Source organism: Hyphomicrobium sp. CS1BSMeth3 (genome assembly GCF_900117415.1).
Classification (GTDB): Bacteria; Pseudomonadota; Alphaproteobacteria; order Rhizobiales; family Hyphomicrobiaceae.
The window spans coordinates 734045-848278 of record NZ_FPEI01000006.1; the positions used below are offsets into that span (position 1 = coordinate 734045).

The 114234-nt window shown below is 62.2% G+C and carries 106 protein-coding genes and 1 tRNA gene (2 of these 107 only partly in view); 48 read left to right on the top strand and 59 right to left on the bottom strand.

Features of this window, described 5'->3' with window-relative positions; all coding sequences use genetic code 11:
* The 3 genes from CS1BSM3_RS18500 to CS1BSM3_RS18510 form a co-directional block, all read left to right on the top strand.
* Positions 1-1360 carry the 3' portion of a pyruvate kinase gene (locus CS1BSM3_RS18500; protein ID WP_244540559.1) on the top strand. It extends 203 nt beyond the left edge of the window, so 1360 of the gene's 1563 nt are visible here — the last part of the coding sequence; the start codon falls outside the window, past its left edge; the stop codon is at positions 1358-1360.
* A 153-nt stretch (positions 1361-1513) separates the two neighbouring features.
* Positions 1514-2947 (top strand): CYTH and CHAD domain-containing protein, encoded by a 1434-nt coding sequence (locus tag CS1BSM3_RS18505; protein ID WP_244540560.1) that lies wholly within the window; start codon positions 1514-1516, stop codon positions 2945-2947.
* A gap of 237 nt (positions 2948-3184) precedes the next feature.
* Positions 3185-4072, top strand: a complete 888-nt coding sequence (locus tag CS1BSM3_RS18510; protein ID WP_072389379.1) for an arginase family protein — start codon at positions 3185-3187, stop codon at positions 4070-4072.
* A gap of 40 nt (positions 4073-4112) precedes the next feature.
* On the opposite strand, the gene CS1BSM3_RS18515 is transcribed toward CS1BSM3_RS18510, so the two are convergent.
* The 3 genes from CS1BSM3_RS18515 to CS1BSM3_RS18525 form a co-directional block, all read right to left on the bottom strand.
* A complete protein-coding gene (locus tag CS1BSM3_RS18515) occupies positions 4113-4760 on the bottom strand; it encodes a class I SAM-dependent methyltransferase (protein ID WP_072389381.1) in 648 nt (215 codons plus the stop codon).
* A 134-nt stretch (positions 4761-4894) separates the two neighbouring features.
* Complete coding sequence (locus CS1BSM3_RS18520; protein WP_072389383.1) at positions 4895-5833, bottom strand: DUF2971 domain-containing protein; 939 nt, start codon at positions 5831-5833, stop codon at positions 4895-4897.
* A 38-nt stretch (positions 5834-5871) separates the two neighbouring features.
* Positions 5872-8118, bottom strand: coding sequence for an AAA family ATPase (locus CS1BSM3_RS18525; protein WP_072389385.1), 2247 nt, complete (start codon positions 8116-8118; stop codon positions 5872-5874).
* Positions 8119-8658: 540 nt separating this feature from the next.
* Between CS1BSM3_RS18525 and CS1BSM3_RS18530 the strand changes: the two genes are divergently transcribed.
* The 5 genes from CS1BSM3_RS18530 (at position 8659) to CS1BSM3_RS18550 (ending at position 13879) form a co-directional block, all read left to right on the top strand.
* On the top strand, positions 8659-9834 hold the full coding sequence (locus CS1BSM3_RS18530) for an ATP-binding protein (protein WP_072389387.1): 1176 nt from the start codon (positions 8659-8661) through the stop codon (positions 9832-9834).
* A gap of 143 nt (positions 9835-9977) precedes the next feature.
* On the top strand, positions 9978-11054 hold the full coding sequence (locus CS1BSM3_RS18535) for an ATP-binding protein (protein ID WP_072389389.1): 1077 nt from the start codon (positions 9978-9980) through the stop codon (positions 11052-11054).
* Complete coding sequence (locus CS1BSM3_RS18540) at positions 11051-12187, top strand: hypothetical protein (RefSeq protein ID WP_174263726.1); 1137 nt, start codon at positions 11051-11053, stop codon at positions 12185-12187. The genes CS1BSM3_RS18535 and CS1BSM3_RS18540 overlap by 4 nt, the downstream gene beginning before the upstream one ends.
* Positions 12188-12554: 367 nt before the next feature.
* On the top strand, positions 12555-13505 hold the full coding sequence (locus tag CS1BSM3_RS18545) for an ArdC family protein (RefSeq protein ID WP_072389393.1): 951 nt from the start codon (positions 12555-12557) through the stop codon (positions 13503-13505).
* The gene (locus CS1BSM3_RS18550) at positions 13502-13879 is read left to right on the top strand and encodes a DUF2958 domain-containing protein (RefSeq protein ID WP_072389395.1); all 378 of its coding nucleotides are present in this window, start codon (positions 13502-13504) and stop codon (positions 13877-13879) included. The genes CS1BSM3_RS18545 and CS1BSM3_RS18550 overlap by 4 nt, the downstream gene beginning before the upstream one ends.
* 19 nt (positions 13880-13898) lie before the next feature.
* On the opposite strand, the gene CS1BSM3_RS18555 is transcribed toward CS1BSM3_RS18550, so the two are convergent.
* A complete protein-coding gene (locus tag CS1BSM3_RS18555; RefSeq protein WP_072394039.1) occupies positions 13899-14099 on the bottom strand; it encodes a DUF2905 domain-containing protein in 201 nt (66 codons plus the stop codon).
* A 175-nt stretch (positions 14100-14274) separates the two neighbouring features.
* Between CS1BSM3_RS18555 and CS1BSM3_RS18560 the strand changes: the two genes are divergently transcribed.
* The 3 genes from CS1BSM3_RS18560 to CS1BSM3_RS18575 all read left to right on the top strand — a co-directional run bounded on the left by CS1BSM3_RS18560 (position 14275) and on the right by CS1BSM3_RS18575 (position 18144).
* Positions 14275-16278, top strand: coding sequence for a ParB/RepB/Spo0J family partition protein (locus CS1BSM3_RS18560; protein ID WP_072389397.1), 2004 nt, complete (start codon positions 14275-14277; stop codon positions 16276-16278).
* A 97-nt stretch (positions 16279-16375) separates the two neighbouring features.
* On the top strand, positions 16376-17038 hold the full coding sequence (locus tag CS1BSM3_RS28085) for a hypothetical protein (protein ID WP_210188810.1): 663 nt from the start codon (positions 16376-16378) through the stop codon (positions 17036-17038).
* Between the two features lie 53 nt (positions 17039-17091).
* Entirely contained in the window at positions 17092-18144 is a 1053-nt protein-coding gene (locus tag CS1BSM3_RS18575) for a DUF7146 domain-containing protein (RefSeq protein ID WP_072389403.1), read from the top strand.
* 449 nt (positions 18145-18593) lie between these two features.
* On the opposite strand, the gene CS1BSM3_RS18580 is transcribed toward CS1BSM3_RS18575, so the two are convergent.
* The 3 genes from CS1BSM3_RS18580 to CS1BSM3_RS18590 form a co-directional block, all read right to left on the bottom strand.
* On the bottom strand, positions 18594-19310 hold the full coding sequence (locus CS1BSM3_RS18580; RefSeq protein ID WP_072389405.1) for a hypothetical protein: 717 nt from the start codon (positions 19308-19310) through the stop codon (positions 18594-18596).
* Positions 19311-19312: 2 nt separating this feature from the next.
* Entirely contained in the window at positions 19313-20413 is a 1101-nt protein-coding gene (locus CS1BSM3_RS18585) for a hypothetical protein (protein WP_143149271.1), read from the bottom strand.
* 517 nt (positions 20414-20930) lie between these two features.
* The gene (locus CS1BSM3_RS18590) at positions 20931-22820 is read right to left on the bottom strand and encodes an HAD family acid phosphatase (RefSeq protein ID WP_072389409.1); all 1890 of its coding nucleotides are present in this window, start codon (positions 22818-22820) and stop codon (positions 20931-20933) included.
* 620 nt (positions 22821-23440) lie between these two features.
* On the opposite strand from CS1BSM3_RS18590, the gene CS1BSM3_RS18595 reads away from it, so the two are divergent.
* From CS1BSM3_RS18595 to CS1BSM3_RS27790, 7 genes are all read left to right on the top strand, one after another.
* Positions 23441-24502 carry a S1 family peptidase gene (locus tag CS1BSM3_RS18595; RefSeq protein ID WP_072389411.1) on the top strand — a complete coding sequence of 354 codons (1062 nt, stop codon included), beginning with the start codon at positions 23441-23443 and terminating at the stop codon, positions 24500-24502.
* A gap of 297 nt (positions 24503-24799) precedes the next feature.
* Complete coding sequence (locus CS1BSM3_RS18600) at positions 24800-26107, top strand: lipase/acyltransferase domain-containing protein (RefSeq protein WP_072389413.1); 1308 nt, start codon at positions 24800-24802, stop codon at positions 26105-26107.
* 487 nt (positions 26108-26594) lie between these two features.
* Positions 26595-27518: a DUF2493 domain-containing protein gene (locus CS1BSM3_RS18605; RefSeq protein WP_072389415.1), complete on the top strand. Its 924-nt coding sequence runs from the start codon at positions 26595-26597 to the stop codon at positions 27516-27518.
* Positions 27519-28272: 754 nt separating this feature from the next.
* On the top strand, positions 28273-31656 hold the full coding sequence (locus CS1BSM3_RS18615) for a CHAT domain-containing protein (RefSeq protein ID WP_072389417.1): 3384 nt from the start codon (positions 28273-28275) through the stop codon (positions 31654-31656).
* 137 nt (positions 31657-31793) lie between these two features.
* The gene (locus CS1BSM3_RS18620) at positions 31794-32633 is read left to right on the top strand and encodes a S1 family serine peptidase (protein ID WP_072389418.1); all 840 of its coding nucleotides are present in this window, start codon (positions 31794-31796) and stop codon (positions 32631-32633) included.
* Positions 32634-32696: 63 nt separating this feature from the next.
* Positions 32697-33161, top strand: a complete 465-nt coding sequence (locus CS1BSM3_RS28090; RefSeq protein ID WP_143149272.1) for a hypothetical protein — start codon at positions 32697-32699, stop codon at positions 33159-33161.
* Positions 33154-34098: a hypothetical protein gene (locus CS1BSM3_RS27790; protein ID WP_083528720.1), complete on the top strand. Its 945-nt coding sequence runs from the start codon at positions 33154-33156 to the stop codon at positions 34096-34098. The genes CS1BSM3_RS28090 and CS1BSM3_RS27790 overlap by 8 nt, the downstream gene beginning before the upstream one ends.
* A gap of 166 nt (positions 34099-34264) precedes the next feature.
* Here CS1BSM3_RS27790 and CS1BSM3_RS18630 read toward each other — a convergent pair whose 3' ends face one another.
* From CS1BSM3_RS18630 to CS1BSM3_RS18645, 4 genes are all read right to left on the bottom strand, one after another.
* Entirely contained in the window at positions 34265-35515 is a 1251-nt protein-coding gene (locus CS1BSM3_RS18630) for a TIGR02679 family protein (RefSeq protein ID WP_072389419.1), read from the bottom strand.
* Positions 35512-39609 carry a TIGR02680 family protein gene (locus CS1BSM3_RS18635; protein WP_244540562.1) on the bottom strand — a complete coding sequence of 1366 codons (4098 nt, stop codon included), beginning with the start codon at positions 39607-39609 and terminating at the stop codon, positions 35512-35514. The genes CS1BSM3_RS18630 and CS1BSM3_RS18635 overlap by 4 nt, the downstream gene beginning before the upstream one ends.
* A 77-nt stretch (positions 39610-39686) precedes the next feature.
* Positions 39687-40979 carry a TIGR02678 family protein gene (locus tag CS1BSM3_RS18640; RefSeq protein WP_072389421.1) on the bottom strand — a complete coding sequence of 431 codons (1293 nt, stop codon included), beginning with the start codon at positions 40977-40979 and terminating at the stop codon, positions 39687-39689.
* A 5-nt stretch (positions 40980-40984) separates the two neighbouring features.
* Positions 40985-42508: a TIGR02677 family protein gene (locus CS1BSM3_RS18645; RefSeq protein ID WP_072389422.1), complete on the bottom strand. Its 1524-nt coding sequence runs from the start codon at positions 42506-42508 to the stop codon at positions 40985-40987.
* 423 nt (positions 42509-42931) lie between these two features.
* Here CS1BSM3_RS18645 and CS1BSM3_RS28680 point away from each other — a divergent pair, with 423 nt between their 5' ends.
* Positions 42932-44005 carry a hypothetical protein gene (locus CS1BSM3_RS28680; RefSeq protein WP_244540563.1) on the top strand — a complete coding sequence of 358 codons (1074 nt, stop codon included), beginning with the start codon at positions 42932-42934 and terminating at the stop codon, positions 44003-44005.
* 43 nt (positions 44006-44048) lie between these two features.
* Here CS1BSM3_RS28680 and CS1BSM3_RS18655 read toward each other — a convergent pair whose 3' ends face one another.
* Genes CS1BSM3_RS18655 through CS1BSM3_RS18670 form a run of 4 tightly spaced genes read right to left on the bottom strand, consistent with a single transcriptional unit; the run spans position 44049 to position 45803 of the window.
* Positions 44049-44414 (bottom strand): iron chaperone, encoded by a 366-nt coding sequence (locus tag CS1BSM3_RS18655; protein WP_072389423.1) that lies wholly within the window; start codon positions 44412-44414, stop codon positions 44049-44051.
* 29 nt (positions 44415-44443) lie between these two features.
* A complete protein-coding gene (locus CS1BSM3_RS18660) occupies positions 44444-44833 on the bottom strand; it encodes a GFA family protein (RefSeq protein WP_072389424.1) in 390 nt (129 codons plus the stop codon).
* Positions 44830-45231, bottom strand: coding sequence for a VOC family protein (locus tag CS1BSM3_RS18665; RefSeq protein ID WP_072389426.1), 402 nt, complete (start codon positions 45229-45231; stop codon positions 44830-44832). The genes CS1BSM3_RS18660 and CS1BSM3_RS18665 overlap by 4 nt, the downstream gene beginning before the upstream one ends.
* Before the next feature lie 50 nt (positions 45232-45281).
* Positions 45282-45803 (bottom strand): hypothetical protein, encoded by a 522-nt coding sequence (locus tag CS1BSM3_RS18670; RefSeq protein ID WP_083528721.1) that lies wholly within the window; start codon positions 45801-45803, stop codon positions 45282-45284.
* 436 nt (positions 45804-46239) lie between these two features.
* Here CS1BSM3_RS18670 and CS1BSM3_RS28095 point away from each other — a divergent pair, with 436 nt between their 5' ends.
* The 6 genes from CS1BSM3_RS28095 to CS1BSM3_RS18705 all read left to right on the top strand — a co-directional run bounded on the left by CS1BSM3_RS28095 (position 46240) and on the right by CS1BSM3_RS18705 (position 55032).
* Entirely contained in the window at positions 46240-47166 is a 927-nt protein-coding gene (locus CS1BSM3_RS28095) for a hypothetical protein (protein WP_143149273.1), read from the top strand.
* Positions 47167-47978: 812 nt separating this feature from the next.
* Complete coding sequence (locus tag CS1BSM3_RS18680; protein ID WP_072389430.1) at positions 47979-49910, top strand: hypothetical protein; 1932 nt, start codon at positions 47979-47981, stop codon at positions 49908-49910.
* A gap of 23 nt (positions 49911-49933) precedes the next feature.
* The gene (locus CS1BSM3_RS18685) at positions 49934-51841 is read left to right on the top strand and encodes a hypothetical protein (protein ID WP_072389432.1); all 1908 of its coding nucleotides are present in this window, start codon (positions 49934-49936) and stop codon (positions 51839-51841) included.
* Between the two features lie 779 nt (positions 51842-52620).
* On the top strand, positions 52621-53106 hold the full coding sequence (locus tag CS1BSM3_RS18695) for a hypothetical protein (protein ID WP_072389436.1): 486 nt from the start codon (positions 52621-52623) through the stop codon (positions 53104-53106).
* Between the two features lie 222 nt (positions 53107-53328).
* Positions 53329-53892, top strand: coding sequence for a flavin reductase family protein (locus CS1BSM3_RS18700; RefSeq protein WP_072389438.1), 564 nt, complete (start codon positions 53329-53331; stop codon positions 53890-53892).
* A 147-nt stretch (positions 53893-54039) separates the two neighbouring features.
* Positions 54040-55032: a zinc-dependent alcohol dehydrogenase family protein gene (locus CS1BSM3_RS18705; RefSeq protein ID WP_072389440.1), complete on the top strand. Its 993-nt coding sequence runs from the start codon at positions 54040-54042 to the stop codon at positions 55030-55032.
* A gap of 4 nt (positions 55033-55036) precedes the next feature.
* On the opposite strand, the gene CS1BSM3_RS18710 is transcribed toward CS1BSM3_RS18705, so the two are convergent.
* A complete protein-coding gene (locus CS1BSM3_RS18710) occupies positions 55037-55723 on the bottom strand; it encodes a CBS domain-containing protein (RefSeq protein ID WP_072389442.1) in 687 nt (228 codons plus the stop codon).
* A gap of 159 nt (positions 55724-55882) precedes the next feature.
* Here CS1BSM3_RS18710 and CS1BSM3_RS18715 point away from each other — a divergent pair, with 159 nt between their 5' ends.
* The gene (locus tag CS1BSM3_RS18715; protein ID WP_072389444.1) at positions 55883-57292 is read left to right on the top strand and encodes an aminotransferase; all 1410 of its coding nucleotides are present in this window, start codon (positions 55883-55885) and stop codon (positions 57290-57292) included.
* 18 nt (positions 57293-57310) lie between these two features.
* On the opposite strand, the gene CS1BSM3_RS18720 is transcribed toward CS1BSM3_RS18715, so the two are convergent.
* Entirely contained in the window at positions 57311-58264 is a 954-nt protein-coding gene (locus CS1BSM3_RS18720; RefSeq protein ID WP_072394051.1) for a ring-cleaving dioxygenase, read from the bottom strand.
* A gap of 161 nt (positions 58265-58425) precedes the next feature.
* On the opposite strand from CS1BSM3_RS18720, the gene CS1BSM3_RS18725 reads away from it, so the two are divergent.
* On the top strand, positions 58426-59049 hold the full coding sequence (locus tag CS1BSM3_RS18725) for a 2'-5' RNA ligase family protein (protein ID WP_083528722.1): 624 nt from the start codon (positions 58426-58428) through the stop codon (positions 59047-59049).
* A gap of 14 nt (positions 59050-59063) precedes the next feature.
* On the opposite strand, the gene CS1BSM3_RS18730 is transcribed toward CS1BSM3_RS18725, so the two are convergent.
* Entirely contained in the window at positions 59064-59789 is a 726-nt protein-coding gene (locus CS1BSM3_RS18730; RefSeq protein WP_072389446.1) for a cytochrome b/b6 domain-containing protein, read from the bottom strand.
* 142 nt (positions 59790-59931) lie between these two features.
* On the opposite strand from CS1BSM3_RS18730, the gene CS1BSM3_RS18735 reads away from it, so the two are divergent.
* From CS1BSM3_RS18735 to mutT, 3 genes are all read left to right on the top strand, one after another.
* On the top strand, positions 59932-60411 hold the full coding sequence (locus CS1BSM3_RS18735) for an EVE domain-containing protein (RefSeq protein WP_072389448.1): 480 nt from the start codon (positions 59932-59934) through the stop codon (positions 60409-60411).
* A 108-nt stretch (positions 60412-60519) separates the two neighbouring features.
* Positions 60520-61902, top strand: coding sequence for an ABC1 kinase family protein (locus CS1BSM3_RS18740; RefSeq protein WP_072389450.1), 1383 nt, complete (start codon positions 60520-60522; stop codon positions 61900-61902).
* 10 nt (positions 61903-61912) lie between these two features.
* Positions 61913-62323 carry an 8-oxo-dGTP diphosphatase MutT gene (gene mutT, locus CS1BSM3_RS18745; RefSeq protein WP_072389452.1) on the top strand — a complete coding sequence of 137 codons (411 nt, stop codon included), beginning with the start codon at positions 61913-61915 and terminating at the stop codon, positions 62321-62323.
* Positions 62324-62332: 9 nt separating this feature from the next.
* Here mutT and CS1BSM3_RS18750 read toward each other — a convergent pair whose 3' ends face one another.
* Positions 62333-63256 (bottom strand): DUF2865 domain-containing protein, encoded by a 924-nt coding sequence (locus CS1BSM3_RS18750; protein WP_174263727.1) that lies wholly within the window; start codon positions 63254-63256, stop codon positions 62333-62335.
* A 215-nt stretch (positions 63257-63471) separates the two neighbouring features.
* The gene (locus CS1BSM3_RS28825) at positions 63472-65286 is read right to left on the bottom strand and encodes a Clp protease N-terminal domain-containing protein (RefSeq protein ID WP_072389456.1); all 1815 of its coding nucleotides are present in this window, start codon (positions 65284-65286) and stop codon (positions 63472-63474) included.
* A gap of 469 nt (positions 65287-65755) precedes the next feature.
* On the opposite strand from CS1BSM3_RS28825, the gene argB reads away from it, so the two are divergent.
* Positions 65756-66703, top strand: coding sequence for an acetylglutamate kinase (gene argB, locus CS1BSM3_RS18760; protein WP_072389457.1), 948 nt, complete (start codon positions 65756-65758; stop codon positions 66701-66703).
* Positions 66700-67479 (top strand): pyrimidine 5'-nucleotidase, encoded by a 780-nt coding sequence (locus tag CS1BSM3_RS18765; RefSeq protein WP_083528725.1) that lies wholly within the window; start codon positions 66700-66702, stop codon positions 67477-67479. The genes argB and CS1BSM3_RS18765 overlap by 4 nt, the downstream gene beginning before the upstream one ends.
* A gap of 148 nt (positions 67480-67627) precedes the next feature.
* On the opposite strand, the gene CS1BSM3_RS18770 is transcribed toward CS1BSM3_RS18765, so the two are convergent.
* From CS1BSM3_RS18770 to gloA, 6 genes are all read right to left on the bottom strand, one after another.
* Entirely contained in the window at positions 67628-68176 is a 549-nt protein-coding gene (locus tag CS1BSM3_RS18770; RefSeq protein WP_143149274.1) for a disulfide bond formation protein B, read from the bottom strand.
* A 28-nt stretch (positions 68177-68204) separates the two neighbouring features.
* The gene (locus CS1BSM3_RS18775; RefSeq protein ID WP_072389461.1) at positions 68205-68792 is read right to left on the bottom strand and encodes a YqaA family protein; all 588 of its coding nucleotides are present in this window, start codon (positions 68790-68792) and stop codon (positions 68205-68207) included.
* A gap of 94 nt (positions 68793-68886) precedes the next feature.
* Complete coding sequence (gene hflX, locus CS1BSM3_RS18780; RefSeq protein WP_083528726.1) at positions 68887-70242, bottom strand: GTPase HflX; 1356 nt, start codon at positions 70240-70242, stop codon at positions 68887-68889.
* Positions 70243-70334: 92 nt separating this feature from the next.
* Positions 70335-70583 carry an RNA chaperone Hfq gene (gene hfq / locus CS1BSM3_RS18785; protein WP_072389465.1) on the bottom strand — a complete coding sequence of 83 codons (249 nt, stop codon included), beginning with the start codon at positions 70581-70583 and terminating at the stop codon, positions 70335-70337.
* Positions 70584-70780: 197 nt separating this feature from the next.
* Positions 70781-72040 (bottom strand): TIGR03862 family flavoprotein, encoded by a 1260-nt coding sequence (locus CS1BSM3_RS18790; protein WP_280174760.1) that lies wholly within the window; start codon positions 72038-72040, stop codon positions 70781-70783.
* On the bottom strand, positions 72037-72477 hold the full coding sequence (gene gloA, locus CS1BSM3_RS18795; RefSeq protein WP_072389467.1) for a lactoylglutathione lyase: 441 nt from the start codon (positions 72475-72477) through the stop codon (positions 72037-72039). Before gloA ends, CS1BSM3_RS18790 begins: the two co-directional genes overlap by 4 nt.
* Before the next feature lie 484 nt (positions 72478-72961).
* On the opposite strand from gloA, the gene CS1BSM3_RS18800 reads away from it, so the two are divergent.
* The 4 genes from CS1BSM3_RS18800 (at position 72962) to CS1BSM3_RS18815 (ending at position 75674) form a co-directional block, all read left to right on the top strand.
* On the top strand, positions 72962-73564 hold the full coding sequence (locus CS1BSM3_RS18800) for a cold-shock protein (protein ID WP_072389469.1): 603 nt from the start codon (positions 72962-72964) through the stop codon (positions 73562-73564).
* A gap of 13 nt (positions 73565-73577) precedes the next feature.
* Positions 73578-74087 carry a DUF192 domain-containing protein gene (locus tag CS1BSM3_RS18805; RefSeq protein WP_244540564.1) on the top strand — a complete coding sequence of 170 codons (510 nt, stop codon included), beginning with the start codon at positions 73578-73580 and terminating at the stop codon, positions 74085-74087.
* A gap of 68 nt (positions 74088-74155) precedes the next feature.
* A tRNA-Pro gene (locus tag CS1BSM3_RS18810) sits at positions 74156-74232 on the top strand.
* Between the two features lie 284 nt (positions 74233-74516).
* On the top strand, positions 74517-75674 hold the full coding sequence (locus tag CS1BSM3_RS18815; protein WP_072389470.1) for a tyrosine-type recombinase/integrase: 1158 nt from the start codon (positions 74517-74519) through the stop codon (positions 75672-75674).
* Positions 75675-75992: 318 nt separating this feature from the next.
* Here CS1BSM3_RS18815 and CS1BSM3_RS18820 read toward each other — a convergent pair whose 3' ends face one another.
* The 16 genes from CS1BSM3_RS18820 to CS1BSM3_RS18895 form a co-directional block, all read right to left on the bottom strand.
* Complete coding sequence (locus tag CS1BSM3_RS18820; RefSeq protein WP_143149275.1) at positions 75993-76370, bottom strand: DUF5681 domain-containing protein; 378 nt, start codon at positions 76368-76370, stop codon at positions 75993-75995.
* Between the two features lie 12 nt (positions 76371-76382).
* Complete coding sequence (locus tag CS1BSM3_RS18825) at positions 76383-76598, bottom strand: hypothetical protein (protein WP_072389472.1); 216 nt, start codon at positions 76596-76598, stop codon at positions 76383-76385.
* A gap of 8 nt (positions 76599-76606) precedes the next feature.
* Positions 76607-76969, bottom strand: a complete 363-nt coding sequence (locus tag CS1BSM3_RS18830; protein ID WP_072389474.1) for a hypothetical protein — start codon at positions 76967-76969, stop codon at positions 76607-76609.
* 9 nt (positions 76970-76978) lie between these two features.
* Positions 76979-77287 carry a hypothetical protein gene (locus CS1BSM3_RS18835; protein ID WP_072389476.1) on the bottom strand — a complete coding sequence of 103 codons (309 nt, stop codon included), beginning with the start codon at positions 77285-77287 and terminating at the stop codon, positions 76979-76981.
* Between the two features lie 94 nt (positions 77288-77381).
* Complete coding sequence (locus CS1BSM3_RS18840) at positions 77382-77936, bottom strand: hypothetical protein (protein ID WP_072389478.1); 555 nt, start codon at positions 77934-77936, stop codon at positions 77382-77384.
* A gap of 160 nt (positions 77937-78096) precedes the next feature.
* Positions 78097-78351 (bottom strand): hypothetical protein, encoded by a 255-nt coding sequence (locus CS1BSM3_RS18845; RefSeq protein ID WP_072389479.1) that lies wholly within the window; start codon positions 78349-78351, stop codon positions 78097-78099.
* A gap of 9 nt (positions 78352-78360) precedes the next feature.
* Entirely contained in the window at positions 78361-78582 is a 222-nt protein-coding gene (locus tag CS1BSM3_RS18850) for a hypothetical protein (protein ID WP_072389481.1), read from the bottom strand.
* Between the two features lie 19 nt (positions 78583-78601).
* Positions 78602-79456 (bottom strand): KilA-N domain-containing protein, encoded by an 855-nt coding sequence (locus CS1BSM3_RS18855; RefSeq protein ID WP_072389483.1) that lies wholly within the window; start codon positions 79454-79456, stop codon positions 78602-78604.
* A gap of 397 nt (positions 79457-79853) precedes the next feature.
* A complete protein-coding gene (locus CS1BSM3_RS28330) occupies positions 79854-80030 on the bottom strand; it encodes a hypothetical protein (protein ID WP_174263728.1) in 177 nt (58 codons plus the stop codon).
* A 295-nt stretch (positions 80031-80325) separates the two neighbouring features.
* A complete protein-coding gene (locus CS1BSM3_RS18865) occupies positions 80326-80640 on the bottom strand; it encodes a hypothetical protein (protein ID WP_143149276.1) in 315 nt (104 codons plus the stop codon).
* 76 nt (positions 80641-80716) lie between these two features.
* Positions 80717-81124: a thermonuclease family protein gene (locus tag CS1BSM3_RS18870; protein WP_210188812.1), complete on the bottom strand. Its 408-nt coding sequence runs from the start codon at positions 81122-81124 to the stop codon at positions 80717-80719.
* 965 nt (positions 81125-82089) lie between these two features.
* Positions 82090-82416 carry a hypothetical protein gene (locus CS1BSM3_RS18875; RefSeq protein WP_072389491.1) on the bottom strand — a complete coding sequence of 109 codons (327 nt, stop codon included), beginning with the start codon at positions 82414-82416 and terminating at the stop codon, positions 82090-82092.
* Positions 82413-82673: a hypothetical protein gene (locus CS1BSM3_RS18880; protein ID WP_072389493.1), complete on the bottom strand. Its 261-nt coding sequence runs from the start codon at positions 82671-82673 to the stop codon at positions 82413-82415. Before CS1BSM3_RS18880 ends, CS1BSM3_RS18875 begins: the two co-directional genes overlap by 4 nt.
* Positions 82670-83164: a hypothetical protein gene (locus CS1BSM3_RS18885; protein ID WP_072389495.1), complete on the bottom strand. Its 495-nt coding sequence runs from the start codon at positions 83162-83164 to the stop codon at positions 82670-82672. Before CS1BSM3_RS18885 ends, CS1BSM3_RS18880 begins: the two co-directional genes overlap by 4 nt.
* A 3-nt stretch (positions 83165-83167) precedes the next feature.
* Positions 83168-83401: a hypothetical protein gene (locus CS1BSM3_RS18890; RefSeq protein WP_072389497.1), complete on the bottom strand. Its 234-nt coding sequence runs from the start codon at positions 83399-83401 to the stop codon at positions 83168-83170.
* A gap of 3 nt (positions 83402-83404) precedes the next feature.
* Positions 83405-83794, bottom strand: a complete 390-nt coding sequence (locus tag CS1BSM3_RS18895) for a hypothetical protein (protein WP_072389499.1) — start codon at positions 83792-83794, stop codon at positions 83405-83407.
* A gap of 118 nt (positions 83795-83912) precedes the next feature.
* On the opposite strand from CS1BSM3_RS18895, the gene CS1BSM3_RS18900 reads away from it, so the two are divergent.
* The gene (locus CS1BSM3_RS18900; RefSeq protein WP_072389501.1) at positions 83913-84176 is read left to right on the top strand and encodes a helix-turn-helix domain-containing protein; all 264 of its coding nucleotides are present in this window, start codon (positions 83913-83915) and stop codon (positions 84174-84176) included.
* Positions 84177-84240: 64 nt separating this feature from the next.
* On the opposite strand, the gene CS1BSM3_RS18905 is transcribed toward CS1BSM3_RS18900, so the two are convergent.
* A complete protein-coding gene (locus tag CS1BSM3_RS18905; RefSeq protein ID WP_143149277.1) occupies positions 84241-84591 on the bottom strand; it encodes a hypothetical protein in 351 nt (116 codons plus the stop codon).
* A gap of 35 nt (positions 84592-84626) precedes the next feature.
* A complete protein-coding gene (locus CS1BSM3_RS18910) occupies positions 84627-84875 on the bottom strand; it encodes a helix-turn-helix transcriptional regulator (RefSeq protein ID WP_348532908.1) in 249 nt (82 codons plus the stop codon).
* 122 nt (positions 84876-84997) lie between these two features.
* Between CS1BSM3_RS18910 and CS1BSM3_RS18915 the strand changes: the two genes are divergently transcribed.
* Positions 84998-86083, top strand: coding sequence for a hypothetical protein (locus CS1BSM3_RS18915; RefSeq protein WP_143149278.1), 1086 nt, complete (start codon positions 84998-85000; stop codon positions 86081-86083).
* A 291-nt stretch (positions 86084-86374) separates the two neighbouring features.
* Positions 86375-86731 (top strand): hypothetical protein, encoded by a 357-nt coding sequence (locus CS1BSM3_RS18920; RefSeq protein WP_072389510.1) that lies wholly within the window; start codon positions 86375-86377, stop codon positions 86729-86731.
* A gap of 188 nt (positions 86732-86919) precedes the next feature.
* Here CS1BSM3_RS18920 and CS1BSM3_RS18925 read toward each other — a convergent pair whose 3' ends face one another.
* From CS1BSM3_RS18925 to CS1BSM3_RS18965, 9 genes are all read right to left on the bottom strand, one after another.
* Entirely contained in the window at positions 86920-89166 is a 2247-nt protein-coding gene (locus CS1BSM3_RS18925) for a hypothetical protein (RefSeq protein WP_072389512.1), read from the bottom strand.
* Entirely contained in the window at positions 89166-91010 is a 1845-nt protein-coding gene (locus CS1BSM3_RS18930; protein ID WP_072389514.1) for a hypothetical protein, read from the bottom strand. Before CS1BSM3_RS18930 ends, CS1BSM3_RS18925 begins: the two co-directional genes overlap by 1 nt.
* A gap of 3 nt (positions 91011-91013) precedes the next feature.
* Positions 91014-91841, bottom strand: coding sequence for a hypothetical protein (locus tag CS1BSM3_RS18935; RefSeq protein WP_072389516.1), 828 nt, complete (start codon positions 91839-91841; stop codon positions 91014-91016).
* A complete protein-coding gene (locus CS1BSM3_RS18940) occupies positions 91838-92266 on the bottom strand; it encodes a hypothetical protein (protein ID WP_072389518.1) in 429 nt (142 codons plus the stop codon). Before CS1BSM3_RS18940 ends, CS1BSM3_RS18935 begins: the two co-directional genes overlap by 4 nt.
* Positions 92267-92333: 67 nt before the next feature.
* Positions 92334-93923, bottom strand: coding sequence for an AAA family ATPase (locus CS1BSM3_RS18945; protein ID WP_072389520.1), 1590 nt, complete (start codon positions 93921-93923; stop codon positions 92334-92336).
* Between the two features lie 11 nt (positions 93924-93934).
* Entirely contained in the window at positions 93935-94234 is a 300-nt protein-coding gene (locus CS1BSM3_RS18950) for a hypothetical protein (RefSeq protein ID WP_072389522.1), read from the bottom strand.
* Positions 94231-94479, bottom strand: coding sequence for a hypothetical protein (locus tag CS1BSM3_RS18955; RefSeq protein WP_072389524.1), 249 nt, complete (start codon positions 94477-94479; stop codon positions 94231-94233). Before CS1BSM3_RS18955 ends, CS1BSM3_RS18950 begins: the two co-directional genes overlap by 4 nt.
* A gap of 390 nt (positions 94480-94869) precedes the next feature.
* The gene (locus CS1BSM3_RS18960) at positions 94870-96252 is read right to left on the bottom strand and encodes a hypothetical protein (protein WP_072389526.1); all 1383 of its coding nucleotides are present in this window, start codon (positions 96250-96252) and stop codon (positions 94870-94872) included.
* Between the two features lie 13 nt (positions 96253-96265).
* The gene (locus CS1BSM3_RS18965) at positions 96266-97681 is read right to left on the bottom strand and encodes a tyrosine-type recombinase/integrase (protein WP_083528729.1); all 1416 of its coding nucleotides are present in this window, start codon (positions 97679-97681) and stop codon (positions 96266-96268) included.
* 443 nt (positions 97682-98124) lie between these two features.
* Between CS1BSM3_RS18965 and CS1BSM3_RS28100 the strand changes: the two genes are divergently transcribed.
* Positions 98125-98379, top strand: coding sequence for a hypothetical protein (locus CS1BSM3_RS28100; protein ID WP_143149280.1), 255 nt, complete (start codon positions 98125-98127; stop codon positions 98377-98379).
* A 42-nt stretch (positions 98380-98421) separates the two neighbouring features.
* Here the strand turns inward: CS1BSM3_RS28100 and CS1BSM3_RS18970 are convergent, their stop codons facing one another.
* On the bottom strand, positions 98422-99195 hold the full coding sequence (locus CS1BSM3_RS18970) for a class I SAM-dependent methyltransferase (protein ID WP_174263731.1): 774 nt from the start codon (positions 99193-99195) through the stop codon (positions 98422-98424).
* A 554-nt stretch (positions 99196-99749) separates the two neighbouring features.
* Here CS1BSM3_RS18970 and CS1BSM3_RS18975 point away from each other — a divergent pair.
* The 3 genes from CS1BSM3_RS18975 (at position 99750) to CS1BSM3_RS18985 (ending at position 101863) form a co-directional block, all read left to right on the top strand.
* A complete protein-coding gene (locus tag CS1BSM3_RS18975; protein WP_072389531.1) occupies positions 99750-100055 on the top strand; it encodes an ETC complex I subunit in 306 nt (101 codons plus the stop codon).
* A 484-nt stretch (positions 100056-100539) separates the two neighbouring features.
* Complete coding sequence (locus CS1BSM3_RS18980) at positions 100540-101544, top strand: NUDIX hydrolase (RefSeq protein WP_143149281.1); 1005 nt, start codon at positions 100540-100542, stop codon at positions 101542-101544.
* Between the two features lie 97 nt (positions 101545-101641).
* Positions 101642-101863, top strand: coding sequence for a hypothetical protein (locus tag CS1BSM3_RS18985; RefSeq protein WP_072389535.1), 222 nt, complete (start codon positions 101642-101644; stop codon positions 101861-101863).
* A 59-nt stretch (positions 101864-101922) separates the two neighbouring features.
* On the opposite strand, the gene ppdK is transcribed toward CS1BSM3_RS18985, so the two are convergent.
* A complete protein-coding gene (gene ppdK, locus CS1BSM3_RS18990) occupies positions 101923-104637 on the bottom strand; it encodes a pyruvate, phosphate dikinase (protein ID WP_072389537.1) in 2715 nt (904 codons plus the stop codon).
* 211 nt (positions 104638-104848) lie between these two features.
* Between ppdK and CS1BSM3_RS18995 the strand changes: the two genes are divergently transcribed.
* The 3 genes from CS1BSM3_RS18995 (at position 104849) to CS1BSM3_RS19005 (ending at position 108256) form a co-directional block, all read left to right on the top strand.
* A complete protein-coding gene (locus CS1BSM3_RS18995) occupies positions 104849-106249 on the top strand; it encodes a dipeptidase (RefSeq protein WP_072389539.1) in 1401 nt (466 codons plus the stop codon).
* A gap of 357 nt (positions 106250-106606) precedes the next feature.
* Positions 106607-107272 carry an outer membrane protein gene (locus CS1BSM3_RS19000; RefSeq protein WP_083528730.1) on the top strand — a complete coding sequence of 222 codons (666 nt, stop codon included), beginning with the start codon at positions 106607-106609 and terminating at the stop codon, positions 107270-107272.
* Positions 107273-107569: 297 nt separating this feature from the next.
* A complete protein-coding gene (locus tag CS1BSM3_RS19005) occupies positions 107570-108256 on the top strand; it encodes an outer membrane protein (protein WP_083528731.1) in 687 nt (228 codons plus the stop codon).
* Positions 108257-108332: 76 nt separating this feature from the next.
* Here CS1BSM3_RS19005 and CS1BSM3_RS19010 read toward each other — a convergent pair whose 3' ends face one another.
* From CS1BSM3_RS19010 to CS1BSM3_RS19025, 4 genes are all read right to left on the bottom strand, one after another.
* On the bottom strand, positions 108333-109415 hold the full coding sequence (locus CS1BSM3_RS19010) for an LLM class flavin-dependent oxidoreductase (protein ID WP_072389543.1): 1083 nt from the start codon (positions 109413-109415) through the stop codon (positions 108333-108335).
* A gap of 231 nt (positions 109416-109646) precedes the next feature.
* Positions 109647-110846, bottom strand: a complete 1200-nt coding sequence (locus tag CS1BSM3_RS19015; RefSeq protein WP_072389545.1) for a glycerate kinase family protein — start codon at positions 110844-110846, stop codon at positions 109647-109649.
* A gap of 114 nt (positions 110847-110960) precedes the next feature.
* Entirely contained in the window at positions 110961-111749 is a 789-nt protein-coding gene (locus CS1BSM3_RS19020) for an anti-sigma factor family protein (protein ID WP_072389547.1), read from the bottom strand.
* Entirely contained in the window at positions 111746-112288 is a 543-nt protein-coding gene (locus CS1BSM3_RS19025) for an RNA polymerase sigma factor (RefSeq protein ID WP_072389549.1), read from the bottom strand. The genes CS1BSM3_RS19020 and CS1BSM3_RS19025 overlap by 4 nt, the downstream gene beginning before the upstream one ends.
* Before the next feature lie 136 nt (positions 112289-112424).
* On the opposite strand from CS1BSM3_RS19025, the gene CS1BSM3_RS19030 reads away from it, so the two are divergent.
* Positions 112425-113663 carry a S8 family serine peptidase gene (locus CS1BSM3_RS19030; RefSeq protein ID WP_072389550.1) on the top strand — a complete coding sequence of 413 codons (1239 nt, stop codon included), beginning with the start codon at positions 112425-112427 and terminating at the stop codon, positions 113661-113663.
* A 556-nt stretch (positions 113664-114219) separates the two neighbouring features.
* Positions 114220-114234, top strand: the start of a protein-coding gene (locus CS1BSM3_RS28105; RefSeq protein ID WP_143149282.1) for a hypothetical protein. Its footprint extends 261 nt past the window's final position; the window shows 15 of its 276 coding nt (coding positions 1-15); it begins with the start codon at positions 114220-114222; its stop codon lies beyond the right edge, outside the window.

The following is a 114234-nucleotide window of genomic DNA, read 5'->3' on the forward strand; positions in this document are numbered from 1 at the left end:
TTTCGCGCCCAGTGCGGAGAACTTCGCGCAGTATCTTGCCTTTCGGCGCCACGACATCAGGCCTCTGCAGCGCCGGCTTACGGCGCTCGGCCTTTCCTCGCTCGGCCGTGCGGAGGCGCGTGTCCTACCCACGCTCGACGCAGTACTGCTCGTTCTGCGCCGGCTGACAGGCAAGAGCAAGGCAACTCCGCGGCCCGATCCTGACTTCTTCGCCGGCGAGGAGCGTCTTGCGGTGCGCACCACGGAGTTACTTGGGCAACGCTCGCAACATGGTCCGGTCCACCTCCTGGTGACACTTCCCACCGAAGCCGCGGACGATGGTGACTTTGCTCGTCGTCTGGCCGAGCTGGGCGTCGAGGCCGTAAGGATCAACTGCGCTCATGATGATGACGGCGTGTGGGCGCGCATGATCGCCAATGTCGAGCGTGCGGCCGAGAAAACAGGATGGCGCATGAAGGTTCTTATGGACCTTGCCGGCCCCAAGATCCGCACCGGCGAGGCGCGCAAGACGAAAGGGCTCAAGCGCGCGCAGATCGGCGACAAACTCGCGATCACGTTGCCCGGCCGTCTCGACGAGCCGGACGATGCATTGCTGGCGGTGGAGTGCACGCTCTCCGAAGCGCTGACGGCTACCGATGTCGGACACCGCATCTTCATCGACGATGGCAAGCTGGACACGCATGTCGTGCGGCGCGAACCGTGGGGCGTCGTGGTGGACATCATCGCTGGTCCCGTCGACAAGGGCTACAAGCTCAAGCCCGAAAAGGGGATCAATTTCCCCGATACCGAGTTCAGCGTGCCAGCCCTGACCGACGATGATCTAAAGGCGCTCGGCTTTATCGTGCGGCATGCAGACGGCGTCGAGTTCTCCTTCGTTCAGGAAGCAGACGAGGTTGCGCAGCTGCAGGAAGTGCTTGCCCGAGAGCGGCCGGAAGACTGGCGGAACCTCGGCTTGGTCCTGAAGATCGAGACGTCGAAGGCTGTCCGGAATCTGCCCGACATGCTCGTGCGCGCGGCCGGCCGGCAGCCAACCGCAATCATGATCGCGCGTGGAGATCTCGCGGTGGAGATCGGCTTCGCACGGCTGGCCGAGATGCAGGAGGAAATTCTCTGGCTCTGCGAGGCGGCGCAGGTGCCAGTCATCTGGGCGACGCAGGTGCTCGAAAGCTATCTCAAGAAGGGGGTTCCCTCGCGCGGCGAGATGACCGACGCGGCGATGGCGGTGAGGGCCGAATGCGTGATGCTCAACAAAGGACCCTACCTGTTCGAGGCAATCACCGAACTCGACCGTCTGCTTGGACGCATGGAAGAGCACGTCCACAAGAAGACCCCGCAACTGCGTCCGCTCAAAAGCTGGTAGGCGCCGAAACGACGAGGCGCAGCAGCGTATGATCCCGCAATCGTCATCGCGCAGTTCAGAAGGCGAACTCGTCTCTTAAATTCCAAAGCTTCTGCGACAGGTGGCAGCTGACTTTCGACGGACTGAGGAATGACGAAACCTCCAGGAGACGAAGTGGAGTTGAAGCTGGAGCTGCAGCCTGAAGCAGCCGACAGGCTGGAGGCTGCCGCTCCGTTCGCCGGCAAGCCGGATATCATCCGGCAGCACGCGATCTATTTCGATACGCCCGACCACGCGCTCGCCAATGTCGGTCTGTCGTTGCGCGTTCGTCGCAACGGCGACAAACGCGTGCAAACGATCAAAGCGTACGGCGCAGCCGCAGCGGGTATTTTTGTTCGCTCTGAATGGGAGCGCGAGGTCGAAGACAACAATCCTATCTTCGACGCCACCACGCCGATTTCGGCGCTGCTTGCCGACAAGATCACCGAGATCGCGCCGCTGTTCACCGTGGAGAACGAGCGTCGGCTATGGAATGCCGACGGCGTCGAAATCGCCCTCGATCGCGGGCGTATACTGGCCGGCGAGCGCGAGACCCCGCTATGCGAGATCGAGCTTGAGCAGAAAGGCGGTGATCCCGCCGCGCTCTTCGTCCTGGCGAGGCGCATCGATGCGATAGCTCCGGTTCAGCTGGGCATTCTCAGCAAGGCCGAGCGCGGCTATCGGCTGCTTGACGCAGCGCCGGGCGCGTCGAAAGCCGGCCCCATCAACCTGACGGCGGGTATCAGCGCGGTTCGAGCCTTTCAGGAGATTGTCCGCGCCTGCCTGCGCCACTTCCGGCTGAATGTGCCTCTGATCCTCAATCAGCAGGATGCGACTGCGCTTCACCAGGCGCGCGTCGCGCTGCGGCGGCTTCGCTCGGCCCTGTCGATCCACAAGCCGATGCTCGGCGATAACCGTGCCGGGACGCTGAATGCCGAGCTGCGCTGGCTCGCCGCCGAGCTGGGCAAGGCGCGCGACCTCGACGTGCTGATTGAACGCACCGCCGACGGCCCGCTTGCTTGCCGCCTGCAGGCGGCGCGGGCGGCTGTCTATGTGGACGTGATTGAGGTGCTAGGATCGGACCGCACGCGTGCACTCATGATCGACATTGCCGAATGGGCCGCTACCGGCGCCTGGCTTTCGCATCCGGATGGCCGGGAGCTGCGCGAGCTTCCCGCCCGCGAGTTCGCGGCCAAAGCGCTCGACAGGTTTCGCCGCAAGGTCAAGAAGGGCGGTCGTGATCTTGACGAACTGGACGACGCGGCCCGCCACGAGGTTCGCAAGGCCGCCAAGAAACTGCGCTATGCGTCTGAGTTCTTCACAGCGCTCTATGATCGCAAGCGCGAGCGGCGCCGGCACAAGCGCTTCGTCTTGGCGCTGGAGACACTGCAGGATCAGCTCGGCGCCTTGAACGACCTAGCCACCGCACCTGAAGTGCTGCGCAGGCTAGGGCTTGCAGAAGATCCCAGTGTCAACGACCTTCTGGGCGGTACCAAGAAAGCAGATCTGCTTGAAGACGCTGCCGAAGCGCATGACGCGCTGGTGGATACAAAGCGTTTCTGGCCATAGGCAGCACCGGTTTGGCGATCAGTCTTGATCCGGGCTATGGCGGTCCGAGGGCTAACGCGCCGACGGTTTGAAACCATCGTTCGGGACATCGTGTTCTGTTTGACAATGTTCACTTTCCTCCTCCGACCCGGAGGAAGCGTGCCGTTCCACATCGCGGTGGTCGACCTCCGCACCTGTTCCGGTCGAATGCAACAGGCCGCGGAGGTCGTGCCTGAGGCACGGGCAAGGAAAGCAGACATGATGATCGCCATCATCGAGGCGCCTTCCATTCTCGGCCTCTTTCCCAAAGGCGTCGAAACTCTGCCTCGCGCTTTGCTCGGCGCCGGTCTCTCCGAGCGGCTCGAGGCGCGGCATGCCGGGCGGGTCGAGCCTCCAGCCTATGACGATAAGCGCGATCCCGAGACGGGGCTGCTCAATCCCGACGGACTTGCAAGCTATTCTGTCAAACTGGCGGATGCGGTCGAAGCGGTGCTGGAGGCAGGTGAGTTCCCGCTGGTGCTCGGCGGCGATTGCTCGATCCTTTTGGGCTGCACGCTTGCAACGAGACGCCGCGGGCGCTCAGGGCTGCTGTTCATCGACGGGCATGCGGACTTCTACCAGCCCGAAGCGGAGCCAGCCGGCGAGGCGGCGTCGATGGATCTGGCGCTCGTCACTGGACGCGGCCCCGCGATCGTCACCGACATCGAAGGCCGGCGACCTTTCGTGCGCGACGAGGATGTCGTCGCGCTGGCGCGGCGGGATGAAGAGGATACCGAGAAGTATGGAAGCCAGCGGATCGAGGACACCGCGATCGCCGCGTTCAGCCTCAGCAAGATCCGCGAGGTTGGCCTGGCGGCGACGCTGAAAGAGACTATGGAGCGGCTGAACGCACCATCACTGAAGGGCTTCTGGATACACCTCGATGCCGATGCTCTCGATGACACCATCATGCCGGCGGTCGACTACAGAATGCCCGGCGGCCTCGCATGGGACGAACTCGTGACCATCCTGCGCACCACTATCGGTTGCGGGAAGCCGATTGGGCTGAACGTCACGATCTTCAACCCAAAGCTTGATAAGGATGGCTCGATTGCCAAGCGCCTCGTCGATGTTCTGCGCGACGGCCTGAAGCCCCGCGATGCATGAGGCTCCGCTCCGTGTTATCCCGTTGGGCGACGGCGCTGCTTCAGACGGGCACCGGCTTCCGCGCCATGATGAAAATGCGGGGGTCTTTGCGTTGTGATCCGTGTCGCACACGCTCGACCACGGTGAAGCCCGCCTGCGCGATATCCGCCTCGAGCTCGGCCGCCGTGAAAAACGAGACGTAGGGCGCCTTGCCCACCAACCTCATCGCGGGTACGGCCCAACGAATAAGCAAGTTCATCTCGGACAGGCAGGGTGTCTTCGAAACGAAGTGACCACCGGGCTTCAGCAGCCGACGCACTTGGGCAAGGACTGAGGGTCTATCAGCCAGCAGGTGCAGAAGGTTGAAGGCCAGGACGGCATCGAAGGTGCCTTCTGCCGCAGACAGACGATCGGCCGAGGCAGCAGTAAACTCGACATTGTGGCACCCGTCGGCGACAGCTTTCTCGCGCGCGATCGCGATCATCTCTTGTGAAGCGTCGATCGCGACAATGCGGGCGACGTGCGGCGCAAGCCTCAGCGCCGTCGTGCCGGTCCCACAGCCGAGTTCGAGCACGGTGTCGGAGCCGCGCAGCAGCTGCGCCGTGCGGTCGAGCGTGCGCTCGTAACCAGCCATATCCTTGATCGGGCTGCGCGCGTACTTCCGTGCGGCCCGGTCCCAGAAGCGCCCGTCGTCGATGGAAGCGTGCATGTGTATTCCCTGTGACGCAAGCGGGTGTCGGCAAGCAGGATGGATGGGAATTATCGCCCCAGTGTGACCTGCGCGGCCCCCCGGCACAGCATCGGAGATTGAACCAGACGAGTTGCCTTCGACAGAGGCGGCCGTCACCCGTCCAAGGCCTCGAACACTTCCAGCGCCGAGCGTGCCCGTCGGGGGAACGTTACCTCGAGCTCGGCTGTGTCGAGCGCGCACTTCCTGAGGCCGAAGGTGCCCGGCACTTCGCGCATTTCGTAGAAGCGAACCTGCCTGTCCCGTTTTTCCAGCGCCTTCACGATCGTGTACTTGACCGTGAGTTGGCAGCGAATCCCGAACACGACCTCCTCGAGCTCGAGAGGGGATTGGTTCGCGCCACGCGTTCCGAGCAGGCGCCACTCCAGTTCGTATCGCCAGCTCTTCGCCTTCCGCAATAGCACCGCCTCATCGACCCGGCACCGGGCGGCTTCGTCAACATCCATTGCCGCAATGTCGCTCGCCCTTACAGCACGGCTTCCCCCGTAACTCATCTTGTGGAGATAGCCAGCGGCTTCCAGTGGAACGGAATAGCCGGCACAGAGGCCTCTGTGCTGATCGCCATAGTGGCTCCACATCAGAGGACACGTCGCTCGCGTGCCGAAGGAAACGATACCCCGATCATAGCGGCGCAGAAGCTCTTCCTCGAGGTATTGCGTGAGAAGGAATCGATATGGGTCCTCGGCCTCGTACATTGGATTGCCGGCATCGTAGCGAACCTCGCGAAGGAGCTGGATGGCCCGGCTTCGGCTCAGGCGGGTGATCTGTTCGATGGTTCTCGGGCCGCGATACTTGATGACCTTGGCCGCCGCGTTCATCTGCGCCTGTGTGCGGGCCTCAACAAGACGCTTCAAGAGACTTTCCAGCGCATCGACATCGAGATCGGCCTCGAGAGACGGCCTGCTGTCGAGCGGATCGTTGAAATCGCTCGGATTGGCATAGTACAGCTCGTCGGCCACAAGCATGTCGAGGACGCGATTGCTGAAAGCACGGTATTTGTAGAGTCTCTTCGGTGGTTCAGGCATCTTTGCCATGCAGTTATCCGGGGGATTGCGAAAGCGAGAGTGGATTCTTACGGATCCACTGGTGGCTCGGCTGTTGGAGCTAGTGCAACTGCCTGTCCAGGAACCGAGCCGATCATCATCTCATAGTGACCGATGTGGCCGGTCTTCTCGAAGATCTTCTGAAACACATCGAGATAGCGATCGACAATGGAGGCGTCGGCCGAGACGTAGAGGTCGTCGTGAGTAGCGTGAGAGCCGTCGTTCACCCACGAGAACAGGGAGCCGCATATCTGCTTCTCCTGACCTCCGAACTTCGCCACGATCTCGTCCCGATCCATGTTGCCCAGGAGCTTGAAGTAGCTTTCAAGGATGCGACGAAGGGTGTTCTGGATGGTCAGGGTCGAGCGATTAGCATTGCGAACCTCCGACCACAACAGCTCGTATGACGTCTTGATCGGGTTGTAATTGTAGGTCGTAAGGATCGAGGCATCATTCTGCTTGCGAACGATCCAGAATGTCTCGTGTGTGCGGCACGCCTGGCCGCGCTTCGGGTCGAAGGATACCTCCTTGTGAAAGTAGATGTTGTGCGTCAGCACAAACACCTGCTTCACTTGTCCTCGCCCCGCGCACGTATCCTCCAGGACCCGCTTGATAAGCGCGCTGACAATGAACAGCACGTCGCTGTCGAGGCTGGACACGGGATCGTCGAATACGACGATCCTGTCACCCGTCGTTCCGCTTGCCGACACGCTGCCGCGGATCAAATGGTAGAAGTAGAGAAAGGCAATGAAGCTCTTCTCGCCCTCGCTCAGCGTCTTCAGCGCATCGCTTCCGTCCTGCCGAACCAACTTGTAGAGATTGCGCTGCTCGCCCGCTGTCGCCAGCTTGAAGCTCGTGAAACCAAATGAGCTAAGTATCCCGTTGATTTCCTTGACGGTCGGCTCGACGCTTGTAATTGCTCGTTCGAGCTCGGCGATATCGCTCTTGATACCCGCGAGCTTTGCCCTTCGTGTCTCGATGGCCTTGCTGATGCCCGTGATCGCTTTGTCGAGGTTGGTCTTGCCCTCGAGGTAAGCGGCAATCACTGCATTGGACTCATCGACCACATAGTACCACGCCTCCGCAACAAGCCTGGCGCGTTCGGCCGCAATGTTGTCGACGAGGCTGTTGTGCTGGTCGATCCGGGCGTTGGTCTCCTTCATCCGCGCAACAATGCTGTCGGCAATCTCGGCAAGGCCCTCAAGGGCGATGGTCGCGCTCGGCTCCTTCTTCTTCCTATCGATCTGCCGCTTGTTCAGCTCAATGCGCTGTTCCAACCGGTCGATATCAGCGTGCAAAGCCTCGCTGTCTATGAACGCGTTGCCCGCAGCCGCAATATCCTTGAGCCGGCGGAGCAAGGTGGAGGAATAGCTTTCATAGGCGGATTGCAGACGATCGATGGCCGCCATATCGGCAGCGTATGTCTCATCGAAGTAGTCGTTGAGATCGCGGGTCAGATCCGTCAGCAGCTTCTGTTGGCAGAAGGGGCAGACGTCGCCACTCCGATCCAGAAAGGCACGCCCCTGCTTGACCCAATCGCTGTTGCCAAGGCGCGCAATCAGCGCCGAGACGTTCACATCCGATTTGCCGATCACAGTTTTGGAAAGCACAGCCGTCTGCTCAAGACCGAGAAGGTCGCCGAAGTCAGGGATGACCACACGAGCCTGTCGCGCCAAGCCTTTCTGAAACACCGCCCCTGCGCGGGCTTTGAGATCATCCAGGTCGCACAATGCGGCCTGGTTGGAAGAATGCTCTGCAAGTATCTTGTCGCAAAACCGAGCTTTCGCGTTTCTGAAGCCTTCGAACGCCTCCCGGAAATGCGCGTCGTGCCGGTTCTTGATCTCCCAGCAAGCGTCCTCGAAGCGGCCTCGTAGCGCCCGGAGATCGCCCTCCTTGCCGGTGCTGCCGTCGGGACCTTTCAGGGTGCCTTCGAGCCTACGAACCTCGGCCTCTTCCTCCTGCTGTTTTGCCTTGGCAGCATCAATCTTCGCAAGGGTCTCTGCGGACTCCGCGCCGAGCGTGAAGATGCCCTTCAGAGTCGATGTGAAATTGCGCTCCACGAAGTCGGAATTGTAGACGAGCCGTTCCATCTCCTGCCCGTTGACCCATGTCAGCGCGGAGGCCGGACACGATGCCGGATCGGCGATTACCCGTGAAATGGTGGTCTTTCCGGAGCCGTTCGAGCCGAAGATAAAATTGATTTCTCTGCAGGGTCCAAGGCTCTGTCCGTCGGCTGAGTACGTCGCCCGACCTGCAATCAGTATTGTCTCTAACATCTCCTTCCTGTCCCTCGTTGGCGCACAAAATATTGCGCCCGCGAAGTATCGGTCGACTCACGTCGTCAGTAAACTGAGAGCGGCAACTGTCAACAAAGAGTTTGGCGCCATGCGGGTCGCATCTCTACGCGTGCGGGTAACAGCTGGCGTGACGTCGCTCTTTTTGAGCGCGCTGATGGCAAACGCTGGTCCACGGGGCTGCAGCATGTCCGGCGACGGACGTTCGCCGACATCGCAGCCTCCTTGAGGTGTCCGTCGCCCTATTGTCCATGAACGGTAGAAGCGACAGCCACGCGATCGTGCCTTCGGCCCTGATCCAGGCTTTGATCTCCAGCACAGGCGGAGGGATCAGCCGCTGCGCAGCGGCGTCGCGCGTGCCGGCCCACATTGCGTACCTTCCCGTCTCTGTCGACGTCGGGTCAGCGCAGTGAGATGCCTGCTGGCCACCCCTTCCGTGGACGGATACCAGCCAATCTGGGACAATGTCACCAATGCCCATTGAGCCCCCATCTACCAGTTGACACGGAGCGAACGCAGATCATGTCGACGTCGCGCAAGCCTCCGACCATCAATCCCGGCGGCGTCGTCTCCGGCACGAACTTCTTCGGCAGGGACGAGGAGGTGAAGCATTTCTGGGAGGAGATCGACAAGGAACGTCATCTGCTGTTCGTCTCGCCGCGTCGCGTCGGCAAGACCAGCCTAATGCAGGCAATCGCCTCAAAGAAGCGTGCGCCCTGGACAGCTGTCTATGTCGATCTGCAAGGCAAGACGACCGCCGTCGGTGTGCTCCAGGAGATCCTGACCAAGGTGGGACAGGCACCAGGCCTTGGCAAACGCATGTTCGATGCGTTCTGCGGCGCTGTTTCGCAAGGGGTTAGGGTGTCGGCTGCTGGCATGAGCATCGAGCTCGGCAAGCAGGCGAAGGAAGATTGGGATGGTCTGGCAGCGCGCCTCGAGGCAAGTCTTCTCGGTCAGCTCAGCGAGAGCGAGCGGCTGCTGTTGATGCTCGACGAGTTTCCAGTGGCCCTCGGCGAGCTGTTCAAGGATCCGGCAACGGAGCAGGAGGCCCGCAGGCTGTTGCGCTTCTTCCGCAAGATGCGTCTCGACAAGGACAACCGGGGCCGCTTCGCCATGGTGATCGGCGGCTCCATCGGCCTCATGCCGCTCCTGCGCAAACACAAGATCTCAGCCGATGCCAACGACCTGCACCCTTTCCGGATCGGACCCTGGAGTGAAGCGACGGCCAACGCGTTCATGGACGGTGTTGCCAAAAGCGAGCGGTTCGATCTGCCGGCCACAACACGCGGTTTCGTGTTGGATCGGACCGGCCGCAACCCTATCCCGTTCCACCTCCAGAAGATGCTAGCAGCTCTCAAGGACCTCGGGATCGCCGCCGATAAGATCGCCGAGGAGGACGTGGACGATGTGTGGATGGAAATCCTCGAGCACCTCGACCTCGACCACTACCGCGAGCGCATCGGTTCCATCTTTCCCGATGAGGAAGCGGCACTTGCACTCAATCTTCTCGATAAAATCACGACGGACGGGCCAGTGAACCGCCAGGACTTGGTCGCGGCCCTGGGCAACGAAGCCCGCTGCAAGGTAGTGCTGCGCATCCTGATCAGCGACGGCTATCTGGTTGAAACACGCCAAGGTCAATCCCGCATCGTCACCTTTGCAAATCCGATGCTGGCCAAGTTCTGGAAGGAGTTCTAGCTTTCTGGCGCGGAGGAGCCGTTAGCTACAAATTTGATAGTATCACAATTGATAGCCACGAGCTTGATAGTAGCGAATATGTTAATTACATTTCTGATACTAGAGATCCTGTTAGTTTAGCCGGAGGAGCTCCTGCACGCGCCATGGCAAAGAAACCCACTCCATTTGGCGCCCTGGCCGGGCCCCCCGTGAGCGGCCCCGCCTTCTTCGACCGAGAGACCGAACTCGCCGCGCTCGATCGCGCCATCACCACCGGCGGCAAGGTTCTCCTGGTCGGCCCACGCCGCTCCGGCAAGACGAGCCTGCTGCATCAGGCGCGCAGGCGCCTCGGCGAGGCCGGGGCGACGCGCAACCCGCTCCATCTCGACCTGTCCGGCGCCAGCGCCCGGGCGAGCGCAGTCCGCATCCTTGCCCTCGCCGCCCAGCAGGCCCCGCACGCGCGAGAAGTCGCCGCCGCCACTCCTGAGGCAGAGCTGCTCGCCGCGCTGCAGGCCGCCCTGCGCCATCGCGTCGCCGAGGGCCCCGGTCGCCTTGTCCTCTTCATCGACGAGATCGGCGCACCTCTGGCACCGGACGATGCCGAGAGACAGCTCTGGCGCAATCTGATTGCAGCTCTTGCCGATATCGCCGGGCTGACCGTCATCGCCTCCCTCGATACGCGCGTGTTCGATGCTCTGGGCGCACCGAAAGGGTTCGACATCATCCGTATCAAACCTTGGGACGCTGACGTCGTCCGCCGCGCCGCCACCGCCTGGGCCCGGGCCGAGCGCATGCCGTCGGAGCTCGTCGATGCCATCGTCGAGCGCCTTTCCCCCGCCTGGCCGATGGAGCTCATGCGCCTGCTCCTCGAGATCCCGCGCAACGGGCCGCCGACCGAGCGCGCGCTCGATGCGCTTATCGACCGCCAGGCCCGCGACATCTCCTACGAGGAGGCTGTTCAGCGCCTCGCCACCACAACGCTACGCAAACGCGACGAACACCTCATCCGGCTCATCTTGTCGGCACTCGCTGACAGGAAAGATGGCGCAACACCCGAGGCCGTCGCTCAGTCCGCCGTCGAGCAGAAGGCACAGCCGTCCGATATTCTCCGCCTGGCCCGCTGGCTAGCCAACCTCGACCTGATCAGTCTCGACGCCAAATCGCATCGCATGCGCGCGCCAACGGCCTTGGCATGGCACAGCCTGCGCCGCGGCCTCGGCCTTCAGGACAAGACCGCGTGAGCAGGCCCGCCACGACAGCTCTCGCGACAGCCGCTGATCCTTGGCAACAGGAGGCCGTGCGGCTTGCCAAGGTCTCACGGGCCGCGCCCGACCTGCCGCCGGACACGCCGCGGCAATCCTTTGTCATCGAGGATCCGCCCGGCTATGCCGTCGATGCCGTTCTGGACGCACTCCCGGCCTTGTTGCGTTGGGAAACACCATCCCGCGCGACGGTGCTCATGCCGGGGCGGCTGGACGGTATCGCAAGCTGGTCCGCCTTGGCGGGGACAATCCTCGTGCACGCGCATCGCGCGGGACTTCCCCACGGCATTGCCGCCGACGTGCTCGAGGCCATGCGCCGCTCCTATGGCGAGGACGCCTTACGCGTCGAAATCGATACGCGCCTCACCGACGCCATCAAGCAACACGGCCCGCTGGCCCTGATTATCCCCAACATCGACCTCGTCATAGACGGCCTCCCTGTCAGCGACCGGTGGGCCTTCCGCAACGTGCTGCAAAACACCGGGCTCTCGCTGATCGGTTCAGCCAGCCCACACTGGCGCCCCGGCCATGAAGAAGCGTTCTACGAGTTCTTCCGTTGGACCCAACCCAAATCACCAACGGCGGAGCACCGCGCCAGCCTCGCGTCTACGCTGCACCTGTCCAGCCAGGCGCAGTCAACACTCGATCGACTGGCCGCACGGCTCGGGGGGAGACCGGCCCTCATGGAGATCGGCGCCCTGGCCCTGGCACGTGCTCCAGATGCCTCTCTCGCCGACATCTTACGCAGGGTCGCAGCCGCCCAGCCTGCGCAGCTCCACATCGCAATAAGCGCCCTGGCACCACAAACCCGCCAGGTCCTTGCCGCCTGCGCCAGTCTCGAAGGGCCCATCACCTCTTCCTCCATCACGGCCGCGACGGCACTGCCGTCAGCAGCCGTCAGTGCGCATTTGACAAGACTGGTCAGTGCGCGCCTCCTTGAGCCCAAAACCCGACGGCCGCGCAACAATGAATGGGCGTTCGCCGATGGCGTTCTCGAAATCCTGTATCGCGCCCTCGTCCTGGACGGCGTCAGCTTCGCCCAGTCTGTCGATCGTGCTCAGACGTCCACTTCCCCTCCCACACGGCAACGCAGCCGCAGGCACGTCGCCTGACGGCTATGTCGTGGCATAGGCGGCTATGGTTTGCCCGCGAACACCTCGCGATCGCGAAACTCGTGGCTGCGGCTCTGCGGATCAAACGACGTCTCTCTCATCTATCACCAGATACTTGTCGTTCGGCGGCGCGGTATTGCGCTGCCTGCTGTGGATGAAATGCCGGCTCTTGTAGTGGTCGTACATACGCAGAAACTCGGTGGTCATCACGGCAATGTTACGCTTGCAATCCTTCGTATCGAGCGGGAACGCAACGCACCCGTCGGCGGCCGGCTGCCGTGGAAAGAGTCAGGGGAAGGCGGTGGTCGTCGCGGCGGGCTGAAGAGGTGAGAGAGAGGCTCTCGCCGGCCTGTCGCGGAGACCCGCGATGTCCAGATCGACCACGCGCAACCGTTGCGGCGGCAACCGGACCAACTTCTACGACGACATCACCAACAAGATGATAGCCGAGCTCGAGAAGGGCCGCTTCCCCTGGGTGCAGCCCTGGGGCACACCGTCGGCCAAGGCACAGCTCGCCATGCCGAAAAATGCCTCCACGAGCCGAACCTACTTCGGCATCAACGTCCTAATCCTCTGGGGCGAGGTGATCGAGAAAGGATATACCGGCCAGAGCTGGCTCACATACCGCCAGGCGTTAGCGCTTGGTGGGCACGTGCGTGAAGGCGAACGCGGCACCACCGTCGTCTATGCCAACCGCTTCATCCCAGATGATGCGAAGCGGCGCGCCGTGCAGAGCGGCAGCGAAGCGCGGGCGGTTCCATTTCTGAAGCGCTTCACCGTCTTCAATACCGATCAGGTCGATGGCCTGGCGCGTGAGATCGCGACGGTCGGACCGCCGCCGCCGTCAAGCACCATCGAGCCGCGCGTGGAGACGCTCATCAAAGCCACTCGCATCGACTTCCGTATCTGCGGCAGTCGGGCCTTCTATATGCCGTCGCAAGACTACGTACAGGTGCCACCGCCGCTAGCGTTCTTCGAGCCTATCAACTGGCATCGCACCGCCCTGCATGAGCTCGGTCATGCTTCGGGTCATAGCTCGAGGCTCAACCGCGACCTCTCCGGTTCCTTCGGCTCGCGCAAGTACGCCTTCGAGGAGCTGGTCGCGGAGATGAATGCTGCCTTCTGTTGCGCGTCACTCGGCATCACACCGACGGTGCGTCATGCGGACTACCTCGCATCCTGGCTCGAGATACTGCGCGAGGACAGTCGCGCGATTGTCCGTGCCGCATCGCTCGCCAGCAAGGCGGCTGACTATCTGCTCGGCTTCTTGCCCGAATCCGATGTCGTGACTTCGGGTGCTGGGAGGACCGCGGCATGATCCTCCTCACACCGGAGTTGCGTGTTCGCCTGTTGGCCAACGGGCATCTGCGCAATGTCGATCATGTACCCGTCGTCAAATTCTTCAATCCAGTCGGTGCCGCCACATGGCTCGCAACAGAGCTCGATGAGGATGGCGACACTCTGTTCGGGTTAGCCGACCTCGGCTTCGGCAGTCCGGAACTAGGCGCGTTCAGCCTCCTCGAGATGGCGTCCGTTCGTCTGCCATTCGGACTGGGGATCGAGCGTGATCCCTATTTTGAGGGTACGTACCCGCTCTCGGTCTACGCCGAGGCCGCACACATCACCGGGCGCATCGTTCTCGACACGCTCCGCCTGCAGGAGGCCGATACGGCACTGCGGGGATGCCGGTGACAATCGGCGCCGTCCGTGACTAGCGGTTGATCAGCCATAGGATGAGCGACAGCACCAGGCTCACCAGGACCCCCGTCGTGATCGGCGCGTAGAACGTGAAATTCTCGCGCTCGATTACGATGTCACCAGGCAACCGGCCAAGGCCAAAACGCGAGAGCCATGGCCAGAGAAGGCCGACCGCAAGGATGGCGAAGCCGATGATGATTAGGGTTCGCGACATACCAGCGAGCGTACCGGCAATGCGATCTTTCCGCGAGAGCCCTCTTGGCGACGCGGTGGCGGCCGCCGGCTGCCGCTTCGGTGGCCGCGGCCAAAGGGAGAGAGCAGTCGGAAGCTGCGCGGCGGGTTCGGGGTCGAGAGAGAGGCTCTCGGCCGCCCGCCGTGGAGAAATGACCATGGCAAGGGCCAATCCCAAGATCGCGCTCAGCACCTCGCGCGACATTCCCTTCGACAAGCTCGTATTGAGCCAGTGCAACGTCCGGCGTGTGAAAGCCGGCATTGCCATCGAGGAACTCGCCGAGGACATCGCCCGGCGCACGCTTCTGCAAAGCCTGACCGTCCGGCCCGTGCTCGACGGCGACGACAACGAGACCGGCATCTACGAGATACCGGCCGGCGGTCGCCGCTACCGCGCGCTCGAGCTGCTGGTGAAGAAGAAGCGGCTTTCCCGCAACGCGCCCATCCCATGTATCGTGCGCACGGACGGCATCGCCGAAGAGGACAGTCTGGCCGAGAACGTGCAGCGGGCGCCACTGCACCCGCTCGATCAGTTCCGCGCGTTCATGACCCTGCGCGACAAGGGACAACCCGAAGAAGAGATCGCCGCCGCCTTCTTCGTCTCGGTCAATGTCGTCCGCCAGCGGTTGCGGCTCGCCGCCGTCTCGCCGAGTCTGCTCGACGTCTATGCCGACGACGGCATGACGCTCGATCAGTTGATGGCCTTCACTGTCAATCCCGACCACGAGCGGCAGGAGCAGGCGTGGCAGTCTCTGCAGCATTCCCATAACAAGGAGCCCTTCCACATCCGCCGTCTGCTAACCGAGAGCGCCGTTCGGGCCTCCGATAAGCGCGCCCAGTTCGTCGGTAGCGAAACCTACGAGAAGGCCGGCGGGACCATCCTGCGTGATCTCTTCGAGCCCGATGACGGTGGCTGGCTGCAGGAGCCGGCCCTGCTCGAGAAACTCGTCGCCGAAAAGTTGGAACGAGGCGGCGACAGCGTCCGCGCCGAGGGCTGGAAGTGGATCGAGGTCGTAACCGAGCTCCCCTATGGCCACGGCCATGGCCTGCGTCAGCTCAGCGGCCGCGAGGTCCCGATGACCGATGAGGAAGCGGCAACCCGCGACACACTCCAGGCCGAGTTCGACAAGCTCGAAGCCGAGTATGCGGAAGCTCGTGAGATTCCCGAGGAGGTGGATCGGCGTCTCGGCGAGATCGAGACGGCAATGGAGACCTTGGACGATCGTCCTGTCGTCTACGAGCCGGACGACGTCGCCCGTGCCGGCGCCTTCGTCAGCATCGACAGTGCTGGTGTTCTGCGTGTCGATCGCGGCTACGTCCGGCCCGAGGACGAACCACGGATCAAGGATAAGGACGGCGCGGAAGACGATGAAGCAGGTCGTCAGCGGTTGTCGTCATCCGGACAAGATGCCAACGAGGAGGATAATGCTGCCGTCGACGAGCCTGAGGAGGAGGATGGGATCCGTCCGCTGTCGGATCGCCTCATGACTGAGCTGACGGCACATCGCACACTAGCGTTGCGTGAGGCCGTTGCGAATGATCCTGACGTTGCACTTCGCGCGGCGTTGCACGTGCTATGCCTGAAGCTGTTCTATCACTACGGCTTCGAGTCCTGTCTGGAGATTGAGGCCAAGAGCGTCCTGTTCGGTCACACGTCCGGCCTCGCCGACACGCCAGCAGCCAAGGCAATTGACGCGCGGCACAGGGCCTGGGACGAGCAGATGCCGGAGGACACCGGTGATCTGTGGAACACGCTGGCAGAACTCGACAGCGACAGCCGTCAGGCGCTGTTCGCTCATTGCGTCGGTCTTTCCATCAACGCCGTGTATCAGCCCTATGATCGCCGGCCGAAAGCCCTGCGCCACGCCGGCCGCCTCGCCTCCGCGGTTACGCTCGACATGGCTGCTGCCGGCTGGAAGCCGACCGTCGATGCCTTTCTTGGCCGCGTCACCAAGGCCCGCATTCTTGAAGCCGTGCGCGAGGCCAAGGGCGAGAAGGCCGCCGATCGTATCGCACATCTCAAGAAAGATGACATGGCCAAGGAGGCCGAGCGTCTCCTCGATGGCACCGGCTGGCTGCCCGAGCCGCTGCGCACCGCAGGCATAAGCAGCACCAAGCCCGACGATGTCGATCACACGCCGCATGTGATGGCGGCTGAATAGGCCCCACGCCTGGGCGGCTGTTTTCTGCCGCCCGCTCACAGTCCGTTCCTCATGCGCCCGGCCTTCGTGCCGGGCGCTTCTGTTTTGGGAGACCACCATGGTCGACTATTTCTCACCCACAGCCGTGCAACTGCCGATCCCGCTCACCGACATCACGCCGCTCAAGCGACTCGTATTGAGCCTGGTGTTTGACGCCGAGCCCGACAACGATGTCGCCTGGCTTCATTCCGATACCGGCCCAAGCGACATGATCGCGATGCCGATCGAACAACTGCGGGCTACTTGTCTGGCCTCGCTGAGGATTTACAGCGCCATCGCGGTCCACCTCACCGAGTGCCTTGCCGCCGCGCCCGCCGACGACACGGAAATCGAGCCCGATCTTTCGGGCGTGTCGCGGGTCATCCTGCTGCAGGACATCGTGCGGCGGTCTTCGACGCTCGCCTACATCACAGTGGTCACAGCTTTCACCTGCTCGAAAACACGCGTCGACGGCTTCGGCGGCATGGCCATCCTGATCACCGCCGCTGCCATCCGCAGCATGTCGCCCCACGATATAGAATTCCTTGCCGCGCGTGACGCCAGGGGGGCGCTTGACCATGTCCTACGGCACCTATCTGCGCCTCGACATTACTGTTCACGACGGTTGGCGTGCCGTCGTCCGCGCGCCCGCCAAGAAGCTGCCACCGGAAGCATGGTACGATCTGGCCAAGCGCAAGATCCGGCACAGCTCCTATCGGCGGATGCTCGAGTACCATCGTGATGCGCAGGCGATCGTCTCGTATTGGCGATTGTGACACCTATATCGGGGTGGTCATGCGCTCATCCGCCACCGAGCTTGCACACCATCTCGCGCGCGAAGCCGAGGCGGTGTGCCGCAAGTATCTATCCAATGGCCGACGTGTCGGCCGCTATTGGATCGTCGGTGACGTGCGCAATGCGCCCGGGCGCTCCATGTACGTCCGCCTGTTCGGCCCGGAAGGCGGCCAGCGTGCCGCCGGAAAGTGGACCGATGGTGCCACCGGCGAGCATGGCGACCTGCTCGACGTCATCCGCGAGAGCTTGGGGCTCATCGACTTCCGCGATGTGACGGACGAAGCGCGCCGCTTCCTAAGTCTGCCGCGTTCGGAGCCCGATCTGCAGTTTACGTTCTACACGACACCTGCCCCGACCGGCTCGCCCGAGGCGGCCCGCCGTCTCATCGCCGCATCACAACCAATCCGTGGCACATTGGTGGAAACCTATCTGCGTCATCGCTGCATTGACGATTTGCACGATGTCAGAGCACTGTGCTTTCATCCCTGCTGCTACTATCGCCCGGAGGACGACGGGCCGACGCAGATCTGGCCCGCCATGATCGCCAGGGTCACGGACCTGCGCGGTCAAATCACCGGCGCGCACCGCACGTGGCTCGATCGGAATGGCGTCGGTAAGGCACCGGTCGAAACGCAGCGCAAAGCCATGGGCTCTCTCCTTGGCCACGCCGTGCGGTTCGGTCCTTCGGCCGAGGTGATGGTCGCCGGGGAAGGAATCGAGACCATGCTGTCCTTGCGCATGGCGTTGACCGGCATGCCGATGATGGCGGCCCTTTCTGCCGGGCATCTGTCCGCCATTCTGTTTCCGGACCCGCTACGCCGGCTCTACATCGCCCGCGACATCGACCTTGCCGGCAATGGTGCCATGGCGACCCTGACCGCACGCGCTACGGCAGTCGGGATCGAGACGATCCCTCTGTCGCCACGCCTCGGCGACTTCAACGAGGATCTCGTCGCGTTCGGACTGGACGATCTGCGCGCACGTGTGTGTGTGCAAGTCACACCGCAGGATATTGGACGCTTCCTTCGCGCAGGGCCGCCCGGCCGGTTGTGATGTGCGCCGTCTGCGGTCCGGCGGAATGAACCGGCCTTCATGTAGACGGGCCTCCCCCTTCCTCAGAGGCGGGCGGGCCAGAAGTGGCCAAGAAGCCCGATTTCGAGCGCGAATCGACGGGGGCAACCAGACAAGTGTTTATCAGCGCGCCGATCAGAACTTTGCGTCGTAAGCGGCGCGGTTTCGATCGGCGACAATGTCCTTTGATCGTCCGATGATCCCGCGCTGATGTCGCCCGACAGGAATGCATCAGGAGCTGATCTGGACCGACAAGGGTCCTCCAGAAGAATTGGATCAACTGCGATCTAAACTGCGGCGACAGCCTCGCGAGCCAGTCGGGCCGTCCGCGGACGTCGATGGGAGGCAATAGATTTCGTTGGTCGCTGCCGGGGGAAGACGAGGAATACGGGTACGAATGTTATAGCGACTACGAACCGCCATGCCCCCGGTCAATTGGCATCATCAATATCGCCTGTTGTACGCTCGGCGCGGCGCCTTTTACCTTGATGAACAATCAATCCAAGAAGCAGCCAGACACCGATCGCCAGCTCCATCTTTGGCATGCGCTCGTCGAGAACCGCCATCAAATCGGGGCGCACGGACAAATGCTCGAATATTTCGGCAGCCGATGAGAATGGATTGCGACCGATCTCATTTTCGAGTGTCATGCCGCGCTGCTTCAATCGATAGACAACGTCATCGAGAACTGACTTCGCAGCGAACTCGCTAACGCTCGCAGCGACACCCGATCCCAAAGAGCACATCTGCATCAATCGCTCTCGATGCACCGCTAAACTGAAGGCGTCTGTAGAGTGCGCAGCGTCATTGCGGAGCCTGCGTAGCACCACGGTAGACCTGTGCGCGCTGGCGTCGATAAAACCCGCCAGCAATGCAACATCGCAACGCGCAGAAAAGCTGCTGAGAAACCCAGGGTACTTCAAGAGTTCGTTGATGCGTTTGCCGCGAAGCTCCGGCGGTGCGAGAGCCCTGATTTCTGCCGCCAACTGGGCGGAAACCATCTCGCCAGCGATCAGAACGGCACCACGATCAGTCTCACGCTGAAACTCATTGAGCATGCGCTCGAGCGCCTGCGCGACCTCCGGTTCGCTCAAAAAATGCGGCTCATCATTCAGAACATCCACCGGAGCGGGATCCATGTCGCCCATTCTCACCTCTCCGGTAAAGTCGACGACAACGGCGCACCCATCAGCGACTCGTCGCCCATCTTTTTCAGGAATGCCTGCATTGCCTCGGATACCGGAGGCTCCACCCGAAAATCACCAAACTGACGACGCAGATCGAACCATCGGGTTGTCAGGATCCCGCTTCGCCTGTACTTCGGCGCCAGCCAGATCCACTGCAATGCCCGCCAGCTTCGGCCTTGATATTCGCGCAACCGAAATGCACATGCGCCTACGATGACATTTTGCGCATTGCAGAAGAGAACCCCTGCAGCGCCCGGATCGTCATCTCCCTTGTCACTCTGCCATTGCACAAAATCGTAGCCGAACTCCCTTTTGAACGCTAAGGCGCGACGATAAATTTCCCTGTGCTTCCACCTTGGTGACGTGCGGTCAACGGAAATGGTATTCTCGCCAGCGGCAACCGCAGCCACCAGTTCCACTACCGGCTGGGGATCGAGATAGGAAAGCCGCTTCTTGTGCTCCCGCCGATGTGCGGCGCTTGAGTCCGGATCGCCTCGGGTCCATACGTACCCACACTGAAGACACGTTTCAGGCGTTGACACTCGTCGCTTCCGGTATTTCGGTGCACTCGCCGAGAGCCAGATGGGGGTTCCATCGGCTGAGGTGGCAACTTCAATAGTGTATCCTGTTGTGGTGCGCAGCCTGCGCGTTTCGGCAAGCTTTGGCCGGGCGGCATCAGCCAAGTAAAGCACCAAGGGCTCACACTTGTGCCGGCAGCGCTCGTACCAGAGCACCGAGAGCTGAGCGTTTGTCAGATACGGGTTGCTACGGATGACATCCATCAGTCGCTCGACAAGCGGCAGCGGCTCGAGCTCGTATCCGAGCCTTTCAAGATAGATCAGCAGCGCGGCAACGTCGGCGGCGGCGACGCCGTCGTACCCGACGACGCCCGCCTGGCTCTTTTTCGGCCGCGGAAAAATTGTCCTTGCCCGAAGATCGAAACACTCACACCAGCGTCGAATGGGAACGTCACGCGCTATAGCGTCAAGCCGTGCATCCGTTAAATAGAGGATGTCTCTAATGTCCTCCAGCGAGGCCCAGCCATTGCGCGCAATGGTGCCCACGAGTTGGATCCCCGCTTGCCGCTTCGGTGCTCGGACCGGTTCGGACAGGCTTCTCACGACAGCCCTGAGTTCTTGAGCAGAGAGGAAATGCTTCATGGTCTTGTGTACGGCGAAGCCGCTATGGGTCCGTTGCCTCGATAGATGCCGACGATCAGTGCTAGTCTACAATCCATAGGGCGCGCGCAAAGGCCATCGCGGAAGGGCTAAGGCGCTTTATTCCCCCGCTTTGTGGCTTGAGGCGTCAGCCGGCACCTTCGCCGCCGAGGCTGGAGCGGTGACTTAAGGTGGCGGGCATTGCAGCAGCGTATGCAGATTGCTTTGGGGCAAAGCTCCAAGTTCTCGGCAATATATTGATTTGTTCTAGTTTTATGAGCGGAAGAATTCGTTCGCCAGCAGCTCATCTTGCCCATAGTGCTATCCAATCGGCCTCGTGGAGCTGAGCGGCCGTTGAACGTCCGTGCGGTGAGCAGTGCTGAGCCAGCGTGTGTGGACAACACGGACCAAATGACAGTCGGGGCTATGGCGCTGTCGGCGTGCCCTCGGTCCTGACGATCGCACGCTTGCGGGCATTGGTCTCGGCGCGGCTGAGGTTCCTGAAGCCGCGCAGCGACTGCTCCCACGAGCCGTGCATGGGGTTGGGCAGGATGATCCAGCGCGTCCCCCAGAAATCCAATTGAGCCGTTGCATCCCTGACGCGGCTGTCGGGCGTTACGCCTGCACCCTTCGCTGTCGTAATGAAGTCCCCGAGATCGTCGCCCACGTTGAACAGGATGCGATGGGTCTTGGCAATATGGCGCCGGCGGCTTTCCTTGTCGGAGTTCCAGTTGGCCTGCTTGCCCTTCGAGAGGAGATTGCTGGCGTCGGGCTCCACAGGAAAGCCAAGCGCCTTCAGGTTGGCGATCGTGTACATGTCGAGGGCGTGCTGGCGGTTGGTGACGTAGAAGATTTGGATCTTGCTGTTGGCGGCCTTAAGCGCACCGATGAACTCGAGCGCGCCCGGCGTTGCCACCGCCGCCTTGTCGCGCAGCCAGCTGGCCCAGGTGCTATCCTCGGCGAACTGCTCGCCGGACTGGATCAGCCTTCCCTGATAGGGCGAATTGTCGAGCACGGTTTCGTCGAGGTCCAGGATCACGGCCGGCGGGAGGCTCTGGTATCCGGCTTCCTTGAGCTGCGCCGGGTCTGCCGTCCAGGACGCGTCGCGCAACGCTTCATCGATACGCGCAGCGGCGGCGCGGAACGCCTGCGTCGCCGCCATCTTGTATTCGGCCGACATCTGCACCCAGAGCGTTGCATCCAGGTTCTCGTGGGCACCAAGCTCGAGCCGCGGCAGGTCCTGCAACCGGCGGTCAAGGCGCGCGAGGGTGGCTTCGAGTGCGGCGATCTGAACGTTGCGGCCGGCACTCGGTCCGTCGGAGAAAGGCGTTGCGCTTTCGCGGGCGACCGGCTCTGAAGGGGTGATCGCCGCCGATGTCCCTTCCTGCCGCGGGATCATGGCCCGCAACGTACTAACCACCGGCTGGTCCCTGACGACGCGCGGGGCGATCGGGAGTGTGTCGAAGTCGATGTTCAACGGCGTGCCGGAGGGACGGCTCGTGTCTGCTATGGCAAAGACCGGCCTGTGGTCGCTCGTCTCGAGACTGTCAGGGAAATCTCCGGGACGCACGATGATGCCAGCTTCGGCAGCCCATGCCTTGGCGCCATTGGCGAAGAACACGAAGTCGAGGATGGAATTGTAGTCGTTCTTGCCGTCCTTGGGATTTTCGTCGGCCCAGTTGGTCGTGATGAGACGCTTCGGTTTCAGCCAGGCGAAGACGCTGTCGGCCATCATATTGGTGAAAGCTTGATTGGCCTCGCGCGTCTCGACGTCGAAGTCGAAATTGTAGTCGCCGACGGCGATGATCGGCAGCTTTTGGGTCTTGGCCCACTCGCGCAGCTTGCTTGCCTGACGCTCCCGCTTCTGGGCATCACCCCGATGCAGGTGGTTCACCATGAACAGGATGTCGCCGATGCCGTGCTTGGAGCGCAGGTGCGCGACGAGCGGCGCGCGGCCGCCTGATCCCTCCTGAATGTCCATAAGCTCGAAGGAATCGACGAGGTCAAAACGTGCCGAATTGAAAAGGATCGCCAGCTTGACGTTATTGCCGGTCGTGCCGAGCACGTAGTGGTAGGCTGCACTCTCATCTTCGGCTGCCGTCTGGGCATAGAGAACCAGGTGTTGCTCCTTGTCGATCTCCGAGAGGCCGAAGATGTCGATGGCGTTGAAGTCGTCCCGTAGTTGGCGCGCGATGACCTCAGGCTTGCTGCGAGTCCAACTTTCGACGTTCCAGCCAACGACGGAGACCGTTTCGGCAAAGACCGAGGTTGCAAACAGGACAAAGTAAAGGCAGCAGGAAAGCGTGCGCAGCATGGGGACACCGAATAGTCCGTTCAACACCAACGCCGGAAATTAGCAGGCAATTGTGACAATGCGGATCCCCTGCGGCGGCAACCACCGCTCTCGATCGAAGGCATGCAGCGCGCCTCGACGTGATTTTGGCAGCCCCCTTGACCAGACCAAGGTCTGCTCAAGGGTCACGCTCTCCCTGCACGTGCCGCGCAGCCGAGCCGCCCTGCCGGCGTCTCGGCCCTTCGGGGTTCGATCGTTGCCGCAACCGGATATGATCGCAATGATCACATCCGGTTGTCCTTTCTGAACGCGGATCGCGCCAGAACTTCCGTGAGCAGAGCCATGCGCGTCCCTGCGCGCCGCAATGAGCGGGTCCACGATCATCTCTTGAAGAAAGTCATCATACATCAGTCGCTCACGGACGTATGCCTCGGTCAGTGCCGAAAAACGGCGATCACGGAGCTTGCCGTCTCCGAAGACGTCGCATAATCGTAAGAGCATCCGCCGAAGCTGATGTAGGCGACAGGCGCAGACGACGTCTGCGGATCAGTGGCGCCGAGACGGGTATCTGCGGGTCGCTAAGCTATTAAAAAAATACCTGAAGATTTTCGTGTGCTCAATTTTCCGCCTTGAGAGGTCGCATGCCATTTCCGCAGTCGTTCTTTCGCGCCGTCTTCCTCGTGACCATGATATTGACAGGCCCTGCCACCGCGGAGCCCCGCGATGAGGCCCTTCGATCGACTGCATTTGTCAGAGTGGGCGGGTCGGATCCGAATGGCCCAGTCCCTAACCGAGTAGGGACAGGCTTTGTTGTCGGCCAAGGCGCCTTCGTCATTACCGCCTACCATACTGTTGCCCCGCCGCCCGGAGGATGGCGGACCAACGATGTCGGCCTGCCAGATCTTCGCATCGCCGTCGTGCTACGCAACGCCATGACCGATCTGCCAAATGACGTGCGCGAAGCCTCTATTGTTGAGATCGATGAGCAGTACGACGTTGCCCTGCTCCAATTTCGGGGAGCAGGGCGGCGCGGACTTGCAACCTGCCCGCAGCCGGAAATGGCAATCGGCGACGATCTCCTGATCGCCGGTCTCAAGCAAGAGAAAGGCGCCTTGGAGCCCCGTCTGGAGCTCAGAAAGGGAAGCTTGGTAGAATCCAGCCCGCGCGATGCTCCCTTTCTCCGGGTCTCGGCCAATACGGAGGAAGGCTTCAGCGGGGGACCGGTCTTCAAGGTCGAGCAAGATGGGCTTCGTCTGGTCGGAATGCTGAAAGGCGGCGCCCCGCTGAGCGTGCGCACAGACAGCATTTTCGCGCCCACACGCGCTCTCAGGCAAAAGATCATCGCCGCTTGCGACGTGCCATGCCGACATCCAGACCACGGCTTGGAACGCTATCTGAGCTCAAGAGATCAGCAGCCTCCCCACATAACGGATTGGCTCAGAGGCGGGGTCGGGCCAGTAAAAGCATGCGACGCCTATGCGGCGGATGAGCGTCGGCAGAATCATGCTGACGTCATTACCGTCATCCGCGCCACCGACCATGACATGCGCTTTTTTACCGGAATGCGCGATGGAAACTATATCGTTCGAGAGGCGCAATACAAATACAGGTGCCAGCTACGCTACGAAAGCGATCCTGTCTACAAGCTTCGGGTTTCCAGCAGTTGTCCGGCAGCGCCAAATCCACGTGGCCTGCCGCGCTAATAGCTAGGGGGGATTATGAATATCAAATGCTTATCCCAGCGAATAACTCTCTTGGTTTTCGGTCTGGCCCTATGTTTTACGACGAGCGCAATCGCGCAATCCCCGAGCCCGCCTGTTCGCCCGTTGGTGTTGATACCAGGAATTCTGGGGTCGGAAATATGGATCGGAGGGCAGCGTGCCTGGGGCTCGGCTGGTGATCTCAGGCATCTTGAAGTCCTGCGCGTAGAAGGCGGACCCCGCGACTTCGAGCCTGCTCCGACCTGCAGTCCAAGCGCGAGGACGCAGACCTGCGGTCTCTTGGAGAGGTTCGGAATTCTGGGACCTCTCAAAGTCGGATTATATTCCGGCCTCGTCACGCATCTGGAAAAAATTGGCTACGTTGCGAGCGGGCAGCACCGCAATCTCTTCATCTTCCCATACGACTGGCGACGCAGCAACTTTCAGACAGCTGAGGCATTTGCGCGCTTCGTTGCCGAGACCCCAGGCCTTGTGGGCAACGACTTCGACATAATTGCTCACAGCATGGGCGGACTCGTCGCTCTGATTTATGCGCACAAATTCGATTCTCCCTCGGCCAGCGAGGCGTGCAAGCCGGCTAAAACATGCCGCATCAAGACCGTGATAACCCTGGGAACGCCGTACCTCGGGTCGATGAACGCCGTCGCCACGCCGGTTGATGGATGGGGATGGGTCTCCCGCCAAATCTCCGGAGGTTCCGATACGATCTCGCGCACTGTTCTGTCGTGGCCATCATTCTATGAGCTCCTCCCGTCCTATTCGGGATGTTGTGACGCCTTCGGAGCCGAGGGACTTCTAAGATTCGGCGGATTTTCGACCCTCTCATATGCATCCGCTGCCGGGGCACCTGCTCAGTCATTGATCGAGAAGGCCCTTGAGCGCCGGCGCGATATCGCGCGCTTGTCGGAATTGGGTTGGCCGAAATACTTGGATGAGCGTTCGCCGCAGTGCGACGACAAACGTCGGAGAGACCGCGTTTACATGTTTGCCGGCGATCGCACGGACACGAGGAGCGTCGCCATCAGAGCGGGACGAGATCTGAAATACCAGGAACGACGCGGCGACGGCACAGTGCTGGTCCGCAGCGCCTCACTGAATAGCGTTGAACGGTCGTGGACGTCATTTGCCGAGCACTCCACAATTTTTGACGACAACAATGTGAGGACAAAGATTGAACAGGTTTTGAAGCGCTGCGCGTGGACGGACGCCGACTTCAAAGCGGAAGAACCGACGATGCATTTCACCAAAGAATCCGGGGAAGAAATCGTGGCCTCGGTGCTGAGCACTTCAGCTCGGATCGAGCAAGTTGTCCTGCCATCCGGATCAAACGCTCTCAATCTCGTCGGTGAGGTATCCGTGGCGGTGCTTGATCCGGTTGTTCCACCCGATGCACGCTACCAGGTGCGTTTGGATGGCCATGTGATAGCGGATGGTGACTTGGGGCAGCCGGTCTTTTCGGATGAGGGAGGTGTCATGCGGTACCGGTTCCAGCGCAATGGCGTTGTTGTATCAGGTGCCGGGCTGGTCGAAGCTGTCGTGCACTTTCAAAGGGGTCCATCAGCAAAGGATCATGCAATAGCGCCCTGATCGGGCAGGCGCGGCTGTCGGATCGGGCAGCCGCATGCAGCGGCTAGGCAAGCTCACCTTCGTTCGAAATCGTCATTCCATTCCTTGTCGGCGTGCTTTTCCGCGACTTGATGGCGATATGAACGGTCATATCGCAACGATTGGACAATCCGGTTCTGCGTCCGAGCCAACAGACAATTGCGCTCACCAGATCAAGGGCTTCTTGCGCGCATCGCCTTATGAGGCGGCGGGCCGCCAGCGATGCGGTCGAGCGACACGGCCTCTCTGCAAGCTCTACCGCACCCGGCCTTCTTAGAGGCGATCGGACGGCAGTCGTCCCGTTCCCGCAACGGTTGCGCGCGGCTTTCTTCGAAAGCCGTGCTCACCGTCCTCCGCTGTGCTCCGGCCGCTGGCGCTTCGCGCCCGCGGTGCGGGTCCGCTCCGCCCGCCGTGAAGGGATCGCCGGAAGGCCGCGATGGGCGCGGCCTCGCACAGGAGGATCTGTTCCATGCCCTTCGATCACCTCTCTGACGGCACTGCGTCACCGACGGCCCATCTGCTCGAAGAGCTCGCGCTTTACGCGCATCGCCCCTTCGACGACGAAGCTGATCCGCGTCCGCTTCCTGAGCCGGCAAAACTGCAAGGTGCGCTTGCAGACATGTTCGACGCACTGGTGGCAAGTCTGTCGGACACGCGGCTCGAGCCCGACCTCGAGGCCCTGCTGTGGTCCGTTGTCAACATCTTCCACCGCCGCATCGACCGCATCGAGCGGGAGCTTGACAGCAATGAGAGCGCGCAACGAGCAAGCCAATGCGATCAAGACGGTTCTGAAGTCCGCTCGGTGGAGCTTGAGCGCCTCATCCGTGAAGGAATAACACTGCTCGAACGCCGCAACAGCTTCGAGTTCATACGCGATACAGCTGCGGAGTTGTTCAACACGCACATGGGCACGACCTGGAGACCCCGCGCCGGATCCATGGTCAACCGTACGACAATGACCGCAGCGATGATCGACAGTCGTGATTTCCTGGCCGCCAAGCATCGAGCCGACATCGAGGTGATGGTGCCTACGGGGCCAAAGATCGCCCTTTCGGGCGGTCTCGACTTCAACGATCATCAGCTGATCTGGGACAGCCTCGACAAGGTGCACGCGAAGCATCCCGACATGGTACTCCTGCACGGTGGTGCGCCGCGCGGCGCCGAAAAGATCGCAGCGTGCTGGGCGGATACACGCCAGGTCACCCACATTCCCTTCAAGCCCAATTGGGCGAAGCACAACAAGTCTGCGCCGTTCAAACGGAACGACGCCCTGCTCGCCGTGCTCCCGATTGGCATCATGGTCTTCCCCGGCAATGGCATCCAGGCCAACCTCGCCGACAAGGCGAAGCAGTTTGGCATTCCTGTGTGGCAGTTTGATTGGGGTGGCGCTTAGCGCCACCCTTTACCAAAACGACACGCTGCCCCTGCACTGATGGCGGTCGGTCATCGTTGTACGCTGTATGTTTCGACAGCAGCAGAGAACGTCATAGGAAGCAATCATTCCCTTAGAACGAACAGTCGTGGCGCGGCCGCTCCGACGCACCCTCAGCGCGAAGATGGCAGTCCCATAGCGCGGCCCAGCGATCCCACGACTGGGAGCGCGCGCTCCGAATTCAGCGAGGATCAGGACTATCCTGCCATCGCAGCAGGGCTATCGAGGACTACAGATCAATAGCTTGCAATCGAACAGGGGATGCTGAGCTATTGCTACGACCAGAACAAGCGACGCCAAAGCGGGGAAAAAACAATTAGCGTCGCACGCTCGATGTCGTGCATGAAGTCTTCATCGTGTACCGAAAGTTCAGGATACATCCGATTGAAGGAGATCATCGAGCGTGTTTCGATTTCGGAATTGGCAGTCAAGAGCGCAGCGGCATCTGAAAATATTGCTCGCATGGCTACTGTCGGCCTTCCTACCTCTCCCGTCCTACGCTCAACAACTCTGCGGCGATCTAAATGTGGCGATAGATCGCTTTTCGTTTCTTGAGCACTTCAAAGACTCCGATCTGAGCGGGGAACAGCCGCACTTTGACTCACCTGCCTGGGCCCGGTGGTCTACGCCCCTAAGGGTTGAGAATTTTGATTTATGCATCCTAAGCAAGCCTGCGGGAAGCTTTAACCTCGCACTCGAGTGTGCTCGAACGGGATTGCGTGAGGATAATGCGCTACTGTTCTTCAAGACGATCGCCGATCAGATCAAAGCTTGTCTTCCACACGGCAAGATCGTCTCCACGAGATCAGAATTCCCCCACAAGATGGAATACGGGTTCGGGCATATCCAACTGAGTTTGGAAACTTCATGGGATCACGGAAAGGCAGGTGCGTACCATGTGGTTCGCTTGGTTCTCGGTGAAGCCCAGGCTGAGTTCGCGCTTCGGCGGGAGCTGCTCGAACTGTCCGAGAGCACGCTGCGGGTGGAGCTCCTCGACGCGAGCGAGCTTGACGACTTCCGCACCAAGGGCGCAGCACTGGTCCGGGAAGCACGCGCACTCTATGGCGACAAAGCCGCGCCTCTAGCTGGAGTACTGGGCGAGGTCGCGGCACTATACAGGCGAAACATCCTCTACGACGAGAGCGCCGACTATTATAGGCAGGCCGCTGAGGCCGGCGATCACAGCGGCAACTTGGATGCCGCCTCAACCGTAAAGACATTGCAGGGCTGGGCATCCGTCCTCGATGAAAGCGGTCGCTACCGAGACGCGGTTCCGGTGTGGCGCAAGCTCTACCAACTACTCTTGACCGAAAGAGGCGAAAGCGATCTCCAAACGGTCAATGCGCTACGCAACCTGGCTAGTTCGCTGAGCGCCGTCGGCGAAGACAGGGAAGGCAACCGGCTCCGTGAGCGAGCCGTCAATATACTCGAGCGAATCGGCGACAGCGACACACGCGAGCTCGAGCTGTTGCTTCGCACCTTAGCATCGGACGCCTGGTGGCAAGGCAGCGACCAAGCGACGGAGGCCCTGTTACGAAGGACAGCGAGACTGGAGCAGCAGCGGCTTCAGGCGGACAAGAGAGCAGACCGTGACTTCTACATGCGCCTCGCCGAGGAGCCGCGAAGTCTGATCGCGCTCTCCCACTTCTACGACGAGAAGGGCCGCGCCGACGAAGCGAAACAGATACTATATGAAGGGCTCCGCTTCATGGAGGGGCTGGTCGGTCCGAAGTCTGAGGCGATGATACCCATATTGATGCAGCTCGCCGAACACCATGCATCCAACGAACAGCCCGACGAAGCGATCACACATCTGCGCACCGTTCGACGCATCGGTGACGACGCGTCCTACTTTGATACTCTGGCTGCTGAGGTCACGGCCGAGTTGAGAGCCGGCCGCTACGAGGCGACAGTGAAGACCGCCTCCTCCGTGCTGGACGAAGCACGGCAACTGCCCGACCTCGAGGAGCGAGAGACCACGGAAATGACGGTTCTTTTGCAGCTCGCCGTAGCCTATCGGAGGCTCGGACGCCAGGCCGAGGCGATCCCGCCAGCGCAACGCCTCGCGGCTCTCTTCGAAAAGTACGCCCAGAAGGACTTTTACAAGGCGTTGTTCTCCACCAAGCACCAGGACATGGCGCAGCTGAGAGTTGAGCTCGCTCATGGTTCCCTATCGGTGGGGCGTATCCAGCACGCCTGGAGCGAGCTTCATCGCGCCGCCACCATTATGCACGAGGTCAATCTGAAGCGGATCCTGCGTAGGACCTCGGACCAGCCTCATAAGCTCGTAGAGGAAGATCAGGTTACCAACGAGGTGCTCTCGCTTCTCTACCAGTTTCAACAAGCCGAACCCAGCCTACAAGGTCGCGCCACCGAGGTTGCTCTGGAGCTATCGCAGTCGCTCTATGCGAGCGGCGCGGCGCGCTCGCTGGCGCAGATGGCCCTGCGCGCCGAAGCCGGAGCTGGCCCGTTGAGCAGTCTTGTTCGCAGCGAACAGGATCTCCGCCTGATGCGCGAGGCACTCGCCAGTCGGCTCGCCCAGGCCCGTGCCAAACAGGATGACCCCTCTTTGGACACGGGGCTGGTGGCAAAGATGAGTGGCCGCCTCAAGGGCATTGACGACGAACTTCGGCACCTTGAGCAGCAAATCGCTCGAGAAAAACCCAGCTATGTCAACCTGCTGCGGCCGCATATCGCTGCTACGGCGGAAATCGCGATGCTTCTGAAGAGCGACGAGGTACTACTCCATATTCAGCCAGGTCCGTCGCTAACGGACATTTGGCTTGTCGCGCATGGAAATATTCGCTGGCACCGGATTAACCTCGGCACTCAGGCGCTGACGGAGCGGGTGGCGATCCTGCGCTGCGGTCTCGATGAGGCGCTGTGGAAGGAGAGCGCCAGCCGAGATCGGTGCCTCGCAATACTGCAAACCCATCCCTATGACGGCATTGGATTCGTAGGCGCCCTACCGTTTGATCTTGAGCGCGCGCACGAACTATACGAAGCCCTGCTCGCACCGTTCGAAGATCTAATCAAGGACAAGCATTTGCTGGTTGTACCTTTGGGTCCGCTCACCAGCCTGCCCTTCGGCGTGCTGGTGACAAAACCGCCCACCAGCGCGATCCCCGAGCACCCCGCCGAGTATCGCGACGTTGCCTGGCTCGGCACACGCCAAGCCATCACCGTGCTGCCGTCAGTATCCTCGCTCAAGGCCCTTCGCGAGCAAGCCAGGGCGAGCCGCGCCAGCAAGACTTATCTTGGAATCGGCAACCCGCTACTCGATGGGCGCTCAAAGGAGGAGCACGGGAAACGTGCCGCGACCGCGCGTGCCTGGCAGCAGTGCCTTGACGTGCCCGCCGAGCCGCAGATCGCCTGGGCGCAGGCCAGCCGCTCCGTTCCGAACCTGAGATTGATGGCTCCTGGCACTCACGCCAATATCAAGCATGTACGCACCCAATCTCCCTTGCCGGAGACAGCGTATGAGGTGTGCCAAATCGCTCGCAGTCTCGGCATGCCAGAAAGCGAGATCATCCTCGGTAATCGAACGACCGAGACGGTGCTAAAGGACCTTTCCGAGAAGGATCGCCTGAACGCCTACCGCATAGTGCACTTTGCCACTCATGGCGCGCTGGCCGGAGAAATGAAAGGCATCTCCGAGCCCGGTCTCATCATGACACCGCCGCCTGCCGAGAGGGCCGATGATCCCAAGACGCTGGATCACGACGACGGTTACCTCAGCGCCTCGGAGATCGCGACGCTCAAGCTTGATGCCGATTGGGTAATTCTGTCGGCGTGCAATACGGCGGGGCCTGCTGGGGAGAACGCCGAGGCGCTGTCAGGCCTCGCCCGCGCTTTCTTCTATGCAGGAGCCCGTACCCTGCTCGTCTCACACTGGGCTGTGGGCTCGCAGACGGCCGTCAGACTTACCACACGGGCATTCGAGGAGATGAAGGCCAATGAACTCAAGGCCAAACCCATCGGTCGGGCAGAATCCTTCCGCCTATCTATGCGCGAACTGATCCGCAACGGATCCTCTCCGATTGATCCGCACCCGATGAAATGGTCGCCGTTCGTGGTGGTAGGCGAGGGCGGCAAGTGAATGGTTATGTCATTGGCGATCGAACGAGACTGGATATCGTGACCGGCTGACGTCAAATGATCGGAATCTGCTTTGTCGTTGCGGTCACCCGTGTGCCGCACATCAGCGATTATCAATTCTGTTGAAGAGAAAGTATCATGGCGAAGTTTAAGGTGTCGTTCTTCATAGCGCTCCTGGTGGGTGTCGCGGGCCTCTCGCCGGAGGCGTCGGCACAGGATGAGGACACCCGTATTGTGGGAGGTGTCGAGACAAGGATCGAGCAGTATCCGTGGCAGGTCGCGCTCAATATCGGGATCGGTGGCCAGTCAGGATTCTGTGGCGGCACTATCATTGAACCTCGTTGGGTGCTGACCGCGGCTCACTGTTTCTATGGTGACAAAAAGGGCGGCTATCGCCGTGCCAAAATCACCGACGTGCAGGTGAAGTCAGGCGCGTCCGATTATACCAAGGGCAGCTGGTCACAAATCGAGCGCCTCGAGATTCACCCCGGCTACAATCCTGATCCCGACGTCGGGGGATGGGAACACGATATTGCACTGATCAAGCTGAAGGCGCCAGCGGCAGGCGAGAGCAGAAAGGTGGATGTTCTCGCCGATCCGACGCTGGCAATTCCCGCTGAACAAAACCTTGAAGTGACCGGCTGGGGCGAGACGCGTTTTTTAGAGGGCGATACGCCACGGATACTGCGTGTGGCCAAAGTCCCTTATCAGGCGACAACGACCTGCAATGCTCCGGCGGCCAACAATGGCCGTGTCAAACCGGGAATGATATGCGCAGGTCATCACGAAGGCAAAGTCGATGCCTGCCGAGGCGATAGCGGGGGACCGCTTGTTTGGCGCACGAGAAAAGGACCCGTACTGGTGGGCATCGTCTCCTGGGGAGAGGGCTGCGGAAGGCATCTCAAGTATGGCGTCTACACACGCGTGTCAGCCTACCGCGATTGGATCGCAAAGACCCTTTCAGCGGGTTCGAACTGAAATCCTTCGTCGCTGTCGGCATCGTCGGGCCTCCGTGAATCGAGTCAGAGCAGAAAACGTCAGATGCCGTACCGTCGATCGTCACTCCTTATCGCCAGTGTCGCAACAATTTCTATATTTGTGACCGTGCCATCGACGGCAAGCGCCGAGGTGGCCCCCGAGAAGGCGCAAAGCGCGCACTTGGATCAGGCAACGGTCAGGAAGGTGATCGGCGGCATCACCACCGAATCGCGCGAAGGTTACGCGACATCATCGAACCGGGCTATTGCTGTCATGGTGATTGACCAGCTTGGTTATCATTCGATCAGACGTGTTCGAAGTAGTGTTTCTCGACATCACCCCAGATCGCGTGCCAAGGGACTAAGAAGTCGCCTTCACCTTGTTCCTCGCGGCAATGCGGCTGTGCCGCACCTCGATCGGAACATTCACAAGTACGGCGAGATCGATCAAGGACAGGGAAAAGAGATTGAGGCGCTCGGACGCTTTCCGGACGGACGCTCGACCAATAAAGCTGTGGTCTATGTCTGACGAACGCATCTTCAATATCTTCGTCTACTTCGATCGTGGAACCGCAACCCAGTATGGTGTCCGTCACCACCGGATCGCAGGGAGCGATCAGGAGAAGACGGCTTATTTGCTGTCGCGCATCGAACAAGATCACCCGATCGCGCGCCGCTTTCACTTTACGCGCAGCTTCACCCCCGAGGAGTGGCTTGCGGTATTCCGGCAAGGACAATCGCTTGGCTATTTCGAAGAGGCATTCGATCTGTTCAGGGCATCCGCAGCGCCCATCTTCTGCATCACATCTGTTGTTGACGGCAGACCGATAGTGGAAAGGCAGATCGGGCCGGAACCCTACCAAGGGGATACCATGACCGCACGGGAAGGATTGGGAGCTGTGCCCGATTATCTTCAGCACTATACGAGCGGAGCAACGTTCCGCTTTACGGATTTGATCCACGACGACTATTTCAAAGCCATACGTGCGCTTTTCAATGCGCAGCTCCATGTTTCGTGCTCCAAGCTGCTCGTGTCGTGCATCGATACGCTTGCCTTTGTCGAATTCGGCGACGTTTCAGGCAATTTCACCAAGTGGGTCGTCACTTACGTCGACCTCACGCCGGTCGGCATTTCCGCCGATGAGCTGTGGGAGTTTCGAAACTCCATCCTGCACATGACGAACCTCGCCTCGAGGAAGGTCGTTGCTGGCAAGGTGTCGCCGATCATGCCTTATGTGGGTGGACCGGAGGCCCTGCCCGCAATGGCCCACGGCGTGCCAAGGCCGTTCAATCTCCACGGGTTGATCAAGGCCCTCGCCGAGGGGATCGGAAAATGGGGTGAGACCTACAACAGTGATCGCGACAAGTTTCTCAAATTCATCGAGCGATACGATACCACCGTTTCGGATAGCCGACTGACCTGGATTCCCCATTCTCAAGCCGACAGAACATCGAGCGTTGCCTGAAGCCAGGTGCCCACATCGAAAAGAACCGAGCGCTTAGTGCGTCGGCCGCGCCAGCCATTGTTGAGGGGCTCTATCGTCCGCGACGGCGAGGTTGTCTGGCGATACGTGCGTCGACCTTACGTCTGAAGGCAACGGCGACCGCGCCGCTTCAGAACTTTCCGTCGCGTCATTGCTGAAGGTCCTGAAGCAACACCTCAGCCACAGCTTCCTCGGCAATAGCCACGGCATGCTCTTCCATGACGGGTGCCAATGATGCGTCCCAAGAAGCTGTCGTAGACAGGCCCGACAAAAGGTGCCGCTGCGTCGAAGCGCAAGCTAGTGCAGCCGTGTAATCCTCTGATCCAAAGCGCCACGGTCGTGCGCCATACGCAAGCATCATGTGATTGGCGATGCGCACGCCAGGCCAATCGAAATCACCATGATAATACAAACTTGCGCCAGCCTTCGCTAAGAGCGTCAACAACGTACGCTGCGCCGCTGCCGGCATGCCATCCGTACATACCAGCGGCGCGCAATGCGCCCCAAGCCGATCGGCCGCAATGGCAACAATATTAGGGTTCTCGCAGATATAAACATTGCCGCCTGTCACGGCCCAATCAGGGGCAGACCGCAGCAGCCTGCGCAACGACGCGAAAGTTGGCTCGCCCCACATCTGCGCCCAGCTTGTTTGATCGTGCGTCGGCAAATTCAAGTAAAGTGCTGGCCGTGCAAGCTCGTTGACGAGTACGCCTGCCCGCGCCCACACGTCGCGTGCACGTTCATCACTAAAAGTGCCATCGAGGCTAGCGGCGTCATCGACATCCGATGTGCTGTCGCGTTGGCGCCATGCGGCAACGACGAGAGTTGCCGTCGCCTGACCATCGTCAAGCGCATGGGCATCACCCAACGTTTCCGCAGCCAGCTGGGCGCGTGCAAGCCCCTTGACGGGGAGCCGATGCAGTACGGCATCTGCACGATCGCACAGCCGCCTGGCGACCTCTGGATCCCCTCGCGCCAACCGCTTGAGAAGCCCCAACCCCATTGGGGACTGAACGTGCGTTCTGAGTATTGAATGCTGGCACTCCTGGACCACAGCGGACCAATGAGCCTGTGCTTCAGCGCGAGCAGTAGCGAAGTGCACAATCGGACCATCAAGACGCTCAAGTGCGAGCCGCAAGGACGGAGCGACATCGGCGCGACGAAGCGCGGTATCAATGACGTCAAGGTCTACCTGTATCGAGCTTGAATAGCGGAGCGGGCGTCCCATCAGCGAGGCCAAGATCTCGTATTCTTGCGCGGAGATTTGAGACATGCGGAACCTTGTCAGCGGTCCATCAGATTTGGCCCGCTCATAGTGCCGGCGCAGACGACTGCGCAGCGAAACAAGATGATCGCCACCGAGCAGGCGTTGAAGACGTTCGTCAGCCGGTCCAGTCATTGTGGCGCAAATCTTCGATCAGGGTCAGCTTCCCGTGTTTTTGCTCGTCCATCCCAGGTCCAACGCGAGACAAACACCGCATCGATACCTTCGCGCCGCTGCAGCTGGCAAATCGCAACACCTGGTAGCTCGGCGTAGCAGGCCCACTCGCGCTCGCTGGTGATGACGAAGTCCAAGTCAAACTCGCGGATGAGAGCCATGCAATGCGCACGCGCTGCATCGTCAATGCCGGCGAAAGCCTCGTCGAGCAACATCAGCCGTGGTCCCAGCGTATAGCTGCCCTGGCTGTAGAAGCTGGCAACCGCTGCAAACAGTGGCACGGTGAGGCCGAGCGCCCGCTCGCCGCTCGAGGCAGGCCCGGAAAGTTTGCGCCAATTGCCGTCCTGCCAGCGCTCGACGCGGAAGCGGTGCCAACGGCGATAGTCGAGCGCGCGAGCGAGCTGGTCTAGCAAACTGCCACCACTGTCTTTTCCAGCGGCGGAGTCAGCGCGCTCGCGTTCGGCGGCAATACGCTGCTGCAACATGGCCCCTACGACACTCCGATCTTCAGCGGTCCAGAGGTCGGCATTGGTATTGAGGAGACGCTTGCGCGCAGCTTCCAGACCGACGGGTGCGCCTTCCTCTTCGGTTAGGGCTTGCCATAGCAGTCGATAGCGCACGCCAGTGGAGGTCGGACGATCGTACAATTCCTTGTTGATGGCATGGCGTTGCGCTTCGGCGCCCTGCAGCAGCCGTTGGATTTCCGAAGCGATTTCAGCCTGTAGATGGTTTTCTAACACAGCGCGCTCTTTGGCTGTGAGCAGCTCGCTTCTCTCGGCTATCTCTTGGACGAGACGATCGGCAAGACGATCGGGACGCTCTGGTCTATTCTGATACACGACATGCACGATAAGACCCCAGTCGGTCGTCTCGGACTGGGCTTGGTGGCCAAGTGCGCTGAGCGCCCGCTGCAGATCTGTAAGGTCCACTGTGACCTCCCGCTGCACCCGTGTCCAGGTGTCGTCATCATCCTTCAGCGCGGACAATACCTGTTCGGTGCGGCGGGCGAGCGTGAGCGCAGGATCGATGGTCCACTGATTATCCATCGCCGGCAATTCGGCGCTGTGCCAGGCCGCCGAAAGCAGACCGGTCGCCGCGAACTGCTGAAACTTGAAGACCGCTTCTGCGCGCGCCTCACTACACTTCTGAAAGTCTGTGTCGGCTGTCGTGGCCTGCACCGCAGCGACAGCACGCGTTTCACCAGCTTCGCTCAGCGCCTTGGCCGCCCGCTTCCATATTTCTTCACTTGTCTCAACCGCGACGACGGCCTCAGCCAGCTTTCGGTTCAATTCCTCGACCTTGGCACCGACAGCTGTCCGCAACACGTCAAATCGCGCAGAAGCTTCCTCTGACTCTATGCGGGCGGAGGCACAATGTTCCTCGCTCTTCCTCAGGTCGTTGCGAGCCTCGTCTTCGCGGGCGCGGCGTCGCTGCAAATCCGGTAGAGCTGACCGCAGGCTCTGCGCAGCATAACAAAGTTGGAACTGTGATTCGCGGTAATGCTCGAGGGCCACCTCAATGGTGGGCAACGCGCTGAGCGATTCAGGCAGGCGCAAGTCCGCGGCATCAGTCACGAGCCGCTCCCGCATGGTTCGTAACGCGAGTTCCGCCTCGCGATAGGTGGCCTCGGCTTCGGCCAGCCGCTGCCGAGCGATTTGTGTTTCACGCGCGAGAGCGGCCGCAACGACATGGGCTTTGCGCAAGGCTTCGTCGACGGGAGCCTGACGCCATTCCTCAGCAGCCTTGTCCTGATCGTGTGAGAGCTGCTCGGCCATGGATTGTACCGCCGACAGCTCGTCAGTAAGTTGAGCGAGGCGCTCCGCAATCTCAACTAGGCGTCGTGTTCGGGCTGCGGCGCGGGCCGCGTAACCAATGTAGATCGCCTCAGGTTTAACCCAGGCGCCAGACAGAGCGCCAAGGCGGAAGCGGCCATCAGGAGCGACCCACGTTTCGCAGTCCGCCGGATCGTCGTGTCCGCAAGCAATGCCGGACAATATGCCCTCGACGATCTTGGCGGGCACAGTAGAGCCAGTCGGTATAGCGGCCTGCAGCCAGCCCGCGAGCGAAGCAGGGTTCTGTCGCCGCTCCAAGAGCTGCACGTCGTGCAGCACTCCACCGTCGTCGCGGATCTGCATCTGGCCGTTGGGCGAAACCCAAGCATCGAGCAAGCCGGCGACTTCGAGCGCTGCTTCTAGTCCAGCACGCTGCTGGTCTGTGACCGCCCCGATAAAATCGATCAATTGCCACAGCGGTGCGCCCTCGCGCGCACTACGGGCATCTATATCGCGCGTATGGGGCGGGTGTGGCGCTGTATCCGTGCCGGCTTCAAGACGGATGCGCTCGTCTTCGAGAGCCCTGCGTTCTGCATTGAATGCTTGGCGTTTTCCAGCAAGCTCCACATGGAGTTGTGCATGGCGTCGACTGGCCTCTTGCTGTGCCGCCTGTAAAAGTTGCCGTGCCGGATTTTCGCCCTGCAGCGTATGTGCCCAGTCGGCTAGGACCGCCAAAGCCCCGCGGCTTTCTTCGAAACTAACAGGCAGCTGTGTCAGATTGGCAAAGTAACGTTCCCACGCCTGGACCAGCTTCTGGCCCTCGCGCTCGACGTTCGTATCGGCCTCTTCACGTCGCTCGGCTGCCGATTGAGCTTCCTCTTGTCGCTCATCACGCTTCTCTTGACGCTGCAAACGCAAGCCTTCGGCGCCCTTCACCTCATCGTGGCGTTGCCTCAACAATGCAATTTGCTGGCGTCGATCAGCTGCGAGCGTACGCAAATCAGAACAAGCACCATCGAAGGCCCGTAAGATCAGTGCGGACAGTGCTGTAGCATCAAGCGTCACGAGCGGACTTTCAGCATGGCGGCTGGCGATGCCCGCTGTTTCCGCATACCCCGCGCTTTCGCGACGAAAGCTTGCCATCCGATGTTCGATCTGTGCTACCTGCTCGGCGGCATGACTTGCTTCTTCCAGCCCACGTTCCAACCGTCGGCCTGCCTCTTCAACATCCGCCGTAGCAGTTCGCCATGCTCGAAGGCGTGCCGCTGCATCCTTCTCGGCGCTTTCAAGTCGATTTGCATCCTGCATCGTCGGGTGAGCACGCAGGGTCTCAAGCCGAGCTCGCTCGCGCTTGAGAGCAACCTCCGCCTCATCGTGAGCAGTCTTTACGCGAGCTTCTGCCGTCTGGGCATTTTTTAACTGTGCCAGCGTTTCACTGCGCGCACGGCTGGCGGAATCAAACTCCGTTTGAGCATGTCGCAGCGCTCGAGCTTGCCGACGGCTTTGCGTACCTGCGTAGACGCGGTAGCGCTGCTCGAAGCGCTCGATGGCTTTCGCCAGCGCGTGATACTCTTCGAGTTGACGCCGGTCCTCCTCCAACTGGCCGAACGCCTCGGCTACGTCCCCGAGCAGTTCGGGGGCGAGGGGCGGCAAGGCCTCGGTCAATGCGTTCGAAAGAGCCGTCTCGTCAGGTTTCCTGGACAGCTGCGGTTGACGCAACTGAATCAACGTGTCCATCAATGCGTCGTAACGCCGGACACCTAAGTGAAACAACCTTTCATCGACAGCACGACGGTAGCTGGTGGCAGTGTCGAAAACCTGTCCGCGCCCTTGCAGCGCGTCGCGCAGTCGTTCCTTGGTCAGCACAACACGTTGGTCGTTTGTCAACCAAAGATGCTGATTGATCCGTGCCCCACCGTCGGCGTCATCCAATACAAAGTACCAGCTCTCCACTTGTGGACGCCCAGCAACAGCCGAGAGGCCTGCACCAAGCGAAAGATAGCGTGGTGTACCATCCTCAGTGATGCGACCAAACTCGATCCACGCATACCCGTTGCGTCGATTGTGGCTGTTCAGCAGCAAGTTCCAAGCCATCTTCTTGCCACTGTCGCCATCCGGCTCGATGCGCGAGGATTTGAGTTGGGCATCGAGAAGAAAGGGGAGAGTAAGCGACAACACCTTGGACTTGCCCGTACCATTGTTGCCGCGCAAAAGCAGATGACCGTCCCGGAACCAGAATTCTTCGCTGTCATACAGAAAGAGCTCCACGACGCCGAGCCGCAACGGTTGCCATCGCGACCGCGTTGGAGTGGGGAGCGGCGGTCGCTGCGGCTGTAGGAACAGCGCTTGTGCCCCGCGTCTCATGCCGGCTCGACGCTGCTATTGTCGCGCGCGCCGGACGCATCGCGGATTTCGGCATCGCCGAGTGCGAAGCGTGCGAGCGCAGGCAGCGGACACACACCATTGTTATTGCGGACGATCAGTTGAAGCTTCTCCAACCGCCCGATCGCGATTTCCGCCAGCTCGTGCTCTGCGCCTGGCTCGCGCGCCGATTTGCGCCAATACCGACCATAACGGCCCTTGGCCTCGCGTAGGAAGTCGACGATGTCAGTGGTTGCAGTGAATTCAGCCAACGACTGCGCTGTAGGGGACACGTGGGCTTGTTGCTGCCTGCAACTGGAGGCCAAGTATTCCGCCACCAACAGGGTAGCATGGGCGTCCGTACCCTCTGCGGGCATGGCCACGTCCGTTAGCGCGCCAGAGTCGTCGACAAGCGCTAGCCCCTCTGCACGTTGCTCTGCGACGAGGCCGACCGCGTCACACAAGCGAAGAGCCATAGCTCCGCGTTGGTTGGCAAAATAGGCACGGGATTCCGTGTCCAGACTGTCAAGGTATACGACAGGATCATCCAGAAGTCGGCGTGCAAGTTGATGGCGAATTGCTGTCCGTCGAGCCTCATCGCTGTCCGCCGCATGCTCGGTGACCAGGGCATGGAGCCGCTCGTCGAGACTGACCGGGGCATCCTCCGGCCTCCACGTCGATGGACCACGGACGACAGCAAGCATGCCAGAAAGGGCGCGACGCTGGACATCGTAGAGAGCATCGGCCTGATCGCCACCGGCGTGGACAAAAGCTTCCTCGTCGCCAGCCACACGCTGCAGCACCCCCAACTCCAGCAGCGTGCGACACACTGCAACCAGTTCGCGACGCTCGTGTTGAGCAGCGAGGGTAAATGTAAAACCAAGAGACGTAAGTGTCGGCTCGGCCGCAAGCAGCAATAGCCGTTCCCCCAGAATACGCAATGTGACTTGCGCTTCGGCGCGTTCGAGCACTGCACAGGCAAGGCACAAAAGCACATAACGTCGACGATCGTAGTCGGGTAAACCGCGCGTAGCGCTGCTGAGATCTGCGGGCCTCTTGTAGAGCCGAGCTCCACCACGTTCGGCCTCCAATGTCCAGCCCGTCTCGCGCGCGAACCAGTCGCGAAGCGGTTCTGCCTGGCGGCGAACGGTGGAGAAGTCCTCATGCGCGGGACTCAATAAGGGAGACATCAGCAGGGTTCGCAGAGCCGTGCGAAATTCATCGCGCTGAAACTGCTGCTGCCGCTGAGCAATATTGCGACTCTGCTGATCGCCATCAACATGAACCTTCACCGATGTCAGCCTCCACTCGAGGGCGTTATGGTGATCAGATGATCTCGCCCAGCGAAGATGCCGTGCAACGTCTTGATTTCGGCATGGCTGTCCGAAGCCAAGGGCTCCAAGCGTATGTGAAGCAAACCGTCGCCCGTTTGCCTTTCGACCGTCCTTTCCGGTCCACCTTGCTCCGTTAGTGCTTCGCCTAGCAAGCCAAGGAACAGGCCGAAGGCATGCGGGTCAAGCTCGCCCAGGTCCGAAAGTCGTGTGGATTGACCGGTCGCGAGGCGCCGTCGCGCCGCTTCCACCTGCAAAGACTCTTCAGCCAATTCGCGCACCAGAAGCGCGCGCGCCTCGGAGCGGTCTCGCACACGGGGCAGCGGTCCACGCGGTGCGGCCTCGCCATATTCGCGCAAACGTGGATGAATCTTCAAAGGCGGTGCATTTGCCCAACGGGTGCTTGCCGGCAGATCGGCATCCGCGTCGATGTTGAGCGAAAAGTGCCGGGCCGGATTAAGTGCAAAGGCCGCACGGGCCAACCGGTGTGCCTCGCCGTCGTCCGCGCAGGCTGCGAACCAGCCGGCGAGCACGCGAAAATCCGCCGACCGGTCACTGCGACCGCTACGTCTCTCGTTAAGAGCCGCTATTGCACCCAGGAGTTGCGGGATGGCCGACCGCGCTCGTGCCCGCAATAGTTCAGCTTGAGATGCCTCGTGGCTTGTGCGGAAGAACCACCCACGCAGACCCTGCCATCGTTCGCGCCACACTTGCAGGTAGCGGCTCTCAGCTTCAGTTCGGTCCTGCGCATCACCAGGAGCAGCATCCCGTGCTTCGCGCGCCGAAACGTGTTGCAGCAGTGCTTCGATACTGGGCTCCAAGGCAAGGATGTGGCCTGCAATTGTTTCGGAGCGGCGCACCAAGTCGCCCATGAACCGCTCCAGGTAGTCGATCAGGCGGCGCTTATAAGTTGCCACGGTGCTGGCTTCGGCCTGCTGCAGTTCGATGCTGCGTGCAACGCCGGCCATAAATGCCTGCGCATTTTCGGCCAAACCCTCGAAGACGCGAACGAGATCGCGCAAGGTTTCATGGATTTTGGCCGCATCGGGCTCATCATCCGCGGCCAAAATCCGAAGACTCTTAAGGCGGCTCGCAATATCCTCCAGCGCCACGGTCTGAAGTTCTGCGCGCCGCCGCAGTGTTTGCACGAACAACACCAGCGCCGACTCCACAGCTTCCCCGCCCTGAGACAGTCTGTAGAGAAAGCGAGCGCGATAGAAATCGCTCAGGTTCGAAACGCGTGCGGTGTCGGGGTGGGCCTCAAGATTACCCCAAGCTTCAAGTTGGGCGAGTGCTGTGTTCACTTCCTCGATGCGAGGTGGTGATCCCGGCCATGTTGCCTCCGCCAGCACCTCGTCAGGCCGTAATTGCAGGCGATACTGTCGCTTTGCCATGGCAAAGACGTCCATGATGCAGCGATAGAATGTTGCCTTCTCAGCGGTCACGTGCCGAAAGAGTTCGGCGGATTCGTTTAATCCTGAGCTGGTCATGCGTGGACCCTCCCCAGGGCATTTTGTTGCATTTGGCCTGAGTACGCTCCATGCCCAAGATTGTTGTGCACAAGTAAAGCTGACGCGCCAATGCCGTAAATTGATTGTCGGGCAAAAGCCCTGAGAAAAGGCGGCTGGCAGACTTGCCCCGGACCATCCGTATTCGACTTGTCGCCAACTCCCCGTTATCGATTCTCGCCAGCTCAGTGATTCTCCCGGGCCCCGTCAAAGCTCGCGGGTCGATTTCTTTTGCGTTGCAGCACGGCTTTGCTTCCGGCGCGGTATTCAGGTCGAGAATCGTTTTGCCGGATCGGTCGGCGGCGATAAGGCCGCGTGTGGATCTGACACAAGGATACGATGGTGAGTGGACTGACTCCCATAGCGTCTCGACTATCACTCGCTTTGGACGAAGAATACCTGCGCATGCAGAATGAATGGTTCTTCAAGTGGCATTTTATCGGCAGGGAAGGACCAGTAGAGATCGACAGCTTCGACGGCAGAATGATCAAGTACGGCGGTATCAAATTTTCGGGCACTGCCCATGACATCTATTGGCAAACAATCCAGCGGTATCTCCGAAAGAAGATCAGTGCGATCCTCGACGACGTGGAAACGGAGCTGCGCAAGTACCCACTGGAGATCCGCGAGACCACGTTGAACCGAGCCCGCTCCCTCATCCTCCAGTTCGCAGGCAAGATTCGCCGTGCCGCGATCGACAAGGACAGAGTGTTGCGAGGCGACGGGATAAAATTTCCCGAAGCTCGAGACTTCGGTCAATGGTCGGGCTCCAGGAACGAGGATATCGAAGCGCGAATCGCCAGCCTCTTGGATATCTATTGCGATCGAAAAATTACTATTGAGGGGGTCGAAGTGTCCTTCAATTCAATGATGAACGATAAGCTGACGCTGGTGAAAGCCGACGGCACCATTGTTCGTGAAAACATTCCCGGGCAAGTCACCCCTACGCTTGTCATCACCTTCCTGCGCGACTTGCCGATCGAGCCTGGTGATCATTTCCTCCGGCAGCTGCCTAGCGGTCTCGTCGACGACCTTGTGGTCGTCGACCCAGGCTACCGTAGTGGCATCGGTGGCATACAAGCTCACTTCCAAACAAAGGTAAGGCGCTCGGACGCGGCGACCGGATCACAGCACGCTCTCATACAGAACATCACCAACAACTTTCACGGCCCCAACGCTCGAGTGAACTCCAACTCCATCGACAATTCGCTCAACGTTGCCGGTGATATCTCTGTAAGAGACCTCTCTGACTTCATTGGCCAGCTAAGGCCCACAATCGACGCATTGCCTTCCCCCCAGAAGGAGCTGATCACGGCTCCCCTCGCGATTCTCGACGAGGAGATCCGAGCATCAGCACCTTCGCAATCCAGAATGCGTGCCGCTCTCTTGTCGATGAAAACGATTGCCGAAGGTGTCGCTGGCAATCTGGCAGCGGCTGGCATCGTGAGTCTCATCGGACGGCTGTTGTCCAGCGCATGACCCTTGCCATTGCGCGCAAGAACGTCGATGCCTGCAAACAGGTTCAGCACATCGATCTGCCACGCGCATGGATGTCGCGCAGCATCGCGGCCACGATGGCGAAATCGATCTGGCCCGAATTGCGATAGCGAATGCAGCCCTTGCCACAATCGATGCCGGCCAGTTGGTCCCGGAACCGCGCGACCGCCGTCGGCCCCGCGTAAAAGGCAATGTGACGTTTCTGGGCGTTGAAACTTACGGCGTTGTCCCGGCCCGGCGGGCCATATCCGGGCATGCCCCATTGCATCCGCTCTTCCCAGCCGTCCAGTTGCTGGCGGCACGCCAAGCGCAATTGATCGAAGGTCAGCCGATCCGGCGCCGCAAGGCCGTCGAACCATTCATCCACCGTCGTCGCCGTCGATTGCACCATACAGCCTCCTTTCGATCGCGCCTGACTGCCTAGAACCACATATCCTTGATGCAGCGGCCATCGCGCGGCAGGTCGTCGAAGCTGCCCAGCCCATCGAAATGATCAATCACAACGTTGGCGATCGGTCCTGGCTCCGTGAGCCTCAGATTAACGGCGATACGGCGGCGACCTTGCTCATCAAGTCCGCGGCCGCGCCAAAAAGCGACGCACCCGCACTCCGGGCAGAAATGGAACTCCAGGCTTCGGCCCCGAACGTAGGCCTTGGTCGGACCGAAGACGCGTATTGCCTCGCCCTCATAGTCATAGGCCCAAAGTGTCCCATAGCGGCGGCAGGCCGTGCAGTTGCAGGCCGTGGCCGACTCCGGGAGGCCATCAAAGCTCCAGCCGACCGCGCCGCAGAGACAGGTTCCTTCGATCATTGCGATGCTCCCGTCTGGTTTCCCACCTGGGTTGCGATCCACCAGGTCGTGCCGCCGGCGTCGCGAAACCCGCCCCGCTTGTCTTCGTCGCCTTTCTGCACAGGTGCTTGCACGGGTTCTGCGCCGGCAGCGATGGCGCGGGCATAGGTAGCATCCACGTCCGGAACATATACATGTGCATGGCTGCGGACGACCGGCCATCCATCGGTCGGGTCGCTGAGCATCACTACCGTATCGCCGATCCTGATCTCGCCATGGGCGAGCTTTCCGTCATCCCTGGTGTATTGGCGAAGCAGCTCCGCATCGAACACCCGCACGAGAAACTCAATGGTGGCCCTGGCGCCATCGACGATCAGGTAAGGAGCAACAGACGTATAGCCGTGAGGTTTGTAATCCATCGCATTCTCCATTCGCTTGCGGGCTTTGGAGGTGACCGATCGCCGATCCCCTAGTCATCGTTCCATTGTTTGAGGACGCGAACGCCCTCAGCCTTGCCCGGCCACAGATGCACAACGTAACGGTCCTCGCCCTCGAGCCCGTCCGAACTCAGCGTTCCGAGGCCGGTGAACAAGACCCGTGCCTTGAGATTGCCAGCCGGTACGGAGAACCGTGCAGCGTCCGGGAGATAGTCGGTGCATCCGGCAATCGCGATCATGCCTGCGCTGCGCAGATCGGCCTCCACGGCATGATCGGCATCTGGAAGATCGAGCGCGGGCTCTGTCTCATGCAGTTCGACCAAGACCGGCACCTCAATGTTTCGGGCCGTGAATACAACCAGGACATCGTCGCGGCAGACGATCCGCTGGCTTATGGCCTCGTCTGTCACATCTTCCGAGATGTCGACTTTGCTTTCAGTGTCGGCGAGATAGAACTGGTGATAGTCCGCAAACAACACGCCTTCGAAAACTTTCGCCATTGCGCCCCCCAGATGATCGAAATATCGAGCGTGGCCGCAGAAAATGGCATCCACGCGATCCCGCTCCCAAACAGACCCACCGGTGCAGCGGGCAATGCTCCCGCCAACTGGGTGTGTTCTGCTTGGGAAGATCAACGAAAGACGCGTCAAATCAAGCAACCGCAAAGCGCGCTTTCGATGAGAAAGACCGATGTCGCCTCAATCAGCGCGGTGCGGCGCTGTCGACCGCCAGCTTCTGGGGCAGACGATACCGTGGTTTGAGCCTGACGAGGCGGTTCTATGGCTGCAGCACCTCAACGAGCGCCCAAGAGCTCCACGCATTGATTGCCAAACAGGCGCGATGATCCGATAGATTTCGTCCGCTGCCGTGACGGGCCGGGGCGGACGTTCTGCTGTCAGCAATCGCGCGTCTCGACCTAATCTGTAGCAAGGTTGACAATCGGAAAAAAGTTATAAGCTTGGACACACGCAGCTGGGGGGGCACAAAATTATGGCATTGCCTTTTGACGCGATCCCGGAAGTAGCAATTGACTACGTTCGCGGGGTATTCCGGGCGGCCAATGAGAAGGTCTCAGGTGCCGTATCGTTGCATCCCTCTATGCATGAAGAGACACTGGATCACATCCTGATCATGGACCTCACCGCGTCTCCGCCGGCTTTCTTTGCGACTGAGCGGGTCGGTATTTGCCTGGAATCGCATTGGCTCGGTAGCCGATGGATGCTTGGGCGTTGGGAGATTGCCGACATAGCTTTTTTTATACTCTTGCGTCGGCAAGGTACCCTGCTCGCACGCAAGGTCGCACTCCTACAAACAAAGCGGCTCTATTCTAGGGAGATCCCTGCCGTTCAACTCGACGAAGCTGACTATCAGATCGGTATCGGACGGCTCGCAGATCGGACGGATCGAACTGTGCCTATCTCAAGTCAACGCACATTTGGCTTCGATAGCAAGTCTATCTACCAAGCGACTGAGGCGGGCCACCCGCAAGTTGATCGCATCGAAGAGTACTCTGAGCGTCGAGGCATCCCAGTTTACTACGGGTTTTACAATCCTCTGACCCTTCCATTTCGAACAGCCTATCCCGCATTGGATGGACGGGCACCGGAAGGCGGAAACGCGATTGGTTGTCGCGTCACCCCAGCGGAAAATGTCCATTCCGTCGTTCGAAAACTCGATGCTGGTCGATCACCCTCCGTGAACGACATCACATTGCCATCGCCCCTCGACGCTTCCGATCCCAGCTCAACACTTGGTTGGCGGCTTGAAAACTTCATCGCTGATGAGGTGCTGCGATGCAGGCAGGGTCGGCACTTCGAGGATCTGACTGATCCGAACTTGCGAGCATTGTTGTACGAAAGATCTGCGCCAATCTCTGCCGCAATTACCATTACGATCGACATCGCAGAGGCTGGCTAGTTGCTTTGAGGAGTCACGTGGAGGAGGGTCCGCTCTGGTTCAATCGCGTGGCGCGTTAACAAGCAACGGAGATTGTGCAGAGATAGCGGCCCTGGTCATCTAATTTCCGATCTTCAGATTGGCTCTTATGGCAGTAATTGCTGTGTGATCGACCATAATGGAACACTGATGCCAAGCCCACCGTCCCAGACTGATCAACAGTCAGCCGTCAGATTGCTCGCATGCATCTGTGCCGCCGGCGAGCCGGTACAGGACTCTGAGTTCGGGCCCGACATCGTTGCAATTCTACGTGCCCAATCGCGCTTGCAGGCGTTGGATTTCTGGATCCGCTATCCTGATTACCTTGCAAACGAACTTCTGAATGAGTTCGAGAGGGGTTCGATAGACGATTTGGAGCTCGCTCGGCGGATATTCGACGACCGAGAACCCGATCTCAGGCGCGTGCCGATGATAAGGTACCATTTTGGAGCCTTCGAGCCTCTGCATAACCCGCTATCGATTTTGCGGTCGCGCGATTTAATTCGCCAACATGTTAGTGGGCATCCAGGACAGGTCAAGGAGACTTGGTACCTGCTCACAAAGATGGGCCGCAGCGCGATGGACGAACTGGCGAACGCCGCGCAAGAATTAGCCTGGTACCGAGACCGAGCCGCGCTAGCCGTTCGAATCGCCGGGGGAGCTGGAGGTGCGGCCCTTAAAGGTAGGCAATACCTTCAGGAGGAGTACGCGGCAACGCCACTGAAGGGCACGATCCCGCCTATCGCCGATCGCGTTCGAGCTCGAATAAATTCACTGTCGGAGAAAGCTGAAATATGAGCGAGCGATGGCACGAGGGAGTTGCCTCTGCGGCGGGAGTAGAGCCTTCCGCGGTCGAAGCTATCCTTAGAAAGAGAAACATACGCACCAAGGTCGGCGCGCGGCCTGCACGGAAGCTGCGCATTACCTCGCTCACCTTCTCCGGCGAAAAGCGAGGCAAAGCTACCGGTCACTTTAATTTCTCCTGGCAAAACCTGGAAAACGGTGTCTGGGCGGTCACCAGCGACGGCACAAACCTCGTCGGCAAGTCTACTGTCTTGGAAGTCATTCTTTGGTCCCTGCGCGGCGACATTAAGAGTTTACAGTCCGATGTGAAGAAGTGGCTGGAGCATGTTACCACCGACTTCACCCTCGACGGACAAAAGCATGCCGTGGACTTCCGGGTCGAGAAAGGCGTGCCCGTCGGCACGCTCTCACGCACGCTTCCCAGTGGTGACGTTGAAATGATCGACAGCTTCGAGACCCATGTAGGATTTCGCGCTGCAATGTCGCGCTTTATGATGGAGGCGCTCGACCTCGATCCAATCCCGTATCAACGCGGCAAGGACGAAACTGCGACAGTGTCGGAGCATGGTTGGAGCGCGCTATCAGGCGGACTCTACTTCGGCGGCGAACATCAGTTTCTTCTCGGCGAAACTCAATTCGGCGGCCTTCCAGGTCGCATCCTTCAGCTCTATGTAGGACTACCCTGGGCATCAACCGTTATGCAAGCGTCGACCGCTCTGAAGGAACTCACCACAGAGGACCAACGCGCGAAGGCAGTGCAGCAGGCAGCTGTTCAGAAGAGTGCGCAAACACGCGGCCAGATTGAAGCTGACTTGGCGAGCGCTCGCAATCGACTCTCTACCCTTGCAGGCGATGCCGACTTCGCTGCGCGTGTCAACGGGCTTGCGGAAGCCGTGGTCAAGGCCACTACGTCTTACAATGAAGTTGAGCGCAGGCTCGTTGAAGCAGAGGATGAGGCGCAGCAGTTCCGAAATGTGGCAGATGCCGACGAGCGTGAATCTCGCGGAATACGCGAGACATTCGTTGCGGCCAGTTTCTTCAACGGACTGCAGCCAACCTGCTGCCCGCGCTGCGAAACGAGCGTGACGAACGAGCGGATCATGCGCGAGCAGACGGATTTCAGCTGCTCGGTGTGTGCCGAACCGATTCCGTCCGAGAAGATGGAGGACGTGAACCAGCGATTGACAGAAGCTAACGAGAGGGCGACTGCGACGCGTGCCGCCTCTAATCGCGCAGCGGCAGTAGTTGCTGAGTTGAAGGGACTATTGCAAGTCGAGCGGGAGCGCATGCTCCAAGCACGCTCCGCGCTTGGGGCCGCTCCCGCATCAAGCGGCTTACGCACGCGGCGCGACATCGAGCTTGAGATCGCAAAGCTCGAAGGCATGCTTGAAGCCCACTCCGATAGTGCAGCCACCCCAGAGCCAGCACCCGACCGCCCGGTGGTAAGTGCAGCCCACGACTTCGCAAAGCAAGCGATGGATGATGCGGCCCAAAACCTGCTGGCCGCATTAGACAAGGAAGTTCTGAACCTCGCCCAGCGTTTCGGGTTCGTATCGTTGGAGTCAGTCAAGATCGACGCGCAAGCCCGCATGGAGATAGGAAAGGGGGGAGCGACAACGATTTTCGGGGACTTGACCAAGGGTGAGAGGTTGCGGTTGCGCCTTGCGACCGCCATCGCACTCTTGAGAATTGGCAGAACGCTTGGCGTCGGGCGCCATCCTGGGCTGCTGATCATCGACTCTCCCGGTGCGGAAGAGACGGAGGACAGCAACTTGGAAGCTTTGCTTCATGAACTGCGCAAGATCGCTGATGACGAAGTTGGAATACAAGTCATCGTATCGAGCGCGAAGGCAAGTGAGGTCGTCGCTCTATTGAACCCCGACAATTGCAAGGTTGCTAGAAAAGGTAAGTACCTTTGGTGACGTTGGACTGAGGAATTTTCTGCATGTCAACAGTCACAGCCATAGAATCCCTGATATCCAGCGGCGAGCCGGTTACCATGGACGCTATCGGCGGCCGTGCAGTCATCGAGGTCGAACAGGATGAACTCTTGCGGTCGCCGCACCTAGATGTCTTGGTCGGATGGGCCGCGAGCGCTTCCGCCAGTGAGCAGATTTTCGCCGACGATCTCGTAATCAAGGGGTTCGAGCACGCGCGATACGCCACGACATTTAGGACTGCGTCGGAAGCACTGATCGCTTCGGAGACACTGCGCCATCGCGTTGGCTCCCGACTTGTCAAAGCTTTGGAGGCGCGGGCAGCTGCACGCAGCAACAATCGCTGCGGCCTCATTGCGGCCTATGCCCTCGAAACTTGGCTGCGACTGGCTCTCGGCGGTGTTGTAACGCGTCACCGGCTCCTGTCGGTCCTCATTGAGATCGGGCCGAACGAGAATGGCCTCTTCGTGGAGCACGCAACAAAAATCGTCGGCGTTGCCTTTCACGCCTGGCGGGAGCACGACCTTCTTGAGGTCCTCGAAAGGTTGCGGAGAAATGCCGTGGCCAGTGGTGAGGCAACCTTTGAGTACGGCTATGCTTTGCTGTCTGTCGCACTCGAAGGTGACGACCAGCGTGCGCTTATGGATGGACTGGAGTCCGCCCGCACACTGTTCGCGGAGGCTGCTCTCATCGATGCCGACCGATCCGAAGCGCGGGTCTACGCCGCTGTCATAAATATCGCTCAGAGATTTGCCCGCGGCGCGCCCGCGACGGATCTGCAGTTCGCGGTCGACGCATTAGTGGTCGCCGCTTCGGATCGAGCTTTCTTGCTTTCCGCTGATCGACTTCCTGATTGGCTCGCTCCACGGTGGGATCGGGACGTGCAATGGTTCAGGTTGCTGGATGCCATTCCGCGTTTGGCCGCGGAACTTGATCGACCGAGCTGGTTGCATGCCTGCGAAGTACTCGACCGCCTATTGCAAGTTTATGACGCGGATCGCACAATTGCAGGAGGGGCTGGGTTTGGCCTCCTTTTAAAGCCCCGTCTTGAGGCCAGCTTCATCAGGAACAAAGGGCTTCTCGCGCACCTCGAAGACAGACTTCGCGACCCCAAATTCATTGGGGAATACCGCGACGTTGCGTCCGCCCTGCGAGAGCGGATCTTTTCCATGGCTGCGGAGCCAAGCACGCCGGGAAAACCCAAAGAGGGCGCTTACATTCAGGAGCTCCGGGGCGCCCTCAATGACATCGGAGCACCAGAGGAATTCACTGATCGGGTCATGGAGGCCGCAAGGGGGAAGATACATGCCGAAGACAGAATCGCGAATCCCGCGGTTCAACGAATTTACGCCGACGTTCGTTCAAAGCTGGCAGTCAGTTTCTACTATAGTGAGCAAGTGAAGGTGATGTTTGACCTTCTCGTGCTACAGGTAATTCTCTTCTGCATCGACCGACAGGATGCCGCCAGCAAAGAACTCGGCAGCCGCGGAGCTTACCTCTTTGCCGAGCATCCCGTTGAAGCGGATCTTCAGAAGGATCTGCGGGAATTCCTCGTCGGAAACATTACCACAGGAGGGGTTCAGACCGAGGTAGAGGGCATCGCCAAGGGGCGGGCCGATATTTACGTAGGCCACGGTGGTTGGCGCTTTCTGATCGAGTTAAAAAAACACGAGGGTGTCGTGTCACCCGACGTAGCGAAGAGTTATCTCGGACAAGCTGCCAGCTATCAAGGCACCAACGTCAAGCTCGGCCTCCTGGGCGTCCTAGAACTCGTTGACCGGACTGGTCCGCCACCATCGATCGAGAGCTGCATCTGGTACGACAGCCTGGTTCCCGAGGGCGACACCACGGCTAGACATCTCGTAGTGTTTAAGGTTCCCGGGCGAATGAGACGGCCGAGCGAGCTATCGAGATAAAGAGGTCCCTAGCACTCAGCTACTTCGTGGACGATCGGCGAGGATGGCAGCTTCTCAATTGACTGCAGACTTGGCATTCCGATCGCCACCGCCGCAGGCTCCTGCACATCGAATATCTCCTTTGGATAACGCAACTTTGCGCAGCGCACCGTCCGGATGGATGCCTTTGGCCCGCAGCTGCGACCGTCTACCGAACTAGCCCTGTGATACGTCCCTGCTGTGTCGCAGCAAGTGGAACGTGCGGCTCATGTTGCCGAAGGGGTGCCACCGTCAAACACGGTTCCTTGACAAGGCTTCGAACCGTTCGTGACCTGGCTGTCAAGGCCCCAAAGATCCTCAATGGTGGACTAGGCACGGTCTATCGACCGGGCTATAGAACCGGAGGTAATGCTCGCCAAATGACGGTATTGCACGAGAACGAATTCATCGATCCGACCGTGCGAGTGACGACCAATGAGAGCATCATCGTCTCGATAGGTAGCGATAGATGGCTCCTCGTGCTCCTCCAAAAAAGGGGAGAGAATTCAGCAGTGACAATTCCTGACGTAATGGTTGACGGTATGCCGACTCTTCACGGTCAGAAACAGGATTTTGGTTCAATAGCTTAGGCGGCTAATAGGCGATCGAGTGGGAATGATCCCGGATCGGGAGCCACTCGCAAGGGCCGGCGACCTCGTGGGGAGTCTTGCGTTGCGGGAGATCTACGCATCGCCCTCGCAGGCCATGATTTCAGGCTTGGCGGAGGGGGGAACGTCACCTGTCATCAGCGAGATGCAGTCATGCCCAGTAAATTTATACCTGTCGCCGTCATCGGCGCCTTTGCACTAGCGACGTCCGTTTTTGCCACCGCCCAGGCCTCCGTGAGCGGCGCGACCGGCGCCAAGCTCGCCCCGGCCGATGGGGCATCCATCACCCTGGTCAAGAACGGCAAGGGTGGCGGCGGAGGCGGCAAGGGCGGTGGAGGTTTCAAGGGCGGCAGCATGAAGGGCGGCTCCGGCAAAGGCGGCTTCGTTATGAAGGGCGGCTCTAAAGGCGGCCCCAAGGGCGGCATGAAGGGTGGCTCTAAGGGCGGGCCGATAATTGGCAAAGGCGGCCCGAAGGGCGGCTCGGTTCGCTGGAGCCGCGATCGCCGCCACCGGTACTATGGCGCGTTCTTCGCCGTGCCGTTCGGCTACGCCCTCTATGCGGGGAACTCCTGCTACGACTGGCGTTTTGGCCCTCGCGGCTGGGGCTACTACTGGAACTACTACCGCTGCCCGCTCTGAGGGCATCGTGTGAGGGCGACCGCCTCGCGCACGCGACGGTCGCCTCTCCTGCCTGATGCTGAGGTCGGATAACGGCGGCCCCTGATCCTCGCGAGGATTTAGGGGGCGCCCGACTGTTTGCCCGGCGCACCACGTGGCGCGGTCGATCGCCAAGGGGTTTGCAACTCTTCGCACCCGTTTGTGTTCCCGCAACAGGACACGTGTCTCCTGCGGAGCGGCACAATGGCGAAGCTTCCCGAGAAGACCGACTTTCCCGTGAGCCAAGTGCGGCGCTATCTCGAGCCCGGCTCGATCGTGCTGGTTTCATCCGCGTGGCGCGGCGCAACCAACATCATGACCTTGGGCTGGCACACGGTGCTGGAGTTTTCTCCATCGCTTGTTGGCCTGATGATCTCGAGCGGCAATCATAGCCATCGCATGATCCGTGAGAGCGGGGAGTGCGTCATCAATCTGCCGACGACGGCGCTGACCGATACGGTCGTCGATATCGGCAATACGACCGGTGCCGAGATCGACAAGTTCGCCAAGTTCAATCTCACGCATCAGAAGGCGACGAAGGTCGGGGCGCCGCTCATCGGCGAGTGCCATGCCAGCTTCGAGTGCCGTCTCCGTGATGATGCGCTGGTCGATCGCTACAACTTCTTCATCTTCGAGGTCGTGAAGGCGCACGTCGCCGCTTCGCCAAAACACCCCGAGACGCTGCACTACACCGGCGACGGCGTGTTCATGGTGTCCGGCAAGATCATCAGCCGCCGGTCGCGGTTTAGGCCTGAGATGCTGGACTGAGCGCACGTTGAGCCACTGCAGCGTGGGTTTGCGTGATATCAAAGCCTGCATACGCGTGCGTGCCCTAGACAAGGCAGAGATGGCACTGACGATGAGCGGGAGCTGTCATGGCGGCCGCTCTGGGGTGAGGGATGTGTGAGGCTCGCCATGCACGCCATGGTCCTTGCCGAGCCCGGCACGCCACTCGAGTGGCGCGAGGTCCCCGCTCCTGCGCCGGGCCCCGGGCAGGTGCGTGTGAAGGTTGCAGCATGCGGCGTTTGTCGCACGGATCTGCATATTGTCGATGGCGAGCTGACCGAGCCCAAGCTCCCGATCATTCCAGGACATGAGATCGTCGGCCGGATAGAAGCCGTCGGAGATGGCGTCGCGGCATTCAGGATCGGCGATCGCGTCGGCATTCCCTGGCTTGGGCACACCTGCGGTCATTGCACCTACTGTGCGACTGGTCACGAGAACCTCTGCGATGCGCCGCGCTTCACCGGCTATCAGATCGACGGCGGCTATGCCGAGTACACCGTCGCTGATGCGGCCTACTGTTTCCCGCTGCCCGAGAACTATACGGACATCGAAGCCGCGCCCTTGCTGTGCGCCGGCCTGATCGGTTTTCGCGCCTTGCGCATGAGCGGTGACGCGAGGCGGCTCGGCATCTACGGCTTTGGTGCCGCGGCGCACATCGTGGCCCAGGTTGCGCAGTTTGAAGGTCGCGCCGTCTATGCCTTCACGCGCCCGGGCGATATCGATGCGCAAAATTTCGCAATGAGTCTCGGCTGTGCGTGGGCTGGCGGCTCCGATGCGCGGCCGCCTGTCGAGCTCGATGCCGCGATCATCTTCGCACCAGTCGGCGCCCTCGTGCCGGCGGCGCTTGCAGCCGTGCGCAAGGGTGGCATCGTCGTGCTCGGCGGCATTCACATGAGCGACATTCCTGCCATGCCTTATGCGCTGCTGTGGGGTGAGCGCGTGGTACGCTCGGTTGCCAATCTGACGCGCCAGGATGCGATCGACTTCCTGGCGCTGGCCGCACGCACGCCGATCCGCACGCACGTCGAGCCATTTCCGCTGAGCGAGGCGAACACGGCGCTCGACCGGCTCCGTTCAGGCGCGCTGACCGGAGCGGCCGTGCTGGTGCCCGACAGCGCGTGACGACTTACGCGGCGCTCCTCGGCAGAATGCCGACGCGATTTTCGACGCGGCGAACGCCAGGTACGTTCTCGATGAGTACGCGCAGTGCCTGGCGCTCCGCATCGGAGTTCACCGCACCGTAAATCTCGACGGCGCCATCGAGCACGGACGTGCTGAGGATGGCCGAGTTGAGCCACGGCTGCGACTTGATCGCTGCCCAAACGGCCTTCTGGAGCTGCCCGTTCTGGGGGCGCGCAGCACTTGCCGTGATGCTCGCCTCCGCGAGCTTGCGAACCAGATCGGCGCGGCTGATCATGCCGACGAGCTTGCCATCGTCGACGACAGGCACCTGGCGGATGTGATGTGTGTCGAGGGTCTCGGCGACCTCGGAGAGGCCCATGGTCGGTGTCACGGTAATGACGTGGCGCGTCATTACATCTCCGGCGCGGAGACCATGGCTCTTCAGGTACTCGCGGGCCTGCACCTCGGCATCGTCGAAGATGGCGAGCCACCATTTGCGCTTTCTCTCGGTTCCCGTCTCGCTGCGGTGGCCACGGTCGGTCTGACTGACGATGCCGATGATCCGGTTGTCCTCGGAGACCACGGGCACGGCGCTGATGCGATGGTTGACCAGCAGGGCGGCAATCTCGCCCACAGTCGTCTCAGGTTTCACCGACACGACCTTGTTTGTCATTGCGTCCTGCACGTTCATGTGGCGACCTCCAATGCTGATTTTGTGGCAGTGTTCGCCACCCGAGGTCGGCTCGCGTTGATCTCCGTCAACTGGAGACTTCGCAGTTTTACTTGACGAAAGCCGCAAAACCCCTTGGCATGGCGCGTCCGGCAAGCAGGTGACGAAGGGATTGGAACGATGGAAGATACCGCCCGCAATTATCCTCTCGAGGATATCGACCGCGAGACCTTGTTCCACCCCAACACGTCGATTGTCGATCACCTGAAAAAGGGGCCGCACATCATTGCCGGCGCCCAGGGTGTGCGCTTGCGCGATCGCCAGGGCCGCGATCTCATCGACTGCGGTGCGGGGCTTTGGTGTGTGAATATCGGCTATGGCCGCTCGGAAATGGCTGAGACGGCCAAGCGGGCGATCGAGAACCTCGCCTACTATCACATCTTCGCGGGCACCTCGAACGAGCCGGTCATCCGCCTCGCCGAGCGCGTGCTCGGCCTCTTTCACAAGTCGGGCGCCAACCATCTCTCCAAGGTTTTCTTCGGGACAGGCGGCTCGGATGCGAACGACACGAACTTCAAGCTCGTGCGCTACTACAACAACCTGCGCGGCAAGCCGGAAAAGAAGAAGATCATCTCGCGCACCGGCGCCTATCACGGGCTGACCTATGCGGCCGGCAGCCTCACGGGCATCCAGGTCTACCACAAGGCTTTCGACCTGCCCGTGCCGGGCGTGCTCCACACCTCATGCCCGCATTACTTCCGCTTTGCCAATCCGGGCGAGAGCGAGGAAGCATTCACCGACCGCATGATCGCGGAGATCGAAGGCATCATCGCGCGCGAAGGCGCCGAGACGGTCGCCGCTTTCATCGCCGAGCCGATCATGGGTACGGCTGGCGTTCTCATGCCGCCCAAGGGCTACTTCGAGAAGCTCCAGAAGGTGCTCGACAAGCACGACATCCTGTTCATTGCCGACGAGGTCATCACCGGCTTCGGGCGCACGGGGCACTGGTTCGCGACCGGCGGCATGAAGCTCAAGCCCGATATCGTGACGCTGGCCAAGGGCATCACGTCGGCCTACTTCCCGGTCTCAGCCTCAGTGATCTCGGATAAGATCTGGAAGGTCCTGCTCGAGGCCTCGCCTGAGTTCGGCCCCGTCATGCACGGCTTCACGTACTCCGGCCATCCGGTCGGTGCGGCGCTGGGGCTCACGAACATCGACATCATGGAGCGCGAGGGGCTCGTGGAGCAGGCCGCCGAGGTCGGCGCCTATCTGAAGACGCTGCTGAGCGAGCGCATCGGCAGCCATCCCTATGTCGGCGAGGTGCGCGGCATGGGGCAGATGATCGCGGTCGAGTTCGTCGCCGACAAAGCTGCGCGGCGCTTCTTCGATCCGAAGGCGGGCGTGCATCGCATTGTCGGCGCGAAGGCGCTCGAGCACGGCGTGCTGTCGCGGCCGCTGCCGTTCATCGAGGTGACCTCGTTCTCGCCGCCGCTTTGCATGAGCCGCGCGGAGGCCGAGGAGGCCGTCGAGCGCTACGGCAAGGCGCTCGATGCGGCGACGCCCGAGCTTGCGAAGCTGGCCGGCGGCTGATCTCAGATCGGCGCGCGCTCAGTCGAGCGGCTTCAGGCCGGCCTCGATCTGCGCGCGCTTGCCCTCCAGGAAGGGCGGCAGGGCGAGGCGCTCGCCGAGTGCCTCCAGCGGCTCGTCGACGGCGAAGCCCGGGCCATCCGTCGCGATCTCGAAGAGAATGCCGGCGGGCTCACGGAAATAGAGCGAGCGGAAGTAATAGCGCTCGACCTCGCCGCTGGAGCGGACGCCATACTCGGCCAACCGCGACGTCCATTCGTGAAGGCTCGCGACATCCGGCGTGCGGAAGGCGACATGATGGACGCCACCGGCGCCCTGTTCGGCGGGAGGCAAGATCGACTGCACGGCGACATGCAGCTCTGCCGCGGGCCCTCCAGGGCCCATGGCAAAGACGTGCACCTCGCCCGCGCCGTCGGGGGAGGCATATGTGCGCTCCTCCCGGAGGTTCATGATGCTGCTGAGCAGCTCACCGGTCCCCTCGAGTGTGGGCACGCTGATCGTGATGGGTCCGAGACCGCGGATCTGATGCTCGGGAGGGATGGGGCTTCGCTCCCAGGGATGGCTCTCACCCGCGCCACCATCATCGAGGAGGCGGAAGCGCTGGCCTTCTGGATCCTCGAACAAGAGTGAGGCAATGCCGTCGATCTCGCTGATCGGGCTGTGCGCGAGCCCTGCGTCCGCCAGGCGCCGCGCCCACCATTCGACGCTCGCGCTGCCGGCAACCCTCAGGCCCGTGCACGTGATGGCGTGCGTCCCGCGCCGTTCGCGCGCCACCGGCCAGTCGAAGAATGTGAGGTCGCTGCCGGGCGAGGCCACGCCGTCCGCATAGAAGAGGTGGTAGGCGCTGGTGTCATCCTGATTGACCGTCTTCTTGACCAGGCGGAGGCCGAGCGTCTCCGTGTAGAAGCGCTTGTTTGCGGCAGCCGTCGCAGTAATGGCGGTCAGATGGTGGATGCCGGTCAGCTCGAGGCTCATGATCCATCTCCGAAGCCTGCAAAGCGCATAGATGATGAGCCGCAGGGAGCCGATCAAGTCGGTCGCCCCTCACGTGCGCCGCGACGTCGCTCGACGGGCTTGCCTTCGCTCCCACTCCCGCGTATGTTCTCGTTATGTTCTGAGTTGGAGGTTGGTGCGTCATGCCTATAGGAGCGTCTGCGTATCCCGGGCCACAGCAGTTGGCATTCGATTTCTATCGGGTGCCACAGCGTCCCCTACCCAAGCGGGCAACGGACAATCTCTATTTCGCCGTGCTGCCGGATCCCGAGGCGGCGCGGCGTATGACGGAGGTCGGGGCGAGGTTCAGAGAGCGGTACGACCTGCCGGGGCGCGTCCACCCGGCCCATCTCCTTCACATCTCCCTGGCCCATGTAGGCCTATTTGCTGGTCTCCCAGCCCCTATCGTTTCGGTTGCGAGGCGGGCGGGTGCTGCAATTCGGATGGCACCCTTTGAAGTGAGCTTCGACCGTGTGATCGGCTTCAGCGGTGGGCAACACTCGCTAGTGCTGCGCTGTGCTCGAGGTGATGGCGAGTTTACCGAGCTGAGGAAGGCCATTGCCGGGACCATGCTCCGCGCCGGTTTTCGCGCGGATCCGTCGGTCGGCCTCACACCCCATGTGACGCTCGTCTACAATGGCCTGACTGTTCCCCCGACCATGCTCGATCAGCCGATTTCGTGGACCGTGCGCGAGCTTGTGCTCGTCGATAGCCTGCAGGGGCGGAGCCGGCACGTGCATCTCGGGCGTTGGCCGCTTCAGGCGTGAGCAGGAGGCGCCATTCAGCCGATCTTGCCGCCCGCAAGCGTGATACCGCCGAGCACGATGGCTGCCGCGAGAATGAGGCAGAGGAGTGCCACGAGCGGCGAGGCGATCTGTGCCTCGGGCTGATCCTCGAAATCCTTGCGGCGTTTGCGGCCCGTGATCATGGGACCGATCAGATCCTCGCGCTTCCAGATCGCGTAGGCGAAGCTCGCGAGAATGTGGAGCGCGATGACGATCAGCAGGATGTCGAAAAGCCAGATGTGCCAGCGCGTGGCGAGTGCCACAGTGGCCTCGCTGACTTTGCTGGTGAGTGGGCCACCGTGAAGGTCCGTGTGATCGTCGTAGGAGAAGAGCCCGAGGAGGCCTTGCGCGGCGACGAGCCCGAGCAGGATGAACACGACGGTGCCGCCGAGCGGGTTGTGACCGAGGAAATGGCGCGGCCGGCGCAGCAGGAAGTCGATGCCATAGCGGACGGCGGTCCAGGGGGCATAGGCAAAGGCACTGAAGCGCGAGGTCGAGCTGCCGACGAAGCCCCACAAGATGCGGAACGTGATCAGGATGAGGATCGCGTAGCCGATGCGCATGTGCCAGACGAGATCGGGATTGGCCTTGCGCGTGGCGTAGGCCAGCGCGATCAGGATGACGAGCGACCAGTGGAAGAGGCGCGTCGGACCGTCCCATACGCGAACTCTCGGCCTCTCCGACGCTTCCCCGCGCGATGCCGCGTCCTGGTCGACCGACATGGCTCCCCCTTGGCTCACCTCTGCTGATGGAATGGTATCCGCCGCGCCTTTCGGGTCAACGGCCCGCGCAATGACAAAGATGTGTGTGGCCGCTACAGTCGGCACATACGACGAATCTGCAACGGAATCAGGATCGCCGACGATGCCGAAATCGCCATCCCGCGCTGGCGCGGCAAAGGCCAGGAAAGCCGAGCCTGCCTATTGGCTCCTGAAGTCGGAGCCCGATGCGTTCTCCTGGGACGACCTGAAGGCCAAGGGCAAGGCCGGCGAGCCCTGGACGGGCGTGCGCAATTTCCTCGCGCGCAACAATATGAAGGCCATGAAGATCGGCGATCTCGGCTTCTTCTACCACTCGAATATCGGCAAGGAGGTCGTCGGCATCTGCAAGGTAAGCGCGCTCGCGCACCCCGATCCGAGCGACGACACCGGAAAGTGGGAGTGCGTCGATGTCGTTGCCGTGGCCGACGTGCCGAAGCCGGTGACGCTTGCGACCGTTAGGGAAACGCTCTCGCTCGCCAAGATGAGCCTCGTGACCAGCGCGCGTCTTTCCGTGCAGCCCGTGACGCCCGAAGAATGGCGGATCGTGTGCAAAATGGGCGGCATCGATCCCAAGAAGCTTTAGTGCGGCACGGCGCGGCACCCCGGCGCGTTGATCGGGCACACTTTCGACGCCATATCTGAGGACTGCTCACAGGACGGCAGTCACGCCGCGCCCGGAGGTCCCCTTCTGATGTCCGACGATGAGGAAGCCAATCGCCTGAGTGCCCGCGCTGCGCGCTACCTGCGCGTCGGCACGAACGTCGGCGCGGTGGCGGCCCGCGTCGCCGGCAGCCGCCTGCTCGGCTATGACCTTGATCGCGAGAAGAACGCCGCGGAGCTGGCCCAGGCGCTGGGCGGGCTCAAGGGCCCGATCATGAAGGCCGCGCAGCTTCTCTCGACAATCCCCGAGGCCCTGCCGCCCGAGTATGCGCGCGAGCTGGCGCAGCTCCAGTCGGCCGCGCCGCCCATGGGCCCCGCCTTCGTTCGTCGGCGCATGCAGGCCGAGCTCGGTCCTGACTGGCAGTCACGCTTCAAGTCATTCGAGCTCGCTTCGACGGCCTCCGCGTCGCTCGGACAGGTGCATCGCGCGGTCGCGCATGATGGGCGCGCGCTCGCCGTCAAGCTGCAGTACCCGGACATGCAGTCCGCGGTCGAGGCGGACGTCACACAGCTCAAGGTCGTGTTCGCCATCCATGCCCGCATGGATCCCGCCGTCGAGACCGGCGAGATCCTGAAGGAGATTTCGGCGCGGTTGCGCGAAGAGCTGGATTACGGTCTGGAAGCCCGCCACACAGCGCTCTATCGCCTCATCTTCCGCGATGATCCGCTGATCCGTGTGCCCGATGTCGTCCCGGAGCTCTCGACGCGGCGGCTCCTGACGATGACGTGGCTCGAAGGCCGGCGGCTGCTCGACTACAAGACGGCGCCGATCGAGGATCGCAATCAGATCGCGCGTGCGATGTTCCGTGCCTGGTGGTTTCCCTTCAGCCACTACGGCGTCATTCACGGCGATCCGCACCTCGGCAACTATACGATCTTCGAGGAGGGCGGCCGCCCCGCCGGCATCAATCTCCTCGACTACGGCTGCATGCGCACGTTCGCGCCGAAGTTCGTCGGTGGCGTCGTCGATCTCTATCGCGGGCTCCTCGAAGGCGATCAGGCGCGCATCGTCCATGCCTATGAGACGTGGGGTTTTGTGGGGCTCTCAAAAGAGCTGATCGACGTCCTCAATATTTGGGCGCGCTTCATCTACGGGCCGCTGCTCGACGATCGCGTGCGCTCGATCGCCGAAGGCACGACGCCCGGCGAGTATGGCCGGCGTGAAGCCTTCACGGTGCACAAGGCGCTCAAGGAAAAAGGGCCCGTGCGCGTGCCGCGCGAGTTCGTCTTTATGGATCGCGCCGCGATCGGGCTTGGCGGCGTCTTCCTGCATCTGGATGCGCGGCTCAACTACTTCGAGATTTTCAACGAGACCATCGAGGACTTCGATCTCGAGCGCGTCGGTGCGAAGCAGCGAGCGGTCTTCAACGAGGCTGGCGTGCCACTTCCCGAGGGAGTCGAAGCCAGCACATGACGGGGCCAATGTGACCAGCAAACCGATCGTCCTCGTCGCCGCGGCGGCGCTCATCGATGTCGACAACCGCGTGCTCATTGCCGAGCGCCCGCCCGGAAAATCCATGGCCGGCCTCTGGGAGTTTCCCGGCGGCAAGGTTGCGCCGGGCGAGACGCCGGAACAGGCGCTGCTGCGCGAGCTTCATGAGGAGCTTGGGATCGAGGTATGCGAGACCTGCCTCGCGCCCTTCACGTTCGCGAGCCACAGCTACGAGAACTTCCATCTGCTGATGCCGCTCTATCTCTGCCGCAACTGGGAAGGCGAGATCACGCCGCGCGAGGGCCAGCGCGTGAAATGGGTGCGCGCGATGCGCCTCGCCGACTATCCCATGCCCCCGGCCGACGTGCCGCTCGTTGCGATGTTGCGCGATCTGCTCGAGTAAGGCCCGTCTTCAGTCGCTGCTGAAGGCGCGATTGCGCCAGTCGGCGCGATCGCCGCCATAGCCGTGGCGACCAGTATTGCGCCGGCCATCGCGCGACTTCTGGCTTTCGGCTGCAGTCGGAGCCTTCGTCTCGGATGCGCCGACGAGCATTGCGCCTTGCGGCCGCCGAGATGGCGCCGGCGTTTCCTGCCGCGGTTCAGCAGAACCTAAAGCGAGGCTGGCCGGTGCTGGCTCAGGCTGAACCTTCGCCGTGACCGAGCGCTTCCGGCCTTGGGCGCGCTCGGCGTAGGCTCGATGTCGCTCCATGGACGCCGTCTCCCATGGATGGGGTTTGCACGTGCAGCCGGCGTCGTAGTTCGTGCGGAAGAGGAAGGCCGTCTTGAGGGCGGCGTACGGCTGGCCACGGACATCGGTCATCTGCTCAGGCTCGCCGCCGGGGTTCGGGTACACGTACAGTCGGGCAGATGACGAGCAGCGCGAACGGCAGGCGACCTCGTCCGCGGCAAAGCGGTCGGGCGTCGTCGCAAAGCTGATCGGAAAGAAGAAGCCATCGCAGAGGCGGACGCAGACCGTGCGGTAGGTGCCGCGCTCACGGCCGAACTCGCGCGCCCGCTCCATGGCTTCCTCGCGCGCCTCGCGCTCTTCCCGAAGGCGGTCCTCGCGCTCCTCCGCGCGCGTCATGGGGCGCTGTCGGCCCCTGAAGCTGCCGCTGCGCCAAGCCGAGGGGTTCGTGAGCTGATCGATCCAGCTATCGCTGGTCGGCAGGTACGCGGCCGAAGTCTGGATGAGCGCTTCCGTCGGCGGTGTGACGAGCATTGCGCGGCTCGTGGCGCCGAGTGCGAGGACGGCGAGCGCTGCGAGAGCGACCGCAATCGCGCCGCGAACGCCTTCCAACTTCTGCCGGAGATCGGCGTCGGTGACTGCTCGACGCAAGTTACGGAGAGCTCGGAACATTTTTCTACCGTATACGCAAGAACTGTATGGCCTTCAAAACCCGCAAGGCTCACCATGTCAACCAGCCAATCGTTACAACTGTTTGTTCCGGATGCGCATCTGAGGTCGAGCACCTGTCAAAATGCGCATGACGGAAAAATCGCTGCCCGGACAGGCCGCGCCATTGAAGCGCGATCAGTTGCGTGGCGTTCGGATCAAATTGAAAGGAAGCCGCGCGCCATCGCCCAGAGCTTCGGCCAGACGCTCTCGCCGGCCTTGCCGAGGAGGCCGCCGAGCACGGCGACGGTGATCCATCCGATCCAGCGCTTGAGACCGCGCGTGATATTGGCGGACACGCGGATGGCAATGCGTTGCTCTGGAAGGCTCGTGTCGGCAATCACGCCATCGGCCCCGATCGAGCGGGATGCCACGATGAGCGTCAGCTCGCCGGCGCCCCGGACCTGCGGGATGACGGTGAACCGCCAGACGGCGTAGTCGCTTGCAAGCTGATCGGCACGCGATCCTGTCCACTGCGTCTCGGGTGACTTCGGCTCGATGTAGAAGCGGCCCGGCTCGCCCTGGAGGCGCACGCTCATGGCGCGCGTGATCAGAAGCTGATGAACATGCGGCGCGCCGCTGCCCTGAAGGCCGCCGGCAGCCGCCACGCCCTCGCGCGCGATGCGGATCTCAACGGTCTCCATGACGCCGACCTTCATCCGGCGCGGGATGTTCTCGACGAGCTGGCCCTGTTCGACAGCCGCGCGTGGAGCACCGCGGCCCTGCCGAGGTGCGGGCTCGCGCCCACGCGCCCGATCGGCTCCACCTTGGGGAGCGCGCGCCGGAGGTGGCGGCGGATATGGGGGTACGGGCGGCAGCGGAGCCCGCTCGGGCGGGGCTTCCGGCCACGGCGTGGTTAGCTCCGGCTCCGGGCTTGCGCTCGGCGGCAGACGGAGATTGGGGCGCGGTGGCGGCGGGCGGGATGCACCAAGGCCGCGCGGTGGTGGCGGCGGCAGATTGGCCTCGCCGGGATGACGCGGGGGAATTGGCGGCGGCAGATCTGGCGCGCGGCGTCCAGCGTCCGGGCTCGGCAGCGGCGGCGGTCCGCCGGGCTCCGGCGCGGGAGGCTGCCGCCGGATGTAGGCATCGGTACCATCGCGCGACGGTCGCGCGGCCGCGGGCACTTGCGGCGCTGGCGTGGGCGGTGGCGCGCCGAAGGGGGCGGGATTTTCGTCTCTTGGCCGCGCATCCTCCCGCGCCACTTCGGGAGATGGCGGCGGCGGGCGTGGAGCCTCGACCGAAGGTGCCGGCGCTGGAGGCGGTGGTGCCGGGCGCGGGGGCTCGACCTTGCGCGCTGGCGGTGCGGGTGGCCGTGGCGGCGGATCCGGCCGGACACTCGGGAAGCCCATGGGCTCCCAGAGGGGCTTCTGCGCCGGCGGCGCGCGCGTACCGGCGCGCGGCTCCTCGGGGATCGGCGTGGCGTGGGATGGCTCTGCAGGTGGTGGCTGGGGCGCTTGAGTGGCCTCCGGCGCCTCTGCAGAAGCGGCGGTTGGCGCCTGCGCGGCGGCGCTCTGCCGGATGACGCGGATAGCCGCCTGGAAGGTCAGGCCCTGGGCCTTGAGGAAGGTCGCGGCCATGCTCTTGCCGTCGCCGACAATGGCAGCGAGCACGATGGCGCCGTCGATCTGCACATCGGGACGCGGGCTCTGACGCGCCGCTGCTTCCGCATAGGCGAGGATCTTGGTGAGGTCGGGATCGTGTCCTGGATGCGCACCCGGCGAGGCCGTCGGCGGTTGCTGGCCGAGGAAGCTCGCGACGTCATTGCGCAGGCGCGCCAGATCGACCGAGTTGGCGATGAGAACGCGCGCGGCATCGGCGTCCTCGGTGAGGGCCAGCAGCAGATGCTCGAGCGTGACGACGCTGTGCGACTGTCCGGCGGCATAGTCGCTCGCACGCGCGAGCGTGCCGACCAGCGCTTCCGAACGCGCGATCCTCGTCTCGAACGACGTTCCCTGAGCCATCGCCTGAGCCATTTCCGGGGCCGTCCCCTGCCGCCTCCGCCGGACACATCCGCCGCGCCTGTCGGCTACCCGTTCCCCCCGGATCGAGTACCGCAGACCATTCTACCGCTTAGAGCACGATTCACCCGCGACGGGAATCCGGCATTGCCGCCGGCCGGGTGGCAAATCGTCCAAAGCATCATGGAGTTAGTACGCCGCGTACGACTGCGGCGGACGCGCCACACGCCCGCACGGCTCCAAAAGCGTACCCGACGCCGCCCTTTGCTTCACGGCGCGTTGCGTCTGCGGCAGATTTGAGGCCCGCGTGCGTGGCAGAACAGCAAAAGTTCATTGAGCCGCAGTCGCAAGGCGCTATAAGTGCGCGCCGTGGCTCGCGTGTTTCAGATCGAGAAGTTTGCTCGGGACACGAGCAGCGAGTTTGAGCGGACTTCGGCATCGAGACACTAGGCCCCGTCGCGGCGGGCGGAAGAAGGACACGGCGATGGCAGAAAGCAGGGAGGCCCAGGCAGCGACGCCGGGCCAGGTCGTTATCGATCCCCAGGCGCAGGCGCGCATCCTTGCTGAGGCTTTGCCGCACCTCATCAATTACGACGAGGAAACGGTCGTCATCAAATTCGGCGGCCACGCCATGGGCGACGAGAAGCTCGCGGAGGCCTTCGCCCAGGACATCGTCTACCTGAAGCTCTCCGGCATCAATCCGGTCGTCGTGCACGGTGGCGGACCGCAGATTGCCGCGATGCTGAAGAAGCTCGCCATCCAGTCGGAGTTCGTGCACGGCCTGCGCGTCACCGACAAGCCGACCGTGGAGGTCGTCGAGATGGTGCTCGCGGGCGCCATCAACAAGGAGATCGTCTCGGCGATCAACCGGCAAGGCGGCAAGGCCGTCGGCATCTGCGGCAAGGATGCCAACCTGATGATCGCCAAGAAGATCACCGAGATGCCGGACCCGCAGTCGAACATCATGCAGGCCGTCGACATCGGCTATGTCGGCGATCCCGTCGAGGTGAACCCGCACATTGTCGAGGTGATCTCGAAGTCGGATCTCATTCCGGTCATTGCGCCGGTCGGCATCTCGCGCGAGGGCCAGACGCTCAATATCAACGCCGATACGTTTGCCTCCGCCCTCGCCGCGCGCATGAAGGCCAAGCGCCTGCTGCTGCTGACCGATGTCGCCGGCGTGCTCGACAAGGAGAAGAACCTCATTCCGCAGCTCAGCACGGAGGAGGCGCGCGATCTCATCCGCGATGGTACGATCAACGGCGGCATGATCCCGAAGATCGAAGGCTGCATCGAGGTCGTCGAGGCGGGCGTCGAGGCCGTCGTCATCATCGACGGGCGGGTGCCGCACTGCGTGCTGCTGGAGCTTTTCACCGAGCACGGCGTTGGCACGCTCGTCGGCGGGCAGCGAAAGCCGAAGAAGAAGGCATGAGCAGCGAGCAGCCACAGGACAACGCCGCCACCGCGGCCGACGCGGTGAAGAAGGCGCTCGCCCGTCACCGGGCGGGCTTCGATGCGACGCAGGCCTGGGTTTTCGATCTCGACAACACGCTCTATCCGGCCGAGTGCAATCTCTTCGCCCAGGTCGATCAGCGCATGGGCGAGTTCATCGCCTCATTCCTGGGCGTGCCCTTCGAGTACGCGCGCCATTTGCAGAAGAGCTACTACCGCCAGTTCGGCACGACGCTTTCGGGTCTCATGAAGGTGCACAAGATGCGCCCCGAGGCCTTCCTGGACTATGTGCACGATATCGATCTCGCGGCCGTGCCCGAGCATCCCGAGCTCGCCGAGGCCATCAAGTCGCTGCCCGGCCGGCGCCTCATCTTCACGAACGGCACGCGGGCGCACGCCGAGCGCGTCGCGGGCAAGCTCGGCATCCTCGACCTCTTCGAGGACATCTACGATATCGTGGCCTCGGAATACGTACCGAAGCCGCAAGCCGAGCCTTACCGCCAGTTCCTGAAACTCCACGGCGTCGACCCCAAGGCCGCGGCCATGTTCGAGGACATGCCGCACAATCTCGAGGTGCCGCACCAGCTCGGACTGACGACCGTGCTCGTACATTCATCGTACGTGGATCATCCCGTGCAGATCGGCATCCGCAACTGGCAGAAGCCGCCCGAGCACGTGCACCACATGACCGAGAACCTCACGGAATTTCTCGGCGATGTGCTCGATACGATCGCTGTGAAAGGTGAGCGGAAGTAGGTTTTCGTTTGGTGCGCACTCTCTTCTCCCTCTCCCCGCGTGCGGGGAGAAGGTCGGGATGAGGGGCGGCGCCAATTGCTGACGTTTGCGTATGCCGCCGCCCCTCACCCTGACCCTCTCCCCGTAAGGACGGGGAGAGGGGACAGCTTCAAATCTCCGACATGCGCCGCCGGGTATTCGTCGCCGACGCCGCGAAGGCGGCTTGAAGCGCGGCCACGAAGATCAGGAACGAGATGACGACATTCCAGCCGGCGAAGGAGAGGCCGAGGAATGTCCACGGCGCCTCGTCGCAGCGGATGACGCGCGTCGTCTCGAGCTGCTTGAGCAGTCCGCCGGAGCCGCCGCCGAGCGTCTGCGAGACGGATGCGCACGTATCGGGGCCTGGCCAGAACTTCCACTCGGCGCCCGCGTGATAGACGCCGAGGCCCGCATTGGCGAGGAAGGCGAGGGCGACGAGGAAGAAGAGGGCAGCCGCCCACCCTGCGCGATCGGTCGCAACCAGCACGAGCGCGCCGAACAGCAGGGGTATGCCGGCGTAGTAGGCATAGCGCTGCATGAGGCAGAGCGGGCAGGGCGCGTAGCCGCCGATGTACTGGAAGCCGAAAGCCGCGATGATGGACGCAACGGCGAGCATCAAAGCAATGGCGCCCGCTTTGTAGGCCGGATCAGCAGTGGCGGATGTCGGACGTTGGTGCATGGCCGCACTCATATCCCCAAGTGGAGGACTAGACAAACACGCGGATCGCCGCAAAGCCCGCAAAGAGCATCACCAGCACGGTCGCGGCCACGAGGCCGAGGCGCGCCTCGATGAAGCGGCGGGCCGCCGGTCCGAAATAGTAGATGAGCGCGGCAATGGAGAAGAACACGAGGCCCCGCGCGGCGACGCTCGAGGCGATGAACACCGTGAGATCGAGCCCGGTGGCGCCGCTCGCGATCGTGACCAGCTTGTAGGGGATGGGCGTGACGCCGGCAATGAACACGATCCAGGCGCCGTACTCGTTGTAGTGAGCAGCAAATCTCTCGAAACCGTCGGCAAGTCCGTTCATTTCGAGCAGCCAGCGCCCGGCGCTCTCGAAGAGGAACAGCCCGATCGCGTAGCCCGTGAGGCCGCCGAGCACCGAGCCGATGGTCGCAAGAGAGGCAAGCTTCCAGGCCCGGTCGCGCGCGGCAAGGACCATCGCGATAAGCATGGCCTGCGGCGGCACGAGGGCGAAGAAAGCCTCGACATAAGAGATCCAAAATAGGACGTGCGGGGCCCGCGCGTGAGCGGCGATGTCCATGGTCCGGTCGTAGAACCGGCGAAGTCTGTTCATGTGGTGGGGGCCCCGCGGACGATGCTGATTCTTGGGAGACTACGACAATTCCGCTCGGGTCATGCGACAGCGCCTGCCGGGGCGTCGCCCTGCGTCAGTGTGTGCCGCCGCCGGCCGCCGGGGACTTGCGCGCGGCGAGCTTGATCTGCCGCTCGAGCTGGCCGCGCTTCTCGGCGGCGATCCTGACGCGCAGGTCGATGTGGCCATCGTCGCCGCTCGCCTGATCGAGCACCTGAGCATTGGCGTGGATCCAGCTCAGCAGGCGCCCCTGGCCTGGCTGGATGACGATGTCCAGATAGTTGTCCGCCGCGCCGAGCCGCGCATCGATCGCCGCCAGGAGCTCAGGCAAGCCTTCGCCGGTCGCGGCCGAGGCGAGAATGCACGTGTGGTCGGCGCGGGCTGCGTCGTTGCGGAGCTCCTCGCGCGCATCGGGATCGAGCCGGTCGATCTTGTTCCACACTTCGATGACGGGGCTGTCGGCCGCGGCGGGATCAATGCCGAGATCGTGCAGCACGCCCTCGACATCGCGCGCCTGGGCGTCCGTGTCGGGACGCGAGATGTCGCGCACGTGGGCAATGAGGTCGGCGCCGACCACCTCTTCGAGGGTCGCACGGAAGGCAGCGACAAGCGTCGTCGGAAGGTCCGAGATGAAACCGACGGTGTCGGAGAGAATGATCCGCCGGCCGCTCGGCAGGAGGACCTCGCGCATGGTCGGATCGAGCGTCGCGAACACCTGGTCCTTGGCCATGACGCCAGCGCCGGTGATCCGGTTGAAGAGCGTCGACTTGCCGGCGTTCGTGTAGCCGACGATCGCGACGACCGGATAGGGCACCTTGGCGCGGCCGGCGCGATGCAGCGCGCGCGTGCGCACGACGCCTTCGAGCTCCTTCTTCAGGGCATCGATACGATCCTGCAGCATGCGCCGGTCGAGCTCGAGCTGGCGCTCACCGGGACCACCGAGGAAGCCGCCACCGCCACGCTGGCGTTCAAGGTGGGTCCAGGAGCGTACGAGGCGGCTCTTCTGGTAGCTCAGATGCGCAAGCTCGACTTGCAGGCGGCCTTCTCGTGTACGCGCGCGCCGCCCGAAGATTTCGAGAATGAGGCCCGTCCGGTCGATGACCTTGACGTTCCAGGCGCGCTCGAGATTGCGCTGCTGAACCGGGCTGATCGCGTGATCGACGATCACGAGGCCGGTCTCGCGCGCCTCGATCTCGGCCTTGATCTCTTCGACCTTGCCACTGCCGAAGAGCGTCGCCGGGCGCGGTTGCGGTACTGGCACGACGAGCCCGCCGGCCACGTCGAGATCGATGGCTTGCGCAAGGCCGATGGCCTCGTCGAGGCGATCAGCGCTGGCGCGGGGAAGTGGCGCCGGCCGATGTCCGCCATTGGCGGGCGCGGTCTGGCGCGCGCGGTCGAGCGTCAACACCGGGACGAGCACGAGCGCGCGCATGGGCGGCGGCGCAACAGTATCGGGCCCCCGCCGACGTCGACGTGGCTCGGACTGCGGAAGTTTGTCGTGCACCGTGATCGGTTGATCCTGACCTATTGCCCTTCGGCCTGGTCGGTATCCATCAGATGGACCGGCTGGCCGGGCATGATCGTAGAGATCGCATGCTTGTAGACGAGCTGCGAGTGCCCGTCACGCCGCAGCAAGACGCAGAAATTGTCGAACCAGGTCACGATACCCTGCAACTTCACGCCATTGACCAGGAAGATGGTGAGTGGCGTCTTATTTTTGCGAACATAATTGAGGAAAGTATCCTGTAAGCTTTGCACGCGCTCGGCAGCCATGACGGCCCTCATTCTTGTTTTCTTGTATCGCGCTCACATTGCCGCGTGACGCGTTCAGACGGAACGTATGCCTCGCATCCGACCGCTCTTGCGACACAACGCACCCCGGCAATCGCCGAGTTCATGCATTGTGCTTCAATGAATTAAACGCAAAGTCGCGCGCTGGCAAGTCAATAGGACGCGCTCGTGCAATGCGTTCAAGCCGGCGGCTGAGCTGGTCTCCGATCGGCGAGATAGGCCAAGATACCGAGGCCGGCCGCCCTTCCTGTGGCAAAGCACGCCTGCAGAAGATAGCCGCCCGTCGGGGCCTCCCAATCGAGCATTTCCCCGGCACAGAAAATGCCAGGGAGCTTCTTCAGCATGAATCGGTCGTCCATTTCGGACCAGGCGACGCCGCCGGCCGTCGAAATGGCTGTCGCGAGGTCGCCGAGTGCGGTCGCGCTGAGGGGCACGGCCTTGACCAGCGCCGCAAGCGCGGCCGGCTCGGCGGGCAGCTCGTTGTTGACGGCGTCGCGGAGCACCGCAATGGCCGCCGGCGAGAGCTTGGCGGCCTTACGGAGCACGTTGGCGCGGGAGTCGCCCTTGCGTGTTGATGCAAGTCGAGCGGCGAGGTCCTCGAGGCTTATGTCAGACCTGAGATCGAGGTCGAGTTGGGCTGCCCCGTCTTGCTGGATGGCCTCGCGGATCACGGGCGTGAGGGCATAGATCGCGCCGCCCTCGAGGCCGCGGGACGTGATGATGGCCTCACCGCGTCGGGTCTCCCCGCTGCAGCTTAGGGCAATGCGTTTCAGCGGCTCGCCGGCAAAGCGTTCCACGAGGCCGGGGCTCCAAGAGATGGCGACGCCGCTGTTGGAGGCTCCGAGCGGACGCACGTCGATCCCTCGGGCGCGCAGGCTCTCCAGCCAGTGCCCGTCCGAGCCGAGGCGTGGCCAGCTCCCGCCGCCGAGTGCGAGAACGACGGCATCCGCGGCGATCTCGCTGGGCGTGCCCGCGGGATCGACGACGAGCAAGGTGCCGCCGGGCCGGACCTCGCGCAGGCGATGACGCAGGCGCATGTCTACGCCGAGGTCGGCAAGCCGCGCGAGCCAGGCGCGCAGCAGTGGCGAGGCCTTCATGGCGCGCGGGAAAACGCGCCCGCTGGTGCCAACGAACGTCTCCTGCCCGAGCGCCTGGGCCCAAGTGATGAGCGCTTCCGGCGGAAAGGCGCGGATGGCTCCCTCCAGCTTGGGTTCAGCCGGACGATAGCGCGTGAGGAAGGTTTCGAGGGGCTCGCTGTGCGTGAGATTGAGGCCGCCGCGCCCCGCCATGAGGAACTTGCGGCCGGCGCTCGGCATCTGCTCGATGACAATGACCTGGTGGCCGGCCTTGGCCACGGTCTCGGCGGCCATCAGCCCGGCAGGGCCGGCGCCGACAACGACCACCCGGCGCCGTGTGGCGCCGGGCGAGGAGTTGCTCACCACTTGCCGATATTCGGCGCGGACTTCCAGGGCTCCGCCGGGGCCTTGGCCTCGCCCTTCTGGAGGAGTTCGATGGAGATATTGTCCGGCGAGCGGATGAAGGCCATGCGGCCGTCGCGGGGCGGCCGATTGATGGTCACGCCCGCCTTCTGAAGGCGGTCGCACAGCGCGTAGATGTCATCGACCTCGTAGGCCAGATGGCCGAAATTGCGCCCCTCACCGTACTGCTCAGGGTCCCAATTGTAGGTCAGCTCGACGAGCGGTGCGTTGGATTTGGCGCCGGCGTCCACGTCATCCGAGCTGGCGAGGAAAATGAGCGTAAAGCGCCCCTCGGGGCTCTCCCGGCGCTTGACCTCCTTCATGCCGAGCTTGTTGCAGTAGAAATCCAGGCTCTTATCGACGTCGGTGACGCGCACCATGGTGTGCAGATACCGCATGTTTCCTCCTCGCTGATCATCAATGATGCCGAGATCTCGGCCGCTGTTTCATCGGCGAGCATAGAGCGCCGCTCTGGACAACCGCAAGCGCGCGCCCCGCATGGTCCTGGTCCGGACGTTCACGGCGAATCGAACCCCCGGTGCGGCCGCATTGGCGCTCTTGACAGGGCGCGAATAGGGGGTGCCGAGGCAGCAACCCACAGCTTACAGAGGTCCTCTGAAACGGTCCGGCAAGAGTCCTGAGACGCCGCGAAAGACAGAGAGTTAACAAAGCCTTACCAAGACATAAATCAGATTCGAAATTATCTGGGATCGGGAGCTTTGATGACCAACTGCAGCGAATGTGCCACAGTGGGCGCGGTCCAGACTGGTATGTTGCGACCGCCGACGCAGGAAGGCGCGATTCGAGAGGGCAAATCGAATGGCGCCGGAGGGCCAAGCGGCAGATGTGGCAGTTACATTAACAGTGAAGTGGGGTTCAGAAATGGGGGATTCCTCGAAAGGGCCGCCGAACGTGCTTGACGGACTTGGCAATGAGCTGGCTCCGGGCTTGGGCGAGGCGGTCGATGGCGTCGAGGTCGTCGAGATTGCAGGCGCAATCAAATGGTTCGACGCCTCTAAGGGGTACGGGTTCATCGTTCCCGACAACGGCATGACGGACGTGCTTCTCCACGTCACGTGCCTCCGCGCCGGCGGCTTCCAGACCGCCTACGAGGGTGCCCGCGTGCACTGCCAGGCTCTCAAGCGGCCCAAAGGCATGCAGGCCTTCCGCATCATCAGCATGGACGAGAGCACGGCCATCCACCCCTCCCAGCTTCCGCAGCGCACACACGTCGTTGTGCAGCCCGAGAGCGGGTGGGAGCGCGCCGTCGTGAAGTGGTTCAACCGTGTACGCGGTTTCGGCTTCCTGACCCGCGGCGAGGGGACGCCCGACATCTTCGTGCACATGGAGACGCTGCGCCGCTTCGGCTTCACGGAGCTCAGGCCCGGACAGATGGTTCAGGTGCGCTGGGGAATGGGCTATAAGGGCTGCATGGCAGCCGACCTGCGCCCGGATGGGCCATCGGGACTGCCGCCCTCGCATTGAGCGGAGCGCCCGGTTGAGCTATCTGACGCTAAATGACGACAGGGCCGTGCACCGCGCGGTCCTGTTTTGCTTGTTGATGGTGGCGCTGGTCGGGATGATGGGCGTGGAGAGCGCCAGGGCCGAGATGAAGATGCGACGCGACACGCTGATCCTTCATACGGCGAGCGGCGCCCACCGCATCGACATCGAGGTTGCCGAGAGCGATCAGGAGAAGGCTTACGGCCTCATGTTCCGCCGCTCCCTCGGCGATGACCAGGGAATGCTCTTTCCCTATCCGACCGCGCACGAGATCACGATGTGGATGCGCAATACGTTCATCCCGCTCGACATGATCTTCATCCGCGCCGATGGCATCGTCCATCGCGTCGAGACTGACACGGAGCCTCATTCCGAGCGCATCATCGGCTCGCAGGGCGACGTGACAGGCGTCCTCGAGATGAAGGCCGGCTCGGCGCGGCGCCTCGGCATCAAGCCCGGAGACCGCGTGGAGCATTCGCACTTCAAGGCGACGGCAAAACGCTAGGAATTGCGGGGTGAGGGCGCTGGAACAGCTTGACGCCCCGCCGCGAGCACGGCACTTAGGCGCCGGATCGGGGCATAGCTCAGCCTGGTAGAGCACCTGCTTTGGGAGCAGGGGGTCGCGAGTTCGAATCCCGCTGCCCCGACCAATGATTCCAATGATTTACGCCGCTTTCGCGCTACAACCGAAAAGTTCGGGGTAGCGCTGCGGGTAACAGAATTCTGTCAAGCCCCTGACATAGGCCCGCCGAGCGCTCCAGCTTGCACCAAGTGCAGGCAAGCGCTCTTGCCCCCGCATCAATACTAGGGTAAGTACTAGGGTGTAGATTTCACGTCGCTCGCCAAGCCCAGTTATCACGGCATGTTTGAGCCCGCTTATGGCGGAAGCGCCTTCCGACTCGTAGCGGCTTCCTACATTACTGAGGGGGATTTCATGGCTCGCGGACTGCATCGACTCCCAGCGCGCAATGTGGCTGCGGCCAAGCCCGGTCGGCACAGCGACGGGGGCGGCCTCTACCTCGTCGTCGACAAGTCCGGCGCTCGGCGCTGGGCCTTCATGTTCTGGCGGGACCGCAAACCGACCGAGATCGGCCTCGGCAGTCCCATCAAAGGCGTCGATCTGCCAATGGCCCGGGAGCGAGCGGCCGAGTGCCGACGACTTCAGGCCCTTGGGCAGGATCCGCGCGGCTGGAAGGTGCCGGCACGACTGGCCCCCACATTCGCGACCTTCGCCGAGGACGTGATCAGCGCCCTTGAGGCGGGCTGGCGCAATGACAAGCACAAGGCGCAGTGGCGCTCGACGCTCAAGGCCTACTGTGGGCCGATCGCTGACAAGGCCGTCGACGCTATCAGCACCGACGATGTGCTCACCGTCCTACGGCCGATCTGGACCACCAAGCCCGAAACAGCTTCTCGCCTGCGCGGACGCATAGAGAAGGTGTTGGACGCTGCCAAGGCCAAGAGCTTTCGCCAGGGCGACAATCCCGCCCGCTGGCGTGGGCATCTGGATCACCTGCTCGCTAGGCAGCCAAAGCTCAGCCGCGGCCACCATGCGGCCCTGCCATGGAGCGACGTGCCGGCTTTGATCCGCCGGCTCCAAGCGCTGGGCACGACATCCGCCCTTGCCCTCGAGTTCACAATCCTGACGGCGGCGCGCGCCGGCGAGACGCTCGGCGCTACATGGTCGGAGATCGACCTCGAGGCGAAAATCTGGACTATCCCCGGCGAGCGCATGAAGGGCGGCCGCGAGCACCGGGTGCCGCTGACGGGTCGCGCGTGCGCCATCCTCGCTGAGATGAAGGGCAAGAGCGCGAGCGCCTACGTCTTCCCTGGTACGAAGTACAACCGACCGCTCGCGCCGGCCTCCATGGATAACGTGCTCGCGCGCTTGAAGGTGTTCGTGACGGTCCATGGCTTCCGCTCGAGTTTCAAGGATTGGGCGACTGAGCAGACGATGCTTCCGAGTGAGCTGTCAGAGGCCGCACTCGCGCACGTGACTGGCAGCCAGGTAGAACGAGCCTACCGGCGGACCGATGCCTTAGAGCGTCGACGGGAGCTCATGGCCGCATGGGAGGCGCACGCGGTCGGATGATAGGGGCCATTATGTAGGGCCGGCAGGTGTCCCGCCGATGCCCGCTCTGTACCCCTTGATGGGACACCCCTGCGAAGAATTAAGCGATTGTAATGGCGATGTTTAATCGATGCTCCCGTCCGAGTGTCCCGCTGTCCCAGGGTCTAGGGTTGGGACAGTGGGACAGGCTCTTCCGGTGGAGTGCGCCGGTCTGTCCAGCGACTATTTAGACGGATAGACAGCCCTTACATCGCGGGTTGAGCGCTTAAGGGCGCATGAATCAGAGGTTACGCGCGAGCGATGTCCGCCCCCGTTATTGCCCGGTAAGAACCGGCCGGCTCAGTGCTTGATGTCGGGATCCGGCTCTACCGCTCCGTCTCTCGTCATCTTGCGCAGGAACTGGATACTTTCCTCCAGCTCTTCATCGCTCAGCCCCTCGAGCGGGCTGGTCTTGACATTCAGCTCTTTGGGCAGGATCGAGGCGACAACCTTCAGATACTCGTGCGGTCGATCCTCGCGAACCTTGGCGATGGTCGCCGGACCGTGCTCCGCGAAGTCGGCCTGAAGCGCAGATAGGAAGTCCTCGCCCAGCTTGTTCCTCGAGCCTTTGGGCCGGCCTCTTGGATTGCCTGATTGGCCAGGCCGGAAAGGAGAGGCGCCAGCCTGTACTTTTCCTGTTTTAACAGGGACGGGCTTAGCCGCGGTCCGCTTGCTCATTTCTGCTGCATCCTATGCCGGGATCGCATCGGGAATGGTCCATGCGCTCAGATCCCGCTCGAAGCGATCGAGATCGTAGCCATACGGTCGACGATAGTGGGCGAGGATGGCTTCGGAGAGGGATGCTCTAGCCGTCAGGCGAATGCCGCTCTGGCGGACGAAGCCCGCGGCACGATCGGCGCCGAGGCTTGCCAGGGAAATTAGGATCAATGCTCTTTGCCAGTCCATGAGGCTTCTTAGTGCGGCAGGTCGGTGTTCGTCGAAACTGGGGACGTGGCCATGGGCGGGCGGTGCTGGGGCAGTCCGCGGCTCCGGCCGTCGATCGAGCCCAGGAACGCTTTCAGCATGTCAGTGAACTTGTCGCCCGGGTCGACCGTGAGGGCCTGGGGCGCCTTCCCGTACGCGCGGTCTAGGATTTCCTTTGCGGCCGCTACCTGAGCGGCCTCACTATCGGCGTTCGTCATCAAGTAGGCGAGCCGCTCGAGCGCTGCTGCGCCGTGGAGCTGAGCCGCAGCTTTGATGTCGGCGGTCGCGCGATTGGGCGTACCCTTTCGCCTTCCGCCTCGACGCTCTCCAGGCTTTGCTCCGCCGCGTGCCATGCTGTCCTCCTAGTTCGGCCGACTGCCGCCGGCGCCATCCGACGCCCAGCGCACTTCGATCACATGCCGGACCGGGCCCTCGCCGTGCTCGCCAGTCAGAGCTTGAGGTGCTTTGCCGTAAGCGCGATCAAGGATTTCTTTGATAGCCGCGACACGCGCGGTCTCGCTCTTGGCTGTCTTGGCGAGTTTGACGAGCGCCTCGATCATCGCCGGTCCATGCTGACGCGCTATGTCCTTGACCTCAGCGGTGGACTTGTTGGGCGTCCCCTTCTGCCGACCACCGCGTCGCTCGCCGGGCTGCGCTCCACCTCTCGGCATTGGCTACTTTCCTCTACTTTAGCCATTCACGAGAGCGAGACTTATCTGATTTGCCGCAACCTGCGGGAGAGGTGGGCGGAGTTTTCCACCGTGGTCAGTTGAGGCGCTCTCGCTCGGCCTCCGGTACGAGCGGCGGGAGATCATCCTTGCCGGCATTCAAGCTGGCGATCCGCTCCGCCAGTCCGCTGATCTGTGCCTCCGCTACATCGGCGACTAAGGCCCGCCAGCGCGCCACCTGCTCAGGTGAGCAATCCGGGAACGAAAGCTCCAATGCCTCCTTGCTCAAGGTCTGGCAGTGCCGGTGGATGTCGAGCGGCCTGGCGCCGAGCGAGCTGCACACCAACGCGACGATCTGCGAGAGGACGGCGTTGCGCGTGAAGCTCGCGATCTTCAGCTCGCTCAGTTGCTCCGTGAGGTACGTGGTGTGGGCGACGAGTTCGCTATGCCGTTCGATCAGCTCGTTGTGCCTGTGGCCGAGCTCTTCGTAGTTGAGCCAGTGCAGATCGGCCAGATTGATGGCCGCCGACAGGCGCGCTTCGATTGCTGCGAGGCGCTCGCTATGGGAGGGCCGGGAGGCGCGCTTGCGCCTCGGCTTCCGTGCCGCCTCCTTATCGTCGATCGCGGTTGATATTCCAGGAACGTTTGCCATGGGTGATAGATAGCGCGATCCGGCTTGGAGGCATGTGGCCCGCCAGACTCAATCGATTGGAAATTGCAGCCGCGATGGCGATATCAACTGCACGCCGCTCGCAGCCGCCCAGGTTCTTCCGGCGCGATCGGGTCGAGTAGATCCGCCATTTCTGCAGCAACTAGTTGCTGAGCGCCTCGTTCGCGGCAGGATCTTCGTATCGCAGGACAGCTTCACCGTCTTCGATGCCGCCCCACATTGGACCAAGAAGGCCGAGGAATTGGGGCCTACTGCGCAACTCTGTCATGACCGCAGCATTTCGTGACAATCCGTTGAACGCGAAGCCGCGCGCCTCCATCTCGGTCACGACGCTCTCTTCGCTAAAGTCCGACGTAGTCCATTGGCCGTTGATGAGTTGCACCAGACGATACCGCATATCGAGACCTCATCCGGAGGGGGTATCGCCGCTCGACGATGCGGGCTTCGAAATTAGCTCGTACATTGGCACCTGCGTGCTGTTCCATTCGTTCATCAATTCACCGCAGATCTCGCAATTGAACTTGTCGCTGTCCCGCATTGGAAAGCGCTTCACCGTGACCTTGTACTCGGCGCCGCATTTCTTGCACGATGCCGTGCCGCCATCTCCGGTTCCCCACGTCTGCACCATGTCGCCCTCCTTCGATTTCTCACTTTTTGCCGAGCAAGGGGAGATTGGCGGCGAGCCTCTTCTTTGCATCCTTGATACTGTCCGCTACGGGAAGATCTTCCGGCATGACCCCGCCGATCCTCTCCATCGCCTTCCTCGTCTCGACGCCGGCCTCGTGGGCGATGCCGAATGCTTGTTGAGGCGTGCGCGGGCGCTTCGCCTCCATTGCGAGCTTCGCCTGCGTGATGCGGAATAGATTGGCCGCTCCTTCAGCAGCGGTCATGTGATCGAGGATCTTTTGATGCTTCGTAAGCTTTTTGAGCCTGTGAATGCCGCCCTCATCAAGCCCGCTGTACAGCCCTCGATAGCCTGAGTTGTGCAGTTCGGCATACTCCCATCCTTGGCAACCAGCCTTTTTGCCCTCTCCTGCAAGCTCTTTGTTCCGCAGCGTGATTTCACCGCGAATATGCAGGCGCATCTCATCCTCCCGCGCCTGCTCCGCAATTCGATCCAAAATGTCGTTTGCAAGACTGATGTCGTCAGCGCGGTAGCGCAGGAAGACCTCTCGAACTTCCACGCCAATGCGGGGATCGAGATATTCCGCGTAGTCGAGCGCAAGGACCGGATGTGCGTAGGTCTTACTGGCCCGGCCTCGGCCACTAACGTAATACGTTGATATCGCTTCGGCTTTGCCTGAATTACGGAAATTTTCCGTAATTCGGCCCTCGAGCGCTACCTGAAGCGCTTTGGCGCGCTTGCCTCGGTTCCAGTCGTTCGGGCGCTTGTTAGCGGGCTCGTCGACGACCGACCAAAGGTCGTTGAGGCAGATATTGCCGTTGGAATCGGTGCCGATGCGTTTGTTGAGGACAGTCAAATCGTAGCTCTCTGCCGTCATTTCACGTCTCATGTGCTGCGTGGCGCAACGCGCTTGACGAGACTCAGCAAATAAGCGAGACGTGGAGTTGCCAATTCGGGCGCGAACGCGCTCACAAGGTTGTCAAATTCGAGCTGCCGCGACACGGTCCCCCGACTGCTATCGCGGTGGCTCTTTTATTTGCATGCGGTCTTTCAGCGATTAGGTCAACTCGCGTTGAAAGTGGCGGCGCCATTAGGTCTTTTTCTGCGCTGAATCAGAGACGTATCCACGCACGGAAGCAAGGGGCAGAAGTCGATTACGGCGCCTGTTGCGAAAGCAGCGCGCTGATTCGCGGCACATCATGCGGTCAAAGACCTCATGGCTGAGCAGCTTCAGTAGTGAAAGGCTTCGTGCAGGAGAGCGGGGGCTCGGGGATCTAGAGGTAGATCCCATAATGCAGGATGATGATAAGAATGCTCGGCGCGGTAGGCACGAAAGCTGGAGGCCCGCGACGCTGGCCCGCGCCCGGCGACACGCCGATCGGCTCTGGCTGATGTGCAATAGCTGCCACCGCAGCTATCTCGTCATGCATGACGAGTTCGTCGCTTTCCACCGACTAGATCCGGCGATGCCTTTCTTGGCCGTCAACAGGCGGATGCGCTGCGTCGTGTGCGGCAGCAAGAAGGGGCTGTGTCGCTCCGAGACACATGGGAGCGAATATCAACGCGCGTATCCCGTCGTAGGCTCACCATTCGAGGGGCCGCAGCCAGAGCGGCGAGTTCTACAGCCGCCGCTTGAGCCGCGCCGCGCGAACTCGCCTGAGATCAGCGACGACGAGCAGATCGAGTTTTAACAAGTACCTCATGCAAGCGACAGCTAACTGCACTGCGTGCGGCTTGGCATGGCACTCAATGAAGGAAGGGGAGCCCGGCCACTAACATCTTTCCATTTGTGCGCGAGATGCAGAGGAAGCCCTTGATGCCCTGAGGCATGTCGCCAGAAGGCGGCACGGATATCGTGAATTTCCATGCGTCCTCGCCGCACTGTTTGTCGTCCGCGCCAACGCGCTCTTGCTTTCGAATACTCCGCTTTACGGCGTCGACTGTCTCCCCGTACGGGTTGCCGATCAGGATATCGATTGCGGCCTCTTGCGCACGTACTGCGGATATCTCGCCTGCGTTAGCGATTATCGGCATAGTGGACAGCACCACAGCGGCAGTCACACGAGATATCCATCCGTTCCTCATGATTTTCTCTTCCCACATTTGCCGTTGCACTGTCAGCTCGCGGTGCTGCTCGTCACCAAAGCCCGCACCAATAGATCTTCGAGATTGCCTGGCCCCATGCGTAGCGCACAGCAAGTCCTCGCGAGAGCAGATGCTTGCCGGCATCCTTGCCCCCAACGGACAAGTGCACGAGAGGCCGACCGAAAACATCGCGGCGACCCGAGTAGTGGACGGTGACCAGTCGGCCGAACATGAAGTCGCTGAGCTCGTTCTTGGCGGCAATGCCGGCCTGGTACTCAGCGGGGCACCGCGGCGAGCTGATCTCCGGCGCATCGATGACTAGCAGCCGGAGGCGCTCGCCGCGGAAGCGCACTGTGTCGCCGTCGATAACTTGGAAGGCACCCGAGCTCGCCGGGACAGTAGATGCGGAAGTGCCGGTCCGCTCTTCCATGATGAGATAGGCGCCAGCTGCAAGAGTCATAAGCAGGAGTAACGGTGCGATCATCCGAGCGTGCTGAATGCCGCGACGCAGGCGAGTTCTCCGCCCCTGCGCCTGCACTGCCCTGCCATGTCGCATCAATCGATCTGGCACGAATACACTCTCCGAAATGAGAGAGCATAGCAGGCTCTGCCTATCAGGCGATTAACGGCTCCTCGACGGCCGCGACTGCCACTTCTTGCTTGCTGCTTTCTGACGCTCGCGCTCTGCCTCTCGGGCTAGGTATCTCCGAGCAATCTTGTTCTTCGATCTTAGCGACAGTCGTCGGAAATCAGTTCTGAGACCCGGAGGGCACCATGTGCCAAAGCGAGCGCATCTACTTTTCGGTGCGTCTGGTCTTGACTGGATGAAGGCGTCGAGCTTGCCAACCGAAAAGAGCCGAGATAACGAATACTTCATATTGTACACGGCGTGACGCGCGCGCGGTGATGTGAGATTGACGCTTATGGGGTGCTCACTCTGAAGCATTCGAATGACGTCAACATACGACCACCGCGGCGCGCTTTTCTTTAGTCCCAACCGTTTCACCTGGTTCCGGACAGCTCCGGGTGTGCGACCAAGTCGCTCAGCTATCTCGCTGGCCGAATAGCACGAGTACATGGATTGGACCACGCGATGTTCTCTCGGCAACCATTTCGTTTCAGCTCGATATCTGTCGCGTAGCGGGGAAGGCTTCGTTGCACCAAGTGCTATGAGCCTTTGAAGAATGCGCCCTCGCGAGCAGCGCAACAGCGTCGCACACTGCTCGTAGGTTTTTCCACGCTTCCTCGCGGACACAAGTCTCGCCGTCTCGCGCTCAGTCCACTTGCGACCTCGAGCGGATCGCTTCTTCGCCATGCGTCGGCCCCCAAATGTCGTCCTCAGGCTTACGGGGAGCCGCTTGATGAAACTTAAATCACCTTAGGGTCGAGCCCCGACGTAGAGAGAGCGTCGTCAGCAGGGAAGGCTCAGGCCCACAAGCGCTTGCGCAACTCGTGCAGTTCCTCGCGCAGCATGGTGAGGCCAACGGCCACATGATTGGCCGCGTCGGAGTCGATATGGCGTCGTTCGTTCATGTAGTCGGCCGCGTCGATGAGAAGCGCGAGCCGATCAAAGCCGTCGGCGTGCTTCTCGACCCACTGGATCGCCGCAACGACCGGTCCTTCGCGCATCCGTTCCCAGCGCGGGATTATGCGGTAACCGTCGTCGCGACAAACGAGCACGCGCCGATGGTGCGGCTTCAGAACCGCCACCTTCAGCTTCTTTGTCTTCTTGCGATTGCTGGTGATCTTCATGGCCCCATGTCCTCGCCGTAGAGCTCGCGCCGCAGGTCGTGAAGGACATTCCCGACCAGCTGGATCAACGCGACCGCATGGCCGTCGTTGAGACACTCGATCCGTAGATGCAGCATTTCCTTCAGCGTCTCGAGCTGGAAGATCTGAGTTTGCGCGTTGGTCGCTTTCCTATGCCAAGTGCCATCGAGCATCTGATAGCGAATGTCCGCGATTTCTTCGGCCGATGGCCGCTTGTCGCTAGCGGAACGCTTGCTCATTGACTCCACTCCCATGCTACCAGCCGCAGAAATCGCTGCATGATCAGCACGGGGAATTCGTCGTTCCATCCCCCGTCGACCAGTTCTTGATGCAACGCCAAGCTCACTTGCATGGTCAGATCAGCGACCGAACGAGGCTCAATCGCTATGATCTCGTTCTCAATGTCACCGACGACGCAGCAGGCGGCTTCTGAGGCGTCGTTGTGTCGATCGTGGTCGGTTGCTGCGTCGGCAGCCTTGACAGCAGCCTCATAGGTTTCGGCCACCTTCATACGTTCGCGGTCGCCCACCGACCGCCAGTGGGTTGCACCAAGTGCATGGTTTTCAAAGCCCGGGCGCTTGATGAGGTCCGGAACCGGCGGGCGCTGTGCGGCGGCGAATCTTGTGATCTCCTCAAGACGATCGCGTTCTGCCCTCGCCGAGTTCAGCTTCGTTATCAGCGCTACTAGTTGGCGTGATGGCGCGCCGAGCAGGTTTGTGCTTTCCACCATGGCTCAAGACTCCCCACCGAACAGCGTTGCTCTGAGCCTTGCCGTCTCGGCGACTGTCATCTCAATAACGGGCTCCAGGGCGCGCAGGCACTTCCTCGTTTCCTCGAGGTCGCCACAGCTGTGAAAGGTGCCGTGGATGATCTCCATGGCCTCGAGCAGCGTCTCGACATCGATGAGGACAGACTCGGCTTTGATGGCGTCGAACGTGCGACCGCACGGCTTCTCAGTATTCGCCATGGCTCAGGCCTCCACCACGCTCTGGGGAGCAGCGAGCCGCCGGCCAGCAGAATTGAACGCATCCGTCTCCCGCTCTTCGGCGGTGATGAGGGTTTCGCGGGCCCAGGCGATCCGCTCGCGCTGGAGATCGAATACCCACTGCAGGGCGTCGAGGCCTAGCCATTGACCAGGCGTGTTCGCGACGATCGAGCTGCCGATCTCATAGAGGTGCTGGAGACGCATTAAGTGCGTGTCCGCGGCCTCGATCCGGATCTGGAGCTGCTCGATGTCGGAGGGGAGGAAGGCGGCGAGATCGGGGGAAGACCCGCCGCCCTCGGATTGCCCGGTCGGCTCGGCGGCTGGGATTGCCGGGGAGGGAACGGGACTATGGGCAGGACAACGCGCTGGGGACATGGGGGACGCTCCACGCAACTCAACCAATATGGTGTGGCTGATACCTAACTTTATGGGTATCGTAACCCTATATATCTAAAATAGCGGTGTCAATCATGAAGGTGGGTATGAGCACCAAATGCCGGTGAGTGGAAACCAAATCAAAGCTGCCCGTGCCCTGATTGGGCTCGAACAGGCGGAACTCGCCGAGAAAGCCGGCGTGAGCATCAATACGGTGCGCAACATGGAGGCCGCCGGTGCTGACGTGGTGCGGGTGCGTTCCGATACGCTCTTCCGCGTGCAAGAAGCTCTGAAAGCTGCCGGCGTGATTTTTGTCGAGGAGAACGGGGACGGGCCCGGCGTGCGGATGCGCAAGAAGCCAAAGCCGCCGGCGGGCAAATGATTGGCCCTCGCCTACGAAGTACTGCTGGACGCCGCACCCACGCAGGCGACCGAAGATGCCGGCTTCATTCCCGGACAATCATCGCGAACACCGCTCCCAGCGCCATGGCTAGCACGGCAAAGCCGATCGCCGGCAGGATCTGGAAGTGCACGATAAAGGTGGCAGTAGCCACCAAAGCGGCGACTGCGCCGAGGCCAGTCAGCAGTGCCCAGAGGCCGCGACTAAACATCAACACAAGAGCAATAATAGTGGCGATCGCGAACGCCGCCCGGAGGATGCCAGTTAGTTCGAAATGGTCGGCGGCCAATTCCGCGGCCCAGAGCACCACGTAGAGCACGACGGCTGCTGCCGCCACGAAGGCGAACGCCGTGAGCCACTCTCGGGGTGTGTAAGGTGCCTCCGAACCCTCCTTCATGTCACTCATCCCACGCAACGAAAAACGTAACTTATTCACTTCTCCGGCCAGGGATCGAGCTGCTTGCCCTCAGCAATGGCACGCATCAAGTGCCTGACCGCCAAAGAGGGGACCGAGAGTCGGCCGCGCGTCCGATCGACACCGGCATCCAAATTCACAATCTGCGACGTTGAGAGACCAAGCACCTCGGCTGCCTCTTCCTGCGTGAAACCCATTTCAGTGCGCCAGCGGCGGAATGCAGTCTGTTTGGCCATGCCGTTCGGTAACACGGCTGGGGATAACATGCAACAGTTGCGTTTCCATTAGACATACTGCAACTGTTGCAGTATAAGGAAAGTGGGACGAGCGGTGATCAGACCGCCCGCCCCGATCAACCTCCAAGCCGCTAAGCATCTGGAGATCGACCATGACTATCCGTACAACTGTCCGCTCATGGCGGGCAATGGGTGTCGCTGGGATTATCCTCGCCGGCACCTGCTACGTACTGTTCCAAGACGTCTTCGACGGCGCCCCAATCACCACTGCCCACGTCCTGACTGCCCTGGCGCTGATGATCGCCACGGCCGCCTCGCACTGCATCGTGCCGACGTTCAAGATTCGGCGCTACCCGCTCACGGCCTGCATGGTGATCCTTGCGGCCGGATCGATCCTCTACATCGGGCTTATGTCCGGCGCCCGTAACGCCGAGCAGACGGCCCTCAAGGCCGAGCGGATCGAGCAGGCCAACAAGGAGCGGGCCCGCATCGGCGAACTGCGCAAGCAGGCCCAGGCGATGCTGAGTAAGGCCCTCGCCGAAGTCGCAAAGGACTGCAAGGGTGGCGTCGGCAAGAACTGCAAAGGCGCCACGGCTACCCGTGACGTCTACGAAGCTGCCGTGAAGGGCCACGACGCCGACTTGGCCCGCCTCGGTGCCTTCCAGACGCCGAACGCGGGCTACAAGGCGATTGCCGAGGGGCTGGTGCGCTTGCCCTGGTTCAAGGGCAGCAACGTCAAGGAGCTCGAGGAAACCGTCATCATCCTCATGACGTGGCTGGCGGTCCTGTTGGCGGAGCTCAGCGTGCCGGTGTTCCTGGCTTTTGGCCTTGGACACGAGATCCGAGGCGACAGCGCCCAGACGTCGTTTGCCGCCGGCAACGTCGTCGAGGCCAAGCGCTTGCTGGCAAGCGACGGCCCGGCAAATGATCCGCCGAAGGGCGGCAAGCGTCGCAAGCTGCCGGCACGCTTGCCAGCAACGGTCGCCACTCGTTTGCCGGCAAACGTTATCGCTCTTCCAGGCAAGGGAGGTTCGATGCTTGCCGGCAAGCATCCGGTGATTGCCGCTCTCGAGGTTGCCGGCAAACCTCTAACGAATACAGAGCTTGCCGAGGCGATGCGCGTGTGCGGCGGGGAGAGCACGAAGCGGCGCCGCGAGGTTGCCGATCTGCTCGATGAGACCGTTGCCGGCAAGTTCGTGCTGGTCGGCCTGAAGACGTGGCGGCAAGCGATCGCGTGATTTGCGAAGTGCATTGCATCTTGAACCCCGGCTAGCTCCGTGCTGCCGGGGTTCACTTTGCACGATGCCGGCCACCTACATCTCGTAGTGGGGCGCATCGGCAACCCCAATAGATCGTGACGAATGAAAACGAATCACCAAGCATGCAAAAGCCCGGGCACCTGGTTCAGAGGCGCTCCGGGCTGATGAGAAAACCGCCGTTGGTCGACGGATTGTGATCACGAGAGGGAGTGTGCGCAGACTCGGGACACACGGTCAAGAGGCCATTCGGCTCCGCATAGGAAGCCTGAAATGAGCAACACTACGCAAGTGCATTGGGTGAAATCGACAGCTGGCAAATGGCTGTCGCTGCAGTTCGTCGACCTGTCTGAAGTAGAGACAGTGGGGGTGTATATTATTTGGCATGGAGGCCAGCAGCCACGTGTTGTGCGTATCGGTCAAGGTGATATCGCAGATCGCCTAGCGAAGCATGGTGCGGACGACGACGTGCTTGCATACGCGGCTGCCGGCAAGCTGTTTGTTACGTGGGCAGCTGTACCGGCGCGACTTCTTGATGGGGTTGAGCGCTACTTGGCCGAACATTGGAAACCGCTAATCGGGGACCGCTTCCCCCATGTGGCGCCGATTGCGGTGAATTCGCCGTTCTGAGGCTCGCGTCTATGCCGGCGAGGATTTGATCAAGGTCCTCACGCAGTTTCATGTACTGAAACCATGCCCAGGGCGGCTCCTCGCCCTGGGCGATTTTCTGATCCGCCCAATCGCGCACACGCTGAAGCTCGTCTCTGGTCATACCGGTATCAACGCGATTCCGTCCTAACAGTTTCCTAAAGCGGAGCTTATTGCGGTGGGGGCAGCGACAGCAGCGCCCGGTTCATGTGCGAAGGCCATGGCGACTGCGGCGCGGGCCTCTTGGCCTTCGCCTTCTCTATGGCGACCGGACGGCCGCCACCCTCAGCGATCTGGACGGCGAGTCGGGCCAGCCGCGCGCGGCTGGCGCTATTGAGTTGTCGGCGCTGAGACAGTGCCAACAGCGCATTCGCCATGTTGTCGCGCGTGTGCCCCTGCGCGATCAGCATCTCGGCCGCGTCACGTGCAAGCCGGACATTGCGTTCGGAGATCGCCTGCCCGCTCAGCAGGTTCGCCAACCTGATGCCGCCCTCTGCGACCATTCCCGGAAGCGATCGGTTGCCCCAGCCTCGTGTCAAATCCGAGCGGCCGGCGGCATTCGGAAACTCGCCCTGTGCAGTAAGGCGCCCGGCCGTGGCGCTGTTTCCGAGGACAGCCTGACGGGTCTGGTCGAACGTCGTCTCAGCATCAAGACGTCGCGTAAGTCGGCCAGCCGCCTGAGGCCCTGCGACCAGATCGAGCTTCTCGCGTGCGAAATCCGAGCCCAGCGCGCGCCGAGCTGCGGCAGCCGAGTTCTCACCTTGTGCCGTGGAAGCGTGCCCCATGACGTTGCGGACACCCTCGCGAGCGCCGACAAGGTAGCCAGCGGCTTCAGGCGGAGTCATGCCACCGCGCGGGGGATTGCCGACGCCAAACATCGCAGCGCTCATCTCGTCCGGTGTCATGCTGCGGCCGACGAGCGCGCTGCGGCCCTGGTCCATGGCGTCGCGGATTTGGAAGTCTTCGGCCTCCAGCCGGCGAGCCTGGGCCCACGGACTTTGATCCGGCGCTCCAGGGCTGATCGCCTCATCGACCTGAGTGCGCAGGCGACGTGCGAGATTGCCATAGATGCGCTGGTCGTTGGCAGTCGCGGTGCGGCCGCCCATGCCGTCAAGAGACCGTTTGAGGTAGTCATATTCAGTCGCATTCGGCACGCGCGTGATTTCGAATGAGCCATCCGGACGTTGGCGCGCGAAGAACTGGTTAGGACCGGCCGCCGGATCGATGTTGGCGTAGCGACGAGCCTCGCGGATCACGGCAGGCTCATTCTGGGCAAGCAGCGTCAGGGTGTCCTCGAGATCCCGCGTGAATGGAACCGGGTTGTTCTGGAATTGCTGTCGATGCGGCGCGGCCTGTGCTCGGTAGTGCTGTTGGGTTGCGTGCACTGTCTCAGGGATGTTGGCCGCGGGGCCAAGTGCCTGATCAACATCGGCTGTGATGCGACCGGCAGCGCCATCACGGCGGGCATTGAGGGCATCGGAGACGACACGCTGTCCGGTCCCGGGCTGATTGGCGATTGCACTCGCCTGCCCGCGCAGGTTCGGTCCCATGTCGGCCAACATGCCTTCAGGCCCGAGGTCGGCGGCCTGCTGCTGATAACGTGCAGCAAGGTCATCGTCGCCTACAGCGCGCGCGACGCGATCGACCGCACCGCGATCGTAGCCGCGCAAGGCGGGAGGCAGAGGCCGCATTCGCTCGGCTACATGCCCCGCCGCATTGCCTACCATCCGAGCAGCTCCGACCGCAGCTGGGCCCAACGCAACGCCTATGCCGGCGCCTTTGCCGCCCTCGATGAGCCGCTCTTTGACTCCTTCGCCCTGACCTGCACCGTACAGCGCGCCATAGCCGAGGCCGGTGATGGCTGCATTGCCCATCTGCGGCAGCACGGCTGCGCCACGGAATACATGGGCGATTGGGGACACCGGCGCCGATGCGATGCCGCCAGCAACCTTGCGAAGATCTGACGTGTTCACGTCGATGTTAGTGAATGGGATCTTGCCGACTTTCGTCGCGTCTTTGTCGACCGCGCGATCTCGGGCCTCCTGATAGGCCATGCTTTCGTCGTAGGGCGCGCCCATCCGCTCGCCGGTGAACCAATGCACCGCGGCGGAAGTTGCGGCGTTGGCCTCGTTTAGCCAACTGCCGACCGGCGTCCCCGTCGCCATGTCGCGGAGGTAGTCGGTGCCGCGGTCGAAGGCTGACCGCGCCCCCTTGCGCTCTCTGGCAACATGGAAGTCAGCCCAGGCCTTCAGCGCGGCGTCGCGCTGGGCTTCCGGGAGCTTGGCGATATCCTTGCGGATGGCGCCCGTCGATCTGTTGAAATCGATCTGGGGCATTTCGCTGATCACCGGATCGTTTTCCCAGCTCGGGGGGCTTGCGTTCGTCTCTTCGATAACGGGATCGTCTCGCCAGCCCATTAGCTTTTCCTCCGAAGCTTGCCGTCGGGGCCGTAGTATTGAGAGCCGGACGGCAGTGTCTGATAGTCGTCGTTGCCACGGACGGTCGGAATGGCGCCGCCGATGTCAGGCGAACTGAACCGTCCTGCTGCTGGTTCGTTGAGCCGCCCCTGCTGCTTGCCATCGTTGGTCGGGCCCGCAGCAGGCCCGCTCTGCACCCCGTACTGGATGCCAGTTGCCTTGGTGATCATGTCGCGCGTCACTTTCGAGAGCGCCGAGCGGCCTTCCGCCCACTTCTGCATGTGCTCGGCGAGGCCATTCGACGAACGATGCTTGTGCAGGTATCGCTGCGCTTCTGCATTCTCCGCCATCTTGTATTTCTCGATGTCGATCATGGTGCGGACCATGATCTGATTGCCGCCGCGGGTGTTGCTGAGGCCTGGCGTGCTCGCGACGAGGAACGCAAGATCGCGATCGGACAGCGCGCCTGGCATGCCTTCGCCGCCGGCGGGATTGCGAAGCGCTAGCGCGAACTGGTTTGACACCATTCGCACCGCTTCGGATGCGGGGATGCCCTCGAGATCCATTCCGAGAACCGCCTGAGCTGCCTTCTTGAACTCCAGGACAGCGTTGCCCCCGGTGCCCTGGTAGACAGCTGGACTGTCGATTAGCTGTGCCATCATCTCGAGCCGCGGCAGCTTGCTGCGTGATGCCTGGATGGCATCGTTACGGGTTTTGATGTCGGCAACAGCTGCCTTGGCATCTTCTTCGACAAACTTCCCTCCACGTAGCGAGTCTTCCACGTCGCCGACAATGCGACCGCTTCCGATGTCGACAAGATGCTTGCCGACCTGCTTGACCCCGCGGTGAGGGGTCAGCGCGGTTGGCTGCTGGCGGCCGGCCGGAGGCTGAGGCGCTGCTTGCGGAGCTGCGGTCGCACCGGGGATCGGCACGCTTTGCGGTGGCAATGTTGCTGCGCCATCCCGCGAAGGCGACATGATCGCAAAGTTGTCCTCCTCTGCTGCGGGGCGCGCATCGCCATATCGGCTCTCATCGAAGAGCCCGCCCATGTTCCCGGATATGGCAGGCCGCCCCTGATCCTGCGACGGCGCCATTCCCGCGGACGGACCGGCGGAAGCTATCGGCGCTGGGTGCTGGACACGTGTGGGCACCGGTGCGCCTGAAGTCGGCGGGATCAGCGGCCCTGCCTGCGGCGGAGCAATTCCGGGCGCGCCCGCCGGTGCCGGCTGCCCTCCGGAGCCGTCGAGCGTCATGCCAGACGGGAGATGTCGGCCTCTTGGGACATAGATTGGAGGCGACGTGGGATTTGACAGATCGTGCATCAAGCGATCGCCGTTCGCTCCCGCCTGCACGCCCCAGATTTTGCCGTCCGCTGTCTGGTAGGGGCGAATTTCCTTACCAAATCCGCCTGCCCCTTCGGCCGCCTCGCGCAGAGCTTTCGCAGTCTGTGCCTGCTTATAGGCGATATCATACGGATGCATTGCGGCTGCGCGCTGCTCGTCCGGCATCCTCAGCTTTGCGATGATGCTCGGATCCTGCGCCGCTTGAGCATAGCGGGCGATGCTTGGATCGATGCCATTGCTGAAGTTCGGATCGGACAGCAACTTCTGGAAGGCCTGCTGCTGCTGCTGTTTCTGACGCTGATCGGCAAATTGCGCACCGGCCTGCATGCCGCGCTGCATACCGCCGAAGCCCTCACCAGAGGCAAGCGCTGCGCCGCCGAGGAACATCGGGCTCTGCAATGTGTCCTGGAGATAGCCGCCGACACCGCGCACGGTCTCACCGATGCCATCCCACCATCCCTTCGCGGCCGGCTGGCCGCCGTCCTCAAACCAGTTGCTCATGGCTCACCCCCACCATGCGTTGACTTGATTGCCGACATTTCCGGTCGAAGCCATGCCGGGCATTCCGCCGCCACCGAACAGACCAGGAGGCATTCCCGTTGCCATTTGCGCGCCCATCATGCCGACGCCGAGAGCCGTCTGAAGCGGGTTCGGCGTTACTGAGGCAGTCTTCGTCTCACTGCCGGTGCCGCCGGCTGCTCCGATTTGAGAGATGTATGGCAAGGCCTCCGCATATGGCCTGAGGCCCGCCATGCGTTGTTCCTCCCAAGCCTGCCGCGCGGCGTCGATGTCGCGCTGCGCGTAGCCCTCGCGCGCCTGCCCAGCACTCAACATGTTGCCCATGATGCCCTGGGAAACGCCCGGGAGCTGGCTCGCTGCCTGCATCTGGCGCTGGCGCTCGTTCTCGTAGGTCTGGAACAAGGGCTGAGCGGTCGCGTTGGTCAGCTCGCGGGACACGAGAGCCTGATCGACACTCGAGCCCGGCGCCATGCCGGCCGCCGACACGCGAGAATTCACGCTCGGCATGACGTTCGCCCGAATGGAGCTCATGAGCTGCTCCATGTACGGGTTGCCCTGCTCAAGGTACTTGCCCCCGACCGTGTCCGACAGAAAGCCCTCGGTCTGCTTCGCGCCGGCGGAGTCATAGAGCGCATCGAGGCCCGCCGAGGTCTGGTCGCTCATGCCGGCCACACGCGGGCCGCTGTAGGCCTGGGCATTGGCCGGATTGTTCATCCAGCTCGTGATGCCGGAGGCAGCACTCGTCAGGCCTGGAATGGCCGGAGCGTAAGGGTCCTTCGTCGTGTTCGACGTCGATTTCTGCTTCGTGCTCACAATCGCTTCTCCACCTGTGTCGTGATCTTGCGCCAGCCGAGCGGCTTCAACGCGCGCTCCCAGCCGGCGCGGCCTTCGCCACGCAACCGAACACAGCCCTGCTCACGGGCCCATTTCTCGATGATCTTCAGGACCGGGAGGCTCTGCTCCATCATCTCCGCACCGACGATCGGAATGGCGCATGTGCGCCCCGCCGCTGTTTCGTAGACTTCGGTGATGAGCACCCCCGTCGGGCGATCGTTGCGCGCCCAGATGGCCCACAACTGCATCTTGCGATCGCGGATCTCACGGTAGATGTCCGCCGCCGTGTGGGCGTTCGCATTGGTGACCAACGCCTCGTGGATCCATCCCCTGATATGTGGCCAGTAGAGATCGAGGTTCTCCGCGAGAACGCCCTCGAGGTAAGGCCTGATGGGAGCATCCAAGGGTGTCCCACCGACGTGATTTTGGTCCGGAGCGCTGGGACAGTGCCGTCCCGCTAGGTGTCCCGCCTCATGTCCCGCCATCGCGAGCCTCGCGATATTGATTTTCCTCGGCCTCAGCCCCGTGTGTCCCGGCGCTGTCCCGCGCGCCGTCCCGCTTCGCGCTGCGCTGTCCCACTGTCCCAGCCCTAGAGAGCGGGTCAGCGGGACGAACCGATTTTGCGAGCGCCCGCTGCACAGCAGATTTCGACATGCCAAGCTCGCTAGCGATCTGACGAATAGTGCGGCCTTGGCCTCGCAGTTCTTCAATGTCAGCGAGGTGCGCATCGGCTAGCTCGCGCATGGTCCACACCGCGCGACCGTCAATAATCTCTAGCCTCGCTTCGAACGGCTCTACGGCCGCACCGTGAAGGCCGCGCGCCTTCTCAAAGTGAGCCTCAAAGCGCGCACCCTCGCTCGGATCGTAGTCCTGCGGCTCCCTGAGATTGAGAACCACGTCTAGGATGTCCTCTCGCCGCGAAGTGCCGCGCTGGCCGCGAGCCTTGTTCGCGTGATGGATGACAATCACGCTGCGCCCTTGGCGCCGAAGTGACAGAAGCCAATTCTGGACGGGAAGCCATCCTTCGGACTCGTTCTCGATGCCGGTGCGCATCAAGGTCGACACATTGTCCAGAATGATCAGTCGGGCATCCGTGCGTCGAATTACTGCATCGAGCGCCGACTGGCCTTCCGGCGTCGCCAAATCCGGGAGACCGTATTCATGCAGATCAGAAGAAAGGATGTGAAAGTTCTCGGCAATCACGTTGTCGCCCTTGGTGATTAAGTCCAAGCGCTCGCGCAATCCGATAGCCGGCATTTCTCCGCAGACATGCAGGACTGTGCACGGGCGGTGAGCTTTCCATTTCAGGAACTCGCCGCCAGACGCCACGGCCAAGCCCAGTTCGAGCGCAGCCCATGTCTTGCCGCCACCGCGCCATGCATAGAGCATGTTGACGCTGCGCTCGGCTATGAGCCCCTCAATGAGCCACTCCCGCGGCATGAGGTCGGCCGCTTGAAATTGAGCAAGATCTATGGGCTTGAGTTGGCCTGCATCATTGCTTTGCAGAAGAGCGAATTCGGCCGCCGTGTGCCGGAGCAGCCCGTTAAAGGGGGCGGCGGTATCGTACGCTTCATTGACGAAATCCTCTCCGATAACGATCGCTCTGCGTCGCTCGGAGAGTTCTACGATTTCCCGCGCATAGTGCTCTGCATCAGACGTCGTCTCACCTTTGACGACGAGCCGCCCGAGATACTGCGGCACGGTAAGCCCGGGCTCGATGGGCACGGCAGCCTCAAAGTAGGCGCGCATGGTTACGGGCGTAGCTAGCTTGCCGCTTGTGATCAGCTTGCCGGCCACCTCATAAATCTGCTGGTGTAGCGGGTCGAAGAAATGGCGCCCATCCAGGAAGCTAGACACGCGCCCGTATGCCTCCTTATTGGTGAGGACCGTGCCAAGCAGCGCTTGCTCGGCGTCAATGTTGTTCGGCGCCCTGCGGATGGGGAGATCATCCTCCGCCACGCCGGCTCCGGCCACCACATGCAGCGCCTTCCCGTTGGCCTTGCCATTAGAGCGCTTCAACGCCGATCCGTTCGGGGCATGGATATCTGAGAATATTGCCATGTGCGCTCCCCCTAGAACGGCAGTGGATCATTGGGGGCGGGGCGCGACGGGCGGGCAGCGGCGAGCGGCTCATTCGCCTTCGCGCGCTCCACTTGGCTCGGCTTGCCATCGTGCTGGCGAGGCTTTTCCTCGGCCTGCTGAACCATGAGGTGCCAGATCTCGCCGCCATCGTCGGCAGTTTCGCGTGACTTAAGCAGTACGACCTTGGCCATGCCCAAGCGGCCGACCCAATAGTCCTGCTCAGTTCGCTTCGATGTCTTTCTGAATAGCCTGCAGAGCGGAAAGCTTGGGCCGAAGTCGGCGCTGCTCATGACGGCGCCCCCTCTACAATCGGAGAGCTCGGCGCTGGGGCATGGAGCAGAGTTGAGATGCGCTCAAGCAGGGCGTCATCATCGCCGCGGTCATCAATGCGGCCGTATTCTTCGATGCGAAGTACAACCTCGCGGAGCAGCTCAAAGGCTTCAGCAGCTTCGTCTTCCGAATAGCTGCACAGGGTGGCGTCGCACTCAGTTGAGTGACGCTGCGGCTTCGCCGCGATGTTGGTCTGCGCTTCCATCTTCTGTCGAAATCCCGTGAACTTGCGGCGGGTCTCAACGCGCACGACTGGAATACGCAGGACGGTTGTGCTACTAGTTCGCCGCTTCCATCGAACATTGACCGGCGCGCGCCCTGGTTCCCTCCCAGGACGTTGCGTGCGGCCGCACCTCAGGCTGCCTGGGAGGCGGCTTCAGCTTCCTGATGATTAGGCAGTCGCTTGCCAGCGAGCGCACTCTGGCGAGGCCTGGAGGCCACCCATGCGTCAATCGTCGATTTCCAAGTAAAGCCGCGTGGCCCGACGTAGAAATCATGCTGCGGGAAGCCGTGCTTCTCCCGCCAGCTCAAGATGGCCCAGCGCGAAACTCCAAAGCGCTTGCAGATAGCGCCGTTGTCGAAAGCTTCGTCGTCGCTAGTGGGAACCGCCCTCTGTGCTTTCATGGTGCACCTCGGTTGTTGCGTCCAACAACAACCTGACACACTCGGTCGCACCAAATGTCCCCGCTTCTTTCAGGGGATCGGGAATTGTGGATTCCCACATGCGAGCAAAGAGCGGGAATTCTCCAATCAATTGAGCAAGCTCGCTTTTTAATGCGCGCTCGAGAGCATCCTGCTGGTCAGCGAGAACAGCGATTTCGGGCTCCGCTGCTTGACCTCGCCCTTGAGCAGCAGCCATCATCGACTTAATCACTTCGGACTGAGCCGCATAGCCTTCCATCCGGCCCACGGCAGACATTGCTGAGCGCAGCACTCGAGCCAATTCAGACTCGATATCGGTCACTCCCGTCGAGATGTGCTCGTCGTTCGGGACCTTTGACTCCGACCAATCGAGCAGGCGCGAAAGATGATCAATATCGGCAGTCACACTAGGGAAGATCGTATTGCCCACTGCGGTAACTACCTCCATACCTTCCAGCATGGGGATCAATTCATCCAATGGGTTCGGCATGTGATATCCGAAGCGGCCTTGCTTGCGGATATCACCGCTCGATAGCGCGGTACTCCATCTACGCTCGAGTTGCTTCTCCGTTATCGTGATGCCCAATCGAGCCGCGGCTTGTTCGACAATGAATAGGGCGCCGGGTTCCTTTGTTGGGCTGTCCTTAGACCTGGTAGGCGAATAACCTTTCTCGGTGAAGTGATACGCCAACTTGATGAGCTCGGCGTCGCGTTGAGTTTGTGACTTCGTCATGCCCACCGGCGGGCGATATTCGATCTTGTTGTCGAGCACCAGATCTCTGAAGTTACGGATCACTGTGGGCATTGAGACTGAGCTATCGCCGCAATCCTGGTACTGACGCAGCATGTCTCGGAGAAGCTCGTACGCAACGGGGTCTCCATCTCGTGCCTTCTTGAGTACCTTACCGGCCTTCTCTTCAGAGAGTCTGTAGAAGCTGATTAGATCGTTCTTTCGCATTCGATCCGCTTCACCCGCTGGCAATAGGATGAGGCAGTTCAGCTTGAGCAGCGTGAACAGGGTGAAACGTATGGCTGCATCAACGTCGCCTGGGCGGAATGGATCGCGTGAAGGCTCTTCAATGCCAGCGCAGTCGAACGCCAGAAGGAAATGATCCTTGGGATGGCCTTCTGTGCGCGGGACCATCACGACATCGAAGCAACTGAGCCACATCGCGTAGCGCTGTCTTAGCGTGCCACTGTGCTCCTTCAGCTTTCCCGCCAATGCGAGCTGGCGCAGCATGTACTCCGCCTCGTCGATCGCCAGCTCGTCTTTGGGCTCTATCTTCGTATCGTTCAGTAGCTTCTGCCGGCGTCGTGCTACTTTCGGACGGCTCATCGCGTTTCCCCCTCTAGCCAGCGGTCCTGGACCCAAGGGGATCAACCACCCCATATGATATTCTTCGTCCTCTTGGTCTTCTTGGTCCTCTTGCCTTCGGCGGATCTGCGATCTTCCTGACGTGCCGCGCCCACAGTTCGAGAGCTTCCCGCTTCTCGGTCTCATAGGTCCAAAGGTTATAGATGCCCGCCACTCCAGCCTTGCTGCCGCTCACGTGATTGAGTACGGCCTCGACGACGTGCGGCAGAACACCAAGGCGTGCCATTCCGGTTGCCACCGTCCGGCGCAGATCGTGCAAGTTCCATTCGGGCATGTCTGTTGCCCGCGGATCATCCGCTTTCGCGAGCTTCGTAATGCGCTCGTCCAACCGAGCCTTGCCCCTGCTGAACCCGCTGAAGGGCGTGCGTCCTCCGAGGCCGTACAGATGATCCTCGCCAACGATCTTCGGTGCGCCTTCAAGAATGGCGATCGATGTCGTGGTCAGGGGCACCAGGTGGGGCAAGCCGTTCTTCGTCCGCTCCGGCGGCAGTATCCAGGCCTTTGCCTTGGTATCGAGCTCCGGCCGCAGTAGGCCTGCGACTTCGCCGCGGCGCTGGGCCGTCAGAATGAGCAGACGCACGATGTCGCCGAACGGGAAACCTTCGATCTCGGCGGCGCGCCATACAAGGTTCAGTTCGGTATCTGAAAGGATACGCGTGCGCTTCCCTTCGGCTAGCGGCTTTGCGAGGCGGAATGCCGGGCTGGTTTCGATGATCTCGGCATCGACGCACCAATTGAAGAACCGCTTCAGGGTGCCGAGTTCGCGGTTGACCACGGTCCGCCCGCCACGGGCTTTGCTGACGTCGAGCAGTTCGTGAATGTCCCGCCGGCGGATTTTGGTGACCGGTCGCTCGGCCCAGCGCGCGACAATCCCCCCGGGAACCTCTCGGAAGACCGGGAGGCCCTTGGTACGGGTTTCACCACGAACGACATGCAGCCCGAGCAGCCGTGCGGTTTCCCACCACGATCGGGTGTTGGGTATGACGTAGCTGTCGAGCCACCGCCGGACCAGGACGCCGAAAGCATCCCGATCGGCCTTGGGGGCGTGCTGTATCGTTTTGGCGACTTTCATCTCGGCGGCGGGGTCTTCTCCGCGCTCGATGGCCTCGAGGGCATCCTTGGCGCGCTCCCGGGCCTTCACGAGGTCGACAACGGGATACGTCCCGAGGGTCAACTTCCGCGGACGGCCGCCGTAGCGGTACCGTACACACCAGGATTTGGTTCCGGAGGGCTTGGGCTGGATGACGAGCCGAAGGCCCGGCATGCCAGCATCCGCGACTTCGCGGCGTGTGTCGCCAGCGTCTAGCTTGTCGATGGATAGGACCGTAAGCAGCTTTCGCAATTTGCGCACCGATAGAATGTGAGGGGTAACAAGTGGGTAGCGAATCATGTCGCTACGAATGTCTACCCATCACACCGATTCGCTACTATGCGAATGCTCGAAACCACTGTGTTTACTGGTGATAACCAGAATCGGCCACACAAGAACGCAACCTTATGCTACAAGCTGGCAGGCTCTTTGGGAGCAGGGGGTCGCGAGTTCGAATCCCGCTGCCCCGACCAATTTCGCCGAGCGCTGTGAGGCCGAGCCCTCCGCGATGGCCGCTGCCATAAAAATCGACGGCGCAAAGATCGATGGAATTCGATTTAGCTTCCGCACGCGAGTATGCGCGATCTGGCAGGACAGAGGAGTGGGTGCACGCCTACTTGAGTGCCGGAGGCTGGGCCAACCCTGGTCTTTCGAACGGCCTCAGGCTGGCGAGACGATGGTGGATCGGACCGGTTGAGCTTCCATTGGCGCGGCTCGTGCGAAAATGCGGGCCTGAACCCGAGATGAAGTATCGCACGCCGGCAGATCAGTGGAACGAGCGGACGGGACGCATCGCGTCAACGGTGAGCGATCCGGCACAACTTCCGCCTGCTATTGCCGAGTACCAGAACGGCGTGCTCACTCTGGCTGACGGCAATCACCGCCACGAAGGCGCTCGTCGGAAGGGTTGGGCAACCCTGTGGGTGCTTATTTGGTTCAATCATGAAGCAGAATGGCGAGCGAGCGAATGGTTCGGCTCCTCGAATTGTGCATCATAGCGAGCACTTCGAACGGCAAGGCAGCCGTCACAGCCGCCGCGGCTAGGCTGCCTTGCTGGCCGCTGTGACAGGCAACTGGGTGTCCGCTGCCCCTTGATCGCCAGTGGCTGTGCCTGCCGACGCAGCATAGACCACGTATTGGTTCCAGGGCTGCCACTTGGGGCTGGCCTCTCTCACCCGTCGAAGGACGGACGAGTTCTGGAACAGGTCATCGTACTGCGGATAAACGTACACGACATAGGCTTCGCGGGGCCTTGCCCTCAGAGTGGCCTCGAGATTGGCGATGATTTTCTCGAGGATCTCGCGTCCGAACGGATCGAACAGGAAGAGCACGAACGGCTCCTCACCGTAGGCGTAGTCGAGAGCGTCCATGCAATGCAGCTCGAATGCCGCGCACTGCTGGGATGAAGGCTTGTAGCGCTTGATGTTCTCTTCGGCGACGTGGTGCAGATAGCTCGACAGTTCGACGCCGACGATCTTCGTGAACGGAAATTCCGATGCGACGAGCAGCGCTCGGCCTTTGCCCGACCCCATGTCGATGAACGTGAACTTGTTCGGCGTCAGCGGCAGAGAACCGATGATCTCGTATATGACCGAAGCCGTCGTCGGCACGTAGAAGTGAACGGACGTCTTCTGGTGGTGCTCGAACACGGGAGCCGAAGTATCTGTGCCGAAGCGTGCATCGAAGGCTTCGTGCCGCTCCTCGACATAGGCCCTTGCATATTCGAACAGGTAGAAGAGGCGTCCGATCACGGGGCCGTTGAGATCCAGCGGGCCTCGGAACACCTTCGTGAGCAGGGGGTTCATCGCAGCCATGATCGCCTTCCAGGTAACGCGTGTTTTTGCTCTTGCCTCGGAGGCGGGCGTCGCGATCGGAGACGCGACAACTGAATGCGGACGATTGATCGCTCGGCCCTTGTCGCGATTGGCCATGAGGGCGCGCGCCGGCGCTTACAGCGGCCGGCTGATCGCACCGGGATCGCAGCGCATACGGGAGCGCCCGGGCTTCCGAGGTTACTGATGCCAGCTATGTTCGGCAGGGTGGCGGGGCATCAGCACGCCGCTCGCCGGTTGAAGTTCGTATTTTCATTGAAGTAGCAACTCATGAGAATGCGACATTCGATCTCGACGGCGCCGTTGCGATGCTTCGTCGCGGATCGCGCGCCTGGGATTTTTCCTCCGGGGAGGATGGTACGGCGATGCCGCGTGGCATCGTTGTTAGGGCCGTCTCGGTCGGGAGTGACGCGCCTCCAGCCCGAGGCTGATCTCCGTGTTTTCAGAGCGAGCGAAGAATGCTAACGGTCTGTCTGAGATCCGCATTGGCATTCCTCCGGCCGAAATTCCGGCCTCTCACCCGGAACCGCACGCCCATGATCGCTCGCATCTATCGTCCTGCGAAGACCGCCATGCAGTCCGGCCAGGCCCGCACGAAGGCGTGGGTGCTCGAGTTCGAGGGCGCTGCAGCGCGCGAAGTCGATCCTCTCATGGGCTGGACGAGCTCGACGGACACGCGCGCGCAGATCCGCCTCGAGTTCGATACCAAGGAAGAGGCCATCGCCTACGCGGAGCGCAACGGCATTCCCTTCCGTCTCAGCGAGCCGAAGCCGCGTCAGCCCATTCGCAAGTCCTACGCCGACAACTTCAAGTTCGGCCGTCGCGAGCCCTGGACGCACTAGTTTGCTCGCCGCGGGCTGCTGGGAAGGGGTGCTGTCGCCTCTGAGCGTGGTGTCATGCCCGCGGCCGCCATGCGGGCAGCTTAGTCCAAGCCGAGACGAGGTTCGGGCAGCAAACCCGAGCGGGTCATACGCCGTGGGCATGTCGCCGCGGCCAAATATGAGCGTCTCTTCCGGGCTGCCGCGCGGAAAAAAGAGCGATGCTCGGCGCGCCACAGGGAAGTGCCGCGGGGCTGACGGAGCAAAGAAATTTGGGGAATGCCATTATTCGTCGGCACGAGCCGAAGCGCCTGTAGAATATGAACGATCGTTTATTTGTGTCACGTTAATAGGTTAGAAGGAACCGTGTCCGAACGGTGGCGGGTGGCCTCCGAAGCAATTGTGTTCATTGAGAAACTGCTTGTACGAAAAATGACAAATTCCTATCGGATGATCACAACGCTGAGCAGAGGGTCGGGGGGCCGCACGCACAGCGACGGGGGAATGCATGTCCGAGCGGATTGCCCCGATGGTCGATCGTCGACCGTCGTATGGGGGATTTGCGGTTGAACTGGCAGCATGTCTGGTGAGTGTCGAGGGGGACGAGCCAGTAGTTCTTGTCGACGAACGAAGTCCAAGCGAAGCCCGCTTTCCGAGCGTGGCCTTCGATCCTGGAGCCCACAAATGTCTCGACCGAGGGGTCAGGGACTGGCTCCTGGAGAATACCGGTCTCGAGCTGGGGAGACTCGAGCAGGTACACACCGCGCGCCGCTCCGGCGCCGGCGGCGGGATCGGCGAGCCGTGCTCCGCCCTTTCAATCGGTTTCCTGGGGCTTGTTCCGCCCCAGCAGCGCACGAGCGTCACGCAGGGCACGTGGCGTCGCTGCCTCGACTTCATGCCGTGGGAGGATCGGCGCCGGCGCGGCGGTCTGACGGGGCATGAGCGGGTGGGCCAGCTTCTGCTCGATCGCCTCCAGTCGTCGACGCTTGTCGGCGAGCACGCGCTCGAGCGTCAGTCACGCCGCGTGCGGACGGCCTTCGGCCTCGACAGTACGGCATGGGAGGAGACGAGCACGCTCGAACGCTGTGACCTCGTACACAAGCTCGGGCCGCACCTCAGCGAGCCGAATAGCGTCGCGTACGTCGATGGCCTCGCGGGGGAGACGCTCACCTCAGTACGGATGGTGCCGGATCATCTCCAGATCCTCGCCGCGGCGCTGGGCCGCCTCAGAGCGCGCCTGCGTGTGCGTCCGATCGCGGTCGATCTGGTTCCACCCGTCTTCACGCTCCTCGATCTTCAGCGTTCGGCAGAGGCGATTCTCGGGCCGAGCCTGCACAAGCAAAACTTCCGCCGGTACGTGGAAGGCGCGGGCGTGATCGAGGCCACGGGCACCATGCGCCAGCAGACCGGAGGTCGGCCTGCGCAGCTTTTCCGATTTCGTCGCGAAGGCGTGAGCGAGCGCCGTCTCGCCGTCCGGCGCCATGCGGCAACGGGCACGCTTCAGCGCGCTTGATTTCGCCATCGGTGGATGTCACCTCTGGGCGGGCTGCCAAGGCGGCCCGCCCTGTTATTTTTCTTGCGGCTCCGACGTAGTGAATTTGTGAGGTGTGATGGAAGCCGTAAAGTGGATCGTCGTCTGGGGATTGGTCTCGCTCGTGTCGGCGGTCGCGGCCGGTATCATCGCGAGCTACAAGCGGCGTGATCACTCGGCCTGGGCAGCGTGGTGCTTCGTCTTTCCGCCGCTGCTGATCGTCGTTGCCCTGCTCCACACGAACCAGGGCCCGCGCCCGCGCCGTCCCTCACTGGACGAGGATGACGCGACCTCGAGCTGAGTGCGCGAGCGGGTCTCGGCCTCAGTCCCTGCTCCCGCCGCCGCGAGCCGCGCGACACTTCAGTCCTTGTCGCGCACCGCAGCGTTGGAGCTGATTGCCGCCTGCGCAGCGGCAAGGCGCGCGACGGGCACGCGGAAGGGTGAGCACGAGACATAATCGAGGCCTGTCTCATGGCAGAAGGCCACCGAGCGCGGATCGCCGCCGTGCTCGCCGCAGATGCCGATCTTGAGATCGGGGTTCACCTTGCGGCCGCGTTCCGTGCCGATTGCGACGAGCTCGCCGACACCATCGCGGTCGATCGAGACGAACGGATCGACCTCGAAGATGGCCTTCTCCTCGTAGCTCGCGAGGATGGGCGCTGCGTCGTCGCGCGAGAGGCCGATGCACGTCTGCGTCAGATCGTTCGTGCCGAATGAGAAGAACTCCGCGCCATCCTCGCCGGTGGCGATCTCGGCGGCCTTCAGCGCCGCGCGCGGCAGTTCGATCATGGTGCCGATGAGGTAGCTGAGCTTGGTGCCGCTCTCGGCTTCGACGGCGCGTGCGGTCTCGCGGATGACACGCGCGAGGAGGTCGTACTCCGTGCGGTAGGCGACCAGCGGGATCATCACCTCTGGCGTGACGCTCTTGCCGGTCCGCTTCGAGGCGGCAACGGCGGCCTCGAAGATGGCGCGCGCCTGCATCTCGGTGATCTCGGGATAGCGGATCGCGAGGCGGCATCCGCGGAAACCCAGCATGGGATTGAACTCATGGAGCTCGGTGACGCGGGCCTTCAGCGTTGCGGGCGAGATACCGAGGGCCTGTGCAACTGCTGTGATCTCGCGATCCTCGTGCGGCAGGAACTCGTGCAGTGGCGGATCGAGCAGCCGGATCGTCACCGGCCTCTCGCCCATGATCTCGAAGAGCTGCTTGAAATCGGCCCGCTGCATGGGGAGGATCTTCGCCAGCGCCTTGCGGCGGCCAGCCTCGTCGGTCGCGCAGATCATCTCGCGCATGGCGAGAATGCGATCCTCCTCGAAGAACATGTGCTCGGTCCGGCAGAGGCCGATGCCCTCCGCGCCGAAACTCAACGCGGCTTCCGCATCGCGCGGCGTGTCGGCATTGGCACGCACACCGAGCCGGCGCACGCCGTCCGCCCAGCTCATGATCGTCGCGAAGTCGCCGGAGAGCTCGGGCTGGCGCATGGGCACCGCACCCACGATGATTTCTCCGGCCGTGCCGTCGATCGTGATCAGATCGCCTTTCCTGAACGTACGACCGTTGGCCATGAGCGTGCCGGCGGCCATGTCGATCTTGAGCGCGCTCGCGCCGCACACGCACGGCCGTCCCATGCCACGCGCGACGACGGCAGCATGGCTCGTCATGCCGCCACGCGCGGTCACGATGCCGGCAGCGGCGTGCATGCCGTGAATGTCCTCGGGGCTCGTCTCGATGCGCACGAGGATGATGCTGCGCCCCTGGGCCTTGAGCGCCTCGGCCTCATCGGAATCGAACACGATCTCGCCCGCAGCCGCGCCCGGCGAGGCGGGCAGGCCCGTCGCGATGATGCGCTTTTCGGCATCGGGATCGATGGTCGGATGCAGGAGCTGGTCGAGCGCGCCCGGCTCGATGCGCATGAGCGCTTCCTCGCGCGAGAGAATGCCTTCCTCGGCGAGCTCGACAGCAATGCGGAAGGCGGCCGCCGTCGTGCGCTTGCCGGCGCGCGTCTGCAGCATCCACAGCTTGCCTTCCTGCACCGTGAACTCGATGTCCTGCATGTCGCGGTAGTGGCGCTCGAGCAGGTCGAAGATGCGCGTGAGCTCGCCGAATGTCTCGGGCATGAGGGTTTCGAGCGAGGGGGCGGTCTCGCCGGCTTCCTTGCGCGCGGCTTCGGTGAGCGGCTGCGGCGTGCGGATACCCGCGACCACGTCCTCGCCCTGCGCATTCACGAGGAACTCGCCGTAGAGCTGCTTTGCGCCCGTCGAAGGATTACGCGTGAAGGCCACGCCCGTGGCCGAGGTCGGCCCCATGTTGCCGAACACCATGGCCTGGATGTTCACGGCCGTGCCCCAGTCGTCGGGAATGTCATGGAGGCGCCGGTACGTGATCGCGCGCGCATTCTGCCAGGAGCCGAACACGGCCGAGACCGCCCCCCAGAGCTGCTCGCTCGTGTCCTGCGGGAAGGGCTTGTCGATCTCGGCCTCGATGGCCTTCTTGTACTCGGCGATGACGCCCTTCCAGTCGCCGGCGCTCAAATCGGTGTCGAGCGAGAAGCCGTTCAGGTTCTTGTGGTTCTCGAGAATTTCCTCGAACACGCTGTGGTCGACGCCGAGCACGACGTCGGCATACATCTGGATGAAGCGGCGATAGCTATCATAGGCAAAGCGCGCATTGTTCGAGCGCGCGGCCAGCCCCTCGACCGTGCGGTCATTGAGCCCGAGATTGAGGATCGTATCCATCATGCCGGGCATGGAGGCGCGCGCACCCGAGCGCACCGAGACGAGCAGCGGCGTCTCGGCATCGCCGAACTTCGCACCGACGTCGCGGCCGATCTCGTCGAGGGCGGCGAGCACGTCGGCCCGCACATCGTCGGGGATCTTGCCGCCGTTCGCATTGTAGAGCGCGCACACTTCGGTGGTGATCGTGCAGCCGGGCGGCACTGGAAGGCCGAGCGCCGCCATCTCCGCGAGATTGGCTCCTTTGCCGCCGAGGAGGGCCTTCATGTCGGCCTTGCCGTCGGTCCGCGAGGGCCCGAACAGATAGACATGGCGGCGGGTGGCAGTGGCAGTGGTCGTCATCGGCTGGAGCTCCACTCACGGTGCAAGCGGAATTGTTGCGCGCTTGCCTTATCAGGCCAGCGTGTGCGGGGAAAGGCGGAGGTGACGAGTTGTGCAACGCTGCCGCCCTTTGGCCGGTTGCAGTGCCCGCTCGGTCGCGCTTGACGGCCTCCGAGGGCGGACCGATAGACTGGCTCGCGACGCACGCGGCAAAAAACAGGGATGTAGCAGGATGAGCAACCAGCTCCGCGATGTTCTGAAGACCCTCGACGGCGGCCAACAGGCGGCGCTGGATCGGCTTTTCGACTTCCTACGCATTCCGAGCATCTCGACCGATCCGGCCTACAAGGCGGACTGCGGGCGCGCCGCGGACTGGTGCGCGAAGGAGCTCTCCGACATCGGCTTTGCCTCGGCCAAGGTCGTGCCGACGACCGGGCATCCCATGGTTGTCGCACATGACCGCGCGAAGGCCCCTGCCGGGGTGCCGCACGTTCTCTTCTACGGTCACTATGACGTGCAGCCGCCGGACCCGCTCGAGCTCTGGAAGACGCCGCCCTTCGAGCCGCGCATCGCGACCGAGAAGGGCAATGGCAAGGTCATCGTCGCGCGCGGCGCGCAGGACAATAAAGGGCAGCTCCTGACCTTCCTCGAGGCCGCGCGCGCCTGGAAGAAGGTTGCCGGCAATCTGCCGGTCGCGGTGACGGTGCTGCTCGAAGGCGAGGAGGAATGCGGATCGCCCTCGCTCCCCGGCTTTCTCGCCAAGCATGGCAAGGAAGTGAAGCGCGACCTCGCCCTCGTCTGCGATACGGGCCAGTGGGACAAGGATACGCCCTCGATCACGACGCAATTGCGCGGCATGGCCGCTGGCGAGCTCGTCATCAAGGCCGCCGACATCGACCTCCATTCCGGCCTCTATGGCGGTGCGGCCGCCAATCCGATCCGCGTCCTCGCGCAGATCTGCGGCGCCATGCACAAGAACGGCAAGGTCCAGACGCCCGGCTTTTACGACGGCATCGTCAAGCCGACCGCCAAGCAGCTCAAGCAGTGGAAGGCGCTGGGTTTCGACGGAAAAGCGTTTCTGGGCGGCGTGGGTCTGTCGGTCCCTGCGGGCGAGGCCGGCTATTCCGTGATGGAGCAGATCTGGTCCCGCCCGACGCTCGAGTTCAACGGCATCACGGGCGGCTACCAGGGTGTCGGCACGAAGACGGTGATCCCGTCGAAGGCCTCGGTGAAAATCACCTGCAGGCTCGTGCCGGGCCAGGATCCGAAGCATGTGCTCGCCGGGATCAAGGCCTTTGTCGACGCGCGTTTGCCGGCCGACTGCACGGCCGAGTTCACCACCCGGCCCGGCAGCCCCGCGATCTCCTTCGATACGAATGCGCCCTATATCGAGAAGGCCGCCCGGGCCCTGAGCGAGGAATGGGGAAAAACGGCTCCGCTGATCGCGCTCGGCGGCTCCATCCCGATCGTCCAATCGTTCCGCGAGGTCCTCGGCATGGACAGCCTTCTGATCGGCTTCGGCCTCGAAGACGACCGCGTCCATTCGCCGAACGAGAAGTACAACCTGAGCTCGTTCAGGAAAGGTGCGCGGAGCTGGGCGCGCATCCTCGCAGAGCTCGGTCAGCCTGCCTGATTTGCGACCGCGAGCGGGCGGTCTTGTGGACAAAATGTGGACAAGAATCACGCCCCCGTGATTCGGCAGTCTGGTCCGTTAACGGATTGATCGTGTTGCTCTGACTAAGTGCACCAAATCAATCACATTCCCGTTATGGGGAACACGGGTTGTGTATTGATCACGATCAGGATGAACAGTGCAAATTTGGGCCGTCATTAAGTTGACGTGAACGGATAGCAAGCACTATTTCATCGCAATCCGCTCGTATCTTGCTCACTCGTCATGAGTTCCGGTGCGAGCCTTAAGTGAACCAGGTTGCGGGGTGGCGCGTTCTGTCGCTGGCAAGCTGGGTCTCAAGAAACGGGGGTTAAGCGAATGTCTCGTGGTTTTCTCGTGAAGAGCGTGATGGCGGCTGCGCTCGCCATGGTGGTTGCTGCCCCGGCCGTCCAGGCAGCCGACCTCGGCGGTCGCCCGTCGTACAAGGACGAGCCGGACTACGGCCCGCCGCGCTACATGTGGACGGGCCTCTATGCCGGTCTGCAGGCTGGTTATAGCTGGAGCGATGCTTATCTCTTCGATGGCGGTGGCGTTTACGCCAACCCGCAGCCGGAGGGCTTCCTTGGCGGTGCGACGCTCGGCTACAACTTCCAGCGTGGCTCCATTGTCTGGGGTCTTGAGACGGACTTCTCGTTCGCAGATGTTTCGGGATCGCACGGCGTAAGCTCCGCAAAGATGGATTGGCTCTGGACGCTGCGTGGCCGTGTCGGTGTCGACATGAACGGCTGGATGCCCTACTTCACGGGTGGCTTGGCGGTAGCCGACGTTTCTGCATCGGACAACGTAGGATCTGGCAGCGAGACCGTCACCGGCTGGACCATCGGTGGTGGTCTGGAAGTGAAGCTCGACCGGAACTGGAGCTTCAAGGGCGAGTATCTCTACGTCAACCTGGATGATGCCTTCCGCCTGAGCGGTCCTGGCGGTGCGCGCGCTACGCTCGAGGACATGCACGTCGTCCGCGCCGGTATCAACTACAAGTTCTGATCTGACAGGACGGCCGGCGCCCAACGGCCAGAATTCAGCACAACGCCCGCCGGATCATTCCGGCGGGCGTTTTGTTTATTGCGGTGGGCCTGCAGCGTTGTGTTGCTGGCCAGCATCTTGATTGGAAAACAAATAAGCACGACCCACTGCTTCGATTGACGCGTATACATCGCAAGGTTTAACTCACATATCAGGCGCGTCCGTAGTGCTCGAGCGAGGCACTGTTACAAGCATTCGGCCGCCCGCACGCATTACTTCACATCAGAGAAGCCAGAGCCAAGGCTTAAGGGGGCGTCCATGTCGTGGAAGTCGGTCTTGAAATTTGCTGCGCCGGTTTTGCTTGCCGTTGCAGTCGCGATCCCGACGGCAGAGGCTGCTGATCTCGGACGCCCGTCACTGAAAGATGGCCCGGACTACGGCGCGCCGCGCTATCTTTGGACGGGTGCGTATGCGGGGCTGCAGGCGGGTTATGGATGGGGTACGTCGCGTCAGACCAATATCGACACTCTCATCACCACCAGAGACTACGACACCGACGGTTTTATTGGCGGTGGAACGCTCGGCTACAACTCGCAAACGGGGCAATTCGTGTGGGGTTTCGAGGGTGACCTCTCCTACACCGATGTTTCGGGTTCCTCGACCGTGGCCTGCATCGCCGGATGCTCGTCGTCGCTCAACTGGCTTATGACCCTGCGCGCACGAGTAGGCTGGGATATGAACGGCTGGATGCCCTATGTGACGGCTGGCATGGCCATAGCCGATGCTCACGTGAGCACCAATGGCGCCGGCAGCAGGACGGATACCTTGGCGGGCTGGACTGCTGGTGGCGGTGTCGAGGTCAAGATCGATCGGAATTGGAGTGTCAAGGCCGAGTATCTCTTCGTCGACCTTGGCGACATGCGCAACACGGTTCCGGGCGCACGGATCAATGTCGATTTTGACGAGCTTCACGTCGTCCGCGGTGGCATCAACTACAAGTTCTGACGGCGCCTCGCCCTAGTCCGCGAAAACGCACAACGCCCGCCGGATCATTCCGGCGGGCGTTTTGTTTTGCCCGTCCTCAGGCCGAGAGGTGCTTCACTTTCGGCAGGACTTCCTTCGCGAGCAGCTCGAGCGAGTGCCGCCACGCTTGCGGATGATCCACGTAGTCGAAGCCGAACACGAGCAGGTGCCCGAAACCGCCGACGTCATTGTGGATCTTCTCGATCTTCTCCGCGACCGTCGCCGGCGAGCCGATGATCCAGTTGTGCTTGGCGCAATACTCCGGGGTGACGTCGCTGTCGGGTACGCTCTGGTCGTGCTTGAGGTAGGGAAGGAAGTCGAAGTTCGCGAGGAGCTGGAGGAAGTACTCGCGCATCATGCGGCCCATGTGCAGCTCGACGGACAGGCGCTCGGCCTCCGCGTCCGTATCCGCGACGAACACCTCGCGCACCAAACGCCATTCGCGGCGGTTCGGCTTGCGTCCCGTCTTCGCCGCGCCCGCTTCGACCGACTCCCAGTGGCTGGAGACATAGGCCGGGTTCAAGTTCAGGCTCATCGGGATATAGCCGCGCTCACCGGCGAGCTTCAGCGTGTCCGATCCTTTGGAGAGTCCGGCGACGCCGATCGGCGGGAAGGGTTTCTGCAGGGGTTTGATGTGCGGTTTGAGGAACCCGTACATCATCTCGGGGTTCTTCACGGTCCAGAACTTGCCGACGTATTCGAAGGGCTCGTTCGTCGACCAGAGCTTGAGGATGATGTCGAGCGCTTCCCGCGTCATCTCGCGGTTGACGCCGGTGTTGCCATCGACGTTGAACATGGCCCAGTCGCTCGGCAGGCCCGAGGCGGCGACACCGAAGTTCAGGCGGCCGCCCGAAATGTGGTCGAGCATGGCGACGCGGTTCGCAAGCTCGGCGGGGTGATGATAGGGAAGAAGGAAGCCACCCGGCCCGAGGCGGATGTTCTTCGTCTGCATGAGCGCCTGTGCGACGACGAGGTCGGGCGAGGGGTGCGGCTCCCATGGCGCGGTGTGATGCTCGCCGATCCAAGCTTCCTTGTAGCCGAGCTCGTCGAGCCAGCGGATGACCTGCAGCTCCCACTCGTGGCCGTCCTTGAGCGGCCTCTCGGGGGGATGCGACGGCATTGTGAAATAGCCGAGTTCCATGGGGGTTCCTCCATCGGATTTGTCGGTCGCTCCGAATTCTCGAAGCAACTCGTTGGCTGGCGGGCGGCAGTTGTGTCCGTCGTCCCGCAAGCGCGTGCCGGTTTCCGGCACTGATCAGTCTGCATCAGATTTAGGCGGATTGACTATCACGGTTGCGCGACGCGCGTTGCCGGTACGGCATCGGAAGTATGCAAGGCGTGATGGTCTGGAAGGCGGAGGCAGGCGTGGCGTTCAGGCGCGGCGCAGCACTGGCTCGGCGCATGGCTCGGAAGGAATTCTCGAGCGGAGGATGCGCCCGCCGATCGAGCGCAGGGTGTACTCGACGGAAGAGGCCAGCAGACGCTCGGCATTGGCCATGGCCTCGGCCAATGGCATGGGGCGCGTGTTGATGCTCCGGTAGGCGCTGATGCCGTGATCGAGATTGGCCTCGGCGCCCTCACCGATACGGCCGGCAAAGGCGATCACCGGAATGCCATACGCGGCAGCACGACGGCCGACTTCTGCAGGGATCTTTCCGAAAGGCGTTTGCCCGTCGAGGCTTCCTTCGGCCGTAAGTACGAGGTCGGCTTCGGGGAGGCGGCGGTCGAAGCATGTGTAGCGCATGACGATGTCGTAGCGAGGATGGAGCACGGCGCCGCAGATCGCAGCCAACGCGGCGCCGATGCCGCCCGAAGCGCCTGCCCCCGCCAGGTTGGCGACATCGACGCCGGTGGCCTCTCGCAGGCGCTGGGCGAAGTTCGCCATCGCCCGCTCGAGAACGTCGATCTGATCAGGCCGCGCGCCCTTCTGCGGACCATAGATCCGCGTGACCCCGCGCGCGCCGAGGAGCGCATTGTGCGGGTTCACTGCGGCATCGATCCGTACTTTGGCCAGGCGCGCGTCGATGCCGCGGAGATCGATGCCGGCGAGCCCCGCCAGCGCGGCGCCACCGCGGTCGATAGTCCGGCCATTCCTGTCGAGAAGGTGCGCACCGAGGGCCTGGGCCATGCCCGCACCGCCGTCGTTTACACCACTGTCGCCGCAGCCGACGATGATCCGATCTGCCCGGCGGTCGAGTGCTGCGCGGATAAGCTCTCCGACGCCGAAGCTGGTCGTCTCCGAGGGATTGCGTTGCCCCTCAGGAATGAGCGCGAGCCCGGCCGCGGAAGCTATATCGACGACGGCTGTACGCGCTCTTCCAACGCCGAGAAAGCCGATGTGTGCCTGAACAGGTGCGCCGGTCGGGCCGGTTACTTCGACAGCGTGGAGCGTGCCGTTTGTCGCCCGGACGAGGGCCGCAGTGAAGCCTTCGCCGCCATCGGCAATGGGGGCTTCGAAAATGCGTGCATCTCGCCATGCGCGACGCACGCCGATGGCCATGGCGGCAGCGGCCTCATGTGCGGAGAGGCATTCCTTGAGCCCGCTCGGGGCAATGAGGACAGTGATGCACATGGGGCTGCGCGCGCTCCGGTCTGGTGGCCGTCTTGCCATCGGGAAACGCGCGCATCGCGGGGGCTATTCCCGAGCACATTGCAGAAAGCAGGCGCGAAGCCGCCCCGGTCGCGCTCACCGCCAGCCGTGGGCAATGAGGCGTTGCTCTTCCTCAGGAGGCAATGCCTTCGTCGCGCCGAGAATGCTGAGCAGCCCTTCGAGCGCGTCCTTCTCCTCGGCGCCGGATGGCACGAAGTCGCTTCCGCCCGATGGCGATGACGCCGCAATGCGTGCCGTGCCCTCGACAATCCATGTGCGGCTCGCGGAATCACGGCAGGCGATGCCAGCGAGCCGCGCCTGCATGGTTTTATCGAGCGCCTCGACCTCGCGACAGATGCGCCCATTTCGATCGCGCAAGGTTGCGACGATCATCAGATGCTCGCTGCCTTGTGCATCTCGCTCCTGAAGTGCGACGGGCGTGCCGCTCGGGCGCGTCTCGAGGATCTCGGCGAGCGCTGTGCCTGACGGAATCGGCCCAAGTGCCATGACAGGCCCCTGCAAGACCGGCGCGGGCTGGCGCAGGAACAGCGCAGCCGCCAGCCCGAGCACGAGAGCGATGCTTGCGGCGAGCGGCAACATACTGCGCCAGAGCGGCGGCCGCGCCTTACGCGCAGGCGGGAAATTCGTGACGCTCGCCGCAGGTGCTTCGGTGCCGAGCACGGTGCGAACAAGGGCATCCGATACAGGCTCCGCTGCCATGTCCGCAAATGCTGCGCGCGCAAGGGTCGCCGTGCTGCGGAAACTCTCGACGGTGGCGCGCGCCTCGGCATCGTTCTCAAGAGCCGCCCCGACCTCCGCCGCTTCGGCGGGTGGAAGAGCGCCGTCGGCATAGGCCATCAGCGTTTCGTCCGAGAAGCGGCTCATCGCTGGGCTCCTTGCAACGGGCCCGACCCAGTGCGCGGCTCATCGATGGCGCGGGCGAGTTTCTTGCGGGCGCGCGACAGCCGGCTCATGATCGTGCCAATGGGGATGCCGAGCACGTCGGCGGCGTCCTGATAGGAGAGGCCTTCGATGGTGACCAGCGCCAGCACCTCGCGCTGCTCTTCGGGGAGGCGCGCGATCTCGGCGCGCACGAGAGCGAGATCCGCTCGCGCGGATATCTGCTCGTGGGTTCGCGCATCGCTCGGGAGGCTCTCGGCGAGCTCGGGCGTCAGCTCTGTGTTCCGGCGGCGCTGGTTGCGGCGCAAATGGTCGATATAGGTTGTCCTCACGATCTGGAACATCCAACTGTCGAGCCGCGTGCCGGGCGTGAACTGGCCGAGGTGACCGAGCGCCTTCTCGCAGGCAGTCTGCATCACGTCGTCGGCAACGTCGCGCGTGCCCGCGAGCGCCAGGGCAAAGCGCCTGAGGCGCGGCAGCAGCGCCACGATCTGGTGACGAATGTCAGGTTCGCTGGCGGTCATCCGATCTCGCGGTCGCTGTCCTCGGAATAGAACGCTGGCATGGGCGTTTCATTCCCGACAGTATTGGCTTTTCTTGGCGGGCGCGGTCGCCCGGCCGGCAGTGAGATTAATCTTTGCCGGGAGAAAGGAGCAATTCGTGCGGGATCTCAGTTGGTTCCAGGTGCTTCTCGTGGCGCTGATCCTCTCGCTCAGCGTGCCGCTGCTTGCGCCCGGCCTCCTGCCTGACGGCTTCGCCCACGCGGACGATGATGACGACGACGATGACGATGATGATGACGACGACCGTCCGCGGCGCGCCCGGCCTCGTGCAGAGCTCGTCATTGTCGGGCTTGATGCTGCAGCGCGCGCGCGTCTGCTGGCCCAGGGATTTCGCGTCGCCCGCGAGAGCCCATCCGCGCTTCTCGACCGCTCGATCGCGCGCGTAGAAGGCCCACCCGGGCGCTCCGCAGCCTCGGCCTTGCAACTCGCTCGCGCGCTTGCTCCCGGCGCCTCAGCCGCACGGAACGATCTTTTTCGTCGCTACGCGCTGTCACGCTACCAGCCGACCGGGGATCTGTGCCGGGAGCGCTGCGAGAGCTTCGAGATCACGGCGTGGCGGCCATCGCTGATGGCATGTCCGGTTGCTCTGAGCATCGGCGTCATCGACACTCGAGTCGATACGAGCCATCCCAGTCTCTCGGGTGCGAAGCTCACGACGACAACCGTTCGCCGCCAGGACCGACGTCCTTCGGATGCGGCGCACGGAACAGGTGTCGTGAGCCTGCTCGTGGGGCAGCCCGGATCGGGGATCGTCGGGGTGCTGCCACAGGCACGCGTGCTCGCGGTCGATGCCTTCCACCGCGCCGGCAATGGCGATGCGGCCGATGTCTTTGATCTGGTGGCGGCGCTCGACTGGCTGGTCGGCAATGGCGCGAGCGTGATCAATCTGAGTTTCAGCGGCCCCGCCAATCCGGTCATGGCGGAGGCCATGCAACGCGTGACGACACGCGGCGTCAGTGTGGTTGCGGCGGCGGGCCGCCCGGACGGTGGCGCGACAGGCTATCCGGCGCGATACGAGAACGTCCTTGCCGTATCAGCCATTGACGTGCGCCTGCGGCCCTCGCGTCTCTCGAGCCGCGGCGCGCATATTTCCTTTGCCGCGCCAGGCGTGGGCCTTGTCGTCGCGGCGCCGCGCAGCTCCCACAGGCGTGTGGATGGTACGTCATTTGCGGCGCCGTTCGTCACGGCGGCGCTTGCCATGAGCCTTGGCGGAAAGGCAAGCGGTGCCGAGGCTGTCGGCCGTCTGCGTGCGCAAGCCAAGGATCTCGGCGCCCCCGGACACGACCCCATCTTCGGCTGGGGGCTCATCCAGTTCGAGACGCCGAAGGGTTGTTGACTCCGACAGAACCCGGAAAAGCGAAAGCCCCGTCACGCGTGGCGTGAAACGGGGCCCTTCATCTCTTCCGATTCATGCCCAGCCAAGCCGGGCTTCTTTACGAGGCCTTTCGCCCCGTTCGCGATATCCAGATTGTGAGTGATTTCGGTTTGGCCTGATCAGTTGGCGCCACCAAACCGCGCCTTCGCCCTTCGGCTCCGGCCTGTGCGTTGCTGCGGTGGCTCCATGCGACCTCCACACGCTGTTGTCACTCGACAGTCGGCGATCTCCAAATCACCGGGCGGCGTGTGCCTACAGCTTCGACGCACCGCGATCGATCGCGACCATCACTTTATCATCTTGTGCCATGGGGGATGGGTGTCAAGGGGTTCGGCGGGCGAAGCGTTTACTTCGCCGACGAAAGCCGTCTCCTCGATCATCGCATCGGCCTGCGTGGAACGTTTTGCTGCCGTTCATACGGCGCCTGATATGGCATTCCCGTCGTCGCACTATTTTGGAACCGACGATCCGGCTTGAACGTTTTCGAGGGACCGGGGTGCAACACGAGGAGCAATCGATGAACTTCGCATTA

Coding starts and splice junctions, on each gene's coding strand:
- CS1BSM3_RS18510 (WP_072389379.1), top strand. CDS start 3,185: ATGATGATCGCCATCATCGAGGCGCCTTCCATTCTCGGCCTCTTTCCC.
- CS1BSM3_RS18515 (WP_072389381.1), bottom strand. CDS start 4,760: ATGCACGCTTCCATCGACGACGGGCGCTTCTGGGACCGGGCCGCACGG.
- CS1BSM3_RS18520 (WP_072389383.1), bottom strand. CDS start 5,833: ATGGCAAAGATGCCTGAACCACCGAAGAGACTCTACAAATACCGTGCT.
- CS1BSM3_RS18525 (WP_072389385.1), bottom strand. CDS start 8,118: ATGTTAGAGACAATACTGATTGCAGGTCGGGCGACGTACTCAGCCGAC.
- CS1BSM3_RS18530 (WP_072389387.1), top strand. CDS start 8,659: ATGTCGACGTCGCGCAAGCCTCCGACCATCAATCCCGGCGGCGTCGTC.
- CS1BSM3_RS18535 (WP_072389389.1), top strand. CDS start 9,978: ATGGCAAAGAAACCCACTCCATTTGGCGCCCTGGCCGGGCCCCCCGTG.
- CS1BSM3_RS18545 (WP_072389393.1), top strand. CDS start 12,555: ATGTCCAGATCGACCACGCGCAACCGTTGCGGCGGCAACCGGACCAAC.
- CS1BSM3_RS18550 (WP_072389395.1), top strand. CDS start 13,502: ATGATCCTCCTCACACCGGAGTTGCGTGTTCGCCTGTTGGCCAACGGG.
- CS1BSM3_RS18555 (WP_072394039.1), bottom strand. CDS start 14,099: ATGTCGCGAACCCTAATCATCATCGGCTTCGCCATCCTTGCGGTCGGC.
- CS1BSM3_RS18560 (WP_072389397.1), top strand. CDS start 14,275: ATGGCAAGGGCCAATCCCAAGATCGCGCTCAGCACCTCGCGCGACATT.
- CS1BSM3_RS28085 (WP_210188810.1), top strand. CDS start 16,376: ATGGTCGACTATTTCTCACCCACAGCCGTGCAACTGCCGATCCCGCTC.
- CS1BSM3_RS18575 (WP_072389403.1), top strand. CDS start 17,092: ATGCGCTCATCCGCCACCGAGCTTGCACACCATCTCGCGCGCGAAGCC.
- CS1BSM3_RS18580 (WP_072389405.1), bottom strand. CDS start 19,310: ATGGGCGACATGGATCCCGCTCCGGTGGATGTTCTGAATGATGAGCCG.
- CS1BSM3_RS18590 (WP_072389409.1), bottom strand. CDS start 22,820: ATGCTGCGCACGCTTTCCTGCTGCCTTTACTTTGTCCTGTTTGCAACC.
- CS1BSM3_RS18595 (WP_072389411.1), top strand. CDS start 23,441: ATGCCATTTCCGCAGTCGTTCTTTCGCGCCGTCTTCCTCGTGACCATG.
- CS1BSM3_RS18605 (WP_072389415.1), top strand. CDS start 26,595: ATGCCCTTCGATCACCTCTCTGACGGCACTGCGTCACCGACGGCCCAT.
- CS1BSM3_RS18620 (WP_072389418.1), top strand. CDS start 31,794: ATGGCGAAGTTTAAGGTGTCGTTCTTCATAGCGCTCCTGGTGGGTGTC.
- CS1BSM3_RS28090 (WP_143149272.1), top strand. CDS start 32,697: ATGCCGTACCGTCGATCGTCACTCCTTATCGCCAGTGTCGCAACAATT.
- CS1BSM3_RS27790 (WP_083528720.1), top strand. CDS start 33,154: ATGTCTGACGAACGCATCTTCAATATCTTCGTCTACTTCGATCGTGGA.
- CS1BSM3_RS18630 (WP_072389419.1), bottom strand. CDS start 35,515: ATGACTGGACCGGCTGACGAACGTCTTCAACGCCTGCTCGGTGGCGAT.
- CS1BSM3_RS18645 (WP_072389422.1), bottom strand. CDS start 42,508: ATGACCAGCTCAGGATTAAACGAATCCGCCGAACTCTTTCGGCACGTG.
- CS1BSM3_RS28680 (WP_244540563.1), top strand. CDS start 42,932: ATGCAGAATGAATGGTTCTTCAAGTGGCATTTTATCGGCAGGGAAGGA.
- CS1BSM3_RS18655 (WP_072389423.1), bottom strand. CDS start 44,414: ATGGTGCAATCGACGGCGACGACGGTGGATGAATGGTTCGACGGCCTT.
- CS1BSM3_RS18660 (WP_072389424.1), bottom strand. CDS start 44,833: ATGATCGAAGGAACCTGTCTCTGCGGCGCGGTCGGCTGGAGCTTTGAT.
- CS1BSM3_RS18665 (WP_072389426.1), bottom strand. CDS start 45,231: ATGGATTACAAACCTCACGGCTATACGTCTGTTGCTCCTTACCTGATC.
- CS1BSM3_RS28095 (WP_143149273.1), top strand. CDS start 46,240: ATGGCATTGCCTTTTGACGCGATCCCGGAAGTAGCAATTGACTACGTT.
- CS1BSM3_RS18680 (WP_072389430.1), top strand. CDS start 47,979: ATGAGCGAGCGATGGCACGAGGGAGTTGCCTCTGCGGCGGGAGTAGAG.
- CS1BSM3_RS18685 (WP_072389432.1), top strand. CDS start 49,934: ATGTCAACAGTCACAGCCATAGAATCCCTGATATCCAGCGGCGAGCCG.
- CS1BSM3_RS18695 (WP_072389436.1), top strand. CDS start 52,621: ATGCCCAGTAAATTTATACCTGTCGCCGTCATCGGCGCCTTTGCACTA.
- CS1BSM3_RS18700 (WP_072389438.1), top strand. CDS start 53,329: ATGGCGAAGCTTCCCGAGAAGACCGACTTTCCCGTGAGCCAAGTGCGG.
- CS1BSM3_RS18705 (WP_072389440.1), top strand. CDS start 54,040: ATGCACGCCATGGTCCTTGCCGAGCCCGGCACGCCACTCGAGTGGCGC.
- CS1BSM3_RS18710 (WP_072389442.1), bottom strand. CDS start 55,723: ATGAACGTGCAGGACGCAATGACAAACAAGGTCGTGTCGGTGAAACCT.
- CS1BSM3_RS18715 (WP_072389444.1), top strand. CDS start 55,883: ATGGAAGATACCGCCCGCAATTATCCTCTCGAGGATATCGACCGCGAG.
- CS1BSM3_RS18720 (WP_072394051.1), bottom strand. CDS start 58,264: ATGAGCCTCGAGCTGACCGGCATCCACCATCTGACCGCCATTACTGCG.
- CS1BSM3_RS18725 (WP_083528722.1), top strand. CDS start 58,426: ATGCCTATAGGAGCGTCTGCGTATCCCGGGCCACAGCAGTTGGCATTC.
- CS1BSM3_RS18730 (WP_072389446.1), bottom strand. CDS start 59,789: ATGTCGGTCGACCAGGACGCGGCATCGCGCGGGGAAGCGTCGGAGAGG.
- CS1BSM3_RS18735 (WP_072389448.1), top strand. CDS start 59,932: ATGCCGAAATCGCCATCCCGCGCTGGCGCGGCAAAGGCCAGGAAAGCC.
- CS1BSM3_RS18740 (WP_072389450.1), top strand. CDS start 60,520: ATGTCCGACGATGAGGAAGCCAATCGCCTGAGTGCCCGCGCTGCGCGC.
- CS1BSM3_RS28825 (WP_072389456.1), bottom strand. CDS start 65,286: ATGGCTCAGGCGATGGCTCAGGGAACGTCGTTCGAGACGAGGATCGCG.
- argB (WP_072389457.1), top strand. CDS start 65,756: ATGGCAGAAAGCAGGGAGGCCCAGGCAGCGACGCCGGGCCAGGTCGTT.
- CS1BSM3_RS18765 (WP_083528725.1), top strand. CDS start 66,700: ATGAGCAGCGAGCAGCCACAGGACAACGCCGCCACCGCGGCCGACGCG.
- CS1BSM3_RS18770 (WP_143149274.1), bottom strand. CDS start 68,176: ATGCACCAACGTCCGACATCCGCCACTGCTGATCCGGCCTACAAAGCG.
- CS1BSM3_RS18775 (WP_072389461.1), bottom strand. CDS start 68,792: ATGAACAGACTTCGCCGGTTCTACGACCGGACCATGGACATCGCCGCT.
- hflX (WP_083528726.1), bottom strand. CDS start 70,242: ATGCGCGCGCTCGTGCTCGTCCCGGTGTTGACGCTCGACCGCGCGCGC.
- hfq (WP_072389465.1), bottom strand. CDS start 70,583: ATGGCTGCCGAGCGCGTGCAAAGCTTACAGGATACTTTCCTCAATTAT.
- gloA (WP_072389467.1), bottom strand. CDS start 72,477: ATGCGGTATCTGCACACCATGGTGCGCGTCACCGACGTCGATAAGAGC.
- CS1BSM3_RS18800 (WP_072389469.1), top strand. CDS start 72,962: ATGGGGGATTCCTCGAAAGGGCCGCCGAACGTGCTTGACGGACTTGGC.
- CS1BSM3_RS18815 (WP_072389470.1), top strand. CDS start 74,517: ATGGCTCGCGGACTGCATCGACTCCCAGCGCGCAATGTGGCTGCGGCC.
- CS1BSM3_RS18820 (WP_143149275.1), bottom strand. CDS start 76,370: ATGAGCAAGCGGACCGCGGCTAAGCCCGTCCCTGTTAAAACAGGAAAA.
- CS1BSM3_RS18825 (WP_072389472.1), bottom strand. CDS start 76,598: ATGGACTGGCAAAGAGCATTGATCCTAATTTCCCTGGCAAGCCTCGGC.
- CS1BSM3_RS18830 (WP_072389474.1), bottom strand. CDS start 76,969: ATGGCACGCGGCGGAGCAAAGCCTGGAGAGCGTCGAGGCGGAAGGCGA.
- CS1BSM3_RS18835 (WP_072389476.1), bottom strand. CDS start 77,287: ATGCCGAGAGGTGGAGCGCAGCCCGGCGAGCGACGCGGTGGTCGGCAG.
- CS1BSM3_RS18840 (WP_072389478.1), bottom strand. CDS start 77,936: ATGGCAAACGTTCCTGGAATATCAACCGCGATCGACGATAAGGAGGCG.
- CS1BSM3_RS18845 (WP_072389479.1), bottom strand. CDS start 78,351: ATGCGGTATCGTCTGGTGCAACTCATCAACGGCCAATGGACTACGTCG.
- CS1BSM3_RS18850 (WP_072389481.1), bottom strand. CDS start 78,582: ATGGTGCAGACGTGGGGAACCGGAGATGGCGGCACGGCATCGTGCAAG.
- CS1BSM3_RS18855 (WP_072389483.1), bottom strand. CDS start 79,456: ATGACGGCAGAGAGCTACGATTTGACTGTCCTCAACAAACGCATCGGC.
- CS1BSM3_RS18870 (WP_210188812.1), bottom strand. CDS start 81,124: ATGACTCTTGCAGCTGGCGCCTATCTCATCATGGAAGAGCGGACCGGC.
- CS1BSM3_RS18875 (WP_072389491.1), bottom strand. CDS start 82,416: ATGAAGATCACCAGCAATCGCAAGAAGACAAAGAAGCTGAAGGTGGCG.
- CS1BSM3_RS18880 (WP_072389493.1), bottom strand. CDS start 82,673: ATGAGCAAGCGTTCCGCTAGCGACAAGCGGCCATCGGCCGAAGAAATC.
- CS1BSM3_RS18885 (WP_072389495.1), bottom strand. CDS start 83,164: ATGGTGGAAAGCACAAACCTGCTCGGCGCGCCATCACGCCAACTAGTA.
- CS1BSM3_RS18890 (WP_072389497.1), bottom strand. CDS start 83,401: ATGGCGAATACTGAGAAGCCGTGCGGTCGCACGTTCGACGCCATCAAA.
- CS1BSM3_RS18895 (WP_072389499.1), bottom strand. CDS start 83,794: ATGTCCCCAGCGCGTTGTCCTGCCCATAGTCCCGTTCCCTCCCCGGCA.
- CS1BSM3_RS18900 (WP_072389501.1), top strand. CDS start 83,913: ATGCCGGTGAGTGGAAACCAAATCAAAGCTGCCCGTGCCCTGATTGGG.
- CS1BSM3_RS18905 (WP_143149277.1), bottom strand. CDS start 84,591: ATGAAGGAGGGTTCGGAGGCACCTTACACACCCCGAGAGTGGCTCACG.
- CS1BSM3_RS18910 (WP_348532908.1), bottom strand. CDS start 84,875: ATGTTATCCCCAGCCGTGTTACCGAACGGCATGGCCAAACAGACTGCA.
- CS1BSM3_RS18915 (WP_143149278.1), top strand. CDS start 84,998: ATGACTATCCGTACAACTGTCCGCTCATGGCGGGCAATGGGTGTCGCT.
- CS1BSM3_RS18920 (WP_072389510.1), top strand. CDS start 86,375: ATGAGCAACACTACGCAAGTGCATTGGGTGAAATCGACAGCTGGCAAA.
- CS1BSM3_RS18925 (WP_072389512.1), bottom strand. CDS start 89,166: ATGGGCTGGCGAGACGATCCCGTTATCGAAGAGACGAACGCAAGCCCC.
- CS1BSM3_RS18930 (WP_072389514.1), bottom strand. CDS start 91,010: ATGAGCAACTGGTTTGAGGACGGCGGCCAGCCGGCCGCGAAGGGATGG.
- CS1BSM3_RS18945 (WP_072389520.1), bottom strand. CDS start 93,923: ATGGCAATATTCTCAGATATCCATGCCCCGAACGGATCGGCGTTGAAG.
- CS1BSM3_RS18950 (WP_072389522.1), bottom strand. CDS start 94,234: ATGAGCAGCGCCGACTTCGGCCCAAGCTTTCCGCTCTGCAGGCTATTC.
- CS1BSM3_RS18955 (WP_072389524.1), bottom strand. CDS start 94,479: ATGGAAGCGCAGACCAACATCGCGGCGAAGCCGCAGCGTCACTCAACT.
- CS1BSM3_RS18960 (WP_072389526.1), bottom strand. CDS start 96,252: ATGAGCCGTCCGAAAGTAGCACGACGCCGGCAGAAGCTACTGAACGAT.
- CS1BSM3_RS18965 (WP_083528729.1), bottom strand. CDS start 97,681: ATGATTCGCTACCCACTTGTTACCCCTCACATTCTATCGGTGCGCAAA.
- CS1BSM3_RS28100 (WP_143149280.1), top strand. CDS start 98,125: ATGAAGTATCGCACGCCGGCAGATCAGTGGAACGAGCGGACGGGACGC.
- CS1BSM3_RS18970 (WP_174263731.1), bottom strand. CDS start 99,195: ATGGCTGCGATGAACCCCCTGCTCACGAAGGTGTTCCGAGGCCCGCTG.
- CS1BSM3_RS18975 (WP_072389531.1), top strand. CDS start 99,750: ATGATCGCTCGCATCTATCGTCCTGCGAAGACCGCCATGCAGTCCGGC.
- CS1BSM3_RS18980 (WP_143149281.1), top strand. CDS start 100,540: ATGTCCGAGCGGATTGCCCCGATGGTCGATCGTCGACCGTCGTATGGG.
- CS1BSM3_RS18985 (WP_072389535.1), top strand. CDS start 101,642: ATGGAAGCCGTAAAGTGGATCGTCGTCTGGGGATTGGTCTCGCTCGTG.
- ppdK (WP_072389537.1), bottom strand. CDS start 104,637: ATGACGACCACTGCCACTGCCACCCGCCGCCATGTCTATCTGTTCGGG.
- CS1BSM3_RS18995 (WP_072389539.1), top strand. CDS start 104,849: ATGAGCAACCAGCTCCGCGATGTTCTGAAGACCCTCGACGGCGGCCAA.
- CS1BSM3_RS19000 (WP_083528730.1), top strand. CDS start 106,607: ATGTCTCGTGGTTTTCTCGTGAAGAGCGTGATGGCGGCTGCGCTCGCC.
- CS1BSM3_RS19005 (WP_083528731.1), top strand. CDS start 107,570: ATGTCGTGGAAGTCGGTCTTGAAATTTGCTGCGCCGGTTTTGCTTGCC.
- CS1BSM3_RS19010 (WP_072389543.1), bottom strand. CDS start 109,415: ATGGAACTCGGCTATTTCACAATGCCGTCGCATCCCCCCGAGAGGCCG.
- CS1BSM3_RS19015 (WP_072389545.1), bottom strand. CDS start 110,846: ATGTGCATCACTGTCCTCATTGCCCCGAGCGGGCTCAAGGAATGCCTC.
- CS1BSM3_RS19020 (WP_072389547.1), bottom strand. CDS start 111,749: ATGAGCCGCTTCTCGGACGAAACGCTGATGGCCTATGCCGACGGCGCT.
- CS1BSM3_RS19025 (WP_072389549.1), bottom strand. CDS start 112,288: ATGACCGCCAGCGAACCTGACATTCGTCACCAGATCGTGGCGCTGCTG.